This window comes from Streptomyces cinnamoneus (genome assembly GCF_014650495.1).
In the GTDB taxonomy this organism is placed as follows: domain Bacteria; phylum Actinomycetota; class Actinomycetes; order Streptomycetales; family Streptomycetaceae; genus Streptomyces; species Streptomyces cinnamoneus.
This window is the reverse complement of record NZ_BMVB01000021.1, coordinates 1-115343: the sequence shown is the minus strand read 5'-3', so window position 1 is coordinate 115343 and position 115343 is coordinate 1. Positions and strand designations below refer to the sequence as shown.

Here is a 115343-nt window from a genome sequence, read left to right as displayed (position 1 = left end):
GCCGGGGCCCTCGTCGTCGTCGGAACGGCCGACCGGGATCAGCCAGGCGAAGTTCACGAGGAACATCACCACCGAGGCGAGCGCGCCCGCCACCGACGAGATGAGGATGTCGCGGTTGTAGACGTGGCTGAGCTCGTGGCCGATGACGCCGCGCAGCTCGCGCTCGTCGAGCAGGCGCAGGATGCCCTCGGTGCAGCAGACGGCGGCGTTGCGCGGGTTGCGGCCCGTGGCGAAGGCGTTGGGGGCCTCCGTCGGGGAGATGTACAGGCGGGGCATGGGCTGGCGGGCGGCGGTGGAGAGCTCGCGGACCATGCGGTAGAGCTGGGGAGCCTCGAACTCGCTGACCGGCCGGGCCCGCATCGCCCGCAGGGCGAGCTTGTCGCTGTTCCAGTAGGCGTAGGCGTTGGTGCCGAGCGCCACCAGGACCGCGATGATCAGGCCCGTACGCCCGAACAGGCTGCCGATGACGATGATGAGCGCGGACAGGCCCCCGAGGAGCACGGCTGTCCTGAGCCCGTTGTGCCGGCGGTGCACGGTACGCCCTCCAAATGGTGCAGCAGGGGAACCCTTGAACCAGTGGAACCTTTCGAACTGGTCAACGCCAGACGAGGGCCGCTAGTTCCCTTGTGCACGCGGACCGGAGCCGCGCCATTCGGGTGACGCAGCTCCGGCGGGCGGCTACAGCAGCGCCTGCGAGGCGAAGCGCAGGACCAGTTGCGGGGCGCCGGAGAGGACCACGCCCAGGGCGGCGGCCAGGGCGATGGCCGCGGTGAGGGGCGCGGGGACGTGCAGCCGCGGCTGCACGGCGCGCCCGCCGCCCTCGGCGGCCGCCTCCGCGCCTTCCGCGCCCTCGGCGTCCTCTGCGCGGCGGAAGAGGACCGCCGTCCACTGCAGGTAGTAGTACAGCGCGATCACGACGTTGAGGGCCATGACGACCGCCAGCCAGCCCAGCCCCGCGTCGACCGCGGCCGAGAAGACCGTGACCTTGGCGAAGAGGCCGATGATGCCCGGCGGCAGGCCCGCCAGGCAGAGCAGGAAGAAGCCGAGGGCGAGGGCGGCGAGCGGGCTGCGGTGGTAGAGGCCGCGGTAGTCGGTGATGCGGTTGTCCGGGCTCGTACGGGCGACGAGGGCGGCGACCGCGAAGGCGCCGAGGTTCACGGCGGCGTACATCAGGGCGTACGCGACGGTGGAGCCGATGGCGTTGCCGGGCCCGTCGGCGTAGCCGGCGGCGGCGATCGGGACGAGGAGGTAGCCCGCCTGGCCGACGGAGGACCAGGCCAGCAGGCGTACGGCGCTGTGCCGGCGCTCCGGGCGCTGGCGGAGCGCGGCGACGTTGCCCGCGGTCATGGTGAGTGCGGCGAGGACGGCGAGGGCGGGGGCCCACACGTCGGAGTACGTGGGGAAGGCGACGACGGTCACGAGGATGAGGCCGGTGAAGCCGACGGCCTTGCCGATGACCGACAGGTAGGCGGCGACGGGCAGCGGTGCGCCCACGTAGGTGTCGGGCACCCAGAAGTGGAAGGGGGCGGCCGCGGTCTTGAAGGCGAAGCCCACCAGGGTCAGGGCGACGCCGGCCCGGGCGAGGACGGCCAGGCGCGGGTCGACGTCGGCGAGGCCGTCGGCGACCTGGGTCAGGTGCAGGGTGCCGGTGGCCGCGTAGACGAAGCTGATGCCGAGGAGGGTGACCGCGGTCGCGGTGACCGAGGAGAGGAAGAACTTCAGCGCCGCCTCGGCGGAGCGCGCGTCGCCGCGCCGCAGGCCGACGAGGGCGAAGGCGGGCAGCGAGGCCACTTCGAGGGCCACGACGAGCGTGGCGAGGTCGCGGGAGGCGGGCAGCAGGGCGGCGCCGGCCGCGGAGGACAGCAGCAGGAACCAGAATTCGCCCGCGGGGAGTTTGAGATCGGCGATCGCGTGAACGGACACAAGCGCCGTGAGCAGGGCACCGCCGAGCACCAGGAGCTGGATGACGAGCGTGAAGTGGTCCGCCGTGTAGCTGCAGGCGTCGCCGGCGTCCGTGGCCGTCAGGCAGAAGGTGGAGCGGTCGCCGTCCAGCAGCGGCAGCAGGCTCAGCGCGGCCAGGGCGAGGCCGGCCACGGCGAGCCACCCGAGCACCGGCTTGCGGTTCTCGGGGAGGAAGAGGTCGGCCACCAGGATCACCAGGGCCACGACGGCCGCGACGGTGGGCGGGGCGATGGCGAGCCAGTCGACGGACTGGACCAGGGAGCCCATCACTTGCCTCCTGCGAGGAGCTGCTGAACGGCCGGGTCGGTGAGGCCGAGGAGGGCCGCGGGCCAGAGTCCGGCGAGGACGGTGAGGACGACGAGGGGGGTCCAGGCGGCGAACTCGTAGCTTTGGACGTCGGCGAACGGGCCGGGCCCGGAGGGGGCGGTGGCGGGCGTCACGCCGTCCCCGTCGCCGTCGCCGCCCATGCACACCCGGCGCACGACGACGAGCAGGTAGGCGGCCGTCAGCAGCGTTCCGAGACCGGCCAGGGCCATGAACGTGAGGAACGCGGGGCGGCTGAGGCCGTCGGCGGGGCGGAACGAGGCGAACATCGCGAGCATCTCGCCCCAGAACCCGGCGAGGCCGGGCAGTCCCAGGGAGGCGACGGCGCCGAAGGCGAGGAGCCCGCCGAGGCGCGGGGCCCGGCCGTAGAGCGCCGCGCCGGTGGTGCCGGAGAGGCTGTCGAGGTCGCTGGTGCCGTAGCGGTCCTTGATGGCGCCGACGAGGAAGAACAGGAGGCCGGTGATCAGGCCGTGGGCGATGTTGGCGAAGAGCGCGCCGTTGACCCCGGTGGGGGTGAGGGTGGCGATGCCCAGGAGCACGAAGCCCATGTGGCCGACGGACGAGTAGGCGATCAGGCGCTTGAGGTCGCCCTTGGCGCCGCTGCGGGCGAGGGCGAGGCAGACCAGGGAGCCGTAGACGATGCCGACGGCCGCGAAGGCGGCGAGGTAGGGCGCGAAGGTGTGTGCACCGTCCGGCGTGATCGGCAGGACGATGCGGACGAATCCGTACGTGCCCATCTTCAGCAGCACGCCCGCCAGGAGCACCGAGCCGACGGTCGGGGCGGCGGTGTGGGCGTCGGGCAGCCAGCTGTGCAGGGGCCACATCGGGGCCTTGACGGCCAGCCCCACGCCGATGGCCAGAACGGCGATGAGCTGCGTGGTGTGACTGAGCGACGACCCGTTGTCAGTGGCGAGTGCCACCATGTCGAACGTGCCGCCCTTGATGCCGATGAGGAGGAGGCCGAGCAGCATCACGACGGAGCCGAGCAGCGTGTAGAGGATGAAGCGCCACGCGGCGCGCTCACGGCCCTCACCGCCCCAGCGGGCGATGAGGAAGTACATCGGGACGAGCACCATCTCGAACGCCAGGAAGAACAGCATCAGGTCGAGGACGGCGAAGGTCGCGAGGGTGCCGGACTCCAGGACGAGGATCAGCGCGACGAATGCCTTCGGGGACGGGCCCGCGGGCATGCGGTGGTAGCTGTACAGCGCGCAGAGGAAGGTCAGCAGCGCGGTCAGGACGAGGAGGGGGAGCGAGACGCCGTCCACGCCGAGGTGGATCCGGATGCCGAGGGCGGGGATCCAGCTGATGTCGGTGGTCGCCTGCATGCGTGCCGGCTGGTCGTGGTCGAAGCCGGCGGCGAGGGCGACGGACAGGGCGAGCACGGCGCCCGTGACGGTGACGCCGTGCCGGAGCACGGCCTGCTCGGGGCTCTTGCCCTTCAGGCCGGGCGGGGCCGGGAGCAGGGCGGCGACGGCTCCGACGAGGGGGACGACGACGATCGCAGCGAGGAGGATCTGCATGACGGTATGACTCACGGTCAGGCTCCGGTGGCTACGAGAACGGCGGCGACGGCCAGGACGACGGAGCCGGCGAGCAGGGCGCTGAGGTAGGTCTGCACGTTGCCGGTCTGGGCGCGGCGGACGGCCGCGCCGAGCAGGCCGGGGGCGGCACCCGCGCCGCGCACGTACGTCTCGACGACCTCGCGGTCGAGGAAGTGGGCGAGGCGGGCGGCGCCGCGCACGGGCCGGACGAAGAGTGCGGCGTAGACGGCGTCGAGGTGGAAGCCGCTGACCGCGTGGCGGTGCAGGGGGCCGAGCAGCAGCCTGCTCGGGTCGCCGGGGTCGCAGGCGGCGGCGATGCCGCCGTACGCCTGCTCGTGGGTGGCGATGGCCTCGATCTCGGAGACGGCGGGGGCCGCTTCCGGGTCGGCGGCCACGGCGCCCAGGGGGGCCCGGGCGGTGGCCACGACGGTCTTGCGCCAGGCCGCGTACATGACGATCACGCCGGCGAGGGCGCAGCCGGTGGAGAGGACGGACGTGGTGAGCGTCGGGGTCAGCGAGCCCCCGTCGAACCAGGCGGGCAGCTTCCAGGCGGCCAGCCCGAAGGCGACGGTGGGGAGGAAGAGGACCCACAGGACGCCGTTCATGGCGAGCGGCTCGCGGCCGTGGCCGGCGGCCTCGGCGCCCTTGCCGTGGAAGGCGAGCAGCCACAGGCGGGTGGCGTAGCCGGCGGTGAGGAGGGCGGTGACGAGGCCGGCGACCAGGACGGTCCAGCCCGCCGCGGCGGGGATGCCGTGCCCGTTGCCCTGGGCGGCGTGCTCGGCGGCGCCGAGCACGGCCTCCTTGGAGAAGAAGCCGCTGAAGGGAGGGATCGCGGCGAGGGCCAGGAGACCGGCGGTCATCGTCCAGTAGGCGTCGGGGATGCGCTTGGCCAGGCCGCTCATGCGGGCCATTGCGGCCAGCGAGTTCGTCCCCGCCGCGTGGATGATCACGCCTGCGCAGAGGAAGAGGAGGGCCTTGAAGGCGCCGTGCGAGATGAGGTGGAAGACGGCCGCGCCGCGGTCGCCGACGGCCAGGGCTCCGGTCATGTAGCCGAGCTGGCCGACGGTGGAGTAGGCGAGGACGCGCTTGATGTCGTCCTGGGCCAGGGCGGCGAGCGCCGAGCCGACCATCGTGACGGCGGCCATGACGGCGAGCACGACCAGCGCCGCCGTGGAGGCGGCGAAGACGGGGAGGAGCCGGGCGACGACGTAGACGCCGGCCGCGACCATCGTCGCGGCGTGGATCAGCGCGGACACCGGGGTGGGGCCGGCCATGGCGTCGGGCAGCCAGGTGTGCAGCGGGAACTGCGCGGACTTGCCCGCGACGCCGGCCAGGAGCAGCAGGGCGACGAGCGTGGGGTGGTCGATGCCGCCGGAGACGGCGGTGGTGAGGATGCCGTTGATCCGGAACGTTCCGGCGTCGGCGGCCAGCGCGAAGATGCCGATCAGGAAGGGGACGTCGCCGAGCTTGGTGACCAGGAACGCCTTGAGGGAGGCGGCCCGGGCGGCCTCGGTCTCCCAGTAGTGGCCGACGAGGAAGTACGAGCAGATGCCCATGATCTCCCAGCCGACCAGCAGCACCATCAGGTCGCCGGAGTAGACCACCAGCAGCATCGCGGAGGTGAAGAGGGAGACGAGCGCCGCGTACGAGGGGTAGCGGGGATCGTCGCGCAGGTAGGCGGTCGAGTACAGCTGCACGCAGGTCGCCACGGTCCCGACGAGCACGGCGAGCAGGACGGCGAAGCCGTCGAGGTGCAGGGCGAGGTCGATGGGCACGGACCCGGTGGGGGTGAGCCGCGTGGCGGCGTCGATGGCCGCGTCGCCGCCCCCGCCCTGCCGCCAGGCCACGACGACGGCCAGGACGGCGGCGGCGAGCGTGGGCAGCACGGCCAGGGGCCGGGCGAAGCCGGGGGCGCGGCGGCCCGTCAGCAGCCCCGCGATCGCGCCGAGGAACGGCAGGAGGAGGACGAGTACGGCGGTGGTCGTGGTGCTCACGCGGCGGCCTCCGCCTTCTGCTCACGGTCGGCGGGTTCGGTCGCTGCGTCCGGCGCCGTCTCGCTGAGGTCGCGGAGCCGGTCGATGTCGGCGGTGCCGCGGTTGCGGTGGACGAGCAGGACGATCGCCAGGCCGATGCCGATCTCGGCAGCGGCGATGGCGATGGTGAAGAGGGTGAGGGCCTGGCCCGCGTGGAGCTCGTCGCGCAGCCACACGTCGAAGGCGACGAGGTTGAGGTTGACGGCGTTGAGCATCAGCTCGACGGACATCAGGACGAGGATCGCGTTGCGCCGGGCGAGGACGCCGTAGAGGCCCACGCAGAAGAGGAGGGCGGCGAGGACGGCCGGGTAGACGAGATGCATCAGTGCTCCTCGTTCTTCCTGCGGGACAGGACGATCGCGCCGACGAGCGCGGCGAGCAGCAGCACGGACAGCGCCTCGAACGGCAGCACCCAGTGCCGGAAGAGGATCTCTCCGGTGACCTCGGTGGTGCCCTGCGGCGCGCCGTCGAGGTCGATCCAGGTCGCGCGGAAGGCGTCGACGACCACCCAGACGAGCGACGCCGCCGCGGCGGCGGCCACGGCGAGGGCGGCCCAGCGGTTGCCGGAGTCCGCGTCCGGGGAGCGGCCGATGGGGGCCTTGGTGAGCATGAGCCCGAAGAGGAGGAGGACCACGACGGAGCCGACGTAGATCAGGACCTGCACCCAGGCGATGAACTCCGCCGTCAGCAGGAGGTACTCCACGGCGAGCCCGCCGAGGGCGACCACCAGCCACAGGGCGGCGTGCACCAGCTGCCGGGTGGTCACGCTGACGACGGCGGCGCCGAGAGTGACGATGCCGACCAGCAGGAAGGCGATCTCGACGCCGGTCGGGGAGAGGAAGCCGTGCGCGTGCGGGTTCGCGGCGAGCACGGCGGTGGCGATTCCGGTGCCGGATCCGGTGCCGGTCATGCCTCTCCCTCCTGTTCCTTGGCCTGGGCCTGTTCCTGGGCCTGTGCGGCCAGCTTCTCGGCCGTCTTGCGGGCCGCCGCGATCTCCTTCGGCTCCTCGGCCGCCGGGTCGAGCGCGGGCGGCTCGGGCACGGTCCACATCCACTCGCGGAGCTTGTCGCGCTCGTGGGTGAGGTCGTGGATGTCGGTCTCGGCGTACTCGAACTCCGGCGACCAGAACAGTGCGTCGAAGGGGCACACCTCGATGCAGATGCCGCAGTACATGCACAGCGCGAAGTCGATCGCGAAGCGGTCGAGGACGTTGCGGCTGCGTTCGCGGCCGCCGGGGGTGGCGGCGGGCACCGTCTCCTTGTGGGAGTCGATGTAGATGCACCAGTCGGGGCACTCGCGGGCGCACAGCATGCACACCGTGCAGTTCTCCTCGAACAGCCCGATGACGCCGCGCGTGCGGGGCGGCAGTTCGGGCTGGACGTCGGGGTACTGCGCGGTGACCGAGCGACGGGTCATCGTGCGCAGGGTGACGGCCAGGCCCTTGGCCAGGCCGGAGCCGGGAATGGGCACTACTGGGTCACCACCTTGACGACGCCGGTCAGCGCGATCTGCGCGAGGGCGAGCGGAATGAGGACGGTCCAGGCCAGCTTCTGCAGCTGGTCCTCGCGCAGCCGGGGATAGGTCACGCGCAGCCAGATCACGACGAAGGCCAGCACCGCCGTCTTGAGCAGCGTCCACAGCCAGCCGAGGCCGTCGGCCCCGAAGGGGCCGTGCCACCCGCCGAGGAAGAGGACGGTCGTCAGGCCGCAGAGGACGACGATGCCCGCGTACTCGGAGAGGAGGAACATCGCGAAGCGCAGGCCCGTGTACTCGGTGTACGCACCGAAGATGATCTCCGAGTCGGCGACGGGCATGTCGAACGGCGGGCGCTGCAGCTCGGCGAGGCCGGCCGTGAAGAAGACGATCCCGCCGACGATCTGCCACGGCACCCACCACCAGTGGAACGCGTCCACGATGCCCGGCAGCGAGACGGTGCCCGCGGCCATGGCCACCGAGGCGGCGGTGAGCACCATCGGCAGCTCGTACGCCAGCAGCTGGGCGGCGGTCCGCAGACCGCCGAGCAGCGAGAACTTGTTCGCCGAGGCCCAGCCGGCCATCAGCGAGCCGAGAACGCCGACGCCCATGACGGCGAGGACGAAGAAGATGCCGGCGTCGACGAACTGGCCGACCGCGTTGCCGGGGCCGACCGGGATCGCGACCAGCACGAGCAGGTAGGGGAGCAGCGCCACGGCAGGTGCGAGCTGGAAGACCCTGCGGTCCGCGCCCGCGGGCACGATGTCTTCCTTCTGCGCGAACTTCACACCGTCCGCGACGAGCTGCGCCCAGCCGTGGAAGCCACCGGCGTACATGGGGCCGAGGCGGCCCTGCATGTGGGCCATGACCTTGTGCTCGGTCTGCCCGATGGCGAGCGGCAGCACGAGGAAGACGACGAAGACGCCCAGGAGACGCAGAACGACGTCAAGAGTGTCGCTGCTCATGCGGGCTCGCCTCCGGCGGGGTCGGTGTCGTCGTTCTCGGGCGCGCCGGTGGGCCGCCGACGGGCCGCGTCGGCGGGTGCGTCCGGCCTCTCGGCCGCGTCAGGGGCCGCACCGGCGGGTGCGTCCGGCGCCGCCGGGCTGCGCCGCGGGGGCTCAGCGCCGTCGCGGCGGGAAGAACCGGGCTCAGCAGCCCCTGCCGGGGCCTCCGGCCTCTCGGCCGCGTCGGGGGCCGCACCGGCAGGTGCGTCCGGCGCCGCCGGGCTGCGCCGCGGGGGCTCAGCGCCGTCGCGGCGGGAAGAACCGGGCTCAGCAGCCCCTGCCGGGGCCTCCGGCTGCCCGGCGGTGTCGGGGGTCGGCTTTGCCGGGGATTCGTCGAAGGCAGGGCGGGCGTGGTGCCAGGGGGCGTCGGACGAGCGCGGGGCCGGGCGGGTCGGGACGGCGGGCTCTTCGCCGCCCGTCCCCTCTTCCACGCCCCGGGTCCCGGTCTGGCTCGCCGAGCCGTCGGCCGCACTGCGCGTACGACGCGGCACCGGCGCGGCGCCCTCGGCCTGGCTCGCCGAGCCATCCGCCGCACTCCGCGTACGACGCGGCACCGCCTCCGCTCCCGCCTGGCTCGCCGAACCCTCCGCCGCGCTGCGCGTACGACGCGGCACCGGCGCGGCGCCCTCGGCCTGGCTCGCCGAACCCTCCGCCGCACTCCGCGTACGACGCGGCACCGCCTCCGCTCCCGCCTGGCTCGCCGAGCCCTCGCTCACGCTGCGGGTGCGGCGCGGGGTGGTCTCCGCGCCGCCTTCCGTCGGGGTGGCGCGGCGGCCGGCGGGTGCTGTGCGGGGGGTGCGGGCCGGGCGGGCGGGGGCCGGGGGGAGCTGGCCCTTGAGGGGGCCCCACTCGTTCGGGTCGGGGACTCCCGGCGGGAGCATCTGGCGGCGCTTGGGGCCGCCCTCCGCCGACTCGCCGGGCTCCTTCGCCCCCGGCCACGCCTTGACCACGCGCGCCGCCAGGACGAAGTCCTTGCGCAGCGGGTGGCCCTCGAAGCCCTCGGGCAGCAGCAGCGGAACAAGGTGCGGGTGGCCGGGGAAGTCGATGCCGAACATCTCGTGCGTCTCGCGCTCGTGCCACGCCGCACCGGCGTAGACGCCGACGGCCGTGGCCAGCGCGGGAGCCTCGTGCGGCACGGTGGTGCGCAGCAGCAGGCGGCGGGTGGCCGCAGCGCCTTCGCCGCCCGGCAGCGCCGCGACGTGGGCGCACACGCAAAAGCCCGTGCCGGGCTCGTCGACGGCGCTCAGCCAGTCGAAGAAGGTGCAGCCCAGCCGGTCCCGTGCCGTTTCGAGCGCGGCGATCCACCGCTCGGCCGGGACGTCGACCGTGAGCAGCCCGTACGCCTCCGCGGCCGTGGCGCCCTCGCCGAACAGGTCCGTGGCCGTGCCCGGCAGCCAGGCCACCACAGCCTCCGCCGGCTCCATCGGTTCCGTCGGCTCCGTCGGCTCCGTCGGCTCGCTCATCGCTCCGTCTCCCCGGAGTCCGGCGCCGCGCCCGGGGCCGGGGCAGGCGGGGGGCTCACCAGGCCGCTGCGGAGCTCCGCAGCGGAGGCCCGGCCGCCGCCGACGGAGCCGTAGCGCTCGCCCAGCGACTCCTGCGCGATCTTCTCCTGCAGCTTGATGATGCCCTGCAGCAGCGCCTCGGGGCGCGGCGGGCAGCCCGGCACGTACACGTCCACCGGGATGATCTGGTCGACGCCCTTGGTGACGGAGTACGAGTCCCAGTAGGGGCCGCCGCAGTTCGAGCAGGCACCGAAGGAGATCACGTACTTCGGCTCGGGCATCTGCTCGTAGAGCCGCTTCACGGCCGGGGCCATCTTGTCCGTCACCGTGCCGGAGACGATCATGAGGTCGGCCTGGCGGGGGCCCGGCGCGAAGGGGATGACGCCGAGCCGGATGAAGTCGTGGCGCGCCATGGACGCGGCGATGAACTCGATCGCGCAGCAGGCGAGCCCGAAGTTGAAGACCCACAGGCTGTAGCGGCGGCCCCAGTTCAGGACCACCTTCATGGGCTCGGGGGCCAGGCGGGCCAGCGGCCCGAGGCGGCGGGGCTCGGGGAGGTCCACGGCGGGTGTCACGTCCACTCCAGGACGCCCTTCTTCCATGCGTACAACAGGCCCACGGCGAGGAAGCCGAGGAAGATGAACATCTCCACCAGCGTCGCTCCGCCGAAGCCCGGCGCGGCGAACACCGTCGCCCAGGGGAACAGGAAGATCGAGTCCACTGCGAAGATCACGTAGAGGAAGGCGTAGACGTAGTACCGCACCTGGGTGTGCGCCCAGCCCTCGCCCACGGGGTCGACCCCGCACTCGTACGTGAGCAGCTTCTCGGGCGTCGGAACCACCGGTCGCAGCAGCCGTGCGGCCCCGAAGGCCACGGCGACGAAGAGCACGCCGACGACGGCGAGCAGTCCGACCACCGCATAGCTGTGGAAGTAGTCCGCCGCGAGCTGGACATCGGCGCTCCTGGTGCGCACGGTCGCCTCCGGCACGTCCGCCCCTCGCTCCCTGTCCTGTTTGTTCGACGATCTGTACGCACGCGAGTCTAGGCCCTGCCGGGCCGAGGGTGAGCAGCGCTGCCATGCCGGAGGTGGGGTTATCCCTACACGTGCGCACCCATGACCCCCATGGCGGGGGGTGGTCCGGTCCGGGCAGGCTTGGCCCATGACCGCCCAGACCGCGACCAGCGGAATCTCCACCGAAGCCGCCCCCGAGAACGACGACCGGCTGCCTCCCGTCCGCTTCGCCTTCGGCCGCGGGACGTGGAAGGAGGTCGCGCACCTCCTGCTCAATCTGCCCGAGGGGATCATCGGTTTCCTCTACGTCTCCCTCTGGCTGTACGCGGGCGCGGCGCTGTCGATCACCGTGGTCGGGCTGCCGCTGCTGGCGGCCGGGCTGACGGGCGCGCGGGTCCTCGGCGCGCTGGAGCGTCGCCGGGCGCGGGCGCTGCTGGGGCTTCGGGTCGACGAGCCGAGCCGGCTGCCGCGGACGATGCGCCGGGGCGGCGACAGCGGCTTCATGGGCCGGCTGTGGACGCTGCTGAAGGACCCGGTGGCGTGGCGGAGCACGCTGTATTCGTTCATACGATTGCCATGGGGCGTCCTCACGTTCGGCGTCATCATGGTGGCGTTGTTCGTGGGCTGGCCGGTTCTGGGCCATCTTGCGCGGGGGCTGACGAACGTGGACCGGGCGATGGTGCGCGGCCTGCTGTCGCCGTCGAGCGAGCTGGAGCGGCGCATCGCCGAGCTGGAGCAGGACCGCGGGGTGGTCGTGGACACCGCCGCCGCCGACCTGCGCCGCATCGAGCGCGACCTGCACGACGGCGCCCAGGCCCGGCTCGTCGCCCTCGCCATGGGGCTGGGCCTGGCCAAGGAGAAGCTCCTGGAGGACCCGGAGACGGCCGCCAAGATGGTCGACGAGGCGCACGGCGAGGTGAAGCTCGCCCTGCAGGAGCTGCGCGACCTGGCCCGCGGCATCCACCCGGCGATCCTCACCGACCGCGGACTGGGCGCGGCCCTGTCGTCGGTGGCGGGGCGCTGCACGGTCCCGGTGACGGTGGCCGTGGACCTGCCGGCCCGGCCGGCGCCCGCGATCGAGGGCATCGCCTACTTCACCGTCTCCGAGCTGCTGCAGAACATCAGCAAGCACAGCGGGGCGCGCTCGGCCGGGGTCGAGCTGTGGCGGCGTGCGGACCGGCTGCTGATCCAGGTCCGGGACGACGGCAGGGGCGGCGCCTCGACCGGTTCCGGAAGCGGGCTGGCCGGGCTCGCGGAGCGGCTCGGCTCGGTGGACGGCCTGTTCGTCGTGGACTCCCCCGCCGGCGGCCCCACGGTCGTCACGGCGGAGGTGCCCTGGCGGGACCGTACGGCCGGCTGACCGCACCCATCGGCCCCCAGCCGAAGGCCCCCCGCCCCCGGGGGGTGGGGACAACCCCACCCCCAGGACACCGACCCGCCGCATGGTCCGCGCCCGCCCCGCGGAGGAGCCTGGAAGCAGCACAGGGGGCAGGACCCACCGACCGCACGGACGAAGGACGGCGAGGACGAGGACATGGCGATCGACTACGGAACGCACCGCACGGCCGGGAGGGCGCCCGGGCGTCACCGGGTGCCCGCGCTGCTGCGCGCACCGCTGGAGGCCCGCACCTGGGGCGCGTTCGTCTACCTCATGGTGGGCCTGCCCGTGGGCGTCGTCCTCTTCTCGCTCGTCCTCACCTTCACCACCCTCGGCTTCGGCCTGCTGATCACGTTCCTCGGCGTGCCGGTCCTGGCGGCCACCCTCCTGATGGCGCGCGGGCTGGGCGCCTTCGAGCGGGTCCGGGCCCGCGGGCTGCTGGGCCTCGACGTGGCCGGCCCGGGGCCCGTGCGCCCGGCGCGGCGCGGCGGCCGCGGCGCGGAGGGCGGGGCGCTGAGCTGGATGATGGCGGTCCTCAAGGACGGCGCGGCCTGGCGCCACGTGATCTACGCGCTGGTCCAGCTGCCGTGGTCGATCTTCGCCTTCACGGCCGCGTTCACGATGACGAGCGTGAGCTGGCTGCTGTTCCTCTACCCGGCGTACATGTGGATCTACCCCACGTACACGGACCAGCCGGGCATGCAGCTCTACGGGGACTCCGACGGGAAGGCCGTCTACCTCGACAACCCCTTCGAGACCGGGGCCGCCTGCGCCGCCGGCCTGGTCCTGGTGCTCCTGATGCCGTGGGTCGTGCGCGGCCTGGCGCAGGTGAGCGGGCTGCTGGTGACGGGGCTGCTCGGGCCGTCGCGGCTGACGGCGCGCGTGCGGGAGCTGGAGGAGGACCGCGGCGTGGTCGTCGACACCGCCGCCGCCGACCTGCGCCGCATCGAGCGCGAGCTGCACGACGGTGCCCAGGCCCGGCTGTCCGCCCTCGCCGTCGACCTCGGCGTGGCGAAGGAGAAGGTGCTGCAGGACCCGCAGGGCGCGGCGCGGATGGTCGACGACGCGCACGGCGAGGTGAAGATCGCGCTCAAGGAGCTGCGCGACCTGGCCCGCGGCATCCACCCCGCGATCCTCACCGACCGCGGCCTCGGCCCGGCCCTGTCGGCGCTGGCCGCCCGCTCCGGGGTGCCGGTGGCGGCCGAGGTGGACCTGCCGGCCCGCCCGGCGCCCGCGATCGAGGGCATCGCCTACTTCACCGTCTCCGAGCTGCTGCGGAACATCGGCAAGCACAGCGGGGCCCGGTCCGCCCGCGTGGACGTGTGGCGCTCGGCGGACCGGCTGATGATCCAGGTGTGGGACGACGGCCGCGGCGGCGCCCCGGCCGCCGGCGGCAGCGGGCTGGCCGGGCTCGCGGAGCGGCTGGACTCGGTCGACGGCCTGCTGGTGGTCGACTCCCCGGCCGGCGGTCCGACGACCGTGACGGCGGAGCTGCCCTGGCGCGGCTGACCCCCCGCCGCGCCCCCGCCGCGCCTGCCGCCGACCCGCCCCGCGCAGCCGGGCCGGCCCCCCCCCCCCGGCCCCGCACCCCTCTTCCGGCCCCGGAGCTCACCGCTCCGGGGCCGGAACTGCGATGCTGGTGCGGGTCCGCGCGTGGTGCGCGGGCCGTACCGGCGTGTTCTGGGGGCAGTGGATCGTGATGGTGGAGGACAGCGTGCGGGTGGTCATCGCCGAGGACTCGGTCCTGTTGAGGGAGGGCCTCACCCGGCTGCTGACCGACCGGGGGCACGACGTCGTGGCGGGCGTCGGCGACGCCGAGGCCCTGATCAAGTCCATCACGGAGCTCGCCGACGAGGGCGCGCTGCCGGACGTCGTGGTCGCGGACGTGCGGATGCCCCCCACCCACACCGACGAGGGCGTGCGGGCGGCCGTCCAGCTGCGCCGCGACCACCCACAGCTGGGGGTGCTGGTGCTCTCGCAGTACGTGGAGGAGCAGTACGCGACGGAGCTGCTGGCCGGCAGCAGCCGGGGCGTGGGCTACCTGCTCAAGGACCGGGTCGCCGACGTGCGCGAGTTCGCGGACGCGGTGGTGCGGGTCGCCCGGGGCGGCACCGCGCTGGACCCGGAGGTCGTCGCCCAGTTGCTGGGCCGCAGCCGCAAGCAGGACGTGCTGGCGGGGCTCACCCCGCGCGAGCGCGAGGTCCTCGGTCTGATGGCCGAGGGACGGACCAACTCCGCCATCGCCAAGCAGCTGGTCGTGAGCGACGGCGCGGTGGAGAAGCACGTCAGCAACATCTTCCTGAAGCTGGGGCTGTCGCCGAGCGAGGGCGACCACCGGCGGGTCCTGGCCGTGCTGACCTACCTGCGTTCGTAGGGCCCGGACGGCCGCGCTCCTGACGCGGCATCACCTGGCCGGGCGGCAGGCCCTAGGTCCAAAGGATGAGTAGCCCCTGACAGGAAGCTGCCTTCGAAGTACGGACCACGGGCCTGCCAAACCATGACATTCAGGGGTAGATCCCCGTCACTCACTGCCGTATATCCAGTGATCCCTCCCGTGAAGGCCGACCTTGCCCACGTACGATGGCCATGGGAACGCCGGTCGGCGCCACCGAGTGCGCGGCGCCGCCATGAGGGAGGTCCGAAGCAGTGACCAGCAAGGTCAGCAGCCCGGCCGAACAGGCCGATTCCGTGGATCCACGCGGTGAGACCGCACCCGGGGCCGACACCCCGGGCGGCGTCAAGGAAGTGCGCCGGCTCGACCGGGTGATCATCCGGTTCGCCGGTGACTCCGGTGACGGCATGCAACTCACGGGAGACCGCTTTACCTCCGAGACGGCGTCGTTCGGCAACGACCTGTCCACTCTCCCCAACTTCCCCGCCGAGATCCGCGCGCCGGCAGGCACCCTCCCGGGCGTCTCGTCCTTCCAGCTGCACTTCGCCGACCACGACATCCTCACGCCGGGCGACGCGCCCAACGTGCTCGTGGCCATGAACCCGGCGGCCCTCAAGGCCAACCTGGGCGACGTGCCGCACGGCGCGGAGATCATCGTCAACACCGACGAGTTCACCAAGCGCCCCATGGCGAAGGTCGGTTACGACAGCAACCCGCTGGAGGACGGCTCCCTGGACGCGTACAACGTCCACCCGGTGCCGCTGACGACGCTGACGATCGAGGCGCTCAAGGAGTTCGGCCTCTCCCGCAAGGAGGCGGAGCGCAGCAAGAACATGTTCGCGCTCGGCCTGCTGTCGTGGATGTACCACCGGCCGACGGAGGGCACCGAGGCGTTCCTGCGGAAGAAGTTCGCGAAGAAGCCGCAGATCGCGGAGGCGAACGTCGCGGCGTTCCGCGCCGGCTGGAACTTCGGCGAGACGACGGAGGACTTCGCGGTCTCCTACGAGGTCGCCCCCGCCACCGCCGCCTTCCCGCCCGGCACCTACCGCAACATCTCCGGCAACCTCGCGCTGTCGTACGGCCTGGTCGCCGCCTCCCACCAGGCCGATCTGCCGCTCTACCTCGGCTCGTACCCGATCACCCCGGCCTCGGACATCCTGCACGAGCTGTCGAAGCACAAGAACTTCGGCGTGCGCACCTTTCAGGCCGAGGACGAGATCGCCGGGATCGGCGCCGCGCTCGGCGCGGCCTTCGGCGGCGCGCTGGCCGTGACGACCACCTCCGGGCCCGGCGTCGCCCTGAAGTCGGAGACCATCGGCCTCGCGGTCTCCCTCGAACTGCCTCTGCTGATCGTCGACATCCAGCGCGGCGGCCCCTCCACCGGCCTGCCCACCAAGACCGAGCAGGCCGACCTGTTGCAGGCGATGTACGGGCGCAACGGCGAGGCCCCCGTGCCGATCGTCGCCCCGCGCACCCCGGCCGACTGCTTCGACGCGGCCCTGGACGCCGCCCGGATCGCGCTCACCTACCGCACGCCGGTCTTCCTGCTCAGCGACGGCTACCTCGCCAACGGCTCCGAGCCCTGGCGGGTCCCCGAGGCCGACGAACTGCCCGACCTGCGCGTGCAGTTCGCCTCCGGCCCCAACCACGAGCTGGCCGACGGCACCGAGGTCTTCTGGCCGTACAAGCGCGACCCGCAGACGCTGGCCCGCCCGTGGGCCGTGCCCGGCACCCCCGGCCTGGAGCACCGCATCGGCGGCATCGAGAAGCAGGACGGCACGGGCAACATCTCCTACGACCCGGCCAACCACGACTTCATGGTCCGCACCCGCCAGGCCAAGGTCGACGGCGTCGCCGTCCCCGCCCTGGACATCGACGACCCCTCGGGCGAGGCCCGCACCCTGGTGCTCGGCTGGGGCTCCACCTACGGGCCCATCACGGCCGCCGTGCGGCGCGTCCGGACCGGCGGCGACCACGTCGCCCAGGCCCACCTGCGTCACCTCAACCCCTTCCCCGCCAACCTCGGGGAGATCCTGCGGCGTTACGACACCGTGGTCGTACCGGAGATGAACCTCGGCCAGCTCGCCACCCTGCTGCGGGCGAAGTACCTGATCGACATCCGCTCCCACACCCAGGTGAGCGGAATGCCGTTCAAGGCCGAGCAGCTCGCAGATGTGCTGAAGGAGGCCATCCATGGCTGAGACGACGACCGAGCCGACGATCGAAGCGCTTTCCCTGGTCCCCAAGGCCGAGGCCCTGCAGTCCATGAAGGACTTCAAGTCCGACCAGGAAGTGCGCTGGTGCCCCGGCTGCGGCGACTACGCCATCCTCGCCGCCGTCCAGGGCTTCATGCCCGAACTCGGCCTGGCGAAGGAGAACATCGTCTTCGTCTCCGGCATCGGCTGCTCCTCCCGCTTCCCGTACTACATGAACACCTACGGGATGCACTCCATCCACGGCCGCGCCCCCGCCATCGCCACCGGCCTGGCCTCCTCCCGCCGCGACCTGTCGGTGTGGGTCGTCACCGGCGACGGCGACGCGCTGTCCATCGGCGGCAACCACCTCATCCACGCGCTGCGCCGCAACGTCAACCTCAAGATCCTGCTGTTCAACAACCGGATCTACGGCCTCACCAAGGGCCAGTACAGCCCGACCTCCGAGGTCGGCAAGGTCACCAAGTCGACCCCGATGGGCTCCCTGGACGCGCCCTTCAACCCCGTGTCGCTGGCCCTCGGCGCCGAGGCGTCCTTCGTGGCCCGCACGGTCGACTCCGACCGCAAGCACCTGACCGAGGTGCTGCGCCAGGCCGCCGCCCACCCGGGGACGGCGCTCGTGGAGATCTACCAGAACTGCAACATCTTCAACGACGGCGCCTTCGACGTCCTCAAGGACAAGCAGCAGGCCCAGGAGGCGGTCATCCGCCTGGAGCACGGGCAGCCGATCCGCTTCGGCGCACAGAGCGAGAAGGGCGTCGTCCGGGACCGCGCCACGGGCGACCTGAAGGTCGTGACGGTCACGGCGGAGAACGAGGCCGACGTCCTGGTCCACGACGCCCACGCCGCGTCCCCGACCACCGCCTTCGCGCTGTCGCGCCTGGCGGACCCGGACACGCTGCACCGCACGCCCATCGGCGTCTTCCGCAGCATCGACCGGCCGGTGTACGACGCGCAGATGTCCGACCAGCTCGAAGCCGCGATCGAGCAGAAGGGCAAGGGCGACCTGGCCGCGCTGCTGGCCGGCAACGACACCTGGACGGTCGTGGGCTGACCTCCCCGGCGGCACCAGCGCCGGACGGGCTGCATCCGCGGCCCGTCCGGGGCGTCTGACGGGCCCGCGGCCGGGCACCCGGTCTCATATGGTCATGCCCGCCCGCGATGCCGCCACCGCCCCCGAGCCCGTCGTCCGCGACCGGCTCGCCTACCGCGTCAAACGGCTCCTCCTGGGCCCACCGCTGGTCACCGAGCAGCTCGCCCGGGAGAAGCTCTCCAACCCGATGGCGCTCGGCGTCCTCGCCTCCGACTGCATCTCCTCCACCGCGTACGGCAGCGAGGAGATGCTGCGCATCCTCGTACCGGTCGCCGGAGTGGCCGCGTTCACCCTGCTGATGCCGGTGACCGGGGCGATCCTGTTCGTCCTGCTGCTCCTGACGTTCTCCTACCGCGACGTCGTCTCCGTCTACACGCGCGCCGGCGGCTCGTACGTCGTCGCCCGCGAGAACTTCGGGCCGCGCGTCGCGCAGATCGCCGCGGTGGCCCTGCTCGTCGACTACATCGTCACGGTCGCCGTGCAGACCGCCGCCGGCACCGACGCGCTGATCTCCCTCGCCCACCTCACCGGCAAGGGCTACACCGGCCTCGACCACCTCAAGCTGCCCATCACGGCCGGTGTGGTGCTGCTGCTGGCGTACGGGAACCTGCGCGGAGTGCGGGAGGCCGGGCGGACCTTCGCCGCCCCCGCGTACCTCTTCATGCTCGCGGTCGCCCTGATGATGACCGTCGGCCTCGCCCGGGCCCTGGACGGCGGACTGCCGCACGCGGACGTGCACGCACCCGGAGCGGTCCCCCTGGGCTCGCCGGGGACGGGATGGCTGTACGGGGTCTCGCTGTTCATGGTGCTGCGCGCCTTCGCCAACGGCGGCTCCTCGCTGACCGGCCTGGAGGCGATCTCCAACAGCGTCTCCGCGTTCCGCCGCCCGCAGGGCGTCAACGCCCGCCGCACCCTGACCGTCATGAGCTGCGTCCTGGGCGTCATGGTGCTCGGCGTCTCCACGCTCGCCCACTACACGCACGCCATCCCCTACGAGGACGGCAACCCCACCGTCATCGCCCAGGAGGCCCACCTGGTCTTCGGCGACGGCTGGCCGGGCACGGCGGGCCTGGTGTACGTCCAGCTCGCCACGGCGCTCATCCTCTACACGGGCGCCAACACGCCCTTCACCGGCTTCCCCTTCCTGGCCAGCTTCGTCGCGGAGGACCGCTTCCTGCCCCGGCAGCTGATGCGCCGCGGCCACCGGCTCGCCTTCTCCAACGGCATCATCTGCCTCACGGTCGTCTCGCTCGCGCTGCTGCTCGTGACGCGCGCCAACGTCGACAAGCTCGTCGCGCTGTACGCCATCGGCGTGTTCACCGGCTTCACCATGGCCGCCGCCGGAATGGCGGCGCACTACTGGCGGCGCCGCGAGAGCCACTGGAGGACCGCGGTGAACCTCGTCGCGGCCGTGGTCTCGGCGCTGGTGGTCGCCGTCTTCGCCGTCACCAAGTTCACCGAGGGCGCCTGGCTGGTCGTGGTGGTCTTCCCGATCGGCGTGTGGGCGCTCATCCGCATCAACCGCGAGTACCGCGAGGAGGCCGCCGCGCTGGAGAACGTGCCCGCCTACACCACGGACCGGCCGCACTGGCGGCGCCACGTCGTCCACGTGCTCGTCGACAACCTCGACCTGGCCACGGTCAAGGCGCTGCGCTACGCGCACGAGCTGCGGCCGGACGAGGTGCGGGCCGTGCACGTGGTGACCGACGAGCCCCGGGCGCGGCGCCTGGCCGAGCGCTGGGACGCCTCCTCCGGCACGACCGTGCCGCTGGAGCTCGTCGACTGCCCCGACCGCCGGCTGCGGCACGCGGTGGCGGCCCTGGCCGCCCGCGCCACGGCCGATGGCACGACCGCCCTGACGCTGCTGATCCCCCGGCGCACGTACACGTTCCCGCTGGGCAGGCTGCTGCACCGCGACACCGGAGAGCAGATGGCCAAGGCGCTCCAGCAGGTGCCGAACGTCGCGGTGACGGTGCTGCCGTTCGACGTCTCGGCGGCCATCGAGCGGCTGCGGGCGGCCGACCGCTCCGGCGGGTCGTCGGCGGCCCACGGAACCCTGTCATGACCGTCATGCGATACGCGTATGACACATCCCCGGGTGCGGCGTTACCTTCGCAAGGTCGTCGTGGGCATCGGCGCCCCCTGGGAGGAAACGCGTGGAGCCGCAGAAGTCGAGGAACGAGACCCGCACGGGACTGCTGTGCGGCGTCCTGGCCTATGGGATCTGGGGGCTGTTCCCCCTCTACTGGCCGCTGCTGGAACCGGCGGGCGCGCTGGAGATCCTCGCGCACCGCATGGTGTGGTCGCTGGCCGCCGTCGTGGTCGTCCTGGCGATCACCCGGCGCTGGGCGTGGATACCCCCGCTGCTGCGGCAGCCGCGGCGGCTCGGGATGGTCGCCCTCGGAGCGCTGGTCATCTCCGCGAACTGGGGGATCTACATCTGGGCCGTGAACTCCGGCCACGTCGTCGAGACGTCCCTGGGCTACTTCATCAACCCCCTCGTCACCATCGGTCTCGGCGTCCTCGTCCTGCGCGAGCGGCTGCGGCCCGCGCAGTGGGCCGCGGTGGCGGTCGGCGTGGCCGCCGTGGTCGTCCTGGCCATCGGCTACGGCAAGCCCCCGTGGATCGCGCTCGCGATCGCGGCCACCTTCAGCACCTACAGCCTCGTCAAGAAGAAGGTCGGGCTGGACGGGCTGGAGTCGATGGCGGCCGAGACGGCGGTGCAGTTCCTGCCCGCGCTCGGCCTGTTGCTCTTCCTCGGCGCGCAGGGCAAGTCGACGTTCGCCGCCGAGGGCGTGGGCCACTCCCTGCTCCTGCTGGGCACGGGTGCCATCACGGCGCTGCCGCTGATCTCCTTCGGTGCGGCGGCCGTGCGGCTGCCGCTGTCGGTGACCGGCATGCTGCAGTACCTGGCCCCCGTCTTCCAGTTCGCCCTCGGCCTGACCGTCTTCCACGAGGCGATGCCGGCCGAGCGGTGGGCCGGCTTCGCGCTCGTCTGGCTGGCGCTGGCGATGCTGACCTGGGACGCCCTGCGCACGGCCCGTCACGCACGGGCGGAGTTGAGGGCCGCTCAGGAGCGCGCCGCAACTGGTAACACAGAAAACACAATTGCCCCTCAGGCAACAGAAGCCACAGCTCAGCACAGCTGACCCCGCGCCCGATATCCGGAAAACGGTGTTCGGTGTCCGAAATCCGCCCTTGACGGGACTTCGGGGGGCCCTCAACATCATGGCCACGTCAAATGGAGTTGGGAGCCCCCCATGCGTGACCTCAACGGACCCACCCTGCCCCGAAGATCGCGACGCACCGCCGCCCTGCTCACCACCGGCGCGGCCGTGACCGCCACCCTGCTCGGCGTCTCCTCGGTACCGGCGAACGCGGCTCCCACCGCCGCAGCCGCCGGCCGGAGCGCCCGCACCGCCGCAGCACCCGACATATCCGTCGCCAACGTCAAGGCGCACCTGGCCCAGCTGCAGTCGATAGCCAACGCCAACGGCGGCAACCGTGCGCACGGCCGCAGCGGTTACAAGGCGTCGATCGACTACGTGAAGGGCAAGCTCGACGCGGCCGGCTTCACCACCACCGTCCAGCAGTTCACCTCGAACGGTGCGACCGGCTACAACCTCATCGCCGACTGGCCGGGCGGCGACGCGGGCCACGTCGTCTTCGCCGGGTCGCACCTCGACTCGGTCTCCCGCGGCGCCGGCATCAACGACAACGGCTCCGGCTCCGCGGGCATCCTGGAGGTCGCCCTCACCGTGGCCAAGCAGGGCTACAAGCCCGACAAGCACCTGCGGTTCGCCTGGTGGGGCGCCGAGGAGCTGGGCCTGGTCGGCTCGCAGAACTACGTGCGCCAGCTGCCCGCCGCCGAACGCCAGAAGATCGACGCGTACCTGAACTTCGACATGATCGGGTCGCCCAACCCCGGCTACTTCGTCTACGACGACGACCCCCAGCTCGAAGGGGTCTTCAAGGACTACTTCGCCGGCAAGAACATCCCCACCGAGATCGAGACCGAGGGCGACGGCCGCTCCGACCACGCGCCCTTCAAGAACGCGGGCGTCCGTGTCGGCGGCCTCTTCAGCGGCGCGGACTACACCAAGTCCGCCTCGCAGGCGGCCAAGTGGGGCGGCACGGCGGGACAGCCGTTCGACCGCTGCTACCACTCCTCGTGCGACACCACGGCGAACATCAACGACACGGCGCTGGACAACAACAGCGACGCGATCGCCCACGCCGTCTGGACGCTGAGCGGCGGCTCCACGACCCCGCCCGGCGGCGGCAAGGTCTTCGAGTCCACGTCGGCCCTCGACATCCCCGACGCGGGGGCGGCCGTCGAGTCGCCGGTCACCGTCGGCGGCGTCACCGGCAACGCGCCCTCGGCGCTCAAGGTCGGCGTCGACATCCGGCACAGCTACCGCGGTGACCTGGTCGTCGACCTCGTCGGGCCGAGCGGGAAGACGTACCGGCTGAAGGACGCGAGCAGCAACGACTCGGCCGCGGACGTCGTCGCGACGTACACCGTCAACGCCTCCGGCGAGCACGCCGACGGCACCTGGAAGCTGCGCGTCCAGGACGTGGCGGCGCAGGACACCGGCCGGATCAACGGCTGGAAGCTCACCTTCTGACGGTGGCGGGCGCCGGGCGGGCACTCCCCGCCCGGCGCCCGCTCACACCGTGATGTCCTTCGTCGTGAAACGGGCCCACGCCGCGGACCCGAAGACGGCCACGTACAGCGCCTGCAGGCCGAGGTTGCGCAGCAGCTGGTCCCAGTAGACCGGGTCGCGCAGCAGGTCGGCGAAGCTCAGCCAGTAGTGCGGGAAGAGATACGGCTGGATGGCGCTCAGCTGCGGGAACTGGTCGAGGATCTGGACCGTGATCAGCAGCCCGACCGTGGTGGCCATGGCCGCGATGCCGCTGTTGGTGAGGGTGGAGACGAACAGGCCCAGCGCGACGATGCCCGTCAGCGAGAGCGCCACCACTCCGGCGATCAGCAGCGTGCGCAGCAGGCCGTCCGTGAACGAGACGGTCGTGCCGCTGATCAGCGTGACCTCGCCGAGCGGGAAGAGCAGCGCCCCCACCGCGAGGGCCGAGGCGGCGACGACGAGCGTGGCGACGCAGCAGAAGGCGACGGTCGCCGTGAACTTGGCGAGCAGCAGCCTCGTCCGTCCGGCGGGGGCGACGAGGAGGTAGCGCAGCGTGCCGGCGCCGGCCTCGCCGGCTATGGAGTCGCCCGCGATCACCCCGATCGCCATCGGCAGGAAGAACGGCAGGGTCGAGGCGAGCGAGGTGAAGACCAGGAAGAGGCCGTTGTTGGTGACCTGACTGATGAAGGCCGGGCCGGAGCCGTCGCCGTGCCCGACGGAGCCGCCGTCACCCGTCTCGATCTTCACGGCGATGCCGACCAGCACCGGCACGGCGGCCAGCACGCCCAGCAGGGCGAGCGTGCGCCAGCGCCGGAAGACGGTGGTCACCTCGCTGCGGAAGAGCGAGAGCCCCCACAGCCGCCGGGCCGCCGCCGGGGCGGCGCCGCTCATGCCGGCCGGCTCAGCCCGCGACATCGAAGCCCTCCCCGGTGAGGGCGACGAAGGCGTCCTCCAGCGAGGCCCGTTCGGTGCCGAAGGCCCGTACCCGCACCCGGGCGTGTACGAGGGCGGCGTTGAGGTCGGCGAGCTCCACGGCCGGACCGGCGGGGAGCTCGCCGGTGACGCGCTCGTCGTTGACCGTCAGGTCGTTCACTCCGTGCTCCTTGAGGACGCGGACGGCTTCCGCGGTGTCGGGGGTGGTGACGGCGAGCCGGCCCCGGGCGGAGGAGGCCAGCTCGTCGACGGGCCCCTGGGTCAGGAGCCGGCCGTGCGCCATGACGGCGGCGTGCGTGCAGACCTGCTCGATCTCGTCGAGCAGGTGGGAGGAGAGGAAGACCGTGGTGCCCTCGGCGGCGAGCCCGCGCACCAGGGAACGGATCTCGCGCATGCCCTGGGGGTCGAGGCCGTTGGTCGGCTCGTCGAGGACGAGCAGCTCACGGGGCTGCAGCAGGACGGCCGCCAGGCCGAGGCGCTGCTTCATGCCGAGGGAGTACGCGCGGGCCTTCTTGCCCGCGGCGGAGGTGAGCCCGACCCGCTCCAGGGCGTGGCCCACCCGGGCCGCGCGGGTGCGGGGGTCGGCCGTCGGGTCGGCGGCGTCGAACCGCACGAGGTTGTCGCGGCCGGAGAGGAAGCCGTAGGGCGCGGGGCCCTCGATGAGGGCCCCCACCCTGGGCAGCACGCTGCGGCCGGCGCGCGGCATGTCCTCGCCGAGCACCCGGGCGGTGCCCGAGGTCGGCTCGATCAGGCCCATGAGCATCCGGATGGTGGTGGTCTTCCCCGAGCCGTTGGGCCCGAGGAAGCCGAAGACGCTTCCCCGGGGCACCACGAGGTCGAGGCCGTCGACCGCGAGCTGCCCGCCGCCGTAGCGCTTGGTGAGCGCACGTGTCTCGATCACCGGTCCCCCGGCGGCGGCCTGCTCCTCCATCGCGTCCCCCGTACTGCCGTGTGCGCGGCTACTTCGCCGCGTTGGCCGCCTTGACCAGTGCGTCCTTGGAGACGGCGCCGACGAAGACCTTGCCGTCGTCCGTCATCAGGGCGTTGATGACCCGGGTGCTGAAGACCCGGCCGGAACCGAAGTCGCCCGAGACCTTGGAACCGAGGCCGTCCAGCAGCTTGCCGGCGGCGTCGCCGTTCTTCCCGGCGTCCTTGAGCGCGCTGCGGTCCTTGCCGGAGACGATGCCACCGGCCTCCTTGCCCGCGGTGAACTGGGCGATCGAGGCCCAGCCCTCGCCGGTGACCTTGGCCGCCCCGTCACCGCCGGCGCCCGGCAGGCCCAGCGCCCCGGTCAAGCCGCTCTGCTGGTCGCCGCGGCCGGCGTGCTTGCCGTCCTTGCCGGCCTTGCCGTCCTTGTCGCCGCCCTCCGTCACCTTGGCGCCCTTGGGCGGGGTGAAGGAGAAGGTGTCCGCGCCCGGCTTGCCGAAGTCGACCTTGGTGAAGGCCGCGTCGACGACGGCCTTGCCGCCGCTCTTGGGCGCGAGCGTGAACTTCAGGGGCACGCCGTTCTTCGCGTCGACCGCGATGCGCACCGCACCGACCGTCGACTCGCCCTGCTTGGGCGTGAGGACCAGCTGGTAGGCGTCCCGGCCGGCCACCTTGGCCGTGCCGTCGACGGTGAGGGTCGTCGTACCGCCGGCCGCCTCGACGACCTTCTTGGCCAGCTCCTGCGGCGAGGCGCCGCGCAGGTCCTTGGGCGTCCCCGCGGCCTCGCGCTTGCCGTCCGGACCGCGCTGCGGCGCCTTGGAGTGCAGCGCGGTGTTGCCGGCGCTGTCGTAGGCCCAGACGTCGTCGCCGTTGCGGATGACGCTGTACTCGGCGGCGCGCTCGACGAGCGAGACGCGCTGCTTGTCGGGGCCGTCCACGGCCACGCGCAGCGTGTGCGTACCGGAGGCGAGTTCGGTCAGCTTGCTCTCGGGGGAGGCCGCCGTACCGCCCTTCTTGCCGCCGTGGCCGCCACCGCTCTCCAGACCGAGGCCCGACGGCAACGACGGCAGCCCCAGATCCGTGGTGATCTTGACGGATCCGGACATCTGCTGGGTGTCCGACGCAGCCATTTTGGCTATGAGGTCCTGCGCGCTGATCTTGGGCAGATCCGGGTCGCCGGTGCTCGCGAGCGCCGAGCCGATGCCGATCGTCGCGGCCGCAACGCCGGCCACCGCGACCGGTACCGCGTAGCGGACGGCCTTGCGGCGGCCCTTGGCCGCGCCGCGCCCGTCGGCCGCGTCGGTGCCCGGTGTCGGTTGGATCCGTGCCATGTGCTCTACCTCCGTCGTCGGCGGCGGTCTTTCGCGTCGTGCACTCGCCCACACCTAGGCTCATTGTGGCCCGACCGCTCGGTGGTGGCGCGGGAGTCCGGGGATTCCCCCGGAGAAGACGCATTCCATTCCACCAAAGGGGCACCGCTCCGTCGTCAGCCGACGGGATCAAGTAGCCGTACGCCTCCGGTATGACGCCCCCTAGGGGCGCCTCTACCGGAAGGCGGAGTCCGGCCTGGCCAGGGGCGCTTGGGGCGGCTCAGCCGGCCCGGTGGACCACCGCGTCGCAGAGCTGCTCCAGCGCCGCCTTGGCGGGGCCGTCGGGCAGCGGCGCCAGCGTCGCGCGCGCCTCCTGGGCGTAGCGGACGGTGTCGCGCCGGGCCTGCTCCAGGGCCGGGTGGACGCGCAGCCGGCGCAGCACCTCGGCGAGCAGCTCGTCGTCGGCGAGGTCGCCGTCGAGGAGCTCGCACAGCCGGAGGTCCTCGGGCGAGCCGGTGGCGGCCGCCCGGGCCCGCAGGTGCAGCACGGGCAGGGTCGGGATGCCCTCGCGCAGGTCCGTGCCCGGGGTCTTGCCGGACTCGTGGGAGTCGCTGGCGATGTCCAGGACGTCGTCGGCGAGCTGGAAGGCGACGCCGAGCCGCTCCCCGTAGTGGGTGAGGATCTCGACGACCCGCTCGTCGGCGCCGGACATCATCGCGCCGAAGCGCCCCGCGACGGCGATCAGCGAGCCGGTCTTGCCGGCGATGACGTCCAGGTAGTGCTCGATGGGGTCGCGGCCGTCGCGCGGGCCCGCGGTCTCCAGGATCTGGCCGGTGACCAGCCGCTCGAACGCCTCGGCCTGGATGCGCACGGCCTCCGGGCCGAGGTCGGCCAGTATGTGGGAGGCGCGGGCGAAGAGGAAGTCACCCGTCAGGACGGCCAGCGAGTTGCCCCAGCGGGCGTTGGCGCTGGGCACGCCCCGGCGCACCTCGGCCTCGTCCATCACGTCGTCGTGGTACAGCGTGGCCAGGTGGGTGAGCTCGACGACCACGGCCGACGGCACCACACCCGGGGCGTACGGGTCGCCGAACTGCGCGGCGAGCGCGACCAGCAGCGGACGGAACCGCTTGCCCCCGGCCTGCACCAGGTGCTGGGCGGCCTCGGTGATGAAGGGCACGCCGCTCTTGGTGGCCTCCAGGAGACCCTCCTCGACGGCGGCCAATCCGGCCTGGACATCGGCTTCAAGAGCCTGGTCCCGCACGCTCAGCCCAAAAGGCCCGACGACGGTCACGAGGGGTACTCCTGTCTGCCTGCGAACACGGGGATTGTCGATGTGTCGCTGTCTTCACCAAAAGTCAGCGTATCCGGTCGGCTCTCGATCACCGTGGGCGCCGTCCCCTTCGGACGCCGACACCGGGTACGACCCGGCCCCCGCACGCGAACGCCGGACGGGCGAATTCGGCCCGTCCGGCGTTCTGGGACATTTCGGAAGCCCTACAGCTGCGCCACCGCCCGGGCCAGCCGCGGCGAGGCGTACTCGGTGCCGCACACGAACCGCATGACCGGCCCGTAGCTGGCGGCCGCCGGCAGCCCCGTGAAGAACAGCCCCGGCACCGAGGAGCGGTAGCCGGCGCCCAGCCGGGGGCCGCCCGCACTCACCGCGAGCCGGGTGCGCAGCCCGGGCCCGAGGAAGTCCAGGGCCGCCACGTCGACCCGGTAGCCGGTCGCCGCGATGACGTGGTCGGCGCGCAGCTCGTTCTCGGGCCCCTCGGTGTCACCGGAGAGGGTCAGCACCGGACGCCCGGATTCCACCCGTGCGCGCACGATGTGCTTGCCCTCGGTGACCTGCACCCGGCCGATGAACCGCTCCCGCAGCCACCAGGCGCCCAGCGGGCCCAGCACCCGGCGCACCAGGAACGCCCGGGTCGGCGCCGGAAGATGCCGGAAGCCGTCCGCGTGGTACGAGAACGCGTACAGCGACCAGGCCCGGCCGAAGGGGGTGTCCGGCCTCAGCGGCGGCTGCCCGTCCGGCGCCGCCCCGAACCGCACCGCGCCGCGCCGCCGCGCCAGGATCCGCACCGCGCCGGCGCCCGCCTCGGCCAGCAGCACGGCGGTCTCCAGCGCGGACTGCCCGGCACCGACGACGACCACGTCGCGCCCGGCGAAGACCGACAGGTCGCGGTGCTGGGAGCTGTGCGAGATCGCACCGCCCGGCGAGGGCCCGTCCGGCACCGCCGCCGCCAGCTCCGGCGGCAGCTGCGCGAAGCCGCTCAGGCCCGTGGCCACCACCACGGCGCGCGCCGCGAACTGCTCCCCCGAGTCCAGCTTCAGCTCGAAGCCGGAGCCCGAGGTGCGCCGCTCGACGGCCACCACGCGCTCCCGCTCCAGCCCGGGCACCAGCCGCTGCTGGAACCACAGCCCGTAGCCGGCGAAGGTCTCGACGGGGATGGCGTCCCAGTCGGACTCGTAGCGCCGCTCCCCCACGTCCTGGCAGTAGTCGAAGAGGGTGTGCCCGGGCTGCGGGGCGTCGATGTTCGAGGCGACTGGGGTGGATTTGAGCAGCATCCCGGCGGGCATGTGCTCCCGCCAGCTCACCATCGGCGAGCCGAAGACGCGCGTGGGCACATTGCGCGCCTTCAGGTGAGCTGCGGTCGAGAGGCCGTACGGACCGGCCCCGATGACGGCTACGGGAAGTGTCACGGGTCCCCTCCCAGGGCGTTGCCCGGAGCGCGGCCGGGCGACGGTTTCAGCGGCGTACGCGGTGTTCGGTCGGCGGTTCGGTCGGCAGTTCAGTCGGCTGTTCAGTCGGATCGCTCGGCGACGGCGGCGGCCCGGCGCCGGGAGCGCCACAGCTGCCACAGGTGCCGCACGCCCGGCCGCACGAACCGGGCGAGCATGGTGAAGAACGGCTTCATGTCGTCACGGGCGGCCCAGGCCAGCTCCGTGCCGCTCGCCCGGGCGGGGGCGTGGGGGGTGGTGTAGCCGCTGCGACGGTAGGCGGCGAAGGCGGGCAGGTCGATGTTCTCCACGACGAAGCGGCGGCCCGTGAGCTGCTCGGCCTCCGGGACGGGCCGTCCCGTGAGGTCCAGGTGCTGGGCCCGGACGACGTCGATGCCGGCTTCGTTCTCGAAGAGCCGGAACTGCGCTCCCATCCGGGGGTTGAAGTCCAGGAGCTTGTACCGGCCGTCGCGCCGGTCGAAGCGCCAGTCCAGGTCGATGATCCCGCAGAAGCCGATCTGCTTGATGAACTGTGCCGCCATGGTCGCCAGTTCGGGGTTGTCCACCACGTAGGCGTTGGCGGTCATGCCCGCGTGGGGCGGCCAGGAGCGCACCTTGACGCCGGTGAACATCGCCAGCGGGGTGCTCTCCGCGTCGAAGTAGGCGTGCACGATCCAGTCCTCGGCCTCCTCGCGCGGCAGGTACTCCTGCAGGATCACGCCCGGGGACGGGCCCCAGCCGCGCGCCAGCTCCAGCAGCTCGCGCGGCCCGCCGATGCGGGTGGTGCCGGCCACCGCGGGGTGCCGGCGCCGCTCGAACGCCTCGCGGTTCTTGGCCACCAGCGGGTACGTGGCGACGGAGGCGTACTTCTCGATCTCCTCGTACGAGGCAGGGAAGAGCGCCGACGGCGAGGGCACGCCGTGCTCCGCACACAGCTCGTGCAGCCCCTGCTTGCTCGCCAGCCGGCGCGGCAGCCGCGGCTCGACGGGCGGGAAGAGGAAGGAGCCGGCGAGCGCCTCGGCGTGCTCGGCGATCAGCACGGCCGCCTCCTCGTCCGTGGGGATCAGCACCGCCGGGCGGCCGATCCGCCGTCCGATCCGCAACAGGCCCGCCACCAGCTCCTCGGGCCGCTCGGTGCCCGTCGTCGGCCACACGAAGCCGGAGTGCAGGTAGCGGGAGAGGGCGGCAGGGGTCCATCTGTCCTCGGTGACGGCGTACATCGGGACGCCCAGCCGGCCGAGGCTGCGGATCGCGCCCACCCCGCCGTGGTGCAGGGGATAGTCGCCGATCTTCACAATCAACCCTGGAACGGACCGGTCCGCCGCTACGGGCGCGCTCCTGCTCGCCACCAGCACCCCCCTCGGCCACCCAGCCTCAGCGGCCCCCCACTGTGTGTGACCCGACTTAGGACGCTACTTCGGAATCGCTGAGTCCAGCAAGGAGTTACCGGACATTGCCCTCCCTTTGGACTCGCTCGGACACCCCCGGACACCCCTTGCCCAGGAGCGGTCAACACGTAATGTGTGGATCGATCCGACCGGCCCACCGGCCGCCCCGGTCGTACCCGTCTCCACCAGCCCGTCGGCATGCCCAGGAACAGAAGGCGAGGCAGCGTCCCATGCCCCAGCACAGCCCCCTTGAGCCGGCCGAAGGCGACCCCTTCGGCGCGCACACCCTCCCGTACGGCGTCTTCACCACCCCGGACGCGCCCGACCGCCCGCGCATCGGCGTCCGCTACGGCGCGTACGTCCTGGACGCGGCCGCCGCGGCCGCCGCGCACGGCTCCGCCCACGCCGGCCTGCTGGACCAGCCCACCCTCAACCCGCTGATGGCCGCGGGCCGGCCGGTCTGGCAGGAGGTCCGGTCCGAGGTCCGCGGCTGGCTGTCGGACGAGGCGCACTTCCACCCGCTCGACCGGGTGACGCTGCACCTGCCGTTCGAGGTCGCCGACTACGTCGACTTCTACGCCAGCGAGCACCACGCCGGCAACGTGGGCCGCATCTTCCGCCCCGATGCCGACGAGCCCCTCACGCCCAACTGGAAACACCTGCCCATCGGTTACCACGGGCGCGCCGGCACGATCGTCGTCTCCGGCACGGACGTCGTCCGTCCGCAGGGCCAGCGCAAGGCCCCCGCCGACGCGACCCCGTCGTTCGGCCCCTCCCTGCGCCTGGACATCGAGGCCGAGGTCGGCTTCGTCGTCGGCACCCCCGCCCCCGTCAACACCCCGGTGACGCTCGGCGCCTTCCGCGAGCACGTGTTCGGCGTCTGCCTGGTCAACGACTGGTCGGCGCGCGACATCCAGGCGTGGGAGTACGTGCCGCTCGGCCCGTTCCTCGGCAAGTCCTTCGCGACCTCCGTCTCGGCGTGGATCACCCCGCTCGACGCCTTCGACGAGGCCCGCACGGCGCCGCCGGAGCGCACCCACCCGCTGCTGCCCTACCTCGACGACTCCGGCGCCGAGCCCGGCGGCATCGACCTGCGCATCGAGGTGACCGTCAACGGCGAGACCGTCTCCCGGCCGCCCTTCTCCGCCATGTACTGGACGGCCGCCCAGCAGCTCGCCCACATGACCGTCAACGGCGCCTCCCTGCGCACCGGCGACTTCTACGCCTCGGGCACGGTCAGCGGCCCCGAGCCCGACCAGCTGGGCTGCCTGCTCGAACTCACCCAGGGCAAGGGCCCCTACCTGGCCGACGGCGACGAGGTCACCCTCACCGCGTGGGCACCCGGGCCGGACGGCGCCCGCATCGGCCTCGGCGAGGTCACCGGCCGCATCGTCCCGGCGCCCGCGGCGCCACCCGGTTCGTGAGCCCGGAGGCGGGCCTGACGCTGCCGGAGGAGCTCCTGCTGCTCGCGCACGCCCCGGCGGACGGCATGAAGCTGTGCTCGCCCCGGGACCTGGCCTACGGCCTGGCCGGGGCGGTGCTCGCGGAGCTGGAGCTGCGCGGGTGCGTGCGGGAGGAGGACGGGCGGCCCGTCCCCGCCACCCCCGTCCCGCAGGCCGACCCCCGCCTCTCCGTGCCGCTGTGGCAGCTGGGCAAGCAGGGTCCCAAGACCGCGCAGTGGATAGCCACCGCGGCCCGGGACCAGGAGCAGTCCTGGGTCATGGGGCTGCTGGAGCGACGCGCCGTACGGGTGCACCGGCAGCGCGTCGGCAACGGCATCGTCCCGCGGCTGCACTATCCCGTGGACGCGGTCGACCTCACCACCCCGGCGCGCACGGCCCTCGACGCGGCGCTGCGCGCGGGCTTCCCCGACCCGCGCGCCCGGGCGCTGGCCGCGCTGGCGTCGGCCATCGGCATCACCCGTGCCCTCTACCCGGGCTGGGGCGGACGGCACGACCGCAAGGCGATGCGCCGCCTGCGGCGCGAGCACTGGATCTCCGCCGCGGTGTACCGCAAGGTCACGATCCAGTCCGGCTCGTCCGGCGGCGGTGGTGACGGCGGCGGAGGGCACGGCTGCGGCGGAGGCTGTGGCAGCAGCTGCGGGGGCGGCTGCGGCGGAGGCGGCGACTGACCGCTGCTAGCTTGTCGTGTCCAGTTCCAGCCGGGGCTGGGCACGACGAAGGAGAGAGCGCACGTGCGCAAGGCAGTGCAGATCACGGGGGCGGCGTTCATCGCCGCTGTGCTGATGACCGGTTGCAGCAAGAGCAGCGACGGCGGCGACAAGAAGGCCGACACCAAGCCCGGCGCGGACGCCCCGGCGCAGACGCCGGGCGGTTCCGGGAAGCAGGAGACCCCGGCGGACGAGCCGGGCAAGAACAACGTCTCGGCCGCCGACCTCGCGGGCGGCTGGTCCAACGGCGGCAAGCTCGCCGACAAGAGCATGCTGATCCTCTCCTTTGCCGGAAGCCAGGTCATGCTCAGCGGCAAGACCGCCTGCTCGGGCACCGTCGTCGACAACGCCCAGCCGGTCACCATCAACATCAAGCACTGCCAGGACGGCAGCACCGACTACGCCACGGGCACCATCAAGAACTTCAACGGCAAGTCCTTCACGGTGGCCTGGGCCTCCGGCAAGGAGGACAAGATGAGCAAGGCCGTGGGCGGCGACGGCAAGCCCGCCCTGCCCGGCGGCATCCCGGCGAAGCCCAGCAGCTGAACTCACCGGCATCCGCACGCGCAGGCATGCCGCCGCCCGGCGCCCCTCCACGGGGGCGCCGGGCGGCGGGTGGCGGTGTGCGCGGCGGCTACCGCACGAACGTCCCCGCCTGGCCCGCCAGGTCCAGGAAGTACTGCGGTGCCACTCCGAGGAGCACGGTGACCGCGACGCCCACGGCGATGGCCGTGGACGTCAGCGGGCTCGGCACGGCGACGGTCGGGCCCTCGGTCCGCGGCTCGCTGAAGAACATCAGCACGATCACCCTGATGTAGAAGAACGCGGCGATCGCCGAGGACAGCACGCCGACGATGACCAGCGGCGCGGCCCCGCCCTGCGCCGCCGCCTTGAAGACGGCGAACTTGCCCGCGAAGCCGCTCGTGAGCGGGATGCCGGCGAAGGCCAGCAGGAACACCGCGAACACGGCCGCGACCAGTGGCGAACGGCGGCCGAGGCCGGCCCACTGCGTCAGGTGCGTGGCCTCGCCGCCGGCGTCGCGCACGAGTGTCACCACCGCGAACGCCCCCAGCGTCACGAACGAGTAGGCGCCCAGGTAGAAGAGCACCGAGGAGATGCCGTCGGGGGTGGTGGCGATGACACCGGCGAGGATGAAGCCGGCGTGGGCGATGGAGGAGTAGGCCAGCAGCCGCTTCACATCGGTCTGGGTGACGGCCACGATCGCGCCGACGAGCATCGTGACGATGGCGACGGCCCACATCACCGGCCGCCAGTCCCAGCGCAGTCCCGGCAGGACGACGTACAGCAGCCGCAGCAGGGCGCCGAAGGCGGCGACCTTGGTGGCGGCCGCCATGAAGCCGGTGACCGGTGTGGGGGCGCCCTGGTAGACGTCGGGGGTCCACATGTGGAACGGCACCGCACCCACCTTGAACAGCAGGCCCATCAGCACCAGTGCGCCGCCGATCAGCAGCAGTGCGTCGTTGCCCATCGTGCCGGCGAGCGCCGGGTCGACGGTGCGGGTGGTGCCGCCGACGACCTCGGCGATGCCGGAGTAGGTGACCGTGCCCGCGTAGCCGTACAGCAGCGCCACCCCGAAGAGCAGGAACGCGGAGGAGAAGGCGCCGAGGAGGAAGTACTTGACCGCCGACTCCTGCGAGAGCAGCCGCTGACGGCGGGCCAGGGCGCACAGCACGTACAGCGGGAGGGAGAAGACCTCCAGCGCGACGAAGAGCGTCAACAGGTCGTTGGCGGCGGGGAAGACGAGCATGCCGCCGACCGCGAAGAGCATGACCGGGAAGACCTCGGTGGTCGCCAGACCCGCCATGACGGCCTTCCGCTCGGCGTCACCGCCGGGCACCGTGGCGGCCTGTGCGGCGAAGGAGTCGACGGGCCGGCCGTTCGCCGCGGGTTCGAGCCGGCGCTCGGCGAAGGTGAACGCCGCGACGAGGCCGACGAGGAGCACGATGCCCTGCAGGAAGAGCGCCGGGCCGTCGACGGCGACCGCGCCCATGGCCGCGACGTGCGCCTTGTCCGAGCCGTAGCCGCCCGCCGCCAGGGCGACGACGGCCGCGAAGGCGGCCGCCAGGCCGACGACGGTCAGCAGCAGCTGGGCGTGGTAGCGGGCACGGCGCGGCAGGAACGCCTCGACGAGGACGCCCAGGACGGCGGCGCCCAGCACGATGAGCGTCGGCGAGAGCTGGGCGTACTCGATGTGCGGTGCGGGGATCTTCTTCGGCGCCTCGGCCGCCGCCAGTGTCCACAGGCTGTGGACAGATGCTGCGTGGCTCACTTCGCGGCCTCCACATCGTTCACACGAACATCAGGCTGGGGGTCGCCCTTCTCCACCTGCGACATCGTGTGCTCGACCGCCGGGTCGATCATTTGCGTCAGCGGCTTGGGGTAGATGCCGAGGAAGAGCAGCAGGGCGATCAGCGGGGCGACGACGACCAGCTCGCGCACCCGCAGGTCCGGCATGCCGCGCACCGCTTCCTTCACCGGGCCGGTCATCGTGCGCTGGTAGAGCACGAGGACGTACAGCGCGGCGAGCACGATGCCGACGGTGGCGATCACGCCGACGGCCGGGTAGCGGCTGAAGGTGCCGACCAGGACGAGGAATTCGGAGACGAAGGGGGCGAGGCCCGGCAGCGACAGCGTGGCCAGGCCGCCGACCAGGAACGTGCCCGCGAGGACCGGCGCCACCTTCTGGACGCCGCCGTAGTCGGCGATGAGCCGCGAGCGGCGGCGGGAGATCAGGAACCCGGCGACCAGCATCAACGCGGCCGTGGAGATCCCGTGGTTGACCATGTAGAGCGTGGCGCCGCCCTGGCCCTGGGTGGTCATCGCGAAGATGCCGAGCACGATGAAGCCGAAGTGGGAGATCGAGGCGTAGGCGATCAGGCGCTTGATGTCCCGCTGGCCGACCGCCAGCAGCGCCCCGTAGAGGATGCTGATCAGCGACAGCACCAGGATCACCGGCGTCGCCCACTTCGACGCCTCCGGGAAGAGCTGGAGGCAGAAGCGGAGCATCGCGAACGTGCCGACCTTGTCCACCACCGCGGTGATCAGGACCGCGACGGGGGCGGTGGCCTCGCCCATGGCGTTGGGCAGCCAGGTGTGCAGCGGCCACAGCGGTGCCTTGACGGCGAAGGCGAAGAAGAACCCGAGGAACAGGGCCCGTTCGGTGGTGGTCGCGAACTCCAGCTCCCCGTTCGCACGGGCCTGGACGATCTCGGTGAGGGAGAAGGTGCCGGTGCCCAGCTGGTGGGCGGTGACCGCGTAGAGCCCGATCACGGCGGCCAGCATGATCAGGCCGCCGACGAGGTTGTAGAGCAGGAACTTCACGGCGGCGTACGAGCGCTGGGTCGCCGTCTCCGCCTCCGGGCGCTCCCCCGCCCGGTCGCCGAAGCCGCCGATGAGGAAGTACATCGGGATGAGCATGGCTTCGAAGAAGATGTAGAAGAGGAAGACGTCGGTGGCCTCGAAGGCGATGACGACCATCGCCTCGACCATGAGGATCAGCGCGAAGAAGCCCTGGGTGGGCCGCCAGCGCGTCGACTTCGTCTCCAGGGGGTCGGCGTCGTGCCAGCCGGCCAGCACGATGAAGGGCACCAGCAGCGCGGTCAGCGCGATCAGCACCACCGCGATGCCGTCGACGCCCAGCTCGTACCGCACCCCGAAGTCGGCGATCCAGGCGTGCGACTCGGTGAGCTGGAAGGGGCCCTTCGCCTCCGGGTCGAAGCGCACGAGCTGCACCGCGGCCAGCAACAGGGTGGCGAGCGAGAAGGCCAGCGCGAGCCACTTGGCGGCCGTGCGCCGCGCGGCCGGGACGGCGGCGGTGGCCACCGCCCCGAGGGCGGGCACCGCCGCCGTGGCCGTCAGCAGGGGAAATGACATGACTAGACCGCCCTCATCAGCAGGGTCGCGGCGACGAGCACCGCCGCACCGCCGAACATCGAGACCGCGTACGAGCGCGCGAAGCCGTTCTGCAGCCTGCGCATCCGGCCCGACAGCCCGCCGACCGAGGCGGCGGTGCCGTTGACGACGCCGTCGACCACGGTGTGGTCGAGGTAGACCAGGCTGCGGGTCAGGTGCTCACCACCGCGGACGAGCACGATGTGGTTGACGTCGTCCTGGAGCAGGTCGCGGCGGGCGGCCCGGACCAGGACGTTGCCGCGCGGCGCGGTGACCGGCACCGGAGCGCGCCCGTACTGCGCCCAGGCGAGCGCGACGCCGACGAACAGGACGACCATGGTGGCCGCGGTGACCTGCACGGCCGTGACCGGCGAGTGGCCCTCCGCGTGCCCGGTGACCGGCTCCAGCCAGTTCAGGAAGGCGTCGTTGAGGCTGAACAGGCCGCCGGCGAAGACGGATCCGAAGGCCAGCACGATCATCGGGACGGTCATCGTCCGCGGCGACTCGTGCGGGTGCGGCGGCTCGCCCGCGGCATCCGGCTGCCACCGCTTCTCGCCGAAGAACGTCAGGATCATCACGCGCGTCATGTAGTACGCGGTGATGGCCGCGCCGAGCAGCGCCGTGCCGCCCAGGATCCAGCCCTCGGTGCCGCCCTTGGCGAAGGCCGCCTCGATGATCTTGTCCTTGGAGAAGAAGCCGGACAGGCCGGGGAAGCCGATGATGGCGAGGTAGCCGAGGCCGAACGTCACGAAGGTGACCGGCATGTACGACCGCAGGCCGCCGTAGCGCCGCATGTCGACCTCGTCGTTCATGCCGTGCATGACCGAGCCGGCGCCGAGGAAGAGGCCGGCCTTGAAGAAGCCGTGGGTCACCAGGTGCATGATCGCGAAGGCGTAGCCGATCGGACCGAGCCCGGCGGCGAGGATCATGTAGCCGATCTGGGACATCGTCGAACCCGCCAGGGCCTTCTTGATGTCGTCCTTCGCGCAACCGACGATCGCACCGAAGAGGAGCGTGACCGCGCCGACCGTGACGACCGCCGTCTGGGCGTCCGGCGCCCCGTCGAAGATCGCTCCCGAGCGGGTGATCAGGTAGACGCCGGCGGTCACCATCGTGGCCGCGTGGATGAGGGCGGAGACCGGGGTGGGGCCCTCCATGGCGTCCCCGAGCCAGCTCTGCAGCGGCACCTGGGCCGACTTGCCGCAGGCGGCGAGCAGGAGCACGAGCCCGATGGCGGTCAGCTTGCCCTCGCCCGCCCGGTCCGCGCCCTCCAGCACCGGCCCGAAGGCGAACGTCCCGAAGGTGGTGAACATCAGCATGATGGCGATCGACAGGCCGACGTCACCGACGCGGTTGACCAGGAACGCCTTCTTCGCGGCCGTGGCCGCGCTGGGCTTGTGCTGCCAGAAGCCGATCAGCAGGTACGAGGCGAGGCCCACGCCCTCCCAGCCGACGTACAGCAGCAGGTAGTTGTCGGCGACGACGAGGAGCAGCATCGCGGCCAGGAAGAGGTTCAGGTAGCCGAAGAAGCGCCGCCGGCGCTCGTCGTGCGCCATGTAGCCGATCGAGTACAGGTGGATCAGCGAGCCGACGCCCGTGATCAGCAGCACGAAGGTCATCGACAGCTGGTCGAGCTGGAAGCCGACGTCGGCCCGGAAGTCCCCGACGGGCACCCAGCTGAAGACGGTCGTGCCCAGCTCGCGGTCCTCGCCGTCCCGGCCGAGCATGCCGGCGAAGAGCACCGCGCCGATGACGAAGGACAGCGCGGCGAGCAGCGTGCCGATCCAGGGGGCGCTGCTGTCGAGCCGGCGGCCGCCGCAGAGCAGCACGCCGGCCCCCAGCAGGGGCACCAGGACGAGCAATCCGATGAGGTTCTCCACCGTCAGGTCCCCTTACAGCTTCAGCAGGCCGGCGTCGTCGACCGAGGCCGAATGGCGGGAGCGGAAGATCGTCACGATGATCGCGAGACCGATCACGACTTCGGCGGCGGCCACGACCATCGTGAAGAACGCGATGATCTGGCCGTCGAGGTTGCCGTGCATCCGGGAGAAGGTGACGAAGGCCAGGTTGCAGGCGTTGAGCATCAGCTCGATGCACATGAAGATGACGATCGCGTTCCGCCGGATGAGCACACCGGCGGCGCCGATGGTGAACAGCAGGGCCGCCAGGTAGAGGTAGTTGACCGGATTCACTGGGCGCCTCCCTGCGAGTGCGAGCGGTCCTCGCGCCTCTCCAGCCACTTCTCCGACCGCTGCTCCAGCGCCGCGAGGTCGGCGAGGGCGTCGCCGGAGACGTCGCGGACCTGGCCGCGCGCCCGCAGCGTGGCGTTGACGCTGAGCTCGGACGTCGTCCCGTCGGGCAGCAGGCCGGGGACGTCCACGGCGTTGTGCCGGGCGTAGACGCCGGGCGCGGGCAGCGGCGGCAGGTGGGCGCCGCGCACGCGGGCCGTCGACCGCTCGCGCTGTGTGGCGGCCCGCTCGGTGCGCTCGCGGTGGGTGAGGACCATGGCGCCGACGGCCGCCGTGATGAGCAGGGCGCCGGTGATCTCGAAGGCGAAGACGTACTTGGTGAAGATCAGTGCGGCCAGGCCCTGGACGTTGCCGCCGGAGTTGGCCTGTCCCAGGCCGTTGAAGTCGCGCAGCGAGGCGTTGGCGATGCCGGCCATCAGCAGGACGCCGAAGCCCAGTGCGCACAGCCCGGCCAGCCAGCGCTGACCCCTGATCGTCTCCTTCAGCGAGTCCGCGGCGGTGACGCCGACGAGCATCACGACGAACAGGAACAGCATCATGATGGCGCCGGTGTAGACGACGATCTGCACGATGCCCAGGAAGTAGGCGCCGTTGGCGAGGTAGAAGACCGCCAGGACGATCATCGTCCCGGCGAGCGACAGCGCGCTGTGCACCGCCTTCTTCATCAGCACCGCACCCAGCGCGCCCGCCACGGCGACCACCGCCAGGATCCAGAACTGGACCGCCTCACCCGTCGACGTCGTCGAGGCGGCGGCGGCGAGGCTCATGCCTCCACCTCCTCGTCGGTGGCCCGGGCCGCAGGCCCTGATGCGTGCTGTTCGCCCTTGGAGAGCGCCACCTGCCGCTCCGTGCCCGGCGCGGCCTCGGTCACCAGGCCCCGGTAGTAGTCCTGTTCGGTCATGCCGGGGTAGATCGCGTGCGGGGTGTCGACCATGCGGTCCTCCAGCCCCGCCAGCAGCTGCTCCTTGGTGTAGATGAGCGATTCGCGGCTGGCGTCGGCCAGTTCGTACTCGTTGGTCATCGTCAGCGCGCGGGTCGGGCACGCCTCGACGCACAGGCCGCACAGGATGCAGCGCAAATAGTTGATCTGGTAGACGCGGCCGTACCGCTCGCCCGGGGAGTAGCGCTCCTCGTCGGTGTTGTCCGCGCCCTCGACGTAGATCGCGTCGGCCGGGCAGGCCCAGGCGCACAGCTCGCAGCCGATGCACTTCTCCAGGCCGTCGGGGTGCCGGTTGAGCTGGTGGCGGCCGTGGAAGCGCGGCGCCGTGTGCTTCTTCTCCTCCGGATACTGCTCGGTCAGCCGCTTCCTGAACATGGCCTTGAAGGTCACGCCGAAGCCGGCCACGGGATTCTGGAAGGGGGCCCGGGGGGCGTCCCCCCGGGAAGGCTCGCTAGACACCGTCGGCCTCCTTTCGGTCACTCTGAGTGTCCACCCCGCCACTGACAATGAGTTCGCGGTCCTGGCGCGACCGGCGCCGCGGGACGGGCGGGAGGGTCTGACCGGGCAGCGGCGGCACGGGGAATCCGCCCGCCATCGGGTCGAACGCGGGCGCGGGTGCGGGCCCCTCGGCGCCCTCCCCGGCCGGCTCGCCGTCGCCGTCCCGGCCCCCTCGGAAGATGTCGAAGAGGAGCGAGGCCAGCAGCACAACGAGGACCCCGCCGCCGACGTACAGCAGGATGTCCTGGAAGTCGTAGTTCTCGTTGCGCAGCGCGCGCACGGTGGCGACGAGCATCAGCCACACCACCGAGACCGGGATGAGGACCTTCCAGCCCAGCTTCATCAGCTGGTCGTAGCGGACCCGGGGCAGCGTGCCGCGCAGCCAGATGAAGAAGAACAGCAGCAGCTGCACCTTGAGGACGAACCACAGCATCGGCCACCAGCCGTGGTTGGCGCCCTCCCAGAACGCGGAGAGCGGGTACGGGGCCTGCCAGCCGCCCAGGAAGAGGGTGGTCGCGACCGCCGAGACCGTCACCATGTTCACGTACTCGGCGAGCATGAACATCGCGAACTTGATGGACGAGTACTCGGTGTTGAAGCCGCCGACCAGGTCGCCCTCGGACTCCGGCATGTCGAAGGGGGCGCGGTTGGTCTCGCCCACCATCGTCGCGATGTAGATGAGGAAGGAGACCGGCAGCAACAGCACGTACCAGCGGTCGTGCTGGGCTTCGACGATCGCCGACGTCGACATCGAACCGGAGTAGAGGAACACCGACGCGAAGGCCGCGCCCATCGCAATCTCGTACGAGATCATCTGCGCGCAGGACCGCAGTCCGCCCAGCAGCGGATACGTCGAGCCGGACGACCAGCCGGCCAGCACGATGCCGTAGATGCCGATCGAGGCGACCGCGAGGACGTAGAGCACCGCGATCGGCAGGTCGGTGAGCTGCATCGTCGTGCGGTGCCCGAAGACGGAGACCTCGTTGCCGGCCGGGCCGAAGGGGATCACCGCGATCGCCATGAAGGCCGGGATCGCGGCCACGATCGGTGCGAGGACGTAGACGATCTTGTCGGCCCGCCGGACGACCACGTCCTCCTTCAGCATCAGCTTGATGCCGTCGGCCAGCGACTGCAGCATGCCCCACGGCCCGTGCCGGTTGGGGCCGATGCGCAGCTGCATCCAGGCAACGACCTTGCGCTCCCACACGATCGAGAAGAGCACCGTCAGCATCAGGAACGCGAAGCAGAAGACGGCCTTGACGACCACCAGCCACCACGGGTCCCTGCCGAACATCGACAGGTCCTCGGCAGCGAGCCGAGTCAGCTCAGGGTTCACGAGCGCATCTCCCGTCCCTCGGTCCCCCGGTCCTCGCCGCTCCCCGCGGCGATCCGTACGAGCTCGCCCGGCACCGCCCCGGTGTCCGAGGCGACGCCGCCGCCCACGGAATCCAGCGGCAGCCACACCACCCGGTCGGGCATCGGCGTGATCCGCACCGGCAGCCGCACCGTGCCCGCCGGCCCGCTCACCGCGAGCACCTCGCCGTCGGCCACGCCCGCCTCGGCCGCCGTGGCCGCCGAGAGCCGGGCGAACGCGGCGTGCCGCGTACCGGCCAGCGCGTCGTCGCCCTCCTGCAGCCGGCCCCGGTCCAGCAGCAGCCGGTGCCCGGCCAGCAGCGCCTCGCCGTCCCGGGGGCGCGGCAGCGCCCGCCCGGGCTCCGCCGGACCGGCCGCCCGCTCACCGCCCCACCGGCCCAGCGCCGCCATCTCCGCCCGCACCGCGGGCAGATCGGGCAGCGCGAGGGGGACGTCCATCGCCTCGGCGAGCATGTGCAGCACCCGGGCGTCGGGCAGCGCGTGCCGCCGGGCCAGCTGGTCGGGCTTGATCGCGGTCTCGAACGGCCGGGCCCGGCCCTCCCAGTTGAGGAACGTGCCCGCCTTCTCCACGACGGCCGCGACCGGCAGCACCACGTCCGCCCGGTCCGACACCTCGCTCGGCCGCTGCTCCAGGCTGACGAGGAAGCCCACCGCGTCCAGCGCCTGCCGGGCCCGCGCCGGATCGGGCAGGTCCGCGACCTCCACGCCGCCCACGAGCAGGGCGCCCAGCTCGCCGGTGGCCGCGGCCTCGACGATCTGGCCGGTGTCCCGGCCGGGGCTGCGCGGCAGCGAGCCCACGCCCCACGCCGCCGCCGTCTCCTCGCGCGCCCGCGGGTCGGTGGCCGGCCGGCCGCCCGGCAGCAGCCCCGGCAGGGCCCCCGCCTCGACGGCACCCCGCTCGCCCGCCCGCCGCGGCATCCACACCAGGCGGGCGCCGGTCGTCGTGGCCGCGGCGACGGCCGCCGTCAGGGCGCCGGGCACGCCCGCCAGGCGTTCGCCGACGACGATCAGCGAGCCGTCGGCACGCAGCGCCTCCGCCGCCGCACGGCCGTCCGCGTCCAGGCCCGACGCGTCCGCCAGTGCCCGCAGCCACTCCGGCTCCGTGCCGGGCGCGGCCGGCAGCAGCGTGCCGCCCGCCTTCTCAAGGCCCCGGGTCGCGTGCGTGGCCAGCGCGAACGTGCGCTGACCGCGCCTGCGCCACGCCTTGCGCAGCCGCAGGAAGACGCCGGGCGCCTCCTCCTCCGCCTCCAGCCCCACCAGCAGCACCGCGGGCGCCTGCTCCAGGGCCGTGTACGTCACCCCCGTGCCGTCGAGGTCCCGTCCCCGGCCGGCGACGCGGGCCGCGAGGAAGTCGGCCTCCTCGCCGCTGTGCACCCGCGCCCGGAAGTCCACGTCATGCGTGTCGAGCGCCACGCGCGCGAACTTGGCGTAGGCGTACGCGTCCTCCACGGTCAGCCGGCCGCCCGGCAGCACCCCGGCCCGGCCCCTGGCCGCCGCCAGCCCGCGGGCCGCCGCCTCCAGGGCCTCCGGCCAGCTCGCCGGCTCCAGCACCCCGTCGGCGCCCCGCACCAGCGGCGTCTCGAAGCGCTCCGGCCGCTGCGCGTAGCGGAACGCGAAGCGGCCCTTGTCGCACACCCACTCCTCGTTGACCTCGGGGTCCTCGGCCGCGAGCCGGCGCATCACCTTGCCCCGCCGGTGGTCCGTGCGCATCGCGCAGCCGCCCGCGCAGTGCTCGCAGACCGTCGGCGAGGAGACGAGGTCGAAGGGGCGGGCGCGGAATCGGTACGCCGCCGACGTCAGCGCGCCCACCGGGCAGATCTGGATGGTGTTGCCGGAGAAGTAGGACTCGAAGGGGTCGCCCTCGCCCGTGCCCACCTGCTCCAGCGCCCCGCGCTCCAGCAGCTCGATCATCGGGTCGCCGGCGATCTCGTTGGAGAAGCGGGTGCAGCGCGCGCACAGCACGCACCGCTCGCGGTCCAGCAGGATCTGCGGGGAGATCGGCAGCGGCTTGGCGTAGGTGCGCTTGTGGCCCTCGAAGCGGCTGTCGGCCTGCCCGGCGGACATGGCCTGGTTCTGCAGCGGGCACTCGCCGCCCTTGTCGCAGACCGGGCAGTCGAGCGGGTGGTTGATCAGCAGCAGCTCCATCACGCCGCGCTGGGCCTTCTCGGCGACGGGCGAGGTGAGCTGCGTCCTGACGACCATGCCGTCGGTACAGGTGATGGTGCAGGAGGCCATCGGCTTGCGCTGGCCCTCCACCTCGACGATGCACTGCCGGCAGGCGCCCACCGGGTCCAGCAGCGGGTGGTCGCAGAACCGCGGGATCTCGATGCCCAGCAGCTCGGCGGCCCGGATGACGAGCGTCCCCTTGGGGACGGAGATCTGGATGCCGTCGATGGTGACGGAGACGAGATCCTCCGGCGGAACCGGCGCGTTCCCTCCTCCGGAAGGGGCGGACGTGGTGATGGTCATGCGTTCACCCCCAGGTGAGCGTGCTGGTGGTTGGCGGGGCCGTCGGCCCAGACGGTCGACTTCGCCGGGTCGAACGGGCAGCCCCGGCCCTTGACGTGCTGCTCGTACTCGCCGCGGAAGTACTTCAGCGAGGAGAAGATCGGGCTCGCGGCGCCGTCACCGAGGGCGCAGAAGGATTTGCCGTTGATGTTGTCGGCGATGTCGGCCAGCTTGTCGAGGTCGGCCATGCGGCCCCGCCCCGCCTCGATGTCGCGGAGCAGCTGCACCAGCCAGTAGGTGCCCTCGCGGCAGGGCGTGCACTTGCCGCAGGACTCGTGGGCGTAGAACTCCGTCCAGCGGGTGACGGCCCGCACCACGCAGGTGGTCTCGTCGAAGCACTGCAGGGCCTTGGTGCCGAGCATCGAGCCCGCCGCGCCCACGGCCTCGTAGTCGAGGGGCACGTCCAGGTGCTCGTCGGTCAGCAGCGGGGTCGAGGAACCGCCCGGGGTCCAGAACTTGAGCCGGTGGCCGGGGCGCATGCCGCCACTCATGCCGAGCAGCTGGCCGAGGGTGATGCCCAGCGGCGCCTCGTACTGGCCGGGGTTCGCGACGTGGCCGCTGAGGGAGTAGAGCGTGAAGCCCGGGGACTTCTCGCTGCCCATCGAACGGAACCACTCCTTCCCGCGGGCCATGATCGCGGGCACGGAGGCGATGGACTCGACGTTGTTGACCACCGTCGGGCAGGCGTACAGGCCGGCGACGGCGGGGAAGGGGGGCCGCAGCCGGGGCTGGCCGCGGCGCCCTTCGAGCGAGTCGAGGAGGGCCGTCTCCTCACCGCAGATGTACGCGCCCGCGCCCGCGTGCACGGTGATGTCGAGGTCGAGTCCGCTGCCGAGGACGTTCCGCCCGAGGTAGCCCGCCGCGTACGCCTCGCGCACGGCCTCGTGCAGCCGCCGCAGCACGGGGACGGTCTCGCCGCGCAGGTAGATGAAGGCGCGGCTGGAGCGGATCGCGTAGCAGGCGATCACCATGCCCTCGATGAGCGAGTGCGGGTTGGCGAAGAGGAGCGGGATGTCCTTGCAGGTGCCCGGCTCGGACTCGTCGGCGTTGACGACGAGGTAGTGCGGCTTGCCGTCCCCCTGGGGGATGAACTGCCACTTCATGCCCGTGGGGAAGCCGGCGCCGCCCCGGCCGCGCAGCCCGGAGTCCTTGACGTAGGCGATGACGTCGTCGGGGGTCATCGCCAGTGCCTTGCGGGCGCCCTCGTAGCCGTCGTGGCGCAGGTAGGTCTCCAGCGTCCAGGAGCGGGGCTCGTCCCAGAAGGCGCTGAGGACGGGTGAGAGCAGCTTCTCGGGGCTGGTCTCGAAGATCTCGGGCGCCATGGTCATCCTTCCCCCTCCTCGGTGACCGGTCCGCTGGGGTGCTCGGGGTCCGAGGCGGATGTCTGCGGTGGAGACTGCTGCGTCCCGGAGGGACTCGATGAGGGGTGGTGGTCGGGCGACGGGCGGGAGTCGTGGGAGCTGGGGTGCTCGGGCGGGCGCTCGCCCTGCGGGGGCTCGCCGCGCGGCGGGCCGACCCGGGCCGGGCCGCTCTCGCCCTTGGCCAGCCGCAGCCCGGCCAGGGAGGCCGGTCCGGCACCGCCGCTCGCCTCGACGGCACCGGGCCGCGGGTCGGGGAAGCCGGCCAGGATGCGGGCCGTCTCCCTGTACGTGCACAGGGGCGCACCGCGGGTGGGTTCGACCGGGCGGCCGGCGCGCAGGTCGTCGACGAGGCGCGTGGCGCTCTCGGGCGTCTGGTCGTCGAAGAACTCCCAGTTGACCATGACGACGGGCGCGAAGTCGCAGGCCGCGTTGCACTCGATGTGTTCGAGGGTGACCTTGCCGTCGTCGGTGGTCTCGCCGTTGCCGACGCCGAGGTGGCGCTTGAGGGTGTCGAAGATGGCGTCTCCGCCGAGCACCGCGCACAGGGTGTTGGTGCAGACACCGACCTGGTAGTCGCCGCCGGCCCGCCGCCGGTACATGGTGTAGAAGGTCGAGACCGCCGTGACCTCGGCCGTGGTGAGCCCGAGCAGCCCGGCGCAGAAGCGGATGCCGGTGCGGGTGACGTGCCCCTCCTCGGCCTGCACCAGGTGCAGCAGCGGCAGCAGGGCGCTGCGGCCGTCGGGGTAGCGGGCGATCACCTCGCGGGCGTCCGCCTCCAGCCGGGCGCGGACGTCAGCGGGGTAGTCGGGGGCGGGGAGCTGCGGCATCCCCAGCTGTACATCGCTCACTGCCCCTCCTCGTTCGCTTCTCCGCCCGCGCGGCGCAGAGGTGCGGGCGTCACGGCTGTCTGCGGCCCGGCGGCCGCGCGTGCGTCGCTCACCGGTCGACGCCTCCCATCACGGGGTCGATGGACGCCACGGCCACGATCACGTCGGCGACCTGGCCGCCTTCGCACATGGCCGCGACGGCCTGGAGGTTGGTGAAGGAGGGGTCGCGGAAGTGGACCCGGTAGGGCCGGGTGCCGCCGTCGCTGACCACGTGCACGCCGAGCTCGCCCTTGGGGGACTCCACGGCCGTGTACGTCTGCCCCGGCGGCACCCGGAAGCCCTCCGTCACCAGCTTGAAGTGGTGGATCAGGGCCTCCATCGAGGTGCCCATGATCTTCTTGATGTGGTCGAGGGAGTTGCCGAGGCCGTCCGGGCCGAGCGCCAGCTGCGCGGGCCAGGCGATCTTCTTGTCCGCGACCATGACGGGCCCCGGCTGGAGCCGGTCCAGGCACTGCTCGACGATGCGCAGCGACTGGCGCATCTCCTCCAGCCGGATCAGGAAGCGCCCGTAGGCGTCGCAGGTGTCGGCGGTGGGGACGTCGAAGTCGTAGGTCTCGTAGCCGCAGTACGGCTGGGCCTTGCGCAGGTCGTGCGGGAGGCCGGCGGAGCGCAGGATGGGGCCGGTGGCGCCGAGCGCCATGCAGCCCGCGAGGTCGAGGTAGCCGACGTCCTGCATGCGGCCCTTGAAGATGGGGTTGCCGGTGGCGAGCTTGTCGTACTCCGGCAGGTTGCGGCGCATCTTCTTCACGAACTCGCGCACCTGGTCCACGGCGCCGGGCGGCAGGTCCTGGGCGAGGCCGCCGGGGCGCACGTAGGCGTGGTTCATGCGCAGGCCGGTGACGAGCTCGAAGATGTCGAGGACGAGCTCGCGGTCCCGGAACCCGTAGATCATGATCGTGGTGGCGCCGAGCTCCATGCCGCCGGTGGCGATGGCCACCAGGTGGGAGGAGATTCGGTTCAGCTCCATGAGCATGACCCGGATGACGGTGGCGCGGTCGGGGATCTGCTCCTCGATGCCCAGGAGCTTCTCGACGCCGAGGCAGTACGCCGCCTCGTTGAAGAACGGCGTCAGGTAGTCCATGCGCGTCACGAACGTGGTGCCCTGCGTCCAGTTCCGGAATTCGAGGTTCTTCTCGATGCCGGTGTGGAGGTAGCCGATGCCGCAGCGGGCCTCGGTGACCGTCTCGCCGTCGATCTCCAGGATGAGCCGGAGCACTCCGTGGGTGGAGGGGTGCTGGGGGCCCATGTTCACGACGATGCGCTCGTCGTCGGCCTGCTTGGCGGCCGAGGCGATCTCGTCCCAGTCGCCGCCGGTGACGGTGTAGACGGTGCCCTCGGTGGTCTCGCGGCGGCCGGCGGGGGCTTCGTGCGGGGTGGAGGGGGTGGACATCAGCTGTACGACCTCCGCTGGTCCGGAGCCGGGATCTGGGCGCCCTTGTACTCGACGGGGATGCCGCCGAGGGGGTAGTCCTTGCGCTGCGGGAAGCCCTGCCAGTCGTCGGGCATCATGATCCGCGTGAGCGCCGGGTGGCCGTCGAAGACCAGGCCGAAGAAGTCGTACGTCTCCCGCTCGTGCCAGTCGTTGGTCGGGTAGACGGAGACGATCGACGGGACGTGCGGGTCGGCGTCGGGGACGCCGACCTCCAGCCTGATCAGCCGGTTGTGGGTGATCGAGCGCAGGTGGTAGACGGCGTGCAGCTCGCGCCCCTTGTCGCCGGGGAAGTGCACTCCGTCCACGCCCGTGCACAGCTCGAAGCGGAGCGCGGGGTCGTCGCGCAGGGTGCGGGCGACGAGCGGCAGGTGCTCGCGGGCGATGTGGAAGGTGAGCTCGCCGCGGTCCACGACGGTCTTCTCGATCGCGTTCTCCGGGAGCAGCCCCTGCTCCTCCAGGGCGCCCTCCAGCTCGTCGGCCACCTCGTCGAACCAGCCGCCGTACGGCCGGGCGGTGGAGCCGGGCAGCCGTACGGTGCGGACGAGCCGGCCGTAGCCGCTGGTGTCGCCGCCGTTGTTCGCGCCGAACATGCCGTGGCGGACGTCGATGACCTCGCCGGAGTCCTCCCGCTGGGCGGGGACCTGATCGGCGGGGGTGCCTTCGTGCTCGCTCATCGGAGCAGCCCCTTCATGTCGATCAGCGGCAGGGCCTTGAGCGCCGCCTGCTCCGCCTCGCGCTCGGCCTCCTCGCGGTGGGCGCCGAGCTTCTCGGACTGGATCTTCTTGTGCAGCTTGAGGATCGCGTCCAGGAGCATCTCGGGCCGGGGCGGACAGCCGGGCAGGTAGATGTCGACCGGCACGATGTGGTCGACGCCCTGCACGATCGCGTAGTTGTTGAACATGCCGCCGCTGGACGCGCAGACGCCCATGGAGATCACCCACTTGGGGTTCGGCATCTGGTCGTAGACCTGCCGCAGCACGGGCGCCATCTTCTGGCTGACCCGGCCCGCGACGATCATCAGATCGGCCTGGCGGGGCGAGCCGCGGAAGACCTCCATGCCGAAGCGGGCGAGGTCGTAGCGGCCGGCGCCGGTGGTCATCATCTCGATGGCGCAGCAGGCGAGGCCGAAGGTGGCCGGGAAGACGGACGCCTTGCGCACCCATCCCGCGGCCTGTTCGACGGTGGTCAGCAGAAAGCCGCTGGGCAGCTTCTCCTCTAGTCCCATGTCGGCGCGCCCCCTAGTCCCATTCCAGGCCGCCGCGACGCCATACGTAGGCGTAGGCGACGAAAACGGTGAGCACGAAGAGGAGCATCTCCACGAGCCCGAACAACCCCAGGGAGTCGAAGGTGACGGCCCAGGGGTAGAGGAAGACGATCTCGATGTCGAAGACGATGAAGAGCATCGCCGTCAGGTAGTACTTGATCGGGAAGCGACCGCCACCGGCCGGGTGCGGGGTCGGCTCGATGCCGCATTCGTACGCCTCGAGCTTGGCGCGGTTGTACCGCTTGGGGCCGATGATCGATGCCATGACCACGGAAAAGATCGCGAAGCCTGCACCGAGGGCTCCCAGTACGAGGATGGGCGCGTAGGCGTTCACCGCTCCTCGCTCCTTCCAGTCTGTCGACGCTGACTGCTGGCTGACCGGGCCCTGCGGCGTGCCCACCGCCCCTCGCCGGCGAGCCGGCCGGCTCCGCGGGGTGGCGCGAAGATCACCAGCATGTGAGGCAGTTCACAAGCCCGGTTCGACTGCATCCTATGCCCGTCGGTCTGTGATCTGCGACACGGCGAACACGACCGCGTTTGTGATCTCCACCACCTGACGAACGATCATCAAGTCGGATGAGCGGTGATCTTCATACGCGAAGCGGTTGAGTGATCACTAGAGGTGACATTCCGAGGCTCGGACGCTGGTCGGAGGGGGTCCGGAGCGGGTGAGGCATTATCAAGCCATGGCGCGTTCAGGCAAATTGGCGTGATCATCCGTCAACTGATAAAGGGGGGCCTCTCCCTGGGGCGGCGGCCGCCCGCGGGGCACCTCCGGCCGCGGGAGGGTCCGGACCCGTGCGGGGCGGGCGTTGCGTGAGTTCCGCCACGCGCCGAGAGGTTCGCGGTCCGGTTTTCCTGGGTAGCCTCGACGCGCGGACCATAAAGGTGATAAGACGTCCGCTCGGCAGCCGAACGGTCGTCAAATGCCGTGATGAGGCGCCTGATCGCCCTTGCGGCCGGACCGTGCGCCGTGACCCCCTCGTGACCCGGAGGCCCGGATTCTGGGCGCGTCCACGCCAATTGTGACGCACGTCACTTATCTTGAACTCAACCTGCGCGGCCTGATAGTCCGTTGTCCATGTCCCCGAACGCGCACATAACCAGCCACCGGAAGCCCCGTCGCCCCGCGACCCAGTCGTGGGTCGTCCGCACGGGTGTTGCCGGTGGCGTCCTCAGCACCCTGGCCGTGGCCGGCACCGCTTCCGCCACCACCGCCGAGAAGCCCACCGAGGCGACTGCGGAGATGCCCGCGTTCAACGCGGAGCTCTCCGCCTCCATCGCGCAGAGCGCGGTCGCCACGCAGCAGACCGCTGTGGACTACCAGGTCCGCGCACAGGTCGAGGACGCCCTCGACCAGGCCAAGGCCGACGCCAAGAAGGCGAAGGAAGAGGCGGAGCGCAAGGCCGAGGCCGAGCGCAAGGCCAAGGAGAAGCGCGAGGCCGACGAGGCCCGCGCCTCCCGCGACAGTGAGCGCGGCTCCCTGGGCACGAAGTCCACCGCGGACTCCTCGTCCTCCTCCACCGCCACGGGCAGCTCCGCGGCGCTGGTCAACTTCCTGCGCGCCCAGGTCGGCAAGGCCTACGTGATGGGCTCCACCGGCCCGTCCTCCTACGACTGCTCGGGCCTGGTCATGGCGGCCTACAGCCAGATCGGCATCGACCTGCCGCGCGTCTCGCAGGACCAGTCGACCGCCGGCACCCAGGTGTCGACCTCCAACCTCAAGGTCGGGGACATCCTCTACTGGGGCTCCGCGGGCAGCGCGTACCACGTGGCCGTCTACATCGGCGGCGGCAAGTTCATCGGCGCGCAGAACCCGAGCACGGGCATCGTCGAGCGCAGCATGAGCTACTCCCCGCCCACGGGTGCCGTCCGCGTCATGTGACGCGCGTGCGCCCGGCGCACACGAACACGGAAGGGCCGCCGTTCCCCCCGCTCGGGACGGCGGCCCTTCGGCATGCCGGGTGCCCACCCCCGTTGTCCACGGGCACCCGGTCCCCCCTGTGCCGGTACGTGGAGTCTGGGGCGCGGCCGGGCGGCAGGGCAAACCCCTTCGGCAGAGGTCGAATCCGTCGGGCCGCGCACGGGCCGGCCGGGCCGCGAGTGCGCAGGCGGGGGACGGTGCGCGCCCTCATGAGGCCGCCCGCCGCGCGGGGGCGTTCGCGCGACGGGCGGGGTGCGGGGCCCTCACAGGTCCTTCACCGCGAGCCCGTTCCGTACCCAAACGGAACTGGACTCCCCTCATTACTTCCGTAAAGCCAACACGCCGAAACGACGCGAAAGCTACCCGAAAGGGTGAATCCTTTCGTTCGGTCCCGAAGAACCCCTACGAGCGCGGCGCCACCTTGCTCAGGCCGTTGATGATGCGGTCCATCGCGTCGCCGCCCGTCGGGTCGGTCAGGTTGGCCAGCATCTTCAGCGTGAACTTCATCAGCAGCGGGTGGGTCAGCCCGCGGTCGGCCGCCAGCTTCATGATCTTCGGGTTGCCGATGAGCTTCACGAACGCCCGGCCGAGCGTGTAGTAGCCGCCGTAGGTGTCCTTGAGGACCTTCGGGTAGCGCTGGAGGGCCAGCTCCCGCTGGGCGTGCGAGGCGCGGGCGTGGGCCTGGACGATCACGTCGGCGGCGAGCTGCCCGGACTCCATCGCATAGGCGATCCCCTCGCCGTTGAACGGGTTGACGAGCCCGCCCGCGTCACCGACCAGCAGCAGGCCGCGGGTGTAGTGCGGCTGGCGGTTGAAGGCCATGGGCAGGGCGGCACCGCGGATGGGACCGGTCATGTTCTCCGGGGTGTAGCCCCAGTCCTCCGGCATCGAGGCGCACCACGCCTTGAGGATCTCCCGCCAGTCCAGCTCCTTGAAGGAGGCGGAGGTGTTCAGGACGCCGAGGCCGACGTTGCTCGTGCCGTCGCCCATGCCGAAGATCCAGCCGTAGCCCGGGAGCAGCCGGTCCTGGGGCCCGCGCCGGTCCCACAGCTCCAGCCAGGACTCCAGGTAGTCGTCCTCGTGGCGCGGGGAGGTGAAGTACGTCCGGACGGCCACGCCCATCGGACGGTCCTCGCGGCGGTGCAGGCCCATGCCGAGGGAGAGCCGGGAGGAGTTGCCGTCGGCGGCGACGACGAGCGGCGCGCGGAACGTGACCGGGGTCTTCTCCTCGCCCAGCTTCGCCTCGACGCCGGTGATGCGGCCGGTGCGGTCGTCGACGACGGGGGCGCCGACGTTGCAGCGCTCGTACAGCCGGGCGCCGGCCTTCACGGCCTGCTGGGCGAGCTGCTCGTCGAAGTCGTCGCGCTTGCGGACCAGTCCGTAGTCCGGGAAGGAGGCCAGCTCCGGCCAGTCGAGCTCCAGGCGGACACCGCCGCCGATGATGCGCAGGCCCTTGTTGCGCAGCCAGCCGGCTTCCTCGGAGACGTCGATGCCCATGGCCACGAGCTGCTTGGTGGCGCGCGGGGTGAGGCCGTCGCCGCACACCTTCTCGCGCGGGAAGGCCGTCTTCTCCAGGAGGAGGACGTCGAGGCCGGCCTTGGCCAGGTAGTACGCGGTCGTCGAGCCGGACGGGCCGGCCCCGACGACGATCACATCAGCGCTGTGTTCGGTAGGGGACTCGGTCACGGCGGCTCTCCCGTTCGGCGAGGGACTGGTCGCCGCCGAGTCTATGAGCCGGACGGGAACGGAAGGTCGGCGACCGCCGTTCCCGTCCGTTCCCGTCTGCCGTTCCCGTCTGCCGGCCGTCTGCCGGCCGGCTGCTCCGGCCCGGCCCGGCCCGTTGCCGTACGCGGCCGGAGGGGTCAGCGCACGTCGTACGGGCCGACCCACCAGAACTGCAGGGCGGTGTCGAAGATCTTGCGGGCCTCCGGGTAGAAGCGCTCGCGCTCGGAGAACATGATCGCGTACTCCTTGCCGCTCTCGTCCACGTACGCCTGGTTCAGGGCGTGCATGACCTCGCCGTTCTTGTCCTTCCAGGTCCACTCCCACAGGGCGCCCGGACGGCCCATGAAAGTGTTGGCCGTCATCTTGAGCTGCCGGTACTCCTCCTGCGCGGAGACCTGCTTCTCCATCTCCTGGAAGTGGTCGTACGACGACTTGCCGCCGCTCGGCCCGATGCCGATGCGGATCTGGCCGGGGCCGGTGGGGCCGTGGTAGTCGATCTGGTTGTTGCCGCGGTTCTCGCGCTGCCAGTACTCGGGCACGGCGAGGGAGAAGCCCTCGGGGGAGGTCATCCGCTGGTAGCCCTTGGGGGGCTCGCCCTGGGGCGGGCGGGGCCTGGCGGCGGAGGCGGAGGCGGACGGAGCCGGGGAGCCCGACGGGGCGCCCGAAGGCGCCGGCCCCTGCTGCGGGGCCTGCGGCGAGGCGGAGGCGGCCGGGTCCTTGGCACTGTCCTTCGCGTCGCGCTCCTGCAGGAGCATCACTCCGGCGGTACCGACGCCCCCGACAAGAAAGGCCGCCAGCCCGATGGCCACCCACATCAACACCCGACTCCCGGCCCGCACCGGCTTTCCGGCACCGGCCCCGGCCCCGGCGGCGCCGATGGCCTGCGGGGGCAGCACCGGCTGCTGAGCGGTGACCCCGGCGAGGGCGGAGGGGGTGGGGGTGGGGGCGGAGGCGGAGGCAGTGGGGCCGAAGGCCCCGGCGGGGGTTCCGGGGGCGGTCCCGGCGGGGGTTCCGGGGGCGGTCCCGGCGGGAGCCCCGGCAACGGTCCCCGCGAGGGTCCCGGGGGCGAGCTGCCGACCGGCCGCCGGGTCGAGGGCGGAGGGGGTGGAGGCAGCGGGCGCCGCGGAGGCGGCGTGCGCGGGCTGCGGGGCGGTGGCCCCGGCAGGGGCGGGCTGCTGGGCGGGCGTCCCAGCGGGAGCCGAGGCGCCACCGGACTGCTGGCCGGCTGCACTGACCGCACCCGTGGGCGACGCAGCAGGCGCCGACTGCGGGCCGGTCGCCCCGGCAAGGGCGGGCTGCTGGGCGGGCGTCCCAGCGGGGGCCGAGGCGCCACCGGACTGCTGGCCGGCTGCACTGACCGCGCCCGTGGGCGACGCGGCGGGCGCCGACTGGGGGGCGGTCGCCCCGGCAAGGGCGGGCGTCCCAGCGGGGGCCGAGGCGCCACCGGACTGCTGGCCGGCTGCACTGACCGCACCCGTGGGCGACGCTGCAGGCACCGACTGCGGAGCGGGCGTCCCGGCAAGGGCGGGCGTCCCGGCGGGAGCCGAGGCACCGCCCGGCTGCTGGCCGGCTGCACTGACCGCACCCGTGGGCGACGCAGCAGGCGCCGACTGGGGGGCGGTCGCCCCGGCAGGGGCCGAGGCGCTGCCCGGCTGCTGGCCGGCTGCGTTCACCGCACCCGCGGGCGGCGCAGCAGGCGCCGACTGCGGGGCCGGAGCCACCGGGGGTACGGCTGCGGGGAGGGGCGCGGTGGTCGGCGCAGCCGGCCCGGGGTGGGCCGGCGGTACGGCCGGCCGGGCCGGCACCGGCGACGCGGCGGCGCCGGGCGCCGTGCCCGGCGCCATCGGTACGGACGCCGGCGCAGCCGGCATCGGCGGGTGGGGCAGGACAGCCGTGCCGCGGGGGCGGCCAAGGGCGGCGGACAGGAGGATCGCTCCTGCCGTCCACAGGAGGCCGAACAGCAGGAGTTCGCCCGCGTTCGTCGCGACCTCGCCCTCCATGCCGCGCGAGCGGTACGAGAACGACGTGCCGCTCGTCATCTCCATCGCGCCGCCGGAGAAGAACGACAGCAGCCACAGCGTCGCCAGGAAGAACACGCCCGACAGCGCCTGCTCCACCCGGTCCGCCGAGCGGCGTGCGGCCAGTACGGCCAGGATCACCGCGCACGCGATGCCCACCAGCACGGCGCCGGCCTGGGCCCAGCCGCCCGCCATGTCACCGAGCTCGGTGAGGCCCAGGGTGTCGCTCTTGTGCCGGCCCTGCTCGGTGTTGGAGCCCTCCACACCCGCGCCCCAGGACAGACCGAGCGCCATGAGGCCGAGGTTGATCAGGAAGGGCAGCGCCCCGGCCCATGCCCAGTCGCCCGCCTCGTCGGGGTGCGCGGCGATGACCACGAACACGATCAGGCCGCACAGCGCGACCGACAGCCCCAGGGCGCGCAGCGCGGTGCCCCACGCCCGTACGGCCACCCGTGCGCCGGCGCCCAGACGCGCGGCCGCCTCCTCGCGGCACAGCACCGCGCCGCTCACCGCACCCGCCAGCGCGCCCGCGAACAGGGCGGCAAGCACAGGGGTGGTGGAGACGGTCACCATGTCGAGGTCCGGCTGCCCGCAGAGGCCCAGGACCAGCACGACCGCCGCGTTCAGCAGCGCGATCCGCAGCGTGGCCTCCGCGCCGCCGCCGCTACCGGCGGGACGCGAGCGGCGCAGTCGCCGGGCGCCGACGGCCACGGCCCCCGCCCACAGGGCGGTGATGGTCAGCGGCCAGAAGGACAGCGAACCGCTGCCCCGCACGAACAGCGACAGCAGGCTGCCGCCACTGCGCATCTCCACGTCCAGGCTCGCGCCCAGGCCCTGCAGCAGCAGGGCGATGACGACCTGGAAACGGTCGGACCAGTTGGTGAGCCCGGCCTCCTCGTAGCCGTCGGGGGACGGCAGCGATATCGCGAGCGCGAGGACCAGCAGCAGACCCGTCGGCCAGGCCGCCGCCTTCGCCGAACCCGCCCAGTCGCCGCCGAAGGCCCGGCGCAGGAACAGCGTCCCGCGCGAGGGCGGGGCGTACGGGGCGTGGCCGGGGGCGTACCCGGGCCCCGGCGGGGCGAACGGCGGCGGCGGAGCAGCCGGTGGCCCGGCCGCCGGGTGAACGCCGGGCGGAGCGACGGCAGGCGGAACGGCCGGCGGACGTGACGGCGGTGCGGACGGCATCGCGGGCGCCGCGGACGCGGCCGCACCGGCACCGCCCGCGGTCGCCGCCGCGGCAGCCCCCTCCGCCTCCGGCCGCTCCTTGCCGCACTTCATGCAGAAGCGCGCCTGAGGCACGAACTCGGAACCACAGGCGGGACAGAACGAGGGCATAGGGCCTCCGGAACTCGGCTTGATCTGGGCTGTGGAAAACCAAGATCGTACCGATGTCCGGGAGCCGGGCCATGACAACAGCGAGACGCGCAATAAGCGCGCCCCGTCCGGGATTTACGGGATTCAGGCGTTAAGCGGCTTGGTGCCGCGGTGCAGCGCGACGACGCCACCCGTCAGATTGCGCCACGCGACCTTCGACCAGCCGGCCTGCTGCAGCCGGGCGGCGAGCGCAGGCTGGTCGGGCCACTCGCGGATCGACTCGGCGAGGTAGACGTACGCGTCCGGGCTGCTGCAGACCGTGCGGGCGATCGGCGGCAGGGCGCGCATCAGGTACTCGGTGTAGACCGTGCGGAACGGCTCCCACGTGGGCTGGCTGAACTCGCAGATCACCACGCGCCCGCCCGGCTTGGTCACGCGCAGCAGCTCGCGCAGCGCGGTGTCCGTCTCCTGGACGTTGCGCAGCCCGAAGGAGATGGTGACGGCGTCGAACACGTCGTCCGCGAAGGGCAGCTTCGTGGCGTCCCCGGCGGTCAGCGGCAGCCAGGGGTTGCGCTTCTTGCCCTCGCGCAGCATGCCGAGGGAGAAGTCGCACGGCACGACGTACGCGCCGTCGGCGACGAAGGGCAGCGAGGAGGTGCCGGTGCCGGCGGCGAGGTCGAGGACCTTCTGTCCCGGGCGGGCGGCGACGGCCTGCGCCACGGCCTTGCGCCACAGGCGGGCCTGGCCGAGCGAGATGACGTCGTTGGTCAGGTCGTACTTCGCCGCCACGTCGTCGAACATCGCGGCGACTTCATGCGGCTGCTTGTCCAGGGATGCTCGGGTCACGACCCCATTGTTCACCACGGTCCCCACGGCTCCCCTGCGGGGCTTTGGACGGGGACGGCTCGCCCGGGAAGGACCGGTCGCCCTGCGGTGCCGACTGCGCTCGCTCCTGTGGGCCCCCACCCCGAGGACTGCCGGCCCCCTGCCCGTCGCCCCCTCGGCAACACGGCTTACCTGCCGGCAGTGCGCGTCCCTGCGGCCCGTCTGCACGACTGGGCCCTCCACCTCGCACCGCGGGACGACCGAAGCGGCCGTCCCCGCGTCGTTCATCCTGCCGGGTGGAAGGGGTGGGGGCGGCTCCCCTTGATGGGGTCCTGACGTGCGGCGATGTGGTCCTTACGGATCACTGACGGTGGCGATCCTGCCGTCGTTCAGAGCTGGAGCAGTGCCGTCAGATCGATCTCCAGAGGGAACGGCAGGTCCGTGACCAGCTTCTCCCGGTGCACAGGGTGCAAGGGCGCGGGGATGTAGGACCGCTCCCCGACCGGCAGCCAGAACTCGTGAACGGCGAGTCGCCGGTCCTCCTCCAGCTCGATACGCCAGTAGCAGGGCACCCCGGCTTCGGCGTACAGCACAGGCTTGCGGATGCGGTCATCGCTCCTGGAGCCCCTCGAAACCACTTCCACCGCTAGCTTCAGCTTGTCGACAGGGGTGCACTCAGCGGAGAAAAGGTCCAATCCAGTCACGTCGAACACGGTCACGTCGGGCTTTCGGACATGATCTTCGGCCAGCATGACGCAACGCTCGACATTGACCCCGTACCGTGCGGGTGCCGCGTCCGCGAGCCGACGGGACAGCCCGTCCCGCACGACGTCGTGCCACAGCTTCGTCTGCCCCCGAACCACGATCGCTCCGTCCACGAGTTCCCAGTCGAAGGGCAGCTCCAGTTCCTTCACCTGGTCGAAGCTCCAGCCATCGCCAGGCGGGAACATCCAGTTGTCCGGCGTGGCAGGTACTCCAGGCCGACTGATAGTCATCACTGCTCCCATGGACGCGAGTGTGGACGCGGATGCGGATCGCGGTCCCATATACGACGGTAGCGTCACCCGAAGTAATGAACGGGCTCCCGCGCCGCCGTCTCAGCGGCGCCTGAACACCAGGCGCCCGTCGAGGACCGTCACCAGCGCCCCGCCGTCGTCCGCGAACACCGCGAAGTCGGCCGGCCCGGACACCGTCAGTGCCCCGGGCTGCGCCGCGGGCGGCAGCACCCGGATGCCCGACCGCGCGACGGCCGTCCGCACCGCAGCCCGCGCGAACGGTCCGGACAGGGCCGTCGTCCCCGCCGCCAGCAGCCGCTGCACACCGCGCCGGGCGCTGTGGCCCCAGCGGGTGTCCGTCATCTCCAGTGCCGCGAGAGCCGCCCCGGTCAGGGGCTCGGCGCCCAGGGCGTCCGCCTCGCGGGGGTCCGGGTGGTACGCGGCCTCCAGGTACGCGGCGGCGGACGGCTCGTACCGGCCCGGCGTCAGGACGCCGTCCCACTCGCGCACGCGCGCGTGCTCGCCGGCTGCCGCACGCACCTGCTCGTACGAACCGATCGCCGTGATGCGGCTGCCGGAAACGGCGACGGCGTAGCCGCCGGGCGCCGACAGGAGCTCGCCGTCCTCCGTCAGCCGGACCGCACGGACGCGGTGGACCGTGGACATCGTCCGTCCGTCCTGACCGTTCCGCCCGTCAGCTCGCCTCGACGATCTTCAGCTCCGGGTGCGCCGTGCCGCCCTCGATCGCGGTCGACGACAGGTGCGAGACGACGCGGTCGTCGACCGGGTCGTTCGCCGGGTCGTCGTGCACCAGCAGGTGCTCGTACGTCGTCGCGCGCTGCGCGGGGACGCGGCCCGCCTTGCGGATGAGGTCGATGAGCTCCATGCGGTTGGAGCGGTGCCGGGCGCCGGCCGAGGAGACGACGTTCTCCTCCAGCATCACCGAGCCCAGGTCGTCCGCGCCGTAGTGCAGCGAGAGCTGGCCCGCCTCCTTGCCGACCGTCAGCCACGAGCCCTGGATGTGGGCCACGTTGTCGAGGAACAGGCGGGCGACGGCGATCATCCGCAGGTACTCGAAGACGGTGGCCTGCGTCCGGCCCTTCAGCACGTTGTTCTGCGGCTGGTAGGTGTACGGGATGAAGGCGCGGAAGCCGCCCGTGCGGTCCTGCACGTCACGGATCATGCGCAGGTGCTCGATGCGCTCGGCGTTGGTCTCGCCGGTGCCCATCAGCATGGTGGAGGTCGACTCGACGCCCAGGGTGTGGGCGAGCTCCATGATCTCCAGCCAGCGCTCGCCGGACTCCTTCAGCGGCGCGATGGCCTTGCGCGGCCGCTCCGGCAGCAGCTCGGCGCCGGCGCCGGCGAAGGAGTCCAGGCCGGCGGCGTGGATGCGGCGGATGGCCTCCTCGGCCGAGACGCCCGAGATGCGCGACATGTGCTCGACCTCGGAGGCACCGAGGGAGTGGATGACGAGCTGCGGGAACGCCTTCTTGATCGCCGAGAAGTGCTCCTCGTAGTACTCCACGCCGTACTCGGGGTGGTGACCGCCCTGGAACATGATCTGCGTGCCGCCCAGCTCGACGGTCTCCGCGCAGCGGCGCAGGATGTCGTCCAGCGGCCGGGTCCAGACCTTGTCGCTCTTCGGCGGGGCGAAGAAGGCGCAGAACTTGCACGCCGTGACGCACGAGTTCGTGTAGTTGATGTTGCGCTCGATGATGTACGTCGCGATGTGCTCGGTGCCGGCGTAGCGCTTGCGGCGCGCGGCGTCGGCGGCGGCGCCCAGGGCGTGCAGCGGGGCGGACCGGTAGAGGTCGAGCGCCTCCTCCGGGGTGATCCGGCCACCGGCTGCGGCACGGTCGAGGACCAACTGAAGGTCGGCGTTCTCGGTCACCGGGCGTCCCTTCGGAGGGGGTATGCGAATACCGGCCCAGCCTACGCGAGGGCTCTTGGCGGGCCGGAGACCGGGCCGGGGAGCGGACGTTCGGGCCCGGACGGTCAGCCGCCGGTCCTGGTGAGGGTCGCGGTGGGCCGGCCGCCACCGGGGTCGTCGGAGGTGAAGGCGAGCTTGCCGCCCGGGGCGAGCGTGTACGTCACGGTCGCCTTCGCGCCCGTGCAGAGGGCCTGCTTCTCACCGTCGGTGACCTCTTCCAGAGTGATCCTGCTGCTGGTGGCCGAGAGCAGCTTCGCCTTGGCGCGGCACTCCATGACGCCGAGGATCGAATAGCTCGTGCGCACGACGTAGGCGTCCTTGCCGCCGGCGGTGACGGTGCTCGTCATCGTGCCGTTGGCGGTGCCGTCGGACTGGACGACGGAGCCCGTCCAGGTGCCGAGGAACGCCTGCGGGACGGTGGCACGGGGCTCGCCCGGGCCCGGGTTCGGTGCGGCGGTGCTGCCGGTGGAGGGCGGCGAGGGGGTCGCGGCCGGTTTCCCCGCCTCGGGCGCGCCCCGCTCGCCGCCGGGCAGCACGTCGAAGACGAACAGCGCCGTCGTGGCGGCCGCCAGGGTGCCCGCGACGGTCAGCACGAGCGTGCAGCCGACGCGCCGGCCGCGGCGCCCGGCGGAGCCGGCCGACGCGCCGACGGACAGTGCGATGCGCCTGCCGTCGCGCCTCCCGTCGGGTTCGGTGGCAACCGGCTCGGGCCCCGGGGGCACCGCCCCCTCGCCACCCCCGGCAGCCTTCCGCCACCACCCGGGCCGCCGCCCCGGACGCCCCTCCGACGCCCTGCCCGCCCCCGGCGGAGACGATACGAATTCCGCGGCGGCCCCCCGCCCCTGCCCGGGCACCCGGCCGGGGTCGCCCCCCGACGGAGACGGAACGAAGTCCGCGGCGGCCCCCCGCCCCTGCCCGGGCACCCGGCCGGGGTCGTCCCCCGACGAAGACGGAACGAAGTCCGCGGCGGCCCCCTGCGGAAGAGGCCCGAAGCCCGGCGCCGACCGCCCCGGCCCCGGCCCCGCCCCCGGCCCGTCGGGCCGCGTCAGTGGCGGGCCGCTCGCCTCCAGGTCCAAGAGCTCCACCGCCTGCCGGCTGACCCGCTCGACCAGGGGCGCCGGCAGCCAGCCGGAGCGTACGAGGCCGTCCGCGCCCTCCGTCGCGGCGAGGCGGCGGGCCACCTCCGCCGGGGACGGGCGGTCCGCCGGGGGCTTGGCCAGGCAGGCCGCGGCCAGCTCGCGCAGCGGGCCCGCCAGGCCCGGGCCCAGCACCGGCTCCTCGTGCACGACCTTGTAGAGCAGGGCCGCCGAGCTGTCCCCGGTGAAGGGCGGTTCGCCCGTGGCCGCGTACGTCAGGACCGCGCCCAGTGAGAAGACGTCCGCCGCGCCCGTCACGTCCCGGCCCAGGATCTGCTCGGGCGCCATGTAGCCCGGCGAGCCGATCGAGACGCCGGTGGAGGTCAGGGACGCGGTGCCGTCCGTGGCCCGGGCGATGCCGAAGTCGATCAGGCGGGGGCCGTCGAGGGCCAGCAGCACGTTCGACGGCTTCACGTCGCGGTGCACCAGCCCCAGCGCGTGCACCGCCGCCAGCGCCTCCGCGAGGCCCGCGCCCAGCGCCCGCACCGTCCGCTCCGGCAGCCGGCCCACGTCGGCGACGGCCTGGGTGAGCGAGGGGCCCGCCACATAGCCCGTCGCCACCCACGGCACGCGCGCCTCGGGGTCCGCGTCCAGGACGGGCGCGGTCCACGCCCCGCCGACCCGCCGGGCCGATTCGACCTCCCGGCGAAAGCGCGCACGGAATTGCTCATCGAGGGCGAAATGCGGATGTACGGCCTTGACGGCGACGGTACGGCCGCCGGCGCTCCGCCCCAGGTACACCCGGCCCATGCCACCCGCACCGAGTCTGCCCAGCAGCCGGTACGCGCCTATGACCTGCGGATCTTCCTCCGACAAGGGCTGCATCGGGCCTTTCGCCTCCCCCTGGAAGGGGGCCTTCCGGCCCCGAATTCGAGCCTATGACTCAATTCACGGGGCCTCTCAGGAACCCCGCACCCTGATTTGCCCATCCACTAGGACGGAACAAACCGTCATGTCCTTCGGGGCAGCAGCATCATCCGGAGCGACGCGATGACGCACCAACCCAACGGGGGCTACCAGCCCAACGGGGGATACCGGCAGCAGAGCGGCGGTTACCCGCCGCCTCCGCCCGGCTACCAGCAGCAGTCCCACCCCGGTGGCGGCTTCGGCGGCCCCGGCGCCTACGGCGACCCCGGGGACCACGGCGACTACCCGCCCAACGGGTCGTACCAGTCCCAGGGCCGGCAGCGCGCTTCCCGCGCCAAGAAGTGGACGATCATCGTCGCGTCCATAGCCGTGCTGGGCCTGATCGCCGGCGGCGTCATGAAGTACCTCGAGTTCGGTCCGTTCTCCACCAAGGGCGACCCGGTCAGCTTCGGCCAGGGCGAGAACAAGGGTGGCGGCCAGGCCGGCGGGACGAGCGGCGAGAAGTCCGGCGACTCCAAGACGCTGATGCCGACGGGCCCGGCCGCCCCGTTCAAGAACGCGAACACGCTGGGCGACGGCACGGAGATCGGCGTCGTCACCCTGGAGGGCCCGAAGTCCGGCTTCAAGGGCAAGGTCTGGGTCTGGGCCCCCAAGCAGTACAAGGACCCGAAGTACGCGAAGAGCGGCTTCCCGGTCATGATCGCGCTGCCCGGTGGCCCCGGCTACCCGAACAACTACTGGATGGGCACCGACCTCGGCCTCCAGCAGAGCATCAGCAAGTGGTCGCAGGAGGGCAAGAGCCTGCCCTTCATCCTGGCGATGCCGGTGCTGAACCCGGACGACAAGCACTACTACGACGGCAGTGACATCCCCGGCCAGGCCAAGATGGGCACCTGGCTGACGGAGGACGTGCCGGACCTGGTCAAGCAGAACTTCCGTACCCTGAAGTCGCGTGACGGCTGGTGCTTCATGGGTTCCTCCTCCGGTGGCTTCGCGGGCTTCAAGGCCGTGCTGAAGCACCCGGACAAGTTCAAGGCCGTGATCGCCTCCGGCCCGGACATCGTCCCGGACTCCCCCCTGTGGAAGGGGCACGAGCAGGAGATGGCCGAGAACAACCCCGAGGTGCTGGCCAAGCGGCTGATCGACACCAAGGGCCCGGACGTCTACGTCGCCTTCCAGGTGGGCACGGCCGAGCCGCCGATCGTGATGAGCCAGGTCAAGAAGTTCCAGGCGCAGTACGGCAAGGGCCCGGTGCACACGATGCTGCGGGAGATCCCCGGCGGCAAGCACAATGCCAAGACCTACGTGCCGAACATGGGCGAGGGGCTGATCCAGTACATCAGCCAGCACATGGAAGGCCCGACGCCCTCCTCCTGACGCCCGCCCGCCTCCTGACGCGGCCGACGGCGGGGCCGTCCGCCGGACCCCGGTGGTTCCACGGGAGCCCGGCGCCGCCCTGCCGGACGCACGAAGCCCTGATCCCTCCCCGGAGGGGTCAGGGCTTCAGCAGTTCCACGTGCACGTCGGCGGGGAAGCCCGTCGTGGGGCCGGTGCGCCGGGCGAACTCGGCCACGCCGGCCAGCTGGTCCGGGCCGAAGCGGAAGTCGAGGGTGGTGAAGTAGCGCTCCAGCAGGCCGGCGTCGAACGCCTCCCAGCGGGCCGCCTGCTCGGCGACCTTGGTGACCTCCTGCAGGGACACGTCTCGGGAGGCCAGGAACGCCTCGTGCACCTTGGCCACGATGTGCGGCTCGCGCGCCAGGTAGTCGCGGCGGGCCGCCCACACGGCGAAGACGAACGGCAGGCCCGTCCAGTCCTTCCACATCTGCCCGAGGTCGTGGACCTCCAGGCCGAGCCGGGGCGCCTCGTGCAGCGAGGCCCGCAGGGCGGCGTCGCCGATGAGCACCGCCGCGTCCGCCTCCTGCATCATCGCGCCGAGGTCGGGCGGGCAGGTGTAGTAGTCCGGCGTCACTCCGTAGCGCTCGGCGAGCAGCAGCTGCGCCAGCCGCACCGAGGTGCGCGAGGTGGAGCCGAGCGCGACCCTGGCCCCGTCCAGCCGGTCGAGCGGCACCTGCGAGACGATCACGCACGACATGACGGGGCCGTCGCAGCCGACGGCGATGTCCGGCAGGGCGACGAGGTCGTCGGCGTTGCGGAGGAACTCCACGAGGGTGACGGGGGCGATGTCGAGCTCTCCCCGGATCAGCTGTTCGCTGAGCTTCTCGGGGGTGTCCTTGGTCAGATCCAGATCGAGCAGCGTGCCGGTCCGGGCGAGACCCCAGTAGAGGGGCAGGCAGTTGAGGAACTGGATGTGGCCGACGCGGGGACGGGAGCTGAACCGCCGGGCCGCGTCGACGGCGATCGCTGCATCTGAGGCTGAATTGTCCACATCCGGAGGCTAGCCCCGGCGTCCGGGGGCTGCTGGGCCGGGGTCCCGCCGATTCGAGCCCGACCAGCGATCTTTTCCCGTGGGAAGGGCCGGAAAACCCGCCCTGGGCGTGATCTTCGACTCCTTCCGCGCGAGAACATCGCGTGCTAGGCTCGCCGCAAGTTGCAGTTTGGTTTCCCTTGCAGTACAGAGCCTGCGGAGCATGTGACCCCGCAGGCTTTTGTAGTTTTCAGACTTCTCGCAGGTTCTGGAGCAGGGCAACCCTTTGGCCCAAGGAGGGCTTATGGCTACCGGAACCGTGAAGTGGTTCAACGCTGAAAAGGGCTTTGGCTTCATTGCCCAGGACGGCGGGGGCCCCGACGTCTTCGTCCACTACTCCGCGATCAACGCCTCTGGCTTCCGCTCCCTCGAGGAGAACCAGCAGGTCAACTTCGACGTCACGCAGGGCCCCAAGGGCCCGCAGGCGGAGAACGTCACCCCGGTCTGATCCTCGGATCCTTCCGGTGCGACGCCCAGCCGATCGCGGCTGATGTGCTGTACCCAAGGAGCCCTGCCTTCCGCTTCGGCGGAAGGCAGGGCTCCTGCCTTTTTCCGGACCGCACCCGGCCCTCACGTCGCCTTTCCGGCTTTTCCGGCCGGGATCACGGGGAAACTGGTTTCACTGCCGAACCATTTATCGCTCCCGTTCGTACAACGCATCGATTTCCGCGGCATAACGTTCGTTGATCGCCGCCCGCCGGACTTTGAGCGTGGGCGTGAGCGTCCCGTTCCCGACGCCGAAGTCCTCCTCCAGGACGGTGAACGCACGGATGCGGGACGGCCGGGCCACCTGCTCGTTGGCCGCCTCCACCGCCTCCCGGCACAGCTCCCGGACGGCCGGGTGCCGGGCGAGCCCCGCCTCCCCCGGCTCCACCCCCTCCCGGGCGGCCCACGCCGCGACCTCCTGCGCGTCCAGCGTGAGCAGCGCCACCGGGTACGGGCGCCGGTCGCCGATCATGACGGCCCGGGAGATCCAGCGGGAGTGCTGGAGCGCGAACTCCACCGGCGCCGGGGCGAGGTTCTTGCCGCTCGACGTGATGATCAGATCCTTCTTGCGGCCGGTGATGCTGAGGTAGCCGTCCGCGTCCAGGGTGCCGATGTCGCCGGTGTGCAGCCAGCCGTCCGCGTCCAGCGCCTCCGCCGTCGCGGCCGGGTTGCCGTGGTAGCCGGCGAAGACGCCCGGCCCCCGCGCGTACACCTCCCCGTCCTCCGCGATCCGCACCTCGCACCCGTCCACCGCCCGCCCCACCGTCCCGTGGCGGACCGCGCCCCGGTGGTTGAGGGTGATGACCCCCGACGACTCGGTCATGCCGTACCCCTCGAAGACCGCGACGCCGCAGGCCCGCAGCAGGTCCAGGGTCTGCGGCGCGATGGGCGCGGCCCCGGTCAGCGCCCACCGCAGCCGGCCCCCGAAGACCGCCCGCACGGGGGCGAACAGGCTCGCCTCCGCCTCCTCCCACGCCGCCCGCAGCGGACCGGCCGGCTCCTCGCCCCGCGCGCGCAGCTCCGCGACCGCCAGCCCCGCGCGGACGGCGGCGGCCAGCCGCTCCGGGCCGCCCGGCCCCCGCGCCTCGGCACGGGAGACGACCATGGCGTGCACCTTCTCGAAGAGCCGGGGCACCGACGGCAGGTGGGTGGGCCGGACCTCGGCCAGCTCGCCGACGACGTCCTCGACCCGGCCGCCGAAGTAGCACAGCGTGCCGCCGCGGCGCAGCGCGGTGAGCTCGATCAGCATGCCGAGGACGTGGGCGAGCGGCAGGTAGAGGTACGTGGTGTCGCCGGGGCCGCCCTCGGTGAGGTGGGCGGTCGCGTCCTGGTTGGCGACGATGTTGCCGTGCGTGAGGCAGCAGCCCTTGGGCAGGCCGGTGGTGCCCGAGGTGTAGATGACGGTGCACAGGTCCTCGGGGCGGCGGGCCGCGGCGCGCCCGAGCAGCTCCTCCAGCGGCACCTGGGCCGGCAGCCGCCCGAGGACGAGCGCGCCAGGGTCGTGGACGGGGCCGTCGTCGTCGATGAGCACCACGTGCCGCAGCGCCGGCAGCTTCGGCCGCACCGCCTCCACCCGTACCGCCTGCGCGGCGTTCTCGCAGATGACGACCGAGGCGCCCGAGTCGCCGAGCACCCAGGCCAGTTCGGCCTCGCCGGCCGTCGGGTAGACCGGCACCACGACCGCCCCGGCGGCCAGCACCGCGAAGTGGGCGTACGTCCATTCCGGCCGGGTCTCCGCGAGGATCGCCACCCGGTCGTCCGGGCGCACCCCCAGCGTGATCAGACCGCGCCCGGCGGCCCGTACGGTCTCGCGCAGCCGGTCGTAGCCCGTCTCCACCCAGCCCCGGTCGCCTTCCCGCGCGCGGTGGCGCAGCGCGGGCAGCGCCCCGTACTGGTCAGCGGTCCATTCGGTGAACTCGGCCAAGGTGTCGGGCCGTTGCCGCATCATGCCTCCCCGGGTGAGCCTCCCCCGACGCTACGAAGCGCGCCCGCCCCACCGGGATGACCGGAATCGTCAGCACCGCTGACCCGGGCGCTCAGCGGGGGTTACCGTGCAGGACATGGGCAGCCCGGGGATCACCGTGCACCACCTGCGGGCCGCGCTCGGCGGCGCGCGGCGGCTCGGCCTCGACACCGTGCCCCTGCTGCAGGGCGCGGGCATCCCGCCGCTGCTGCTCGGGGACGACACGGCGCAGGTGACGGCCGAGCAGTTCGCGCGGCTGGTGCGCGGCCTGCACCGGGCCACCGGCGACGAGTTCCTCGGCCTGGGAGCGGCGCCCAGCCGGCCCGGCACGTTCGCCATGATGTGCTGCACGTGCCTCGCCTGCCCCGACCTGGGCGCGGCGCTGGAGCGGGCGGTGCGCTTCTACGGCCTCTTCCCCGGCGGCCCGGACCTCGGACTCGAACGGCAGGGCGGCGAGGCGGTGTTCGCCGTCCGCAACGACCTGCACGGCCACCCCGAGGGCGCCTTCCTCGCCGAGTGCATGATGACGCTCTGGCACCGGCTGGCGGGCTGGCTGATCGGACGGCGGATCCCGCTGCGCTGGGCCCGCTTCGCCCACCCCGCCCCGCCGTACGCGGCGGAGTACCCGCTGATGTTCGGCTGCCCGGTGCGGTGCGGGGCGAGGCCGTCCCCCACGGCGGCGGCCGGCTTCGACGCGCGGTGGCTGGCCGCGCCCGTCGTCCGCGACGAGGAGGGCCTCGGCGAGCTGCTGCGGCAGGCCCCCGCGGGCCTGCTGAGCCGGCGCGAGTACGGCACGACGGTGGCCGAGCAGGTGCGCCACGCCCTGCTGCGCTCACTGGGCGAGGGCCGGCCGGCCCGGCTGCCGGAAGTGGCCCAGCTGGCGGCGCGGCTGGCGGTCAGCCCGGCCACGCTGCGGCGGCGGCTGCAGGAGGAAGGGACCTCCTACCGGCGGCTCAAGGACCAGGTACGGCGCGACGCGGCGATCACCGGCCTGGCGGAGGGCCGGGAGCCGATCGCCCAGCTCGCGGCCCGGCTGGGCTTCTCCGAGGACACCGCCTTCCACCGGGCGTTCCGCCGCTGGACGGGTATGACTCCGGGGGCGTACCGGCTCCACGGTCAACGAAGCTGAGCTTCCCGGTCAGCACCCGCTTACCGGCCGGTCATTAGCGTCGGCCCGAACCGCTGGAGCACCACGGGACAGTTGGGAGAGCCCATGCACCTGCGCACCAGAGCCTTCGCCGCGCTCGCCGCGCTGGCCGTCTCGTTCGGCCTGGCGAACGGCACCACGTCCGCCGCCCGTGCCGCCGGGCAGCCGGCCGGCGCCCCCGGCGACATCGTCACCGCCGCCCCCACCTCCTTCCACCCCCTGCCCGGTCAGCCCACCCGCACCAAGGCGTGGCACATCACCTACCGCTCCACCACCGCCGAGGGCACCCCGAACGTGGTCTCCGGCACCGTCATCGTCCCCCAGGACGGCCGGACGGGCCCGCGTCCCCTGGTCACGTACGCCGTCGGCACCGTCGGCCTCGGCGACGCCTGCGCGCCCTCCGCGGGCTTCCCGTACGGCACGACCCTGGAGGCCAACCTCATCCAGCAGCTGACGCTGCGCGGCTGGGCCGTGGCGGTCACCGACTACGAGGGCCTGGGCACCCCCGGCGACCACACCTACGCCGTCGGGCCCGCCGAGGGCCACGCCGTCCTCGACGCGGCGCGCGCGGCCCAGCGGCTGCCGCAGGCCGGGCTCGGCCCGGCGTCGCCGGTCGGCATCATGGGCTACTCCCAGGGCGGCCAGGCCAGTGGCTGGGCGGCCGAACTCCACGACTCCTACGCCCCCGAACTGGACGTGCGGGGCACCGCCAGCGGCGGCGTGCCGGCCGACCTGCTGAAGACCGCGGACCACAACGACGGCGGCATCGGCGCCGGCTTCCTCCTCATGGCCGCCGCCGGCCACGACGCCGCCCACCCCGAACTCCGCCTCGACACCTACCTCAACGACAAGGGCCGTTCCCATGTCGCCTACATGAAGAAGCACTGCGTGGTGATCAACACCGTCGCGGGCCTCTTCAAGCGCATATCCGACGTGACGGTCAGGAACCCGCTGGACGCACCGGACTGGCAGCGCGCCCTGCGCGCCTCCACCCTCGGCACCCACGCCCCGCGGCACCCCGTGTACCTCTACCACGGGGTGATCGACGAGCTCATCCCCTACGCGGTCGGCAGGCAGCTGCGCGCCGACTGGTGCGCCAAGGGCGCGAACGTCCACTGGAAGTCGCTGTCCCTGGGCGAACACATCCTGGGTGTGATCACCGAGTCGGTCCCCGCGGCGAACTGGCTGGCGGACCGCTTCGCCGGTGAACCGGCGTCCGGGAACTGCCGGTAGTCCGGCAGCCGGCTCACCCCGGCGCCCCCGGCCCCGCGCACGGGCCGGGGGCGCTCAGTCGTCCCCGTACAGGGCGTCGATCTCCGCCGCGAAGTCGGCGGCGACGGCTGCCCGCCGCACCGTCCCCGAGGGCGTCAGGTGGCCGCCCTCCTCGGTGAGGTCCGCCGGCAGGACGGCGAACCGCCGGACCGCCCCGGCCTGCGGCACCGCCCGGTTGGCCTCCGCCACCGCGGCCCGCAGCCGGGGCGGCAGCGACGCGTCGACGGGCACGCCGGCACCCGGCGCGATCAGGGCCACCGGGTACGGCCGGCCCTCCCCCACCACCACGCACCGGCCCACCAGCGGGTGCCGTTGCAGCCGCTCCTCCAGCGCTCCCGGCGCGATGCGGGCCCCGTCCGCGGTGACGATCAGGTCCTCGCGCCGGCCGGTGACGGTGAGGTAGCCGTCCTCGTCCAGCGACCCCAGGTCGCCGGTGGCCCACCACCCGCCCGTCGTGGCGGGCACCACGGCCTGCTGCGCGGCGTCCCAGTAGCCGGCCAGCACGTGCCCGCCGCGCACCTGCACCTCGCCGTCCGGCGCGATGCGCACCGCGGTGCCGGGCAGCGGCCGGCCCACGGTGCCGGCGCGCGGGCCGCGCGGCGGGGTGAGGGCCGCGACACCGGTGGTCTCGGTCGGCCCGTACCCCTGGAGGACCTCCACGCCGGCGTCCGCGCAACGGGCGGCGAGCCGGCCGCCGAGCGGGGCGCCCGCGCCGATGACGTGCCGGACCCGGCCCCCGAGCGCCCTCCGGACGCCCCGGCAGGAGCCGATGCCGGGCACCTTCGCCAGGACGTGCGGGGCGGCCGCCACGAACGTCGGGCCGAAACCGGCCAGATCGGCCGCCAGGTCCTCGCCCTGCAGCGACGGCGCGTGCCCCAGCCGCACGCGCGCCCGCAGGCACCCCACGGCGATCACACGAGCGAGGATGTGCACGTACGGCAGGAAGAGCAGCGTGCCGGCCCGCGTCCGGCCCTCCGGCGCGAAGACCGGATGCAGCAGCTCGGTCAGGTTGTCGGCGGCGGCGAAGAAGTTGGCGTGCGTGAGGACGCAGCCCTTGGGCCGGCCGGTGGTGCCCGCGGTGTAGGCGATGGTGGCGATGTCGGCCGGGGTGCGGGCGGCGCGGCGCGCCGTCACCGCCCCGTCCGGCACGCCGCGGCCGGCGGCCGTGAGCAGGCCGACCGCCCCCGCGTCGATCTGCCAGACGTGCGCGAGGCCGGGCAACGCGGCGCGCCCGGCGCCGAGCAGCCGCAGGTGCGCGGGCGTCTCGACGACGCACGCCGTCGCTTGGGACCCGGCGAGGACCCACCGCACGCCCGCGGCGGAGGAGGCGGGGTGGACGGGCACGGTGACCAGGCCCGCGGCCCAGGCCGCGAACTCCAGGAGCGTCCCTGCGCAGCGGGTGCGGGACATCAGGGCGAGCCGGTCGCCGGGGCGCAGACCCTGCGCGATCAGCCCCTTGGCGACGGCCAGCACCTCGGCCGCGAAGCGGGCGGCGCTGACGTCCCGCCACAGCCCGCCGGGCTGCCTGCGCCCGAGGACGACGGCGGCGGGGTCGGCGCGGGCGTTGACGAAGGGCAGGTCGCCGAGCGAGCCGTCGTGGACGGGCGCCGCCAGCGCCGGCACGGACGCCTCGCGCACGACGCCGTCGACGACCGTCGTGCGGGGCGGGACGAGAAGAGGCAGGGCTGCGCTGCGCGGTACGGACATGGGCGGCTCCCGTCGGACCGGCCCGCCACGCTACGCCTGCCCGGCCGGGCCGGCCAGAGGGCCTCCCGGTCCGCGCGGGGCCCGGCGGGAACGCGCCCGGGCGGAGCACCGGCCAGGGGGGACCGCCCCGGGGCGGCCAACCGCCGCGCCTGCGGCGGCGGGCGCCCGAGCGGGCCGCGCCGCCGGAGCCAGGCGGGGGCGGTTGCCGCGCCCGGCGGGCCCACGGTGCCCCCGGCCCGACGGGACCCGCCGGGCCGCGTCGGGGGGGGCTTTGGGGGGCTGCCCCCGAGGGCCTCAGGGGCGGGCGGCCTGGGTCCAGCGCCGCCCGCTCATGAGGCTCTCCAGCCCCACCCACACCACGTTCATCAGCATGGCCGCGGTCTCGCTCTCGGAACGGCCGGCGTCCGCGCCGGCGTTGGCCCAGCCCGCGAGCGACTCGGCCGCACCGACCAGGGCGTGGGCCAGTCCGGCGGCCTCCGTCGGCGGCACGGCGCAGCCTGCGGCCTCGGCTGTCTCCTCGATCAGCCGGGTGACGAGACCGGCGATCTCCTGCCGCAGCTCCGCGACCACGAGCGCGAACGGCTCCCCGTGCGTGCGGGCCTGGCAGCTGAGGACCGCCCAGCCGGCGGGGTGCTCGGCCGTGTGCGCGAAGAAGGCGAGCAGCCCGTTCCACAGCCGCCGGTCCGCGGGGACGCCCGGCACGATCACCGCCCGCAGGGCGGCCGTCAGCGCGTCGGCCTCACGCCGGATGCACGCGCTGAAGAGGTCTTCCTTCGAATGCAGGTAGAGGTAGACCAGCGGCTTGGACGCCCCGGCCAGCTCCGCGATCTCGTCCATGGACGCCGCGTTGTACCCGCGCCGGGCGAACACCTCCACGGCGGCGTCGAGCATCTGACGCTCCCGCACCTCGCGGGGCATCCGCTTGACCTTGCCGCCGGCCCTGCGCTTGCTCGTGGGCCGTACCGATTCCACAGAACTCACGACATTCATGACAAAAGCCCCTCCTCCCCGTCACGTTACCGGCAGGTAATATCACGGGGAGCAGGGGCGTCAAGGGTGGCGATCAAGCCGCCGGGGGTGGCGATCCGGCCGTCAGGCCGCCGCGGGCTGCGGCTGCGGCTCCAGGTGCGAGCCGTCCGCGGTCTCGTAGGCCGCGCGGTCGAGGATCCCCTCGCGGGAGGCCACCAGGATCGGGACGACCGACTGGCCGGCCACGTTCGTCGCGGTGCGCATCATGTCCACGATCGGGTCGATGGCCAGCAGCAGACCCACGCCCGCCATCGGCAGGCCGAGCGTCGACAGGGTCAGGGTCAGCATGACCGTCGCGCCGGTGAGGCCGGCGGTGGCGGCGGAGCCGATGACCGAGACGAAGGCGATCAGGACGTAGTCCTTGACCTCCAGCGGCACGTCGAAGACCTGGGCCACGAAGATCGCGGCGATGGCCGGGTAGATCGAGGCGCAGCCGTCCATCTTGGTCGTCGAGCCGAACGGCACCGCGAAGGACGCGTAGTCCTTGGGCACGCCGAGGCGCTCGGTGACCTTCTGCGTCAGCGGCATCGTGCCGACGGAGGAGCGGGAGACGAAGGCCAGCTGGATCGCGGGCCAGGCACCCTTGAAGAAGCGCAGCGGGTTGACCTTGGCGACGGTGGCCAGCAGCAGCGGGTAGACGCCGAACAGCACGATGGCGCAGCCGACGTAGATGTCGGCGGTGAAGGTCGCGTACTTGCTGACCAGGTTCCAGCCGTACTTGTAGGCGGCCGTGCCGACCAGGCCGAGGCTGCCCAGCGGGGCCAGGCGGATGACCCACCACAGCACCTTCTGCAGCAGCTCCAGCACGGACTCGCTGAGGGTGAGCAGGGGCTGGGCCTTCTCGCCGACCTGCAGGACGGCGACACCGGCGACGGCGGCCATGAAGACGATCTGCAGCACGTTCAGCTCGGTGAACGGCGTGATGACGTCGGTCGGGACGATTCCGGTGAGGAAGTCCAGCCACGACCCCTTCTTCTTGGGGTCGCCGCCGTCGGCGGCGGTGAGGCCGGTGCCGGCGCCCGGGTCGGTCAGCAGGCCGATGGCGAGGCCGATGACGACCGCGATCAGCGAGGTGACCATGAACCAGAGCAGGGTGCGGGTGGCCAGCCGGGCGGCGTTGGAGACGTTCCGCAGGTTGGTGATCGACACCAGGATGGCGAAGAACACCAGCGGCGCGACCACGACCATCAGCAGCTGGACGAAGATGCTGCCGGTCTTGTCGAGGGCGGTCTGCAGCCAGCCGATGTCACCGCTCTTGGCGGCCCAGCCGAGCAGGGCGCCCAGCACGAGGCCGAGCAGAATCTGGGCCCAGAAGGGGACGTTGGGGATGCGCGATATGCGCCCGCGCGTGGCGGACGCCGGGTTGGACGGGGGCGTCGACATGCCGACCACGTTAACACCCGCACTTTGAGGGTCTCAAAGAAGAACTTTGAGGCGCGCGATGCCCGAAATGCGCCGACGCCCTGTCGCGAAAGGGGTATTCCGCGACAGGGCGTCGAAGTGGTGTGAGAAGGGTTACGCGCCGGGCGCCTGTGCGCCGTCCTCCTGGCCGGCGCTGGCGTTGATCCGGGCCTTGGCCCGGTCCACGCGCTCGACGATCTGCTCGGACATGGCGTCGCGCTGCTTGCGCAGCAGGACCCAGCTGAGCGGCGCGGAGAGGATGAGTGCGAGCAGCACCATCCAGACCAGGTTGGAGTCACCGACCCCGAGCGGGATGACGTGCGCGTAGCACAGCACCCACACCAGGGCGAAGCAGGCGACGAGCAGGCCGATCCGCAGGGCGGTGTAACGGAGCGACGCGTACTTCTGGCTACTCACGGACGGGTCCTTCTTCTCGACGGCGACCAGGGGGGGTGCATTCAGTACAGCACGACCCGAAGTGGATCTCAGAGGCGCATCGCCTGCGGCGTCTCGCGCAGCGAGGCGTCCGGCCCGGGGTACTCGCGGATGACCTCGTAGCGCGTGTTGCGCTCGACCGGGCGGAAGCCGGCCTCGCGGATCAGCTCCAGCAGGTCGTCACGCGTGAGCTTGTTGGGCGTGCCGTAGTTGTCCGCATCGTGCGTGATCTTGTACTCGACGACCGAGCCGTCCATGTCGTCCGCACCGTGCTGCAGCGCGAGCTGGGCGGTCTGCACGCCGTGCATCACCCAGAAGACCTTCACGTGCGGCACGTTGTCGAACAGCAGCCGGGAGACCGCGAAGGTCTTCAGGGCCTCGGCGCCCGTCGCCATCGACGTCCGCGCCTGCAGCCGGTTGCGGACCTTGCCGTCCTTCATGTCCACGAAGTCGTGCTGGTAGCGCAGCGGGATGAAGACGTGGAAGCCGCCGGTCTCGTCCTGCAGCTCGCGCAGGCGCAGCACGTGGTCCACGCGGTGGCGCGGCTCCTCGATGTGCCCGTAGAGCATCGTGCAGGGGCCCTTGAGGCCCTTGGAGTGCGCCAGGCGGTGGATGCGCGACCAGTCCTCCCAGTGGGTGTCGTGGTCGACGATGTGCTGGCGGACCTCCCAGTCGAAGATCTCCGCGCCGCCGCCGGTCAGCGACTCCAGGCCGGCGTCGATCAGCTCGTCGAGGATCTCGTCGGCGGGCAGGCCGGAGATCTTCTCGAAGTGCTGGATCTCGGTGGCGGTGAACGCCTTCAGGGAGACGTTCGGCAGTGCCTCCTTGAGCGCCTTCAGCGAGCGGGGGTAGTAGCGCCAGGGCAGCGTCGGGTGCAGGCCGTTGACGATGTGCAGCTCGGTGAGGTTCTCGCTCTCCATCGCCTTGGCGAGGCGGACGGCCTCCTCGATGCGCATCGTGTACGCGTCCTTCTCGCCCGGCTTGCGCTGGAACGAGCAGTACGCGCACGACGCCGTGCACACGTTCGTCATGTTGAGGTGGCGGTTGACGTTGAAGTGGACGACGTCGCCGTTCTTCTGCGTCCGCACGTGGTGCGCCAGACCGCCCAGCCAGGCCAGGTCGTCGGACTCGTACAGCGCGATGCCGTCCTCGCGGGTGAGCCGCTCCCCGGCGAAGACCTTCTCCTCCAGCTCGCGCTTGAGCCCAGCGTCCATGGGTTGCGCCCGCCTCTCCTGATGCTCGGGATGACCGCTTCGAGCGTACTCCCCCGCTTTTACGCGTCCTCGGGCAGCTCGCCCACCCGGTTCTCCCACTTGGTGGAGAGCACGATCGTGGTGCGGGTGCGGCTGACGCCCTTGGTGCCGGACAGCCGGCGGATGGTGCGCTCCAGCCCGTCCACGTCACCGACGCGGACCTTGAGCATGTACGAGTCGTCGCCGGCGATGAACCAGCAGTCCTCGATCTCCTCCAGGTCGCGCAGCCGGCGCGCCACGTCCTCGTGGTCGGCGGCGTCCGAGAGCTGGATGCCGATGAGGGCCGTGACCCCGAGCCCGAGCGACGCGGAGTTGACGGTCGCGCGGTAGCCCGTGATGACGCCGGCCGCCTCCAGGCGGTTGATCCGGTCCGTGACGCTCGGCCCCGACAGGCCCACGAGCCTGCCCAGCTCCGCGTACGAGGCCCGGCCGTTCTCCCGCAGGGCCTGGATGAGCTGCCTGTCCACCGCGTCCATTGCCTGGCACCTTTCAATAATCAGCGAACTCGCCGGTTTACGTGTAGAATCTAAGGCATACGAGGTCTCAGACCCCGGAAATCTTTCACCAGATCAGCGAATCAACGACGATCCTTCGATCCTCAGGAGTGAAGCCCCCGTGTACACGATCGAGATGGCCTACGCCCGTATGCGCGAGCTGCAGGACCTGGCCAACCGCTCGCGTGCCCACCAGTCCCCCGAGCCGCGCGCCGCCAGGGCGAAGATCCGCCTGCCGCGCGCGAAGAAGCGCTAGCTCTCACCGCGAGCCCCGCTCGCACTCGCACCACCGAGCTCTCCTTCCCAACGGCGGTACAGCCGGTGCGGCACCCCTGCCGCGTCCAGCACCCGCCCGGCGACGAAGTCCACCAGATCCTGGATGTGCGTCGCCCCCGCGTAGAACGCCGGCGAGGCGGGCAGCACCACGGCTCCCGCCTCGTCGAGCGCCACCAGCTGCTTGAGCGTCTGACCGCTGAGCGGCGTCTCCCGCACCGCGACGATCAACGGCCGACGCTCCTTGAGCGTCACGCTCGCCACGCGCTGCAGCAGATCCTTCGACAGGCCGAGCGCCACACCCGCCACGCAGGCCGTGCTCGCCGGCACGATGAGCATCCCCCGCACGGGGTACGAGCCCGACGACGGACCCGCTGCCAGATCACCCGCCGGCCAGTACCGCACACCCGAGACGTCGGCCTCGAAGTGCGGCTTCCCGTCCGCCCCCAGCGCCAGCCAGGCGCGCAGGTCCTCCTGCCAGTGCGCATCCCGGAAGCGGATCCCGGTCTCGTCCAGCAGCGTCAGCCGCGCGGCCCTGCTGACCACGAGGTCCACCGCCTCACCGGCCGCCAGCAGTGCGCGCACCACGGCGGCGGCGTAGGGCGTCCCGGACGCACCGGAGACGCCGACCACCCAGGGCCGGCGGGGGCTTCTGTCTTCGTAGGGCTCCACGCCCCGAGCCTATCCGGAGGCATTCCTCATCAAGATGTCGCGAAAGCCCTTTGACATGATCGATCGCTTTGCACTTAAGTGACCTTTTGTCAAGGACCGTCAATGGGGGAGCGCATCATCCACACCACCCGTAAAGCTCTTGTCGCCGCCGGCGTCGTGGCGCTCGTCGCCGCGGGTTCCACCGCCTGCGACCCGAGCAACAAGCTCAGCACCGCCGCCAAGGTCAAGCAGGCGTTCGACAAGCTCGGCGAGCAGAAGTCGCTCACCACGGAGATCGGCCTCGACGGCGGCGCCGAGAAGATCTTCGCGGCGATGAAGGACGCGGACGACTTCACCCGCGAGGACGCGGACATGCTCGCCGCGATGCGCCTCACCTACGCGTTCGGCTCCGACAAGCCGCTCAAGGACGCCACCGCCGACGACAAGGGCTTCACCTACGACGTCCGGCTGGCGCGCAAGGACGCCAAGCCGCTGTTCGAAGCCCGCCAGGTCGACGGCAAGAGCTACGTGCGCCTGGACCTGAAGGCGGTCGCCGGCTTCGCCGAGCGCCACGGCAAGGACAAGTCCAAGAGCTCCGCCCGCGGCACGCAGGCCATCGACAAGCTGCTGAAGCAGGCCGACGAGCTCCCCGCGTCCCTGGCGAGCGTCAAGAACGCGCTCAAGGGCGACTGGATCAGCATCGACCCGGCGTCCTTCGAGGAGTTCGCCAAGTCCATGGGCAAGGGCGGCGACAGCAAGAGCCCCAAGCCGGACCCGGAGACCCAGAAGCGCGCCTACGAGGCCCTGCAGCGCGCGCTGACCGACAACGCCAAGGTCAAGGACGCGGGCAAGAAGGACGGCGTCGACCACGTCACCGCCACCCTGCCGGCGAAGAAGATAGCCAAGGACTTCGCCGAGGGCCTCAAGCCGCTGAAGGACAAGCTCGGCGACAAGGCCGGCAAGCTCGACAAGCTCACCCGCGACGCCGACAAGGCCCCGGACAAGGACGTCACCCTCGACCTGGCCATCAAGGACGGCATGCTCGCCGGGGTGACCTTCGACGTCGCACAGCTCGCCGACGAGAAGGACAAGGACAAGCCCAAGGGCCCGCTGCCGGTCGCCATCGGCTTCAAGAAGGGCGGCGGCGACAACCTCAAGGTTCCCTCCGGCGCGCAGGAGCTCAAGCCGCAGGACCTGATGGGCGCGGCCATGTTCGTCATGGGCGGCGGCCGGGCCGGCGGTGCCGGCGGCGACAGCCCGTTCAAGAGCGAGAGCCCCTTCAAGAGCTCCGACCCGTTCAAGAGCGACGCCCCCTCCAAGAACGGCGACCCGTTCGCGGACGACCCGTTCAAGGGCATCTGAGCGGACCCCCTGTACGCCGAAGGGCGGCCCCCTCCCGGGTGGGCCGCCCTTCGGCGTACGTACGGCGGGCGGGCCGTCAGAGCGTCAGGCCCCGCACCAGCAGGTCCAGCAGCGCGCACAGGAACAAGGCGATGCCGATGAAGCCGTTGACGGTGAAGAACGCCCTGTTCAGGCGGGAGAGGTCACCCGGCTTGACGATCGAGTGCTCGTAGAGGAACGCCGCCGCGACCACCGCCAGGCCCACCCACCAGAAGACACCCGCGTGGGTGATGAGCCCGTACCAGGCCAGCAGCCCCGTGGTGATCGCGTGGCACACCCGCGCGCCGTACAGCGCGGCCGGGATGCCGAAGCGGGCCGGGGTGGACTTCACGCCGTGGGCGCGGTCCGCGGCCACGTCCTGGCAGGCGAAGATCAGGTCGAAGCCGCCGATCCACACGCCGACCGCGAGGCCCAGGACGACCGCGTCCCAGGACCACTGCCCCGTCACCGCCAGCCAGGCGCCGACCGGACCGATGGCCTGGGCGAGCCCGAGGATCGCGTGCGGGAAGTTCGTGAACCGCTTGCCGTAGGGGTAGACCACCATCGGGATGACGGCGAGCGGGGCCAGCGCCAGGCACAGCGGGTTGAGCAGGGCGGCCGCGCCGAGGAAGAAGACGACGGCGATCAGCGCGCCGGTCCACGCCGAGCGCACGGACACCGCGCCGGTGACCAGCTCGCGGCCCGCGGTGCGCGGGTTACGGGCGTCGATCTCGCGGTCGATGATGCGGTTGCAGGCCATGGCGAACGTGCGCAGGCCCACCATCGCCACCGTCACCAGGAAGAGCCGCCCCCAGTGGATGTGCTCGTCCTTGAGGAACATCGCCGTCAGCGAGGCGATGTAGGCGAAGGGCAGCGCGAAGACGGAGTGCTCGATCATCACGACGCGCAGGAAGCCGCGGGCACGGCCCAACTGCGGCGCGGCGGCGGCGGAGGCGCTCACAGCCCGTACTCCTTCCACCGGCGGTCGACCTTGGCCGCCGTCTGCGGGTCCGACTCCACCATCTGGGGCCAGCCCCCGTCACGGGTGTAGCCCTCCTCGGGCCACTTCGCCGTTGCGTCGATGCCCGCCTTGCCGCCCCAGAACTGCTGGTAGGAGGCGTGGTCGAGGTGGTCGACGGGGCCCTCGACGACGGTGAGGTCGCGGGCGTAGTCGGTGTTGCCCAGCGCGCGCCAGGACACCTCGTGCAGGTCGTGGACGTCGCAGTCGGAGTCCACCACGATGATCAGCTTGGTCAGCGACATCATGTGCGCGCCCCAGATGGCGTGCATGACCTTCTGCGCGTGCTTGGGGTACTTCTTGTCGATCGAGACGATCGCACAGTTGTGGAAGCCGCCGGACTCCGGCAGGTGGTAGTCCACGATGTCGGGGACGATCACCTTGAGCAGCGGCAGGAAGAAGCGCTCGGTGGCGCGGCCCAGCGGGCCGTCCTCCGTCGGCGGCCGGCCGACGACGATCGACTGCAGCAGCGGCCGGCGGCGCATCGTGACGCAGTCGATGGTGAGCGCCGGGAAGTCCTCCTGCGGCGTGTAGAAGCCGGTGTGGTCACCGAACGGCCCCTCCGGCAGCATCGTGCCCGGCTCCAGCCAGCCCTCGATGACGACCTCGGCGTTGGCCGGCACCTGCAGCGGCACCGTCTTGCAGTCGACCATCTCGATGCGCTTGCCCTGGATGAAACCGGCGAAGAGGTACTCGTCGATGTCGCCGGGCAGCGGCGCGGTGGACGCGTACGTCACGGCCGGCGGGCAGCCGAAGGCGATGGCGACCGGCAGGCGCTCACCGCGCTTGGCGGCCACCTGGTAGTGGTTGCGGCTGTCCTTGTGGATCTGCCAGTGCATGCCGATGGTGCGCTTGTCGTGGCGCTGGAGGCGGTAGAGGCCCAGGTTGCGGACGCCGGTCTCGGGGTGCTTGGTGTGGGTCAGGCCCAGGTTGAAGAACGAGCCGCCGTCCTCCGGCCAGGTGAACAGGGCCGGCAGCGTGTCCAGGTCCACGTCGTCGCCGGTGAGGACGACTTCCTGGACCGGCGCGTCCTTGACCTTCTTCGGCGGCACATGGGCCATGGCGCCCAGCTTGCCGAACGCCTCGCGCATGCCGATGAAGCCCTGCGGGAGCTCCGGCTTGAGCAGCCCGCCGATCTTCTCGCTGATCTCCTCGTAGGACCTCAGCCCGAGCGCCTTCAGCAGGCGCCGGTCGGTACCGAAGACGTTCATGGCCAGCGGCATCGCCGCGCCCTTGACGTTCTCGAAGAGCAGCGCGGGACCGCCCGCCTTGTTCACTCTGTCGACGATCTCCCCGATTTCCAGGTACGGGTCGACTTCCGCCGTGATGCGCTTGAGATCGCCATCGCGCTCCAGTGCCCGGAGGAACGAGCGAAGATCGTCGTAAGCCATGCGTTCCAGTATCGAGCACGCACTACCCTGGACCCGTCACGGGGGCCGCACAGTGGCCCGCAGCACCGCACTCCGGGGGCCGTCGCCATGCTCAGGTATCTGCCGTTCCTGCTGATCCTGGCGTTGTGGATCTACGCCTTCGTCGACTGCCTCAACACGCCGGAGAACGAGGTGCGGGGCCTGCCGAAGCTGGCGTGGGTGTTCATCATCCTGCTGTTCGGCGAGGTGCTCGTGGGCCCGGTGGCCTGGCTCGTGGCGGGCCGCCCGCGCGCCGCCCGGGCACAGGGCCCGCGCACCCAGCGCTGGGTGGCGCCCGACGACAACCCGGAGTTCCTGCGCTCGCTCAAGCGCGACGACGACCCGGGCCACGAGGGCCCGAAGGGCTAGCCCGTGCCGCGCTCGTAGTGCTCGCGCAGCTCGCGCCAGCGGTCGGGCGTCCACGTGGACCAGTCGGCGGGGTGCCCGCCGAGCGCCTGCAGCAGGTACTCGAAGTGGTGGTGCCACCCGGCGAGGCAGTCCAGGCGCTCGTCGTCGGGGCCGGCCAGCTCGTTGGTGAAGTGCAGCAGCGTCCCGCCGACCCCCAGCGGCCCGGGCTCCAGCTCGAAGCGGACGCGCCCGTGGATGTCGACGGTGTACTCCGCCAGCCGCGGCGGATCCCACGCGGTCACCCGTCCGGGCGCGACCGTGGCGTTGCCCTGGGGATCGGTGTTCTGCCAGCGCAGGGTGATCGCGCCGCCCTCGCGCTGCTCGAACGGCTCGGCGACGGCCAGCCACGTCGGCAGCCCGTCGGGCGTGGCGACGGCGGCCCAGACCTCGTCGACGGGGTACGGGATCGACAGCTCGTAGCGCAGGGTGTGGATGTCGCCCTTGGTCTCGGACGCACCGTAGGGGGAGGGGATCTCCATGACTCCAGCTCTAGCACGCCCGAACGCAGGGCGCGCGTTAGTCGCGGGGCCAGAGAGATGTATCGATGGGAATCTCGGGGTAGGGCAGGGTGAACTTGCTCTTGAACGTGTACGTCGTCTCGTCGGTGTACTCGTCGTCGCCCGGCGCGTGGTAGACGTGGACCAGCCCGGTCTTGGGGTCCGCGATCAAGTACGTCGGCACGCCGGCCACGGCGTACGTCTTCAGCTTCGCCCCGAAGTCGTCACGCCGGCTACTGCGCGACACCACCTCCGCGACCAGATCCAGGTCCTGGTACCGGTAGAGGTCCTTCTCGTTCTTCCGCGCCCCCTCCCTGACCAGCGCCACGTCGGGCGCGAACCCATTGAGGCAGCCGGGAAAGTCGACACGAACGTCCCAGAGGATCCCCGGGTAATCCATGCCCCTAGCGTCTTCGAGAGAACGCGTGAGCATCCGGATGATCGTGGAATGCGTTTCACGCTGCGGGTTCAGGACGATCTCCCCCTCGATGATCTCCGCCCGATACCCCTGAGGCACATTCATCGCTTCGATGAGGTCGAACATCTCATCAAGCTCAGTCGAGTCCTTCACGGCCACCATCAGGCACCTCCCCTGTCGGATCTCCGAGTCTACGAACCCACCACACCCCCACGCTCGCACAAAGGCCCGCTTCCCCCGAACGAGGGAGCGGGCCTTCGCACACGCGCGCGGCACGTCTGTGCGCTCACACCCCCGCGTAGGAGTGCTTGCCGCTCAGCAGGATGTTCACGCCGTAGTAGTTGAACAGGTAGCAGGCGAAGGCCACCAGGGCCAGGTAGGCGGCCTTGCGGCCCTTCCAGCCGGCGGTGGCGCGGGCGTGGAGGTAGCAGGCGTAGGCGACCCAGGTGATGAAGGACCAGACCTCCTTGGGGTCCCAGCCCCAGTAGCGGCCCCAGGCGGCCTCGGCCCAGATCGCCCCCGCGATGATCGTGAACGTCCACAGCGGGAAGACGGTGGCGTTGATGCGGTACGCGAACTTGTCGAGCGTGGCGGCCGACGGCAGGCGGGACATGACGTTGCCCCAGGCCCCGTCGCCGTCGCGGCCCTCGGCCAGCTTGGCCTCGTAGCCGTCGCGGAAGAGGTAGAAGAGGCTGGAGCACGCGCCGACCCACAGCGCCGCGCCGGAGAGGATCGCGCAGGAGACGTGGATCCACAGCCAGTAGGAGTGCAGGGCGGGCACCAGCTGGTCGCTGTCGGTGTACAGCACGGAGACGGCGAGGCCCAGGTCGAGCAGGATCGACGTGGTCAGCGGCAGGCCGAGCCAGCGGACGTTCTTCTTCGCGGCGAGCAGGCCGAGGTAGACGCCGACGGCGGCCATGGCGAACGTCGTGGAGAACTCGTACATGTTGCCCCACGGCGCGCGCTCCACGGACAGCGCACGGGTGAGGACACCGCCCACGTGGAGGGCGAAGGCCAGCACCGTCAGGGAGACGGCGATGCGGCCGTACAGGTCGCCCTTCTCGCTGGTGCCGGCGGCGCCGGGGCCGTCGGGCACGTCACGGCTGCCGGGGGCCGAGCGGGTGACCACCTTGGGGCGCTCCAGGACGGCCGTGCCGCCGCCCTGCCCGGCCTTCTGCACGGTCACGGTGACCGACGGCGCGGCCTCCGCGGTGATCGCGGCGGCGGTGCGGCCGACGGTGCTGCGGCTGCCGAAGACCCACTCGGCGATGTGCGCGAGGAAGGCCAGGGTGTAGACGGCCATGGCCGAATACACCAGCACGTTGCTGATGTGGGCCAGGTTCTCGTTGGCTGCGGCGGCGAGGATCACGCGCGCGCTCCTTCGGACGGTTCGGCGGGGGCTTCGGGGTCGGTGTCCGCGCCGGCCGGGGCGGCGGGCGGGGCGTCGGGCTGCAGGGCGCCGGCGAGGGAGGCGAGCTCCTCGGGCAGCCGGGCGGACTCGCTGCGGCCGAGGCCGGCCAGCTCCACGACCGTACGCCCGTCCTCGCCCGCCACGGCGCGCACCCACACGCGGCGGCGCTGGATGAACAGCGAACCGGCCAGACCGATCAGCGCGGCGACCGCGCCGGACAGCGCGAGCTCGTTGCCGGGCTTCTGGGAGATCTGGAAGGTCGCCCACTGCTTGATGCCGTCGAAGTGCAGCTCGCCCGCACCGTCCGGCAGCTTCATGGTGTCGCCGACCTTGAGGATCTGCGCGAACTTCTTGCCGTCCTCGTCGGTGAACTGCTTCATCCGCGAGATGTCGAGCTGGTAGACGTTCTGCGGTGCGCCCGCGTCGACGCCGAGGTTGCCGCGGTAGGCGGTCAGCACCAGCCGCGGATTGTCCAGGGCCGGGAACTGGGACAGCATCATGCCGGTCTTCAGGTCCAGGGTGGGCACGAAGTTGCCCTTGAAGCCGAGGTCGCTGTCCTTGCCGTCCTTGTCCTTGTAGGCCGGCACCTTCAGCACGGAGGTCTCGGTGACGTTGCTGTCCAGCGGCAGCGAGGGCACCGGGCCCCGGAAGACGAGGGTGCCCTGGCCGTCGCGGACGCTGACCATGGGGGCGTAGCCGTGGCCGATGAGGTAGACCTTCGAGCGGTCCGTCTCCAGGGGCTCGTTGACCTTGATGGTGGCCTTGCGGGGCTCGCCGTCGGGACCGTTCCAGTACGTGACGTGGGCGGCGTAGTCGCGCGGGGTGCCCTTCTGGGGGCCGGTGCGCTCGTAGCTGCCCGAGAAGCTGTCGAGGTCGAAGCGGAACTTGTCGAGGTCGTCGGCGTCGAACAGCGCGCCGGACTTGAAGTCGTCGTACTGCGTGAGCGTGTTGGAGAAGCCGTCGCCCTCGACGACGAGCTTGCCGCCCTCGGACTTCCACAGCTGCCCGGAGGCGAACGCCACGAGCATGACGATCAGGGCGACGTGGAAGAGGAGGTTGCCGGCCTCGCGGAGGAAGCCCTTCTCCGCCGCGACGGCGTCCTCGCCGCGCTCGGTGCGGAAGCGCCGGCCCTTCAGGAGCCGGTGTGCGGCCGCGAGGACCTGCTCGGGGGCGGCGTCGGTGTGCCACGTGGCGTGCGCCGGCATCCGGGTGAGGTTGCGGGGCGCGCCCGGCGGGCGGCTGCGCAGCTGGCCGACGAACTGCCAGGTGCGCGGCACGATGCAGCCGATGAGGGAGACGAACAGCAGGATGTAGATCGCGGAGAACCACACCGAGCTGTAGACGTGGAACAGCCCGAGCTTGTCGTAGAGCGGGGCGAGCGTCTCGTGCTTGCCGCGCCACTCCTCGGCCTTGACGGCGTCGACGGAGGTCTGCGGCACGAGGGAGCCGGGGACCGTGGCGAGGGAGAGCAGGAACAGCAGGATCAGCGCGACCCGCATCGAGGTCAGCTGGCGCCAGGTCCAGCGGACCCAGCCGAGGGCCTCGCGGCCGGACCAGGCCAGCAGTCCCAGGGCGCCGGGCTGCCGCACGCCGCCGAACGAGCCGGGCACCGCCTGCCCGGTGTCCTCCGTGGGGGCGGTGGACAGGGGCGCGGCCGGGGCGTCGGCCTCGGGCTCCTCCTGCGTGGAGGGGGTGCTATCGGTCTTGGCCATTGATCAGATCCCGGGGGTGTATTGCGACGACCACGTCTGAAGGTCCTGGACCATGCTGTCCCACCATCCTGTGACGAGGAGCAGGCCGACCACGACGAGCATGCCGCCGCCGAGCCGCATGACCCATGCGTAGTGCCGCTTGACCCAGCCGAAGGCGCCGAGCGCGCGCCGGAAGGCGACGGCGGCGGCGACGAAGGGCAGGCCGAGGCCCACGCAGTAGGCGACGGTGAGCAGGGCGCCGCGTCCGGCGCTGGCCTGGTTCGAGGAGAGCGAGAGCACGGCGGCCAGCGTCGGGCCGATGCAGGGCGCCCAGCCGAGGCCGAAGAGCACGCCGAGCAGCGGCGCGCCGATCAGGCCCATCGCCGGCCGGGTGTGGAAGCGGAATTCACGCTGCCCGAAGAGGTTGAACACGCCCATGAAGCCCAGGCCGAGGACGATCGTCAGGGCGCCGAGGACCGTGGAGATCGTGTCCTTGTACTCCAGCAGGGTGGTGCCGAAGAAGCCGAAGAGGGCGCCGAAGGAGACGAAGACGGCGCTGAAGCCGAGGACGAAGAGCGAGGCCCCGGCGACCATGCGGCCCTTCCGGGCCTCGGCCAGGTCCGCGCCGCTGACGCCGGTGACGTACGACAGGTAGCCCGGGACGAGCGGCAGCACGCAGGGGGAGAAGAAGGAGACGAGCCCGCCGAGCACGGCGACGGGCAGGGCCAGCAGCAGCGCCCCGGACAGGACGGTCTGGTTCACCTCGCCCGCGGCGAGGGTGGTGAGGGCGGTCACGGGGTCACTTCTCCGCGACCAGCGGGTCGAGGGTCTTGCGCAGTTCCTCTTCGCCCAGCGGCTTGAGCGCCCGGGCGGCGATCCTGCCGTCGCGGTCGATGAAGATCGTGGAGGGGATGGCCTGCGGGTTCAGGCTGCCCTTGGGGAAGCGCAGCAGGAGCTTGCCGGAGGAGTCGTACAGGCTCGGGTAGGGAACCTTGAACTCCTTCTCGAACGCCTGGGCGGGGACGGGGTCGGGGTCGCGGGTGTTGATGCCGACGAACTCGACGCCCTTGGCCTTGTAGTCCTGGGCGGCGGCGACGAGGTACTTGGCCTCGGCGCGGCAGGGCGCGCACCACGAGCCCCAGACGTTGAGGACGACGACCTTGCCCTTGTGGTCCTTGGCGACGTTGAGGGACTTGTCGTCGAGGGTCTTGCCGGACAGCTCGGGCGCGTCCTGCCGGGCGTCCTTGTCCTCGACGACGTCGACGCCGCCCGTGCCCTGGACGAACTGGGTCTGCCCGCCTCCGCCGGAGGTGCTACCGGAACTGCACGCGCTCAGCGTCAGCGCCGCAAGGGCTGCGGCGACGGCGGCCGGCACGGTGGTACGACGGCGGGAAGGGTGGCGTCGAAGGGCGCGGCAGGCACTCATGTGAAAAGTTTCGCATGCGCAGTTTAGGGATCTTCTTCACCCCCCTCGTCCCCCTCGTCCTCGTCCGCCGACTTCACCGGCTTCGGGGACTTCGGCGGCTTGGTGGGCCGCTCGGGCTTCGGCGGTGTTTTCGGGCCCGTTTTCGGGCTCCACTTCTCCCCCACGTCCAGGGTGCGCAGCCCGGCCAGTACCGCGGGGTCCTGTACGTCCAGCCAGTCGACGAACTGCCGGAACGACACCAGGCGGACGTCCTTGCGCTTGTCGTCGGCGATGTATTTCAGCGCCTCCTCGACGGCGTCCATATAGATCCCCCCGTTCCATTCCTCGAAGTGGTTCCCGACGAAGAACGGCGCCCGGTTCGTTTCGTAGGCCCGGTCGAAGCCGGCGATGTACGACTCGGTGGCCTGCCGGCGCCAGGCGGAGTAGTGGTGCGAGGGGCCGCGGGTGGAGTTCTGCGACTGATTGGCGAGGATGTTGTAGTCCATGGAAAGGACCTCGAAGGAGTGACCCGGGAAGGGCATCTGCTGCAGCGGCAGGTCCCACAGCCCGTGCTTCTTCCGCGGCCACACCTGGAGTCCGCCCGGGGAACTGGCGTCGTAGCGCCAGCCGAGTTTCGCGGCGGTCGGCAGCAGATTGCCCTGGCCCAGGAGGCAGGGGGTGCGGGCGCCCACGAGTTCCTTGCGGTAGTCGAAGGGCAGCGGTTCGAGATCGTGGAATCCGGTGTTCGTGCGCCACCGGGTGACGAACGAGACGGCCTGCTCGATCTCGTCCTCCCACTCCTCGGGCGTCCAGTGGGCCACCGATCCGCTTCCCTGGCAGAAGTGGCCGTTGAAGTGGGTGCCGACCTCGTGGCCCTCCAGCCAGGCCGCGCGCATCTGGCGCAGGGTCTCGCGAATGTGCTCGTCGGTGAGGTAGCCGATGTCGGAGGCGCCCCGCGGGTTGTTCGGCGGGTCGTAGCGCCGTTTCTTCGACTCGGGCAGGAGGTAGATCCCGGAGAGGAAGAAGGTCATCCGGGCGCCATGGTCGCGGGCGAGCTTGCGGAAGCGGGGGAAGAGGCCGTTGCCGACCTCTCCGGCCCCGTCCCAGGAGAAGATCACGAACTGCGGGGGCTTCTCGCCCCGCTCCAGCGGCACGGGCTTGGGCGGCTGATGGGGCTGTTTGCCGTAGTCGGCGGTGGAGCCGTCACCGATCAGCCGGGGCTTGAACGGGGGGTTGGCCTTGGCTCCGGGGGCCCCGGCGCCCGGCTCCTCACCAGCGGTGGCCGAGGAGCAGCCGACGGCGCCGCCGAGCGCGGCAGCCGCTCCCACCCCCCATCCGAGCAGACTCCGTCGGGTGATGTCACGACTGTCGCGCATGTCGGCTCCGTCCCTGCTCGTCGCGCCCCGTACCATATGCCGTCCATATAAATGGACATTAGGTACGAGGGCGCGTCGAACTACGACGGTTGCGCTCTTTTCAGGGCCTTCACCGCATTTTCGGTTGCAGAACGACGGCCCCTTCGCGCGGGCGTACGACCGCCTACGCCCCGAACGCCTTGGCGCCGCCCTTGACCGGCTTCGCGCCCGCCAGGAGATGAGCCGGCACCAGATCCCGCGCCGGCTCGCTGTACCCCACCGAGACGATCCGGTCGCCCCGGTAGGTGAACGTCGTCAGGCTCGCCAGCGTGCACTGCCGCTTGCGCGGGTCGTGCCACAGCCGGCGCTTCTCCACGAAGCTCCGCACGATCCAGATCGGCAGCTGATGGCTCACCAGCACCGCCTCGTGACCGCGCGCCGCGTCCTTCGCCGCGTCCAGCGCCCCCATCATCCGCACGACCTGCTCGACGTACGGCTCGCCCCACGACGGACGGAACGGATTCGTCAGGTGCTTCCAGTTCGCCGGCTTGCGCAGCGCCCCGTCACCCACCCCGAACGTCTTCCCCTCGAAGACGTTCGCCGCCTCGATCAGCCGCTCGTCCGTCGCCAGGTCCAGACCGTGCGCCTTGGCGACCGGCGTCGCCGTCTCCTGCGCCCGCTCCAGCGGCGACGCGACCACGTACGTCACGTCCCGGTCGGCCAGGTGGTCCGCCACCCGGTCCGCCATCCGCCGGCCCAGGTCCGACAGGTGGTAGCCCGACCGGCGCCCGTAGAGCACCCCGTCCGGGTTGTGCACCTCGCCGTGGCGCATCAGATGGACGACGGTGATGTCGCTGTCCTTGCTCACTTGCCCTCCTCCGTCGCCCCGGCGGCCGCCCGCGCCGCGGCCGGCAGCGCCGCCGCCACCCGCTCGACCGCCGCCGCGTCGTGCGCCGTCGAGACGAACCACGACTCGAACGCCGACGGCGGCAGGTACACGCCCTGCGACAGCATCGAGTGGAAGAACGCGTTGAAGCGGAACGCCTCCTGCTTCTTCGCCTCGTCGTAGTTGGTGACCGTGGCCTCGGTGAAGAACACCGAGAACATGTTGCTCGCCGTCTGCAGACGGTGCGCCACGCCCTCCTTCGTCAGCGCCTCGCCCACCAGCGTGCCGATCTCGGCGGACACCGCGTCCACCCGCTCGTACGCCGCCTCGTCCAGCAGCCGCAGCTGCGCCAGGCCCGCCGCCGTGGCAATCGGATTGCCCGAGAGCGTGCCCGCCTGGTAGACGGGGCCCGCCGGCGCCAGGTGCGCCATCACGTCGGCCCGGCCGCCGAAGGCCGCCGCGGGGAAACCGCCGCCCATGACCTTGCCGAAGGTCATCAGGTCCGGCTTCACGCCGTCGATGCCGTACCAGCCGGCCCGGCTCACCCGGAAGCCCGTCATGACCTCGTCGGAGATGAACAGCGCACCGTTCTGGGCACAGGCGGCCTTCAGGCCCGCGTTGAACCCCGGCAGCGGCGGGACCACGCCCATGTTGCCCGGCGAGGCTTCCGTGATCACGCACGCGATCTCACCCGGGTGGGCGTGGAAGGCGGCGTGCACGGCCTCCAGGTCGTTATAGGGCAGCACGATCGTGTCGCCGGCCTGCGCGCCCGTCACACCGGGGGTGTCCGGCAGGCCGAACGTCGCCACACCGGAGCCGGCGGCGGCCAGCAGGGCGTCCACGTGGCCGTGGTAGCAGCCCGCGAACTTGATGACCTTGGTGCGGCCGGTGAAACCGCGGGCCAGCCGGATCGCCGACATCGTCGCCTCGGTGCCGGACGACACCAGCCGCACCTGCTCCAGCGGCTCGATCCGGGAGACCATCTCCTCGGCCAGCGCGACCTCGCCCTCACCGGGCGTGCCGAAGGACGTGCCGCGGGCGACGGCGGCCTGCACGGCCGCGATCACCTCGGGGTGGGAATGGCCGAGAATCATCGGCCCCCAGGAACACACGAGGTCCACATATTCCCGGCCATCCGCGTCGGTCAGGTACGGACCGGAACCGGAGACCATGAACCGGGGCGTACCGCCCACGGCGCGGAACGCGCGCACCGGAGAATTCACGCCACCGGGCGTCACGACCGACGCGCGGTCGAAAAGCGTCTGCGAGACTGGGGCTTCATATGGGTAGCTCACGCTAGCCATGGTCTCAGAGCCCGCCGGCAAGTCGTGGCCGGGCGTTTCGCACGCCGTCCACGGGGGAGGTCTCTGAGACGATGATCGGGTTGCGCGGCGGGGGCTGTGCCGCCTAAAAATGCGGTCGGGTGGAGATATGCATCGCGGTGGCGGACTGGGCGAGGGCACTGATGACCTGGGGCCCGAGCGAGCCGAGCGGGCCCACAAGGGACGCCACCGGCGCAAGGAACAACGCGAGGAATACAGCGCAAGCGGGAGTGGCCGGGTGGGGGTGACCTACAAATACTTCGGGGCGCCGAATGGCGCCACCGCCGCCCGCGTGCCCATTTCCATGCGCCCCGAGGAGCTCGGCGGTGACGAGCTGGGTATGGGCGGCATGTTCACCAAGATCAAACCGGAGACGGTGGCCGCAATGGTCCTCACCGGTATCGAAGGCATACCCCTGCACAAGGTCCCCCCTCTCGAACTGGTCGTTCTCCACCCCGACTACGCCGTGGTCAAGCTGCCCATGACCGTGGTCGACCCGCTGCGCGGCATTGGCGAGGAATCGGTGGGCGCCGCGGCCTTCATCTGGTCCACGGTCCCCGACCGCGGCGGGCCGCGCGACGCCTTCGACGTCTACCAATTGCTCCACGAATGGCAGGACTTCTCCCACCGCCTCCACGAGGCCGGGCACCAGCCCTACTGCCTCGTGTGGCCGTAGGCCCCCGCCCACCCGTCCCCCACCCGTGAACCCGCACCGATGCTGATCGTCCGCTCCACCGCCCTCTTCCTCCTCGCCGCCCTGCTGGAGATCGGCGGCGCCTGGCTCGTCTGGCAGGGCGTGCGCGGCGGCCCCTTCGGGCAGGGGCGCGGCGGGGCCTGGATCGGGGCCGGGATCGTCGCCCTCGGGCTCTACGGATTCGTCGCCACCCTCCAGCCGGACGCCCACTTCGGCCGGATCCTCGCCGCGTACGGCGGCGTCTTCGTGGCCGGCTCCCTGGCCTGGGGCATGGTCGCCGACGGCTACCGGCCCGACCGCTACGACGTGGCCGGCGCGCTGATCTGCCTGGCCGGAGTCGCCGTGATCATGTACGCGCCGCGCGGCCGCTGACCCTCCGCGGCGTCCGGCCTATGCTGCCCACAGACCACGCCAGCCCCAGGAGGCCCACCATGAGCACCCGCACCGCCGTCATCACCGGCGCCAGCAGCGGCATCGGCGCCGCCACCGCCCGCCGCCTGGCCGCCGCCGGCTACCGCGTCGTGCTCACCGCCCGCCGCGAGGACCGCATCCAGGCCCTCGCCGAGGAGCTCACGGCCGCCGGCCACGAAGCCGTCCCCCACGCCCTCGACGTCACCGACCGCGCGGCCGTGGACGCCTTCGCGGCCACCCTGGACACCGTGGACGTCCTGGTCAACAACGCCGGCGGCGCCATCGGCGCCGACGCCGTCGCCACCGCCGACCCGGCCGACTGGCGCACCATGTACGAGGTCAACGTCCTCGGCACCCTCAACACGACCCAGGCCCTGCTCCCCCGCCTCGTCCGGGCCGAGGGCACGATCATCGTCCTGTCCTCCACCGCCGGCCTCGCCACCTACGAGGGCGGCGGCGGCTACGTCGCGGCGAAGCACGGCGCCCACGTCCTCGCCGAGACCCTGCGCCTGGAGCTGTGCGGCAAGCCCGTCCGCGTCGTCGAGATCGCCCCCGGCATGGTGCAGACCGACGAATTCGCCCTCACCCGCTTCCGCGGCGACAAGGACAAGGCCGCCGCCGTCTACGCCGGCGTCCCCGACCCGCTGACCGCCGACGACGTCGCCGACACCATCGACTGGGCCGTCTCCCGCCCGCCGCACGTCAACATCGACCTGCTCGTCGTCCGCCCGCGCGCCCAGGCGTCGAACTACAAGGTCCACCGCGAGGGCTGATCTCACCCCTGCGACCGCAGTCGCAGGCCCCGGGACCGATGCGAAAATGATCATCACGGGTTAGCGTCGTACGCGCAGGCCGCCCCAGACCGGGCGGCCCCTACGCCCCAGGGGGACCCATGCGTGTCATCGCCTTCGACCACCTCGTGCTCAACGTCTCCGACATCGAGCGCTCGCTCGCCTTCTACACCGGCCCGCTCGGCCTGGAGCCGGTCCGCGTGGAGGAGTGGCGCGCGGGCAAGGTGTCCTTCCCCTCGGTCCGGGTCAGCCCCACGATGATCATCGACCTGTTCGCCCGCGAGCGCGGCGAGTCCAACGTCGACCACATCTGCCTGGTCGTCGAGCCCCTGGACTGGCAGGAGGTCGTCGCCTCCGGCACCTTCGAGGTCGTCGACGGCCCCGGCCCCCGCTTCGGAGCCCGCGGCACCGCCGAGTCGCTCTACGTCCTCGACCCGGACGGCAACACCGTCGAGCTCCGCTGGTACCCGCAGGACGCGTGAGCGGAAGCGGCGCTTACCCCTAGCGGTGCGCTCGCCAGTTCGAGTGACGCCCTGCCGTTTCGCATACCCGAGCGGCAGGGCCGGCCGACGATCGGGCCATGACGTTCATGGACCTCGAAGACCCGCGATATGCGTACATGTTCGGCTTCCTGCAGGCGGACGGACACCTGCACGCGGGTACCCGGCAACGGGGGCAGCTGAGCGTAGAGATCAGCTACCGCGACATCGACATACTCCGCACGTTCCAAGAGCTGTGCCCCTACAACAGCACGATCAGAGAACGCACGAGGAAGACCAACTTCTCGGAGAACCACCGCTCCGCGATCTGGACGGTATGCGCGCTGGAGGCCAGGGAACGCCTCGTCGAGCTCGGCCTCCCCTACGGCAAGAAGTCCGCACGCATCACGCCACCACGCGTTCCGTTCTCGCAACGGGACTACCTACGCGGCATCATCGACGCCGACGGCGCCGTGGGCTTCACGGCGCAGGGCCTGCCGTTCGTCGCCCTCAGCACCACGAGCACGGCGATCGCCACCTACCTGTGCCGCTACACCAAGCTGACGCTCGACATCCCCCGCCTCACCAGCCGGAACGCCCGCGACGGCGCGTACAACATCATGTACATGCGCGAGACGGGCGTCGCGCTGGCCGACCACCTCTACTCCCCGGGCGGCCTGGCCCTGGAGCGCAAGCGTGCGGCCGCCGCCGAAGTGGCCGCCTGGGTCCGCCCGGCGCACATGCGTCCGCCCCGGCCTCGCCGAAGCTGGACACAGATGGAAGATCGCATCCTGCTCGACGCACCCTCCATCGCGGAGGCAGCCGAACAGCTCGGCAGATCGGAGCAGTCCTGCAATCTCCGGCGCTGGCGCCTGCGCAAGAAAGCACAAGGCCAGGCCGACTGACCGGACCGAGGGGCAGGCGCCCGGCGCCTGCCCCTCTACCGTGTCAGCCCTTCACACAGATGACCTGCTTGAGCTTCGCCACGACCTCGACGAGGTCCCGCTGCTGCTCCATGACCTGCTCGATGGGCTTGTAGGCGGCCGGGATCTCATCCACCACGCCGCGGTCCTTGCGGCACTCGACGCCCTGCGTCTGCTCCGCCAGGTCCCGCTCGGAGAAGAGCTTCTTCGCCTTGTTCCGGCTCATCCGGCGGCCTGCGCCGTGCGAGGCGGAGTTGAACGAGTCCGCGTTGCCCAGGCCGCGCACGATGTACGAGCCGGTGCCCATGGAGCCCGGGATGATGCCGTACTCGCCGCCGCCCGCGCGGATCGCGCCCTTGCGGGTGACCAGCAGGTCCACGCCCTCGTACCGCTCCTCGGCCACGTAGTTGTGGTGGCAGGAGATGACCTGCTCGAAGGTCGGCTTGGCCTTCTTGAACTCCTTGCGGATGACGTCCTTGAAGAGCGCCATCATGATCTCGCGGTTGTGCTTCGCGTACTCCTGCGCCCAGAACAGATCGTGCCGGTAGGCGGCCATCTGCGGGGTGTCCGCGATGAAGACGGCCAGGTCGCGGTCGACCAGGTTCTGGTTGTGCGAGAGCTTCCGCGCCTCACCGATGTGATACTCGGCGAGCTCCTTGCCGATGTTCCGGGACCCGGAGTGCAACATGAGCCACACCGCCCCGGACACGTCAATACAAAGTTCAACGAAGTGGTTTCCGGATCCGAGCGTTCCCATCTGCTTCAGCGCCCGACTCTGACGGAATTTGACCGCCTCCGCGACCCCGTCGAACCGCCCCCAGAAGTCGTCCCAGCCCGCCGTCGGCAGGCCGTGCAGACGGCGCGGGTCCACCGGGTCGTCGTGCATCGAGAAGCCGACCGGGATCGCTTCCTCGATCTTCGAGCGCAGCCGCGACAGATCGCCGGGCAGGTCGTTGGCCGTCAGCGACGTCTTCACCGCCGACATGCCGCAGCCGATGTCGACGCCGACCGCCGCCGGGCACACCGCGCCCCGCATGGCGATCACCGAACCGACCGTGGCGCCCTTGCCGAAGTGGACGTCCGGCATCACGGCGAGGCCCTGGATCCACGGCAGCGTGGAGACGTTCCGCAGCTGCTGCATCGCCACCGGCTCGACCGTGGCGGGGTCCGCCCACATGCGGATCGGTACCCGGGCGCCGGGCACCTCGGTGTAGGACATATCTACCTCATTCCCCCGAAAAACATGGATAACGCAAAAGCCGGAACTATCAGCTCATCCACGACAGCGGGACGGCAGACGCGGCAGCGCGTGCGGTACACATTGTGTCCAGCCGTCGCCGGGCGGCGGCAACCGGATTTCGGCCGAAGGGAGCCACGGACAGTGCAGCGAAGGGCATACGCACCGGCAGCCGCACTGGCCGCGGTGGTGCTGTCGGCAGGGCTCGCCGGGTGCGGCGGGGGCGGCGGAGCGGGCGGCAAGGGCATCGACGCCAAGGCCGGACAGTCCGGCTCCTCGGTGCCCGCGGGCCCGCCCGGGAAGTACCACAGCCTCCCCGAGCCGTGCGGTTACGTCAGCCCCGGCACCCTGCGCCGCATGCTGCCGGGCGCGGGCGAGGGCGACGAGGAGGAGGCCAAGCGGCTCCTCAAGGGCCAGGCGGCCATCACGTACGACACCGACCGCCGCGTCGGCTGCCGCTGGAAGCTGGAGACGCCGGCCGGCACCCGGCACCTGACCGTGGACTTCGAGCGCGTCGTCTCCTACCAGCCGGGGATGAGCGACGAAGCCCGGGCCAAGCAGCTGTACGAGCGCCAGGCGGTCGCCGCGAACATCCCGAACGCCAAGCCCTCGGCCGGCGCCTCCTCCCCGAACGCCAAGCCCTCGGGGAGCGCCTCCCCGGGCGCGAGCGCCGGCGCGCAGAAGGACGCGGGCCCCGCACCGCAGCTCGGCGACGCGTCCGCGGCCCCCTCGGCTCCCAGCTCCGCCCCGGCCTCCCCCTCCGCCGACCCGCGTCTGGCACCCCGCATCCTCGACGACCTCGGCGACGACGCGTTCGTCAACGACCGGGTGACCGCCACCGGCACCGGCGTGCACCGCGACGTCACCGTCGTCTTCCGCTCGTCCAACGTCCTCGTGACGATCGCGTACGACCAGTGGACGACCGACAAGCAGCACGTTCCCAGCAGCCAGGACCTGCAGGGCAAGGCCCAGGGCCTGGCCCGCGAACTCGACGCGGGGCACTTCGGCAATTAGCCCGGCGAGTAACGACCCGCTTCGGCCGCCCCCGGGCACGGTCCGCGTACCGTGCCCGTAAGCACCGCCGGACCCGGGCGCGGCCCACCGGCCCGCACGCCCCGCGACACTCCCTCCTAAACGAGCGAAGGACCCATGCACCGACGAACAGCCCCGCGACTCGCCCGAATCCTCGCCTGCGCCGCAGTACCGGTGATGCTCGTCGCCACCGGCTGCTCCTCGGACGGCGACTCCGGGTCCAAGAAGGAGTCGGGCAAGCCCACGAAGGCGGCCACTCCCTCTTCCGCCCCCTCGGCCAAGGCGGCGAAGTACGCCAAGCTGCCGGAGGTCTGCAAGACGGTCGACGAGAAGACGATCGAGAAGCTGGTGCCCAAGGCGGAGAAGAAGGAGGGCAACGCCCTCAACACCAGCGACACCAACGACACGGCGAGCTGCTTCTGGAGCGGTCTGAACGACGCCGACGTCAAGGACCTGCAGTACCGTTCGCTGACCGTCTCGCTCAAGCGCTTCGCCGCCGACCCGACGCTCGGCTCGGGCGAGAAGCGGGCCGAGGGGTTCGCGGAGCAGCAGGCGACGAAGGCGACGACGCAGGACGGCGCCAAGGATGCCAAGACGGAGAAGGTCAACGGCATCGGTGACAGCGCGACCGTGGTGAGCACGGAGACGAAGAAGGACGACAACGACTTCAAGAACCAGACCGTGGTGACGCGGACTGCGAACGTCGTGGTGACGGTCAAGTACACCGGTGCGGGCTACGAGGGTGCGAAGTCGCCGAACGCCGACGACATGAAGAACGGCGCGCAGGACGCGGCCAAGGAGGTCGTGGGGGCGGTCGCCAAGGCGAACCAGTAGCCCTGGGGCGTACGACGAAAGGGCCGCCGCCCGGTGATGATCACCGGGGGGCGGCCCTTTCGTCGTGCTTCGTCGTGCCGGGTCAGGCGGCGAGCAGCTTGCGCACGCGCTCCTGGCCGACCGCGAGCAGCAGCGTGGGCAGGCGGGGGCCGGTGTCGCGGCTCACCAGCAGCTGGTAGAGCAGGGCGAAGAAGGCGCGCTGGGCGAGCTTGAGCTCGGGGGTGGGCTTGGCGTGGGGCTCCAGGCCGGCCTGGACCTTGGGTACGCCGTAGACGAGGGCGGTCAGGCCGTCGAGGGACCAGTGCTCGTCGAGGCCGTCCAGGAGCAGGCGCAGGGATTCGCGGCCCTGCTCGTCGAGGGAGCCGAGGAGCTCGGTGTCGGGCTCGGAGCGGACGACGGTGCGCGACTCGGCCGGGACCTGGGTGTTGATCCAGTGCTCGGCACGGTCGAGGCGGGGGCGGACCTCGTCGAGGGTGGTGACGGGGTGGGCCGGGTCGAGGTCGCTGAGGATGCGCAGCGTCTGCTCGTCGTGGCCGGCGGTGATGTCGACGACGGAGGCGAGGGTGCGGTAGGGCAGCGGGCGCGGGGTCGTCGGCAGGTCGCCGGCGGCCGTGCGGACGGCGCGGCTGTGGGCGGCGGCGTCGGCGGGCAGGACGGTGCCGTCGGCGACCTTGGCGTTCAGCTTGTCCCACTCGTCGTAGAGCCGCTGGATCTCCTGGTCGAAGGCGATCTTGAAGGACTGGTTGGGGCGGCGGCGGGCGTAGAGCCAGCGCAGCAGCGGGGCCTCCATGATCTGGAGCGCGTCGCCCGGGGTGGGGACGCCGCCCTTGGAGGAGGACATCTTGGCCATGCCGCTGATGCCGACGAAGGCGTACATCGGGCCGATGGGCTGGTCGCCGCCGAAGATCGGGCCGACGATCTGGCCGCCGACCTGGAAGGAGGAGCCGGGCGAGGAGTGGTCGACGCCGCTGGGCTCGAAGACGACGCCTTCGTAGGCCCAGCGCATGGGCCAGTCGACCTTCCAGACGAGCTTGCCGTGGTCGAACTCGCTGAGCAGGACGGTTTCGCCGTGCCCGCAGGTGCAGGTGTAGGTGAGCTCGGTGGTCTCGTCGTCGTACGCCGTGACCGTGGTGAGGTCCTTGTTGCAGACGGTGCAGTACGGCTTGTACGGGAAGTAGCCCGCGCCGCCCGCGCTGCCGTCGTCCTCGGCTGCGGCGCCGGAGCCCTCGGCGGCTTCCAGCTCGGCCTCGTCGAGGGGCTTCTGCTGCTGCTTCTTGGCGGGCTTCTGCTTGGTGCGGTACTGGTCGAGGATCGCGTCGATGTCACCGCGGTGCTTCATGGCGTGCAGGATCTGCGCGCGGTAGGCACCGGAGGTGTACTGCTCGGTCTGGCTGATGCCGCGGTACTCGATGCCCAGCTCGTCCAGGGCCTCGATCATGGCGGCCTTGAAGTGCTCGGCCCAGCTGCCGTAGGGGCTGCCGGGCGGGGCGGGGACGGCGGTGAGCGGCTTGCCGATGTGCTCGGCCCAGGAGGGGTCGATGCCGGCGGGGACCTTGCGGTACCGGTCGTAGTCGTCCCAGGAGAGGACGTGGACGCACTCGTGGCCGCGGCGGCGGATCTCGTCGGCGACCAGGTGCGGGGTCATGACCTCGCGGAGGTTGCCGAGGTGGATCGGGCCGGAGGGCGACAGTCCCGAGGCGACGACGATCGGTTTGCCGGGGGCGCGGCGCTCCCCTTCGGCGATGACCTCGTCGGCGAAACGGGAGACCCAGTCGGCCTCGGTGCTCTGAGCCTGAGCCACGGCACTTCCTTCCTTACGGTCCTGGCATGACCATTGTCCCAGACGGAAGGGGTGGGTTCGGGGTTGCCCGTGCGGGCGCGAAATCCCGGCGGTGCTGTGGTACGTGCATGGGATACTCGGTGTGTCGAAAATGCCGCCTACCGGAATGGCACCCATCCCATGGCTTCGGTTCCCTCTCTCGCTTCCACGCTCCACCAGCGCATCGCGGACGCTCTCTTGGCTGCCCTGCCGGAGGCCGGTGCCGCGGACCCGCTGCTGCGACGAAGCGACCGGGCCGATTTCCAGGCCAACGGCATGCTGGCGCTGGCGAAGAAGCTGAAGGGCAATCCGCGCGAGTTGGCGGCGAAGGTCGTCGAGGGGCTGCCGTCGGGTGAGGGTCGGCTGGTGCAGGAGGTCGAGGTCTCCGGGCCGGGCTTCCTGAACATCACCGTCTCGGACAAGGCGATCACCGAGACGCTGGCGGCGCGTGCCGCGGACGACCGGCTCGGTGTGCCGCTGGCGCAGGAGCCGGGCACGACGGTCATCGACTGGGCGCAGCCGAACGTGGCCAAGGAGATGCACGTCGGTCACCTGCGGTCGGCGGTGATCGGCGACGCGATGGTGAAGATCCTGGAGTTCACGGGCGAGAAGGTGGTCAGCCGTCACCACATCGGTGACTGGGGCACCCAGTTCGGCATGCTGATCCAGTACCTGATCGAGCACCCGCACGAGCTGGACCACAAGGCCGCCGGGGGTGACGGCGCGGCTTCCGGTGAGGAGGCCATGTCCAACCTGAACCGGCTGTACAAGGCGGCGCGGGCCCTGTTCGACGCGGACGCGGAGTTCAAGGAGCGGGCGCGTCGCCGGGTGGTGGACCTGCAGGCCGGGGACGAGGAGACGCTGGCCCTGTGGCAGCGGTTCGTCGACGAGTCGAAGATCTATTTCTACTCGGTCTTCGGCAAGCTGGACATGGACATCCGTGACGAGGACGTCGTGGGCGAGTCCGGTTACAACCACATGCTGCACGAGACGTGCCGTCTGCTGGAGGAGTCCGGTGTCGCGGTGCGTTCGGAGGGTGCGCTGTGCGTGTTCTTCGACGATGTGAAGGGCCCGGACGGCAAGCCGGTGCCGCTGATCGTGCAGAAGTCGGACGGTGGCTTCGGCTATGCCGCCACGGACCTGTCCGCGATCCGTGACCGGGCGCAGAACCTCAAGGCGAGCACGCTGCTGTACGTGGTGGACGCCCGGCAGTCGCTGCACTTCAAGATGGTCTTCGAGACGGCCCGGCGGATGGGCTGGCTGAACGACGAGGTGCACGCGCTGCAGCTGGCGTTCGGCACGGTCCTGGGCAAGGACGGCAAGCCGTTCAAGACCCGTGAGGGCGAGACGGTGCGTCTGGTGGACCTGCTGGACGAGGCGATCACGCGGGCGACGGACGTGGTGCGGGACAAGGCCGAGAAGGTCGGCCTGACCGAGCAGGAGATCGCGGAGAACGGCCGGTACGTGGGCATCGGCGCCGTGAAGTACGCGGACCTGTCCACGTCGGCGATCCGCGACTACAAGTTCGACCTGGACCAGATGGTGTCGCTGAACGGCGACACGTCGGTCTACCTGCAGTACGCCTACGCCCGTATCCGTTCGATCGTTCGGCGGGCGGGCGACGCGAAGCCGGTCGCGCACCCGGAGCTGGCGCTGGCGCCGGCCGAGCGTGCGCTGGGTCTGCACCTGGACCAGTTCGGCGAGACGCTGGCCGAGGTGGCCGCCGGGTACGAGCCGCACAAGCTGGCCGCCTACCTGTATCAGCTGTCGTCGCACTTCACGACGTTCTACGACCAGTGCCAGGTGCTGAGCGAGGAGAACGCGCCGGAGGTCGTCGAGAACCGTCTGTTCCTGTGTGACCTCACGGCGCGCACGCTCCACCAGGGCATGGCGCTCCTCGGCATCCGTACGCCCGAGCGCCTCTAGCCGGCGCGGGGCCCGTCGCCCTGCCCGTCATCCCGTGCCCGCTCCGAGCTCGAACCAGATGAGCTTGCCGACCAGCCCCTGGGGCTGGTCGCGCAGTGCGAAGCCGCCCCAGCTGTCGGCGCACCACTGGACGAGGCCGAGTCCGCGGCCCTGCTCCGCGGCCTCGGTCTCGGCGTCGGGCAGGGTGACGCGGTCGAGGGCGGGCAGGCGGGGGTTGGTGTCCCAGACGGCGACGCGGACGCGGTTGCCCTCGCGTTTGACGCGCACCGAGGCGGGGCCGTCGGAGTAGCGGTAGGCGTTGGTGACGAGCTCCGAGGTGAGGAGCTCGGCGGTGTCGGCGAGTTCGAGGAAGCCGTGCTCCTCGAAGATGGTGCGTAGTGTGCGTCGTGCGATGCACGGCGCCATGGGGTCGGAGGGGACCTGGAGCGTGTACTCCCAGTCGTCCGTCAGTTCCGGTTCATGGCTCATGCACGCCTCCGCAGCGTAAGCGTCCCGATACACACGGTAGTCATGGTCCGAGTGCATACCCACCCCCCCGGCCGTTTCCACGAGAGACGACCTGTGTGGGTGACGATCGTGAACTATGCGCCTCGTCTTGCGTGAGCTGCGCAAACACGTCGGGGTCGCACCAGCGCACATGACGATGGCGGCGTTCCCCGGCCGGTGGGCCGGGGAACGCCGCCATTGCGCTGCGTCACGGACGCCGCGGGGTGCGCCCGTCGGGCGTCAAGCCGCGGTGACGGCCCGGGCGGCCTCCGTCGCCCAGTACGTCAGAATCATGTTCGCGCCGGCGCGCTTGATGCCGGTGAGCGTCTCCATGATCGCGCGGTCGCGGTCGATCCAGCCGTTCGCGGCGGCCGCCTCGACCATCGCGTACTCGCCGGAGATCTGGTAGGCGGCGACGGGCACGTCCACCGACTCCGCGATCTTCGCCAGGACGTCCAGGTAGGGGAGCGCCGGCTTGACCATCACCATGTCGGCGCCCTCGGCGAGGTCGAGCGCCAGCTCGCGCATCGACTCGCGGAGGTTGGCCGGGTCCTGCTGGTACGTCTTGCGGTCGCCCTGCAGCGAGGAGCCCACGGCCTCCCGGAAGGGGCCGTAGAAGGCGGAGGCGTACTTGGCGGTGTAGGCCAGGACGGAGACGTTCTCGTGGCCGGTCTGGTCGAGGGCGTCGCGGATGACGCCGACCTGGCCGTCCATCATGCCGCTGGGGCCCACGACGTGGACGCCGGCGTCGGCCTGGACCTGGGCCATCTCGGCGTAGCGCTCCAGGGTGGCGTCGTTGTCGACGCGCCCCTCGGAGTCGAGGACGCCGCAGTGGCCGTGGTCGGTGTACTCGTCCAGGCACAGGTCGGACATGATGACGAGCTCGTCGCCGACCTCGGCCTTCACGTCGCGGATGGCGACCTGGAGGATGCCGTCGGGGTCGGTGCCGGCGGTGCCGAGTCCGTCCTTCTTGGCCTCCTCGGGCACGCCGAAGAGCATGATGCCGGAGACGCCCGCCTCCCGCGCCTCGACGGCGGCCTTCCGCAGGGTGTCGCGGGTGTGCTGGACGACGCCGGGCATCGCCGAGATCGGCACCGGCTCGGTGGCGCCCTCCCGCACGAAGGCGGGAAGGATCAGGTCGGCCGGGTGCAGCCGGTGCTCGGCGACCATGCGGCGCATGGCCGGCGTGGTGCGAAGGCGTCGGGGGCGGGACCCCGGGAACGTGCCGTACGTGGTGCTCAACTCCGTGCCCTTCTGCGCGATCCGGGCCGCCGCTCGCTCGGGCGGGTGACCGGGTCGCCGGCCTCCAGGGCCGCGTCGCGCCGGGCCGCACCGAACTCCGCGAGCGCCTCGGCCAGCTTGTGCACCGAGGGCTCGGGCGACAGCACGTCCACCCGCAGGCCGTGTTCCTCCGCGGTCTTCGCGGTGGCGGGGCCGATGCAGGCGATGACGGTGACATTGTGCGGCTTGCCGGCGATGCCGACGAGGTTCCGCACGGTGGAGGAGGAGGTGAACAGCACGGCGTCGAAGCCGCCGCCCTTGATCGCCTCCCGGGTCTCGGCCGGCGGCGGCGAGGCGCGCACGGTCCGGTAGGCGGTGACGTCGTCGACCTCCCAGCCCAGCTCGATCAGGCCGGCCACCAGGGTCTCGGTGGCGATGTCGGCGCGGGGCAGGAAGACGCGGTCGATCGGGTCGAAGACCGGGTCGTAGGGCGGCCAGTCCTCCAGCAGGCCGGCGGCGGACTGCTCGCCGGACGGCACCAGGTCGGGCTTGACGCCGAACTCGATCAGGGACTTGGCGGTCTGCTCGCCGACGGCCGCGACCTTGATGCCGGCGAAGGCACGCGCGTCGAGCCCGTACTCCTCGAACTTCTCGCGCACCGCCTTCACGGCGTTGACGGAGGTGAAGGCGATCCACTCGTAGCGGCCGGTGACCAGGCCCTTGACCGCGCGCTCCATCTGCTGCGGGGTGCGCGGCGGCTCGACGGCGATCGTCGGCACCTCGCTGGGCACGGCGCCGTACGAGCGGAGCTGGTCGGAGAGCGAGGCGGCCTGCTCCTTGGTGCGCGGCACCAGGACGTTCCAGCCGAAGAGCGGCTTGGACTCGAACCAGGACAGCCGCTCGCGCTGCTCGGCAGCGCTGCGCTCGCCGACCACGGCTATGACGGGCTGCCCGCCGTCGGCGGACGGCAGCACCTTGGCGGCCTTCAGCACCTGCTGCAGCGTGCCGAGGGTCGCGGTCCAGGTGCGCTGGCGCGTGGTGGTGCCGGCGACGGTCACGCTCACCGGGGTGTCGGGCTTGCGGCCGCCGGAGACCAGCTCGCCCGCGGCGGCGACGACGGAGTCGAGCGTGGTGGAGACCACCGCGGTCGCCTCGCTCGTGCCGACCTCGGCCCAGCACACGGCGGTGGCCGTACGGGCGTCGACGAACCGCACGTCGCCGCCCCGGCCGTCGCGCAGCGGCACACCGGCGTAGGCGGGCACGCCCACGGCCGTGGCGACGCCCGGCACGACCTCGAAGGTGATGCCGCCGTCGGCGCAGGCCAGCATCTCGTCGGCGGCGTTGCCGTCCAGGCCGGGGTCGCCGAGCACCGCACGGACGACCCGCTTGCCGCTGCGCGCAGCCGTCATGACAAGATTGGCGGTGTCCCGAAGGACCGGCACGTCGGCGTTCTTTGACGACTCGTCAGTAACCGTCGGGGCCGGCACGTCCACGGTGCTGCGCGCATGCGTGCGCACCACGTCGAGCACCTGCGGATCGGCGATGAGGACGTCCGCGGCGGCCAGGGCCTCCACGGCGCGCAGCGTCAGCAGTCCCGGGTCTCCGGGGCCGGCACCGAGGAAGGTGACGTGCCCGTGCGCGGGGTGGTTCGGGGCGGTGGGGTTCAAAGTGCTCGCTCCCCCATAAGACCGGCCGCACCCTTGTCGAGCATCTCGGCGGCCAGAGCGCGGCCGAGAGCAAGGGCGTCCTCCTCGGACGCGGGTACGGGACCGGTGGTGGACAGCTGCACCAGCGTCGAGCCGTCGGTGGTGCCGACGACGCCGCGCAGGCGCATTTCGGTGACAACCTGCTCCTCGACCAAGAGGTCGGCCAACGCGCCCACAGGGGCGCTGCAGCCGGCCTCCAGGGCGGCGAGCAGGGACCGCTCGGCGGTCACGGCGGCCCGCGTGTGCGGGTCGTCGAGCTCGGCGAGCGCGGCGGCGAGCGGTGCGTTGGTCGCGGCGCACTCGATCGCCAGGGCCCCCTGGCCGGGGGCGGGCAAAACTGTGTCGGGCTCCAGGAACTGGGTCGCCTCGCCGATCCGCCCGATGCGGTTCAGCCCGGCGGCGGCCAGCACGACCGCGTCCAGCTCGCCCTGGGTGACGAACCCGATGCGGGTGTCGATGTTGCCGCGGATCGGCACGGTCTCGATCTCCAGACCGAGCTCGCGCGCCCACGCGTTGAGCTGCGCCATGCGGCGGGGCGAGCCCGTGCCGACGCGGGCCCCGCGCGGCAGGGTCTCGAACGTCAGCCCGTCGCGGGCCACCAGCGCGTCGCGCGGGTCCTCGCGGCGCGGGATCGCGGCCAGGACGAGCTCGGCGGGCTGCGCGGTGGGCAGGTCCTTCAGCGAGTGCACGGCGAAGTCGATGTCGCCCGCGAGCAGCGCGTCGCGCAGCGCGGAGACGAAGACTCCGGTGCCGCCGATCTGCGCGAGGGACTCGCGCGAGACATCGCCGTACGTGGTGATCTCGACGAGCTCGACCGGTCGCCCGGTGAGCTGCCGCACGGCCTCGGCCACCTGCCCTGACTGGGCCATGGCGAGCTGGCTGCGGCGGGTTCCCAGCCGCAGCGGCGCCGTGGATGAGGTGTCGTTCATGCCGACTCCCGTGCTGTGGTGTGCCTGTCGGCACGCGTGTCCGCCCGGCTGACGGCGGCGACCGCCTGCGGGTCGAGGTCGAAGAGTTCCCGCAGCGCATCGGCGTAGCCGGCGCCGCCGGGGGTGGAGGCGAGCTCCTTGACCCGCACGGTCGGCGCGTGCAGGAGCTTGTCGACGACGCGGCGCACGGTCTGCGTGATCTCCGCGCGCTGCTTGTCGTCGAGGTCGGGAAGGCGGCCGTTGAGACGGGCCATCTCGCCCGCGACGACGTCCGCGGCCATGGTGCGCAGGGCGACCACGGTGGGCGTGATGTGCGCGGCCCGCTGGGCGGCGCCGAAGGCGGCGACCTCGTCGGAGACGATGGAGCGCACCTGGTCGACGTCGGCGGCCATGGGGGCGTCGGCGGAGGCGTCGGCGAGCGTCTCGATGTCGACGAGCCGGACGCCGTCGAGGCGGTGCGCGGCGGCGTCGATGTCGCGGGGCATGGCGAGGTCGAGCAGGGCCAGGCGCGCGTCCGTACGGGCGGCGCCGTCGGTGCCGGCCGGGCCGGCGGCACAGGGGCCGGGGGCCGCGGCGCAGGGGCCCGCGTCCTTGCGGCCCGCGAGCGCGGCCCGTATGGCGTCGGCGGTCAGGACCAGGCCCGTCGCACCGGTGCAGGAGACCACGAGGTCGGCGAGCACGAGCTCGTCGGCGACGGCGTCCATCTCCACGGCCGAGGCGGTCAGGCCCGCAAGGACTCCGGGCGCCCCGGGCTCGGTGAGGATCTCCACCAGGCGCTGCGCCCGCTCCAGCGTGCGGTTGGCGACGGCCACGTGCGCCACGCCCGCGCGCGCGAGGGTGGCCGCGGCGAGGGAGGACATCGAGCCGGCGCCGATGACGAGGGCACGCCGGCCGGCCGCCCAGTCGGCGACGGCCGCGCCCTCGGCGAGCTGCTCCAGGCCGAAGGTCACCAGCGACTGGCCGGCCTTGTCGATGCCGGTCTCGCTGTGGGCCCGCTTGCCGACCCGCAGGGCCTGCTGGAAGAGGTCGTTCAGCAGGCGGCCCGCGGTGTGCAGCTCCTGGCCGAGCGCAAGCGCGTCCTTGATCTGCCCGAGGATCTGGCCCTCGCCGACGACCATCGAGTCCAGCCCGCACGCCACCGAGAAGAGGTGGTGGACGGCCCGGTCCTCGTAGTGCACGTAGAGGTAGGGGGTGAGCTCCTCCAGCGGCACGCCCGTGTGCCGGGCGAGCAGCGTGGACAGCTCGGCGACACCGGCGTGGAACTTGTCCACGTCGGCGTAGAGCTCGATGCGGTTGCACGTGGCCAGCACCGCCGCCTCGGTGGCGGGCTCGGCGGCCAGCGTGTCGTGCACGAGCCGGGCCTGCGTCTCGCGGGTGAGGGCGGCCCGCTCCAGCACGCTCACCGGAGCGCTGCGGTGGCTGAGGCCGACGACCAGGAGGCTCATGCCGGCATCACGGCGGGAACCTCCCCGTCCGGTCCCTTCCGGGCACTGGTGCCCGCGGCCGCCGCACGCGGCTGCGCCGCCGGCCGGGCCGCGAGGTCCGCACGCGGCGCGCCGGCGGGGGCGGGGGTCGTCTCCTCGCCGGCCTTGCGCTGCTCGTGGAAGGCGAGGATCTGCAGCTCGATGGAGAGGTCGACCTTGCGCACGTCCACGCCCTCGGGCACGGCGAGCACGGTCGGCGCGAAGTTGAGGATCGAGGTGACACCGGCGGCCACCAGCCGGTCGCAGACCTGCTGGGCTGCACCGGCGGGGGTGGCGATGACGCCGATGGACACGCCGTTGTCGCTGATGATCGATTCGAGCTCGTCGGTGTGGCGCACGGGCAGCCCGGCGACCGGCTTGCCGGCCATGGCCGGGTCGGCGTCGATCAGCGCCGCGACACGGAAGCCGCGGGAGGCGAAGCCGCCGTAGTTGGCCAGGGCGGCGCCGAGGTTACCGATACCGACGATCACGACGGGCCAGTCCTGCGTCAGGCCCAGTTCCCGCGAGATCTGGTAGACGAGGTACTCGACGTCGTAGCCGACGCCGCGGGTACCGTACGAGCCGAGGTAGCTGAAGTCCTTGCGGAGCTTGGCGGAATTGACGCCGGCAGCGGTCGCGAGCTCCTCGGAGGAGACCGTGGGGACCGAACGCTCGGAGAGCGCGGTCAGCGCACGCAGATACAGCGGAAGCCGGGCGACGGTGGCCTCGGGGATCCCTCGGCTTCGGGTCGCCGGTCGGTGAGTTCGGCCAGTTGCCACGGTGCTCCTGCGGGTAGAGCGGGGCTGTAGGCGGCGCCTTGTCCCAGGACCGCCCCGTCGAACGCAGGCTATGCCTTTGTGAACGCGTGCACAAAGATGGTGTCCGTTTTGCCCCGGCAAAGTGATGGGTGTCACGCGGTGATTCGGCCCGTTCCGGGAACCATGGTCCGCACCGCCGCGACTGCAACGCCCGTCACAGGAGCACCACAGGCGCAGGGACGGGGACATGGCCGCTCACTCCTCACCGCGCTGCGTCGTCCCGGGGGCCGGCCCCCGGCCCCCGGCCGGAAAAAATCCCCGGACACCAATAAATCGCCCACGATGGTAGTCGACTCAGGCACCTAATCCGTCCGTGCGGACGGCCGCACGGACGCCTTCCGCACGCCCCGCACGCTCCACCGCGGAGGCGGCACAATTGCCCTCATGAGCCCGCTCCTGCGCCGCACCGCCCGCAAGAATCCCGCCGACAGCGTCGTCACCCTGATCGGCAAGCCCGGCTGTCACCTGTGCGACGACGCCGAGGCCGTCATCGCCGAGGTCTGCGGCGAGCTCGGCGCGCGCTGGGAGAAGAAGGACATCACCCAGGACGAGGAACTGCACCGCAAGTACTGGGAGCAGATTCCCGTCGTCCTCGTCGACGGCGCCCAGCACGACTTCTGGCGGGTGAACCCCGCCCGGCTGCGCAAGGCCCTCGGCGGCTGAGCACCACCCGCCGGGCGGTGGGTAACCGGACCGACGCACAGAGTTCACGCCATCGCACCGTCCCGACTTCCGGTTACCCCGAACAAACTGGCTATGCTCGCGGCATGGCCGCACTCGGATGGCTCACCCACCGCAGGCGCTCCGCGACCGCACGCAGCGTGCTGGCAGGCGAGGCGGCGGCGGAGGCAGCCCGCAAGTCCGCGCAGGAAAACGAAGAGGCACTGGCCGAGGGGGTCCCCCTGGGGGCCGAGGAGCCGGAGCCGGAATTCCCCGTGGCGGGCGACGAGAGGGCCGCCGCGTTCTTCGACCTGGACAACACGGTCATGCAGGGCGCCGCCATGTTCCACTTCGGCCGCGGCCTCTACAAGCGGCACTTCTTCGGCAAGCGCGAGCTCGCGCGCTTCGCCTGGCAGCAGACGTGGTTCCGGCTCGCGGGCATCGAGGACCCCGAGCACGTGCAGGAGGCCCGCGACAGCGTCCTGTCGATCGTGAAGGGCCACCGCGTCTCCGAGCTGATGACCATCGGCGAGGAGATCTACGACGAGTACATGGCCGAGCGCATCTGGCCCGGCACCCGCGCGCTGGCCCAGGCCCACCTGGACGCGGGCCAGAAGGTGTGGCTGGTGACCGCCGCCCCGGTCGAGACCGCCACCATCATCGCCCGCCGCCTGGGCCTGACCGGCGCCCTCGGCACCGTCGCCGAGTCGGTCGGCGGCGTCTACACCGGCAAGCTCGTCGGCGAGCTGCTGCACGGCCCCGCCAAGGCGGAGGCGGTCCGCGCGCTCGCGGCCGCCGAGGGCCTGGACCTCGCGCGCTGCGCGGCCTACAGCGACTCGGCCAACGACATCCCGATGCTCTCGCTCGTCGGCCACCCCTACGCGGTCAACCCCGACAGCCGGCTGCGCAAGCACGCCCGCGAGCGCGGCTGGCGGCTGCGCGACTACCGGACGGGCCGCAAGGCCGCCAAGATCGGCATCCCGGCCGCGGCCGGCCTGGGCGCACTTGCGGGCGGCGCGGCCGCCGGCATCGCCCTGCACCGCCGCCGCCGCTGAAGCGGCCCCGGAACCACCGCAAGAGGACCACTCCCCGGGGCGCCGGAACCCCCGCAGAGGGACCGCCGCCGGGCCGCCGAGGCGCACCCCGGCGTCACCCTGCCCCGTCACTGGAACGGGCGACAGCTCCGGCGCGCCTCCTCGCCACGGCCCGTAACCGGTCCGACCGCACAGGCAATCCTGTTGTCATACCCCCACATGGCCCCCGACAGTCCTGCGGTGTCCGGATTGCCACAACACGCTGCCCAATCGGCCACACCATCGGCAAATTCAGTCAACTTCCTTTCGCAGTTCGATATTTGATCGGTCACGAACCGGCGGCAGATCGAACGGAAACGATGATTTGAGCAACTCGGTGTAGCGCTGCCTGTACGAAGGGTTATTCTCCTCAAACGCAAGCCGGTACCTGCTTGTCCCTATGACGAGTGAACGGTCCGGCACTGCACGTGATGGAAGCTCTGCCTCTGGGAGTCCCGTGTACCCACACGTCGGGGTTGACGCCTCGGGCCTGGCTACGCTGCGCGCAGCGGTCGTCGACCGCCTGCGCGGCTTCGTCCCCACCGCGTACGCCGTCCCTGCCTTCGCCACGCTCGCCCCTGCCGTAGCGGGGGGTCCTGCCGGCCCCTGCTACGCCCTCGCCGAGAGCAGCGCGGCCGTCGGCAGACGCGCCCGCCGAGCTTCCGGCACCGGTACGTCCACCACCACCCGCCGCCCCAGCGCAGACAGCGACAGCGCGCGGATGCTCGACCTGGTCGAGCGCGCCCAGGCGGGCGAGGCCGAGGCGTTCGGCCGCCTCTACGACCAGTACGCCGACACCGTCTACCGCTACATCTACTACCGCGTGGGCGGCCGGGCGACGGCGGAGGACCTCACGAGCGAGACGTTCCTGCGCGCCCTGCGCCGGATCGGCACCTTCACCTGGCAGGGCCGCGACTTCGGCGCCTGGCTGGTGACCATCGCCCGCAACCTCGTCGCCGACCACTTCAAGTCCTCGCGGTTCCGGCTCGAAGTGACCACGGGGGAGATGCTCGACGCCAACGAGGTCGAGCGCAGCCCCGAGGACTCCGTCCTCGAATCCCTTTCCAACGCCGCCCTGTTGGAGGCGGTGCGCAAGCTCAACCCCCAGCAGCAGGAGTGCGTCACCCTGCGCTTCCTGCAGGGCCTCTCGGTCGCCGAGACCGCCCGCGTCATGGGGAAGAACGAGGGCGCCATCAAGACCCTGCAGTACCGGGCCGTGCGCACCCTCGCACGTCTCCTCCCGGACGACGCACGCTGACCCTGCGCCGACCCGATGCCCGACGTCACTCCCCCGCGGCCACCTCGCCCCGGCCGCGTAACCCGACTGCCGCGCCGCTCGTTGTCCGGGGTGCAGACTTCCCCATGCCACGTCATGCCGGTATGCACTCACTCGATCGAGTGGATGTTCTCAAGGCATGCAACCCTTCAGGTGCCGAGGGGAGTCGACCGTCATGACGAGAGGAGGTGCCGCCTGTGATCGCGAACGTATCGGCGCACCGGCGGGCGAACGCCTTCGCCCAGGCCCTGGAGGACCAGGACGTCCAGGGTGCTGCGGCAGCACAGTCCGGCCCAGCGGCGGAAGACGCCGAGCAGGCAAAGCTGTTGGCCCTCGCGAGCGGGCTCGGTGAGCTGCCGTCCCCCACGCTGGACCCCGAGGTCAAAACGGTGCAGCGGGCGCAGCTGATCGCCGCCATGGAGGCCCAGTTCGGCGGCGCCGGCGTCCCGGAGCAACGCTCCGTACGGGGCGCCCACCGGGCGAGTCCGCTGAGTCGGCTCCGGCCGCGCTCCCGCTGGTCCAAGGGACTGGCGGCCGGCGGTCTCACGGTGGGGGTCGCGGCCGGTGCGTTCGGCGGCGTCGCGGCGGCCAGTTCCAACGCCCTGCCCGGCGACACCCTCTACGGCCTCAAGCGCGGCATGGAGGACCTCAGGCTCGGCATGGCCGACGGCGACTCCACCCGGGGCGGGCTCTTCCTCGATCAGGCCACGACGCGGCTGCAGGAGGCCCGTCGGCTGATGGAGCGCGGCCGCTCCGGCGAGCTCGACCAGGAGTCCCTGGCGGAGATCCGCCGGACCCTCTCCGGCGCCCGGCACGACGCCGCCGAGGGCCACCGCCTGCTGCACGGGGTCTACCAGCGCGACGGCTCGCTGGGCGCGATCGAGCGCCTGTCGACGTTCGCCTCCTCCCAGGGCGAGGGCTGGAGCAGGCTGCGCGACCGCCTGCCCGACCAGCTGACCGACGTCGCCGACGACGTCAGCTCGGTCTTCGCCGCCATAGACGATGAGGTCGAGCCGCTGCGCTCCCTGCTCCCCGACGACAAGCACGGCAAGAAGGGCCCCGGCAGCCGGGAGAGCGGCTCCTCGCACGGTGCGCGGGAGAGCGGCGGCCACTCGGCCCCGTCGTCGAAGGCCCCGGCCGCGTCCGACGGCAAGCGCGCCGGCAGCAAGCCCCCGCAGTCCTCCCCGGGATCCGCCGAGGAGCGCCAGGGTCTCCTGGGCGGCACGGGCCTGCTGCAGCCCGCGCCGAGCGACAGCGCCGGCTCCGAGCGTCCGTCGCACGGCAAGGACGGCAAGCCGTCCAAGCAGCCGGACATCACCATCCCGCCGCTGCTCCCGGACATCCTCCCGGGCCTCGGTATCCGTGGGGACGACGACAAGTAGGCGACGACAGCAGGCGAGGTCGCGCCATGGTGGCCGGTACTCCTTCCGGAGCACCGGCCACCATGGCGTACCGGGCCGGAACGGCGCCGGCAGAACGTCAGAAGAACACCGAGCGCCGCTGCACCAAGAGCTTGTACAGCGTGTGCTGAATCGTTTCCCGCACCTGGTCGGTGAGGTTGAACATCAGCATGGGGTCGTCCGCCGCCTCCGGCGGATAGCCGTCCGTGGGGATCGGCTCCCCGAACTGGATCGTCCACTTCGTCGGCAGCGGCACCAGCCCCAGCGGCCCGAGCCAGGGGAAGGCAGGCGTCAGCGGGAAGTACGGGATGCCCAGCAGCCGCGCCATCGTCCGGGAATTGCCGAGCATCGGGTAGATCTCCTCCGCCCCGACGATCGAGCACGGCACGATGGGCGCCCCGGCACTCAGTGCCGTCTGCACGAAGCCGCCCCGCCCGAAGCGCTGCAGCTTGTACCGCTCGGAGAACGGCTTCCCGATCCCCTTGAAGCCCTCCGGCATCACGCCCACCACCTCGCCGCGCTCCAGCAGCCGCTGGGCGTCCTCGGCGCAGGCCAGGGTGTGCCCGAGCTTGCGGGAGAGCTCGTTGACGACCGGCAGCATGAAGACGAGGTCCGCGGCGAGCATCCGCACGTTCCGCCCGGCCGGGTGGTGGTCGTGCACGGCGGCCTGGAGCATCAGTCCGTCGACGGGCAGGGTGCCGGAGTGGTTGGCGACGATCAGCGCCGCGCCCTTCTCCGGGATGTTCTCGATGCCCTTCACCTCGACCCGGAAGTACTTCTCCTTGAAGGGCCGCAGCAGCGACATCATCACCTGGTCGGTGAGCTCCTGGTCGTACCCGAAGTCGTCGACCTCGTAGTCGCCGGTGATCCGCCGTCGCAGGAAGTTCAGCCCGTGGGCGACCTTCCGCTCCCAGCCCCCGCCCTGTCCGGCCCCGTCGCCCGTGGCGGCCGCCCGTTCGGCCTGTCCGGCCGCGGCGGCCGCGGTCTGTGGCTCCTCCTCGCGCTGGGCCGGCACGGGCGCCAGCGGCGCCTTCGCCCGCGTCGTACGGGCCGGGCCCGTGCGCTTCGCCCGCCGCTTGGACCGCGGTTCCTCGCCGAACGGAATGACCTTCGCATCGGCCATGGTGCGTGCGCTCCTCAGTTCTGGCCGCGGCCGGCAGGCATCAGCGCGGCGATCCGGTCGACGGTACGGGCGAGGGTCTCGGGCGGCAGCAGCCCCGCCGCGCGGCTGCGGGCGAAGTCCGCGAACGCCTCCGCGGTGGTGTAGCGGGGGTGGAAGCCCAGCGTCTCGCGCATCTGCGTGGTCTGGACGACGCGGCCGTGGGTGAGCAGCCGGATCTGCTCGGGCGAGAAGTCCAGGGCCCCGACCGACCGCAGCGCGGAGCCGACCCAGGTGACGGTGGGCAGGAAGAAGGGGAGCGTGGGGCGTCCGAGGCGCCTGGCGGCCTGGGAGAGCAGCAGGACGCCGTCACCCGCGATGTTGAACGTGCCGCTGTTGAGCGTCCCGCGGCGGGGCTCCCCGGTGGCGATCCGCAGCACCTCGATGGCGTCGTCCTCGTGCACGAACTGCAGCCGGGGGTCGAAGCCGAGGACGCTGGGCAGCACGGGCAGCGAGAAGTACTCGGCGAGCGGTGAGTCGGCGCAGGGCCCCAGGACGTTCGCGAAGCGCAGCACGCACACGGCGACGTCGGGCCGCCGGCGGGCGAAGCCGCGGACGTACCCCTCGACCTCGACGGCGTCCTTGGCGAAGCCGCCGCTGGGCAGCGACTTGGGCGGCGTGGTCTCGGTGAAGACCGCGGGGTCGCGGGGCGCCGAGCCGTAGACGCTGGTGCTGGACTTCACCACCAGCCGCTTGACCGCCGGCGTCTTCTGGCAGGCACCGAGCAGCTGCATGGTGCCGATGACGTTGGTCTCCTTCACCACCGCCCGGCTGCCGCGCTTGCCCAGGGGGGTGCCGTTGACGTCCATGTGGACGACCGTGTCGACGCCCTGCTCCGCGAGGACCCGGCCGATCGTGGGCTGGCGGATGTCCGCCCGTATGAAATCGGCCCCGCCGAGATGGTGCTCGGGTGGCACTGCGTCCACCCCGATGACGCGGTCGACGTCGGGCTCGCGCTGGATGCGACGGACGAAGCGTCCCCCCAGCTGCCGTGCGACTCCGGTGACGAGCACGACCTTGCCCAAGATCAGCGCCTTCCTTCCCCTCGCCCGGCGAGCGGTACGCCCGCCCGGGCGGTGCCCTGTGGCGGCCACCGTAGCGGGTCGTTGTTGCACTGTGATGACCGCCGGACGGGGCGGGCGTCATTTCAAGCCGTAGCGAAAGTTTCACTCACCGCAACGCACCGCAGCCCTCCCGCCGTGGACCGGCGGGAGGGCTGCGGGACGTTCACAGCGGCGTTGCCTACTTCTTGTTGCGACGCTGAACGCGCGTGCGCTTGAGCAGCTTGCGGTGCTTCTTCTTGGCCATCCGCTTACGCCGCTTCTTGATAACAGAGCCCACGACTACCCTCGCTTACATCGATTCACTCGGTGCGGGGCGTCCGAGCCCACACGACCTACATCGGGCCAGCCTACCCGGCGCCGGGCGATCAGCGTAATCCGAGGTGCCTCTCAGGCGGTTTCCACCCCCACGTAGGACTCTCGGAGGTACTCGTGCACCGCTTGTTCTGGGACCCGGAACGACCTGCCCACCCGGATCGCCGGCAGATGACCACTGTGCACCAGCCGGTACACGGTCATCTTGGAGACTCGCATCACCGAGGCGACTTCCGCCACGGTCAGGAACACGACCTCGTTGAGAGGCCTTTCGCCAGCAGCCATGACACACCTGAACCTTCCGCACATGACGCGCACCGGCTTCCCCTCCGGTGACTCCTCGTCGCTGCGCGCTCACTCCCCAGGTTAGGGGCGGGTGATACGAGTGGGGAAGAGGAGCAGCCATCGGCCGCCTACTGTGACAGACACGCTCGATTGAGTACATAGCGAGTAAGCGGTCGGTAGTAATCAGACCGCACAGTGTCATCAAGCGGAACGGCCACGGACACCCGCCCCTCGGCCTCTCCGACGAACAGCGCAGGGTCGTCCGAGTCGGCCAGCCCGATGGCCTCAAAGCCCAGCTGACCTGCCCCGCAGACCCATCCGTGGTCCCCGATGACCATGGCCGGCAAGGGCCCGCCGCCGTCCGCCGCGGCCGCCAGCACATGCCGAACCGGGAGGGGTGAATGCGTATGCGCGCCCGGCTCACTCCCGGCGGCGCGTGCGCCGGGTTCGCGCACCATCGCGACTCCTCGAAGGTAGTCAAGACGGTAAGTACGTACGCCGAACCGGGTCGTTATGTCGACACTTTGCCCCTGCGCCGGGGTGAGGACAGTGCATCCCGCCGCCGAGAGACCCACCGCCAACCCGGCGTAGAAGCCCAGGAGCCGGTGCGGGTGACCGGTGCCCAGCAGCACCGGCGAACCGGTCGCGGCCACGGTCGCGAGGCGGTCCGCGAAGGCATCGAGTGCCACCAGCGTGCGATCGGGGTCGATCACATCATGCCCTGAAGTGTCCTTGGGATCGGCCGAAACTCCACACCTCTCACCCATCAACCGCAACAAGTCGCCGAAGCGCCAGTCATATTTCGGCTCCAGACCGATCAGCACCCGGGGGTCGCGGGCCGCGAACATCCGGTACCGCCGCAGGCTCCGCTCCCGTGGCGTGGCCACGGTGCCCGCCAGACCGGCCGTCAGCAGATGGGTGCGCAGGGCGCTCCTGGTGGGGACAGGGGTCAACACGGGTTGATGCTCGCCGACCGCCGGACCCACCGCGGCACTTTCCCGGCCGCCGTCCCACGTGCGGGCTAACGGCCCGCCGCCGCACCGCACTCAGGGCAGCAGGCCGTGGGAGGGGAACACCGCCCGGCGGGTGGCGAGGACCGCCTGGTCGAGCCGGTCGGCCGGGTCGTAGCCGGACGCGGCGAAGTCCCGCCACTCCGGGGTGCGGCCGTCCGTCATCCGCAGCGGCCCCAACTGCCGTGTCCGCCGGAAGACTTCGTGACGCCACTCCTCCGGCACCGCCGCCGCCGGATCCACCGGCCGCCCCGCGGCGATGCCCACCAGATGCGTCCACGAACGCGGCACGACGTCCGTCACCGCGTACCCCCCGCCCCCCAGGGCCAGCCAGCGGCCCTCAGCGTGCTCGTGGGCCAGGGCGTGGCACGCCTGGGCCACCAGCCGCTGCGCGTCGACGGAGACGGCCAGGTGCGCCAGCGGGTCCTCGAAGTGCGTGTCCGCCCCGTGCTGGGTCACCAGCACCTGCGGCCGGAAGGCGGCAAGGAGGTCCGGCACCACGGCGTGGAACGCCCGCAGCCAGCCGGCGTCCCCCGTCCCCGCCGGCAGCGCGACGTTGACCGCGGTGCCCTCCGCGCCCTCGCCGCCCGTCTCCTCGGGCCAGCCGGTCTGCGGGAAGAGCGTGCGCGGGTGCTCGTGCAACGAGATCGTCAGGACGCGCGGGTCGTCCCAGAACGCCGCCTGGACGCCGTCCCCGTGGTGCACGTCGACATCCACGTACGCCACCCGCGCGGCGCCGAGTTCGAGCAGCCGCGCGACGGCGAGGGCCGCGTCGTTGTACACGCAGAACCCGGACGCCCCGCCCGGCATCGCGTGGTGCAGCCCGCCGGCGAAGTTCACCGCGTGCAGGGCCGCTCCGCTCCACACCGCCTCGGCCGCACCGACCGACTGTCCCGCGATCAGCGCGGCCGCCTCGTGCATCCCCGCGAACGCCGGATCGTCCGGGGTGCCGAGCCCGTACGAACCGTCCGCCGACCCGGGGTCGGCGGAGGCGGCCCGGACGGCCGCGATGTAGTCCGGCCGGTGCACCAGCCGCAGCGTCGACTCTCCCGCAGGGGGCGCCGACACCGTACGGGCCACCCGGTCCAGGCCGTACGCCTCGACCAGCCGCATGGTGAGCGCGAGCCGCACGGGATCCATCGGATGCCCGGGGCCGAAGTCGTAGCCCACCACTGCCTCGTCCCACATCACCTGTGCCCGGCCGCCGCTCATGGGCGACACCGTAATGGATGACCTGCTGCGGGATGCCGAGGAGGTGGGCACGCTCAACGCAAAGGCGACCCCTCAACGCAAAAATGCCGCAGGCCCCGGACTTCTCAGTCCAGGGCCTGCGGCTTTCACAATTTGTTCGGCGGCGTCCTACTCTCCCACAGGGTCCCCCCTGCAGTACCATCGGCGCTGAAAGGCTTAGCTTCCGG

General features: G+C 71.9%; 103 protein-coding genes and 1 rRNA gene (1 of these 104 running past the window's edge). 31 read left to right on the top strand and 73 right to left on the bottom strand.

Going from position 1 to position 115343, the window contains the following annotated elements; translation table 11 throughout:
- From htpX to IE182_RS24840, 11 genes are all read right to left on the bottom strand, one after another.
- A protein-coding gene (htpX, locus tag IE182_RS24890) for a zinc metalloprotease HtpX (protein WP_190112150.1) crosses the window boundary here: on the bottom strand, positions 1-534 show its 5' portion. It extends 333 nt beyond the left edge of the window; the window shows 534 of its 867 coding nt (coding positions 1-534); it begins with the start codon at positions 532-534; the stop codon falls past the left edge of the window.
- A 144-nt stretch (positions 535-678) separates the two neighbouring features.
- Positions 679-2229, bottom strand: coding sequence for an NADH-quinone oxidoreductase subunit N (locus IE182_RS24885; protein WP_190112149.1), 1551 nt, complete (start codon positions 2227-2229; stop codon positions 679-681).
- On the bottom strand, positions 2229-3809 hold the full coding sequence (locus tag IE182_RS24880) for a complex I subunit 4 family protein (protein ID WP_190112165.1): 1581 nt from the start codon (positions 3807-3809) through the stop codon (positions 2229-2231). Before IE182_RS24880 ends, IE182_RS24885 begins: the two co-directional genes overlap by 1 nt.
- A gap of 17 nt (positions 3810-3826) precedes the next feature.
- Positions 3827-5824, bottom strand: a complete 1998-nt coding sequence (locus IE182_RS24875) for an NADH-quinone oxidoreductase subunit 5 family protein (protein ID WP_190112148.1) — start codon at positions 5822-5824, stop codon at positions 3827-3829.
- Positions 5821-6186: an NADH-quinone oxidoreductase subunit NuoK gene (gene nuoK / locus IE182_RS24870; RefSeq protein WP_190112147.1), complete on the bottom strand. Its 366-nt coding sequence runs from the start codon at positions 6184-6186 to the stop codon at positions 5821-5823. Before nuoK (IE182_RS24870) ends, IE182_RS24875 begins: the two co-directional genes overlap by 4 nt.
- Positions 6186-6773 (bottom strand): NADH-quinone oxidoreductase subunit J family protein, encoded by a 588-nt coding sequence (locus IE182_RS24865; RefSeq protein ID WP_190112146.1) that lies wholly within the window; start codon positions 6771-6773, stop codon positions 6186-6188. The genes nuoK (IE182_RS24870) and IE182_RS24865 overlap by 1 nt, the downstream gene beginning before the upstream one ends.
- Positions 6770-7279, bottom strand: a complete 510-nt coding sequence (locus IE182_RS24860; protein ID WP_190112164.1) for a 4Fe-4S binding protein — start codon at positions 7277-7279, stop codon at positions 6770-6772. The genes IE182_RS24865 and IE182_RS24860 overlap by 4 nt, the downstream gene beginning before the upstream one ends.
- A 53-nt stretch (positions 7280-7332) precedes the next feature.
- Positions 7333-8301 (bottom strand): complex I subunit 1/NuoH family protein, encoded by a 969-nt coding sequence (locus IE182_RS24855; protein ID WP_190112145.1) that lies wholly within the window; start codon positions 8299-8301, stop codon positions 7333-7335.
- A complete protein-coding gene (locus IE182_RS24850; protein WP_190112163.1) occupies positions 8298-9764 on the bottom strand; it encodes an NADH-quinone oxidoreductase subunit C in 1467 nt (488 codons plus the stop codon). Before IE182_RS24850 ends, IE182_RS24855 begins: the two co-directional genes overlap by 4 nt.
- Positions 9765-9799: 35 nt before the next feature.
- On the bottom strand, positions 9800-10444 hold the full coding sequence (locus IE182_RS24845; protein WP_229845081.1) for an NADH-quinone oxidoreductase subunit B: 645 nt from the start codon (positions 10442-10444) through the stop codon (positions 9800-9802).
- Complete coding sequence (locus IE182_RS24840) at positions 10414-10830, bottom strand: NADH-quinone oxidoreductase subunit A (RefSeq protein WP_190112143.1); 417 nt, start codon at positions 10828-10830, stop codon at positions 10414-10416. Before IE182_RS24840 ends, IE182_RS24845 begins: the two co-directional genes overlap by 31 nt.
- Before the next feature lie 172 nt (positions 10831-11002).
- Here IE182_RS24840 and IE182_RS24835 point away from each other — a divergent pair, with 172 nt between their 5' ends.
- The 8 genes from IE182_RS24835 to IE182_RS24800 all read left to right on the top strand — a co-directional run bounded on the left by IE182_RS24835 (position 11003) and on the right by IE182_RS24800 (position 22558).
- Positions 11003-12214: a sensor histidine kinase gene (locus IE182_RS24835; protein ID WP_190112142.1), complete on the top strand. Its 1212-nt coding sequence runs from the start codon at positions 11003-11005 to the stop codon at positions 12212-12214.
- Positions 12215-12388: 174 nt separating this feature from the next.
- Entirely contained in the window at positions 12389-13741 is a 1353-nt protein-coding gene (locus IE182_RS24830; protein WP_190112141.1) for a sensor histidine kinase, read from the top strand.
- 205 nt (positions 13742-13946) lie between these two features.
- The gene (locus tag IE182_RS24825) at positions 13947-14606 is read left to right on the top strand and encodes a response regulator transcription factor (protein WP_190112162.1); all 660 of its coding nucleotides are present in this window, start codon (positions 13947-13949) and stop codon (positions 14604-14606) included.
- 272 nt (positions 14607-14878) lie between these two features.
- The gene (locus tag IE182_RS24820) at positions 14879-16825 is read left to right on the top strand and encodes a 2-oxoacid:acceptor oxidoreductase subunit alpha (RefSeq protein ID WP_190112140.1); all 1947 of its coding nucleotides are present in this window, start codon (positions 14879-14881) and stop codon (positions 16823-16825) included.
- Positions 16818-17891 (top strand): 2-oxoacid:ferredoxin oxidoreductase subunit beta, encoded by a 1074-nt coding sequence (locus IE182_RS24815; RefSeq protein ID WP_190112139.1) that lies wholly within the window; start codon positions 16818-16820, stop codon positions 17889-17891. The genes IE182_RS24820 and IE182_RS24815 overlap by 8 nt, the downstream gene beginning before the upstream one ends.
- A 94-nt stretch (positions 17892-17985) precedes the next feature.
- Positions 17986-19995 (top strand): APC family permease, encoded by a 2010-nt coding sequence (locus tag IE182_RS24810; RefSeq protein WP_190112138.1) that lies wholly within the window; start codon positions 17986-17988, stop codon positions 19993-19995.
- Positions 19996-20086: 91 nt separating this feature from the next.
- A complete protein-coding gene (rarD, locus tag IE182_RS24805) occupies positions 20087-21079 on the top strand; it encodes an EamA family transporter RarD (protein ID WP_190112137.1) in 993 nt (330 codons plus the stop codon).
- 111 nt (positions 21080-21190) lie between these two features.
- Positions 21191-22558 carry a M28 family metallopeptidase gene (locus IE182_RS24800; RefSeq protein WP_190112136.1) on the top strand — a complete coding sequence of 456 codons (1368 nt, stop codon included), beginning with the start codon at positions 21191-21193 and terminating at the stop codon, positions 22556-22558.
- A gap of 42 nt (positions 22559-22600) precedes the next feature.
- Here IE182_RS24800 and IE182_RS24795 read toward each other — a convergent pair whose 3' ends face one another.
- The 6 genes from IE182_RS24795 to IE182_RS24770 form a co-directional block, all read right to left on the bottom strand.
- A complete protein-coding gene (locus tag IE182_RS24795) occupies positions 22601-23491 on the bottom strand; it encodes an ABC transporter permease (RefSeq protein ID WP_190112135.1) in 891 nt (296 codons plus the stop codon).
- Positions 23478-24440: an ABC transporter ATP-binding protein gene (locus tag IE182_RS24790; protein ID WP_190112134.1), complete on the bottom strand. Its 963-nt coding sequence runs from the start codon at positions 24438-24440 to the stop codon at positions 23478-23480. Before IE182_RS24790 ends, IE182_RS24795 begins: the two co-directional genes overlap by 14 nt.
- Positions 24441-24468: 28 nt before the next feature.
- On the bottom strand, positions 24469-25767 hold the full coding sequence (locus tag IE182_RS24785) for a LolA family protein (protein WP_190112133.1): 1299 nt from the start codon (positions 25765-25767) through the stop codon (positions 24469-24471).
- 259 nt (positions 25768-26026) lie between these two features.
- Positions 26027-27037 carry a polyprenyl synthetase family protein gene (locus tag IE182_RS24780; RefSeq protein ID WP_190112132.1) on the bottom strand — a complete coding sequence of 337 codons (1011 nt, stop codon included), beginning with the start codon at positions 27035-27037 and terminating at the stop codon, positions 26027-26029.
- A 203-nt stretch (positions 27038-27240) separates the two neighbouring features.
- Positions 27241-28446: an FAD-dependent oxidoreductase gene (locus tag IE182_RS24775; RefSeq protein WP_190112131.1), complete on the bottom strand. Its 1206-nt coding sequence runs from the start codon at positions 28444-28446 to the stop codon at positions 27241-27243.
- 101 nt (positions 28447-28547) lie between these two features.
- Positions 28548-29765 (bottom strand): carboxylate--amine ligase, encoded by a 1218-nt coding sequence (locus IE182_RS24770; protein WP_373303610.1) that lies wholly within the window; start codon positions 29763-29765, stop codon positions 28548-28550.
- A 317-nt stretch (positions 29766-30082) separates the two neighbouring features.
- Between IE182_RS24770 and fahA the strand changes: the two genes are divergently transcribed.
- The 3 genes from fahA to IE182_RS24755 all read left to right on the top strand — a co-directional run bounded on the left by fahA (position 30083) and on the right by IE182_RS24755 (position 32568).
- Positions 30083-31276: a fumarylacetoacetase gene (fahA, locus tag IE182_RS24765; RefSeq protein ID WP_190112129.1), complete on the top strand. Its 1194-nt coding sequence runs from the start codon at positions 30083-30085 to the stop codon at positions 31274-31276.
- Positions 31273-31983 (top strand): GOLPH3/VPS74 family protein, encoded by a 711-nt coding sequence (locus tag IE182_RS24760; protein ID WP_190112128.1) that lies wholly within the window; start codon positions 31273-31275, stop codon positions 31981-31983. The genes fahA and IE182_RS24760 overlap by 4 nt, the downstream gene beginning before the upstream one ends.
- A gap of 63 nt (positions 31984-32046) precedes the next feature.
- On the top strand, positions 32047-32568 hold the full coding sequence (locus tag IE182_RS24755) for a hypothetical protein (protein ID WP_190112127.1): 522 nt from the start codon (positions 32047-32049) through the stop codon (positions 32566-32568).
- A gap of 88 nt (positions 32569-32656) precedes the next feature.
- Here IE182_RS24755 and nuoN read toward each other — a convergent pair whose 3' ends face one another.
- The 14 genes from nuoN to IE182_RS24685 form a co-directional block, all read right to left on the bottom strand.
- On the bottom strand, positions 32657-34312 hold the full coding sequence (nuoN, locus tag IE182_RS24750) for an NADH-quinone oxidoreductase subunit NuoN (RefSeq protein WP_190112126.1): 1656 nt from the start codon (positions 34310-34312) through the stop codon (positions 32657-32659).
- Positions 34309-35916, bottom strand: coding sequence for an NADH-quinone oxidoreductase subunit M (locus tag IE182_RS24745; protein WP_190112125.1), 1608 nt, complete (start codon positions 35914-35916; stop codon positions 34309-34311). The genes nuoN and IE182_RS24745 overlap by 4 nt, the downstream gene beginning before the upstream one ends.
- Before the next feature lie 2 nt (positions 35917-35918).
- Entirely contained in the window at positions 35919-37814 is a 1896-nt protein-coding gene (gene nuoL / locus IE182_RS24740; RefSeq protein WP_190112124.1) for an NADH-quinone oxidoreductase subunit L, read from the bottom strand.
- A gap of 12 nt (positions 37815-37826) precedes the next feature.
- Positions 37827-38126: an NADH-quinone oxidoreductase subunit NuoK gene (gene nuoK / locus IE182_RS24735; RefSeq protein WP_190112123.1), complete on the bottom strand. Its 300-nt coding sequence runs from the start codon at positions 38124-38126 to the stop codon at positions 37827-37829.
- Entirely contained in the window at positions 38123-38950 is an 828-nt protein-coding gene (locus IE182_RS24730) for an NADH-quinone oxidoreductase subunit J (RefSeq protein WP_190112122.1), read from the bottom strand. The genes nuoK (IE182_RS24735) and IE182_RS24730 overlap by 4 nt, the downstream gene beginning before the upstream one ends.
- On the bottom strand, positions 38947-39582 hold the full coding sequence (nuoI, locus tag IE182_RS24725; RefSeq protein WP_190112121.1) for an NADH-quinone oxidoreductase subunit NuoI: 636 nt from the start codon (positions 39580-39582) through the stop codon (positions 38947-38949). Before nuoI ends, IE182_RS24730 begins: the two co-directional genes overlap by 4 nt.
- Positions 39575-40915 carry an NADH-quinone oxidoreductase subunit NuoH gene (gene nuoH / locus IE182_RS24720; RefSeq protein WP_190112161.1) on the bottom strand — a complete coding sequence of 447 codons (1341 nt, stop codon included), beginning with the start codon at positions 40913-40915 and terminating at the stop codon, positions 39575-39577. The genes nuoI and nuoH overlap by 8 nt, the downstream gene beginning before the upstream one ends.
- A gap of 38 nt (positions 40916-40953) precedes the next feature.
- A complete protein-coding gene (locus IE182_RS24715) occupies positions 40954-43464 on the bottom strand; it encodes an NADH-quinone oxidoreductase subunit G (RefSeq protein WP_190112120.1) in 2511 nt (836 codons plus the stop codon).
- Complete coding sequence (nuoF, locus tag IE182_RS24710) at positions 43461-44831, bottom strand: NADH-quinone oxidoreductase subunit NuoF (RefSeq protein ID WP_190112119.1); 1371 nt, start codon at positions 44829-44831, stop codon at positions 43461-43463. The genes IE182_RS24715 and nuoF overlap by 4 nt, the downstream gene beginning before the upstream one ends.
- Positions 44828-45691 (bottom strand): NADH-quinone oxidoreductase subunit NuoE, encoded by an 864-nt coding sequence (gene nuoE / locus IE182_RS24705; RefSeq protein ID WP_190112160.1) that lies wholly within the window; start codon positions 45689-45691, stop codon positions 44828-44830. Before nuoE ends, nuoF begins: the two co-directional genes overlap by 4 nt.
- 109 nt (positions 45692-45800) lie before the next feature.
- The gene (locus IE182_RS24700; protein ID WP_190112118.1) at positions 45801-47141 is read right to left on the bottom strand and encodes an NADH-quinone oxidoreductase subunit D; all 1341 of its coding nucleotides are present in this window, start codon (positions 47139-47141) and stop codon (positions 45801-45803) included.
- Positions 47141-47857, bottom strand: coding sequence for an NADH-quinone oxidoreductase subunit C (locus IE182_RS24695; protein ID WP_190112117.1), 717 nt, complete (start codon positions 47855-47857; stop codon positions 47141-47143). The genes IE182_RS24700 and IE182_RS24695 overlap by 1 nt, the downstream gene beginning before the upstream one ends.
- Positions 47854-48408 (bottom strand): NuoB/complex I 20 kDa subunit family protein, encoded by a 555-nt coding sequence (locus IE182_RS24690; RefSeq protein ID WP_190112116.1) that lies wholly within the window; start codon positions 48406-48408, stop codon positions 47854-47856. The genes IE182_RS24695 and IE182_RS24690 overlap by 4 nt, the downstream gene beginning before the upstream one ends.
- 13 nt (positions 48409-48421) lie before the next feature.
- Positions 48422-48781: an NADH-quinone oxidoreductase subunit A gene (locus tag IE182_RS24685; RefSeq protein ID WP_071964090.1), complete on the bottom strand. Its 360-nt coding sequence runs from the start codon at positions 48779-48781 to the stop codon at positions 48422-48424.
- 747 nt (positions 48782-49528) lie between these two features.
- Here IE182_RS24685 and IE182_RS24680 point away from each other — a divergent pair.
- Complete coding sequence (locus IE182_RS24680; protein WP_190112115.1) at positions 49529-50332, top strand: C40 family peptidase; 804 nt, start codon at positions 49529-49531, stop codon at positions 50330-50332.
- A gap of 441 nt (positions 50333-50773) precedes the next feature.
- Here the strand turns inward: IE182_RS24680 and IE182_RS24675 are convergent, their stop codons facing one another.
- The 7 genes from IE182_RS24675 to IE182_RS24645 all read right to left on the bottom strand — a co-directional run bounded on the left by IE182_RS24675 (position 50774) and on the right by IE182_RS24645 (position 61139).
- Positions 50774-52057, bottom strand: a complete 1284-nt coding sequence (locus tag IE182_RS24675; RefSeq protein WP_190112114.1) for a geranylgeranyl reductase family protein — start codon at positions 52055-52057, stop codon at positions 50774-50776.
- 176 nt (positions 52058-52233) lie between these two features.
- Complete coding sequence (locus IE182_RS32540; protein ID WP_190112113.1) at positions 52234-55413, bottom strand: serine/threonine kinase C-terminal domain-containing protein; 3180 nt, start codon at positions 55411-55413, stop codon at positions 52234-52236.
- Between the two features lie 159 nt (positions 55414-55572).
- A complete protein-coding gene (locus tag IE182_RS24665; protein WP_190112112.1) occupies positions 55573-56274 on the bottom strand; it encodes a demethylmenaquinone methyltransferase in 702 nt (233 codons plus the stop codon).
- 368 nt (positions 56275-56642) lie between these two features.
- A complete protein-coding gene (locus IE182_RS24660; protein ID WP_229845079.1) occupies positions 56643-57260 on the bottom strand; it encodes a Uma2 family endonuclease in 618 nt (205 codons plus the stop codon).
- Positions 57261-57350: 90 nt separating this feature from the next.
- The gene (locus IE182_RS24655) at positions 57351-57914 is read right to left on the bottom strand and encodes a hypothetical protein (RefSeq protein ID WP_190112111.1); all 564 of its coding nucleotides are present in this window, start codon (positions 57912-57914) and stop codon (positions 57351-57353) included.
- Positions 57915-57942: 28 nt separating this feature from the next.
- The gene (gene mqnC, locus IE182_RS24650; RefSeq protein ID WP_190112110.1) at positions 57943-59139 is read right to left on the bottom strand and encodes a cyclic dehypoxanthinyl futalosine synthase; all 1197 of its coding nucleotides are present in this window, start codon (positions 59137-59139) and stop codon (positions 57943-57945) included.
- 104 nt (positions 59140-59243) lie between these two features.
- A complete protein-coding gene (locus IE182_RS24645; protein WP_190112109.1) occupies positions 59244-61139 on the bottom strand; it encodes a serine/threonine-protein kinase in 1896 nt (631 codons plus the stop codon).
- Between the two features lie 165 nt (positions 61140-61304).
- Here IE182_RS24645 and IE182_RS24640 point away from each other — a divergent pair, with 165 nt between their 5' ends.
- The gene (locus tag IE182_RS24640; RefSeq protein ID WP_229845078.1) at positions 61305-62558 is read left to right on the top strand and encodes an alpha/beta hydrolase; all 1254 of its coding nucleotides are present in this window, start codon (positions 61305-61307) and stop codon (positions 62556-62558) included.
- A 118-nt stretch (positions 62559-62676) separates the two neighbouring features.
- Here IE182_RS24640 and IE182_RS24635 read toward each other — a convergent pair whose 3' ends face one another.
- Positions 62677-63567 carry a menaquinone biosynthetic enzyme MqnA/MqnD family protein gene (locus tag IE182_RS24635; RefSeq protein WP_190112108.1) on the bottom strand — a complete coding sequence of 297 codons (891 nt, stop codon included), beginning with the start codon at positions 63565-63567 and terminating at the stop codon, positions 62677-62679.
- A gap of 283 nt (positions 63568-63850) precedes the next feature.
- Between IE182_RS24635 and IE182_RS24630 the strand changes: the two genes are divergently transcribed.
- Positions 63851-64054: a cold-shock protein gene (locus tag IE182_RS24630; RefSeq protein WP_003984261.1), complete on the top strand. Its 204-nt coding sequence runs from the start codon at positions 63851-63853 to the stop codon at positions 64052-64054.
- Positions 64055-64240: 186 nt separating this feature from the next.
- Here the strand turns inward: IE182_RS24630 and IE182_RS24625 are convergent, their stop codons facing one another.
- Positions 64241-66037 (bottom strand): AMP-dependent synthetase/ligase, encoded by a 1797-nt coding sequence (locus tag IE182_RS24625; RefSeq protein ID WP_190112107.1) that lies wholly within the window; start codon positions 66035-66037, stop codon positions 64241-64243.
- 115 nt (positions 66038-66152) lie between these two features.
- Here IE182_RS24625 and IE182_RS24620 point away from each other — a divergent pair, with 115 nt between their 5' ends.
- Together IE182_RS24620 and IE182_RS24615 are read left to right on the top strand one after the other, a co-directional pair.
- The gene (locus tag IE182_RS24620) at positions 66153-67184 is read left to right on the top strand and encodes an AraC family transcriptional regulator (RefSeq protein ID WP_190112106.1); all 1032 of its coding nucleotides are present in this window, start codon (positions 66153-66155) and stop codon (positions 67182-67184) included.
- Between the two features lie 84 nt (positions 67185-67268).
- Positions 67269-68435: a lipase family protein gene (locus tag IE182_RS24615; protein WP_190112105.1), complete on the top strand. Its 1167-nt coding sequence runs from the start codon at positions 67269-67271 to the stop codon at positions 68433-68435.
- Between the two features lie 54 nt (positions 68436-68489).
- Here the strand turns inward: IE182_RS24615 and IE182_RS24610 are convergent, their stop codons facing one another.
- From IE182_RS24610 to IE182_RS24585, 6 genes are all read right to left on the bottom strand, one after another.
- Positions 68490-70181, bottom strand: coding sequence for an AMP-dependent synthetase/ligase (locus IE182_RS24610; protein ID WP_190112104.1), 1692 nt, complete (start codon positions 70179-70181; stop codon positions 68490-68492).
- A gap of 294 nt (positions 70182-70475) precedes the next feature.
- Positions 70476-71171 carry a TetR/AcrR family transcriptional regulator gene (locus tag IE182_RS24605; protein WP_373303608.1) on the bottom strand — a complete coding sequence of 232 codons (696 nt, stop codon included), beginning with the start codon at positions 71169-71171 and terminating at the stop codon, positions 70476-70478.
- 102 nt (positions 71172-71273) lie between these two features.
- Complete coding sequence (locus tag IE182_RS24600) at positions 71274-72593, bottom strand: dicarboxylate/amino acid:cation symporter (protein WP_190112103.1); 1320 nt, start codon at positions 72591-72593, stop codon at positions 71274-71276.
- Positions 72594-72725: 132 nt separating this feature from the next.
- Positions 72726-73028 (bottom strand): DUF4229 domain-containing protein, encoded by a 303-nt coding sequence (locus IE182_RS24595; protein WP_190112102.1) that lies wholly within the window; start codon positions 73026-73028, stop codon positions 72726-72728.
- 68 nt (positions 73029-73096) lie between these two features.
- Positions 73097-74260: an aminofutalosine synthase MqnE gene (mqnE, locus tag IE182_RS24590; protein ID WP_190112101.1), complete on the bottom strand. Its 1164-nt coding sequence runs from the start codon at positions 74258-74260 to the stop codon at positions 73097-73099.
- Between the two features lie 59 nt (positions 74261-74319).
- Positions 74320-74775: an Lrp/AsnC family transcriptional regulator gene (locus IE182_RS24585; RefSeq protein WP_071965543.1), complete on the bottom strand. Its 456-nt coding sequence runs from the start codon at positions 74773-74775 to the stop codon at positions 74320-74322.
- 139 nt (positions 74776-74914) lie between these two features.
- Here IE182_RS24585 and IE182_RS32535 point away from each other — a divergent pair, with 139 nt between their 5' ends.
- Positions 74915-75049, top strand: coding sequence for a hypothetical protein (locus tag IE182_RS32535; RefSeq protein WP_268249637.1), 135 nt, complete (start codon positions 74915-74917; stop codon positions 75047-75049).
- On the opposite strand, the gene IE182_RS24580 is transcribed toward IE182_RS32535, so the two are convergent.
- Positions 75046-75738 (bottom strand): UbiX family flavin prenyltransferase, encoded by a 693-nt coding sequence (locus tag IE182_RS24580; protein ID WP_190112100.1) that lies wholly within the window; start codon positions 75736-75738, stop codon positions 75046-75048. The two genes, IE182_RS32535 and IE182_RS24580, sit on opposite strands and share 4 nt — an antisense overlap.
- Before the next feature lie 102 nt (positions 75739-75840).
- On the opposite strand from IE182_RS24580, the gene IE182_RS24575 reads away from it, so the two are divergent.
- Entirely contained in the window at positions 75841-77079 is a 1239-nt protein-coding gene (locus IE182_RS24575) for a hypothetical protein (protein WP_190112099.1), read from the top strand.
- A gap of 76 nt (positions 77080-77155) precedes the next feature.
- Here the strand turns inward: IE182_RS24575 and mqnP are convergent, their stop codons facing one another.
- Both mqnP and IE182_RS24565 read right to left on the bottom strand, forming a co-directional pair.
- A complete protein-coding gene (mqnP, locus tag IE182_RS24570) occupies positions 77156-78058 on the bottom strand; it encodes a menaquinone biosynthesis prenyltransferase MqnP (protein ID WP_190112098.1) in 903 nt (300 codons plus the stop codon).
- On the bottom strand, positions 78055-79506 hold the full coding sequence (locus IE182_RS24565) for a menaquinone biosynthesis decarboxylase (RefSeq protein WP_190112097.1): 1452 nt from the start codon (positions 79504-79506) through the stop codon (positions 78055-78057). The genes mqnP and IE182_RS24565 overlap by 4 nt, the downstream gene beginning before the upstream one ends.
- An 87-nt stretch (positions 79507-79593) precedes the next feature.
- On the opposite strand from IE182_RS24565, the gene IE182_RS24560 reads away from it, so the two are divergent.
- Positions 79594-79893, top strand: a complete 300-nt coding sequence (locus IE182_RS24560) for a PLD nuclease N-terminal domain-containing protein (protein ID WP_190112096.1) — start codon at positions 79594-79596, stop codon at positions 79891-79893.
- Here IE182_RS24560 and IE182_RS24555 read toward each other — a convergent pair.
- The 9 genes from IE182_RS24555 to hemL all read right to left on the bottom strand — a co-directional run bounded on the left by IE182_RS24555 (position 79890) and on the right by hemL (position 88899).
- Positions 79890-80411: an SRPBCC domain-containing protein gene (locus IE182_RS24555; RefSeq protein WP_190112095.1), complete on the bottom strand. Its 522-nt coding sequence runs from the start codon at positions 80409-80411 to the stop codon at positions 79890-79892. The two genes, IE182_RS24560 and IE182_RS24555, sit on opposite strands and share 4 nt — an antisense overlap.
- Positions 80412-80448: 37 nt before the next feature.
- A complete protein-coding gene (locus tag IE182_RS24550) occupies positions 80449-81009 on the bottom strand; it encodes a Uma2 family endonuclease (protein ID WP_190112094.1) in 561 nt (186 codons plus the stop codon).
- Between the two features lie 124 nt (positions 81010-81133).
- Positions 81134-82216 carry a c-type cytochrome biogenesis protein CcsB gene (gene ccsB / locus IE182_RS24545; RefSeq protein WP_190112093.1) on the bottom strand — a complete coding sequence of 361 codons (1083 nt, stop codon included), beginning with the start codon at positions 82214-82216 and terminating at the stop codon, positions 81134-81136.
- On the bottom strand, positions 82213-83970 hold the full coding sequence (gene resB, locus IE182_RS24540) for a cytochrome c biogenesis protein ResB (protein WP_190112092.1): 1758 nt from the start codon (positions 83968-83970) through the stop codon (positions 82213-82215). Before resB ends, ccsB begins: the two co-directional genes overlap by 4 nt.
- Before the next feature lie 3 nt (positions 83971-83973).
- Positions 83974-84744, bottom strand: a complete 771-nt coding sequence (locus tag IE182_RS24535; RefSeq protein WP_190112091.1) for a cytochrome c biogenesis CcdA family protein — start codon at positions 84742-84744, stop codon at positions 83974-83976.
- 4 nt (positions 84745-84748) lie between these two features.
- Complete coding sequence (locus tag IE182_RS24530; RefSeq protein WP_190112090.1) at positions 84749-85375, bottom strand: TlpA family protein disulfide reductase; 627 nt, start codon at positions 85373-85375, stop codon at positions 84749-84751.
- A gap of 23 nt (positions 85376-85398) precedes the next feature.
- The gene (locus tag IE182_RS24525; protein WP_229845077.1) at positions 85399-86730 is read right to left on the bottom strand and encodes a polysaccharide deacetylase family protein; all 1332 of its coding nucleotides are present in this window, start codon (positions 86728-86730) and stop codon (positions 85399-85401) included.
- A 163-nt stretch (positions 86731-86893) separates the two neighbouring features.
- Positions 86894-87541, bottom strand: coding sequence for a histidine phosphatase family protein (locus IE182_RS24520; protein WP_190112156.1), 648 nt, complete (start codon positions 87539-87541; stop codon positions 86894-86896).
- A 32-nt stretch (positions 87542-87573) separates the two neighbouring features.
- Complete coding sequence (gene hemL / locus IE182_RS24515) at positions 87574-88899, bottom strand: glutamate-1-semialdehyde 2,1-aminomutase (protein ID WP_190112089.1); 1326 nt, start codon at positions 88897-88899, stop codon at positions 87574-87576.
- Between the two features lie 127 nt (positions 88900-89026).
- Between hemL and IE182_RS24510 the strand changes: the two genes are divergently transcribed.
- The 5 genes from IE182_RS24510 (at position 89027) to IE182_RS24490 (ending at position 92197) form a co-directional block, all read left to right on the top strand.
- A complete protein-coding gene (locus IE182_RS24510) occupies positions 89027-89593 on the top strand; it encodes a hypothetical protein (RefSeq protein ID WP_190112088.1) in 567 nt (188 codons plus the stop codon).
- A 39-nt stretch (positions 89594-89632) separates the two neighbouring features.
- Complete coding sequence (locus IE182_RS24505; RefSeq protein WP_190112087.1) at positions 89633-89983, top strand: YnfA family protein; 351 nt, start codon at positions 89633-89635, stop codon at positions 89981-89983.
- A 59-nt stretch (positions 89984-90042) separates the two neighbouring features.
- Entirely contained in the window at positions 90043-90795 is a 753-nt protein-coding gene (locus IE182_RS24500) for an SDR family NAD(P)-dependent oxidoreductase (RefSeq protein WP_190112086.1), read from the top strand.
- Positions 90796-90914: 119 nt separating this feature from the next.
- Entirely contained in the window at positions 90915-91295 is a 381-nt protein-coding gene (locus IE182_RS24495; protein ID WP_190112085.1) for a VOC family protein, read from the top strand.
- Positions 91296-91393: 98 nt separating this feature from the next.
- On the top strand, positions 91394-92197 hold the full coding sequence (locus IE182_RS24490; protein WP_190112084.1) for a hypothetical protein: 804 nt from the start codon (positions 91394-91396) through the stop codon (positions 92195-92197).
- Between the two features lie 43 nt (positions 92198-92240).
- Here IE182_RS24490 and IE182_RS24485 read toward each other — a convergent pair whose 3' ends face one another.
- Complete coding sequence (locus IE182_RS24485) at positions 92241-93434, bottom strand: RtcB family protein (protein WP_190112083.1); 1194 nt, start codon at positions 93432-93434, stop codon at positions 92241-92243.
- A gap of 162 nt (positions 93435-93596) precedes the next feature.
- On the opposite strand from IE182_RS24485, the gene IE182_RS24480 reads away from it, so the two are divergent.
- Together IE182_RS24480 and IE182_RS24475 are read left to right on the top strand one after the other, a co-directional pair.
- Positions 93597-94466, top strand: coding sequence for a hypothetical protein (locus tag IE182_RS24480; protein ID WP_190112082.1), 870 nt, complete (start codon positions 93597-93599; stop codon positions 94464-94466).
- Between the two features lie 135 nt (positions 94467-94601).
- On the top strand, positions 94602-95318 hold the full coding sequence (locus tag IE182_RS24475) for a hypothetical protein (RefSeq protein WP_190112081.1): 717 nt from the start codon (positions 94602-94604) through the stop codon (positions 95316-95318).
- 82 nt (positions 95319-95400) lie between these two features.
- Here IE182_RS24475 and lysS read toward each other — a convergent pair whose 3' ends face one another.
- A complete protein-coding gene (gene lysS / locus IE182_RS24470) occupies positions 95401-97119 on the bottom strand; it encodes a lysine--tRNA ligase (RefSeq protein WP_190112080.1) in 1719 nt (572 codons plus the stop codon).
- 159 nt (positions 97120-97278) lie between these two features.
- On the opposite strand from lysS, the gene argS reads away from it, so the two are divergent.
- A complete protein-coding gene (gene argS / locus IE182_RS24465; RefSeq protein ID WP_190112079.1) occupies positions 97279-99063 on the top strand; it encodes an arginine--tRNA ligase in 1785 nt (594 codons plus the stop codon).
- A gap of 27 nt (positions 99064-99090) precedes the next feature.
- Here argS and IE182_RS24460 read toward each other — a convergent pair whose 3' ends face one another.
- The 6 genes from IE182_RS24460 to IE182_RS24435 all read right to left on the bottom strand — a co-directional run bounded on the left by IE182_RS24460 (position 99091) and on the right by IE182_RS24435 (position 105647).
- Complete coding sequence (locus IE182_RS24460; protein WP_071965504.1) at positions 99091-99531, bottom strand: ATP-binding protein; 441 nt, start codon at positions 99529-99531, stop codon at positions 99091-99093.
- 258 nt (positions 99532-99789) lie between these two features.
- Complete coding sequence (gene hemB / locus IE182_RS24455) at positions 99790-100791, bottom strand: porphobilinogen synthase (protein WP_190112078.1); 1002 nt, start codon at positions 100789-100791, stop codon at positions 99790-99792.
- Complete coding sequence (locus IE182_RS24450; protein ID WP_190112077.1) at positions 100788-102437, bottom strand: bifunctional uroporphyrinogen-III C-methyltransferase/uroporphyrinogen-III synthase; 1650 nt, start codon at positions 102435-102437, stop codon at positions 100788-100790. The genes hemB and IE182_RS24450 overlap by 4 nt, the downstream gene beginning before the upstream one ends.
- Complete coding sequence (gene hemC / locus IE182_RS24445; protein WP_190112076.1) at positions 102434-103405, bottom strand: hydroxymethylbilane synthase; 972 nt, start codon at positions 103403-103405, stop codon at positions 102434-102436. The genes IE182_RS24450 and hemC overlap by 4 nt, the downstream gene beginning before the upstream one ends.
- A complete protein-coding gene (locus tag IE182_RS24440) occupies positions 103402-104850 on the bottom strand; it encodes a glutamyl-tRNA reductase (RefSeq protein ID WP_190112075.1) in 1449 nt (482 codons plus the stop codon). The genes hemC and IE182_RS24440 overlap by 4 nt, the downstream gene beginning before the upstream one ends.
- Positions 104847-105647 (bottom strand): redox-sensing transcriptional repressor Rex, encoded by an 801-nt coding sequence (locus IE182_RS24435; protein ID WP_190112074.1) that lies wholly within the window; start codon positions 105645-105647, stop codon positions 104847-104849. Before IE182_RS24435 ends, IE182_RS24440 begins: the two co-directional genes overlap by 4 nt.
- A 423-nt stretch (positions 105648-106070) precedes the next feature.
- Between IE182_RS24435 and IE182_RS24430 the strand changes: the two genes are divergently transcribed.
- From IE182_RS24430 to IE182_RS24415, 4 genes are all read left to right on the top strand, one after another.
- Entirely contained in the window at positions 106071-106349 is a 279-nt protein-coding gene (locus tag IE182_RS24430) for a glutaredoxin family protein (RefSeq protein WP_190112073.1), read from the top strand.
- Positions 106350-106453: 104 nt separating this feature from the next.
- The gene (locus IE182_RS24425) at positions 106454-107401 is read left to right on the top strand and encodes an HAD family hydrolase (protein WP_190112072.1); all 948 of its coding nucleotides are present in this window, start codon (positions 106454-106456) and stop codon (positions 107399-107401) included.
- 475 nt (positions 107402-107876) lie between these two features.
- Positions 107877-108677 carry an ECF subfamily RNA polymerase sigma factor, BldN family gene (locus tag IE182_RS24420; protein WP_190112071.1) on the top strand — a complete coding sequence of 267 codons (801 nt, stop codon included), beginning with the start codon at positions 107877-107879 and terminating at the stop codon, positions 108675-108677.
- Positions 108678-108892: 215 nt separating this feature from the next.
- Positions 108893-110077 (top strand): DUF5667 domain-containing protein, encoded by a 1185-nt coding sequence (locus IE182_RS24415; protein ID WP_190112070.1) that lies wholly within the window; start codon positions 108893-108895, stop codon positions 110075-110077.
- A gap of 97 nt (positions 110078-110174) precedes the next feature.
- On the opposite strand, the gene IE182_RS24410 is transcribed toward IE182_RS24415, so the two are convergent.
- From IE182_RS24410 to rrf, 7 genes are all read right to left on the bottom strand, one after another.
- Positions 110175-111218 carry a lysophospholipid acyltransferase family protein gene (locus IE182_RS24410; protein WP_190112069.1) on the bottom strand — a complete coding sequence of 348 codons (1044 nt, stop codon included), beginning with the start codon at positions 111216-111218 and terminating at the stop codon, positions 110175-110177.
- A gap of 14 nt (positions 111219-111232) precedes the next feature.
- The gene (locus IE182_RS24405; RefSeq protein ID WP_190112068.1) at positions 111233-112279 is read right to left on the bottom strand and encodes an NAD-dependent epimerase/dehydratase family protein; all 1047 of its coding nucleotides are present in this window, start codon (positions 112277-112279) and stop codon (positions 111233-111235) included.
- A 217-nt stretch (positions 112280-112496) separates the two neighbouring features.
- The gene (locus tag IE182_RS24400; RefSeq protein ID WP_003948845.1) at positions 112497-112595 is read right to left on the bottom strand and encodes a 30S ribosomal protein bS22; all 99 of its coding nucleotides are present in this window, start codon (positions 112593-112595) and stop codon (positions 112497-112499) included.
- Positions 112596-112705: 110 nt separating this feature from the next.
- A complete protein-coding gene (locus IE182_RS24395; RefSeq protein ID WP_031145511.1) occupies positions 112706-112915 on the bottom strand; it encodes a helix-turn-helix domain-containing protein in 210 nt (69 codons plus the stop codon).
- Between the two features lie 128 nt (positions 112916-113043).
- Complete coding sequence (locus tag IE182_RS24390; protein ID WP_229845075.1) at positions 113044-113871, bottom strand: phosphatase; 828 nt, start codon at positions 113869-113871, stop codon at positions 113044-113046.
- Positions 113872-113961: 90 nt separating this feature from the next.
- The gene (locus tag IE182_RS24385) at positions 113962-115137 is read right to left on the bottom strand and encodes an acetoin utilization protein AcuC (RefSeq protein ID WP_229845074.1); all 1176 of its coding nucleotides are present in this window, start codon (positions 115135-115137) and stop codon (positions 113962-113964) included.
- A gap of 134 nt (positions 115138-115271) precedes the next feature.
- A 5S ribosomal RNA gene (gene rrf / locus IE182_RS32910) occupies positions 115272-115343 on the bottom strand; the annotation flags it as partial.

Excerpts from the sequence above, each read along its gene's own strand:
- IE182_RS24620 (WP_190112106.1), top strand. The coding sequence starts at position 66,153 with ATGGGCAGCCCGGGGATCACCGTGCACCACCTGCGGGCCGCGCTCGGC.
- IE182_RS24715 (WP_190112120.1), bottom strand. The coding sequence starts at position 43,464 with ATGACCATCACCACGTCCGCCCCTTCCGGAGGAGGGAACGCGCCGGTT.
- IE182_RS24615 (WP_190112105.1), top strand. The coding sequence starts at position 67,269 with ATGCACCTGCGCACCAGAGCCTTCGCCGCGCTCGCCGCGCTGGCCGTC.
- IE182_RS24640 (WP_229845078.1), top strand. The coding sequence starts at position 61,305 with ATGACGCACCAACCCAACGGGGGCTACCAGCCCAACGGGGGATACCGG.
- IE182_RS24395 (WP_031145511.1), bottom strand. The coding sequence starts at position 112,915 with ATGGCTGCTGGCGAAAGGCCTCTCAACGAGGTCGTGTTCCTGACCGTG.
- IE182_RS24520 (WP_190112156.1), bottom strand. The coding sequence starts at position 87,541 with ATGCGCCACGGCGAGGTGCACAACCCGGACGGGGTGCTCTACGGGCGC.
- IE182_RS24815 (WP_190112139.1), top strand. The coding sequence starts at position 16,818 with ATGGCTGAGACGACGACCGAGCCGACGATCGAAGCGCTTTCCCTGGTC.
- IE182_RS24500 (WP_190112086.1), top strand. The coding sequence starts at position 90,043 with ATGAGCACCCGCACCGCCGTCATCACCGGCGCCAGCAGCGGCATCGGC.
- fahA (WP_190112129.1), top strand. The coding sequence starts at position 30,083 with ATGCCCCAGCACAGCCCCCTTGAGCCGGCCGAAGGCGACCCCTTCGGC.
- hemL (WP_190112089.1), bottom strand. The coding sequence starts at position 88,899 with ATGGCTAGCGTGAGCTACCCATATGAAGCCCCAGTCTCGCAGACGCTT.
- IE182_RS24530 (WP_190112090.1), bottom strand. The coding sequence starts at position 85,375 with ATGAGTGCCTGCCGCGCCCTTCGACGCCACCCTTCCCGCCGTCGTACC.
- mqnE (WP_190112101.1), bottom strand. The coding sequence starts at position 74,260 with ATGGACGCTGGGCTCAAGCGCGAGCTGGAGGAGAAGGTCTTCGCCGGG.
- IE182_RS24410 (WP_190112069.1), bottom strand. The coding sequence starts at position 111,218 with ATGGCCGATGCGAAGGTCATTCCGTTCGGCGAGGAACCGCGGTCCAAG.
- IE182_RS24835 (WP_190112142.1), top strand. The coding sequence starts at position 11,003 with ATGACCGCCCAGACCGCGACCAGCGGAATCTCCACCGAAGCCGCCCCC.
- IE182_RS24600 (WP_190112103.1), bottom strand. The coding sequence starts at position 72,593 with ATGTCGACGCCCCCGTCCAACCCGGCGTCCGCCACGCGCGGGCGCATA.
- IE182_RS24745 (WP_190112125.1), bottom strand. The coding sequence starts at position 35,916 with ATGTCATTTCCCCTGCTGACGGCCACGGCGGCGGTGCCCGCCCTCGGG.
- IE182_RS24560 (WP_190112096.1), top strand. The coding sequence starts at position 79,594 with ATGCTCAGGTATCTGCCGTTCCTGCTGATCCTGGCGTTGTGGATCTAC.
- IE182_RS24800 (WP_190112136.1), top strand. The coding sequence starts at position 21,191 with ATGCGTGACCTCAACGGACCCACCCTGCCCCGAAGATCGCGACGCACC.
- IE182_RS24630 (WP_003984261.1), top strand. The coding sequence starts at position 63,851 with ATGGCTACCGGAACCGTGAAGTGGTTCAACGCTGAAAAGGGCTTTGGC.
- IE182_RS24585 (WP_071965543.1), bottom strand. The coding sequence starts at position 74,775 with ATGGACGCGGTGGACAGGCAGCTCATCCAGGCCCTGCGGGAGAACGGC.
- IE182_RS24730 (WP_190112122.1), bottom strand. The coding sequence starts at position 38,950 with ATGAGCCTCGCCGCCGCCGCCTCGACGACGTCGACGGGTGAGGCGGTC.
- IE182_RS24440 (WP_190112075.1), bottom strand. The coding sequence starts at position 104,850 with ATGAGCCTCCTGGTCGTCGGCCTCAGCCACCGCAGCGCTCCGGTGAGC.
- IE182_RS24605 (WP_373303608.1), bottom strand. The coding sequence starts at position 71,171 with ATGAATGTCGTGAGTTCTGTGGAATCGGTACGGCCCACGAGCAAGCGC.
- IE182_RS24555 (WP_190112095.1), bottom strand. The coding sequence starts at position 80,411 with ATGGAGATCCCCTCCCCCTACGGTGCGTCCGAGACCAAGGGCGACATC.
- IE182_RS24505 (WP_190112087.1), top strand. The coding sequence starts at position 89,633 with ATGCTGATCGTCCGCTCCACCGCCCTCTTCCTCCTCGCCGCCCTGCTG.
- IE182_RS24575 (WP_190112099.1), top strand. The coding sequence starts at position 75,841 with ATGGGGGAGCGCATCATCCACACCACCCGTAAAGCTCTTGTCGCCGCC.
- IE182_RS24855 (WP_190112145.1), bottom strand. The coding sequence starts at position 8,301 with ATGAGCAGCGACACTCTTGACGTCGTTCTGCGTCTCCTGGGCGTCTTC.
- IE182_RS24810 (WP_190112138.1), top strand. The coding sequence starts at position 17,986 with ATGCCCGCCCGCGATGCCGCCACCGCCCCCGAGCCCGTCGTCCGCGAC.
- IE182_RS24885 (WP_190112149.1), bottom strand. The coding sequence starts at position 2,229 with ATGGGCTCCCTGGTCCAGTCCGTCGACTGGCTCGCCATCGCCCCGCCC.
- IE182_RS24565 (WP_190112097.1), bottom strand. The coding sequence starts at position 79,506 with ATGGCTTACGACGATCTTCGCTCGTTCCTCCGGGCACTGGAGCGCGAT.
- IE182_RS24700 (WP_190112118.1), bottom strand. The coding sequence starts at position 47,141 with ATGTCCACCCCCTCCACCCCGCACGAAGCCCCCGCCGGCCGCCGCGAG.
- nuoH (WP_190112161.1), bottom strand. The coding sequence starts at position 40,915 with ATGTTCGGCAGGGACCCGTGGTGGCTGGTGGTCGTCAAGGCCGTCTTC.
- resB (WP_190112092.1), bottom strand. The coding sequence starts at position 83,970 with ATGGCCAAGACCGATAGCACCCCCTCCACGCAGGAGGAGCCCGAGGCC.
- IE182_RS24645 (WP_190112109.1), bottom strand. The coding sequence starts at position 61,139 with ATGCAGCCCTTGTCGGAGGAAGATCCGCAGGTCATAGGCGCGTACCGG.
- IE182_RS24785 (WP_190112133.1), bottom strand. The coding sequence starts at position 25,767 with ATGGCACGGATCCAACCGACACCGGGCACCGACGCGGCCGACGGGCGC.
- nuoK (WP_190112147.1), bottom strand. The coding sequence starts at position 6,186 with ATGCATCTCGTCTACCCGGCCGTCCTCGCCGCCCTCCTCTTCTGCGTG.
- IE182_RS24655 (WP_190112111.1), bottom strand. The coding sequence starts at position 57,914 with ATGTCCACGGTCCACCGCGTCCGTGCGGTCCGGCTGACGGAGGACGGC.
- IE182_RS24490 (WP_190112084.1), top strand. The coding sequence starts at position 91,394 with ATGACGTTCATGGACCTCGAAGACCCGCGATATGCGTACATGTTCGGC.
- nuoF (WP_190112119.1), bottom strand. The coding sequence starts at position 44,831 with ATGACCATGGCGCCCGAGATCTTCGAGACCAGCCCCGAGAAGCTGCTC.
- IE182_RS24850 (WP_190112163.1), bottom strand. The coding sequence starts at position 9,764 with ATGGAGCCGGCGGAGGCTGTGGTGGCCTGGCTGCCGGGCACGGCCACG.
- IE182_RS24610 (WP_190112104.1), bottom strand. The coding sequence starts at position 70,181 with ATGTCCGTACCGCGCAGCGCAGCCCTGCCTCTTCTCGTCCCGCCCCGC.
- argS (WP_190112079.1), top strand. The coding sequence starts at position 97,279 with ATGGCTTCGGTTCCCTCTCTCGCTTCCACGCTCCACCAGCGCATCGCG.
- IE182_RS24425 (WP_190112072.1), top strand. The coding sequence starts at position 106,454 with ATGGCCGCACTCGGATGGCTCACCCACCGCAGGCGCTCCGCGACCGCA.
- IE182_RS24385 (WP_229845074.1), bottom strand. The coding sequence starts at position 115,137 with ATGAGCGGCGGCCGGGCACAGGTGATGTGGGACGAGGCAGTGGTGGGC.
- IE182_RS24695 (WP_190112117.1), bottom strand. The coding sequence starts at position 47,857 with ATGAGCGAGCACGAAGGCACCCCCGCCGATCAGGTCCCCGCCCAGCGG.
- IE182_RS24625 (WP_190112107.1), bottom strand. The coding sequence starts at position 66,037 with ATGCGGCAACGGCCCGACACCTTGGCCGAGTTCACCGAATGGACCGCT.
- IE182_RS24430 (WP_190112073.1), top strand. The coding sequence starts at position 106,071 with ATGAGCCCGCTCCTGCGCCGCACCGCCCGCAAGAATCCCGCCGACAGC.
- IE182_RS24660 (WP_229845079.1), bottom strand. The coding sequence starts at position 57,260 with ATGGGAGCAGTGATGACTATCAGTCGGCCTGGAGTACCTGCCACGCCG.
- IE182_RS24525 (WP_229845077.1), bottom strand. The coding sequence starts at position 86,730 with ATGCGCGACAGTCGTGACATCACCCGACGGAGTCTGCTCGGATGGGGG.
- IE182_RS24510 (WP_190112088.1), top strand. The coding sequence starts at position 89,027 with ATGCATCGCGGTGGCGGACTGGGCGAGGGCACTGATGACCTGGGGCCC.
- hemC (WP_190112076.1), bottom strand. The coding sequence starts at position 103,405 with ATGAACGACACCTCATCCACGGCGCCGCTGCGGCTGGGAACCCGCCGC.
- IE182_RS24860 (WP_190112164.1), bottom strand. The coding sequence starts at position 7,279 with ATGACCCGTCGCTCGGTCACCGCGCAGTACCCCGACGTCCAGCCCGAA.
- IE182_RS24790 (WP_190112134.1), bottom strand. The coding sequence starts at position 24,440 with ATGGAGGAGCAGGCCGCCGCCGGGGGACCGGTGATCGAGACACGTGCG.
- IE182_RS24475 (WP_190112081.1), top strand. The coding sequence starts at position 94,602 with ATGCACCGACGAACAGCCCCGCGACTCGCCCGAATCCTCGCCTGCGCC.
- IE182_RS24865 (WP_190112146.1), bottom strand. The coding sequence starts at position 6,773 with ATGACCGGCACCGGATCCGGCACCGGAATCGCCACCGCCGTGCTCGCC.
- IE182_RS24880 (WP_190112165.1), bottom strand. The coding sequence starts at position 3,809 with ATGCAGATCCTCCTCGCTGCGATCGTCGTCGTCCCCCTCGTCGGAGCC.
- IE182_RS24795 (WP_190112135.1), bottom strand. The coding sequence starts at position 23,491 with ATGTCGCGGGCTGAGCCGGCCGGCATGAGCGGCGCCGCCCCGGCGGCG.
- IE182_RS24485 (WP_190112083.1), bottom strand. The coding sequence starts at position 93,434 with ATGTCCTACACCGAGGTGCCCGGCGCCCGGGTACCGATCCGCATGTGG.
- IE182_RS24680 (WP_190112115.1), top strand. The coding sequence starts at position 49,529 with ATGTCCCCGAACGCGCACATAACCAGCCACCGGAAGCCCCGTCGCCCC.
- IE182_RS24845 (WP_229845081.1), bottom strand. The coding sequence starts at position 10,444 with ATGGAAGAAGGGCGTCCTGGAGTGGACGTGACACCCGCCGTGGACCTC.
- IE182_RS24830 (WP_190112141.1), top strand. The coding sequence starts at position 12,389 with ATGGCGATCGACTACGGAACGCACCGCACGGCCGGGAGGGCGCCCGGG.
- IE182_RS24460 (WP_071965504.1), bottom strand. The coding sequence starts at position 99,531 with ATGAGCCATGAACCGGAACTGACGGACGACTGGGAGTACACGCTCCAG.
- IE182_RS24495 (WP_190112085.1), top strand. The coding sequence starts at position 90,915 with ATGCGTGTCATCGCCTTCGACCACCTCGTGCTCAACGTCTCCGACATC.
- nuoE (WP_190112160.1), bottom strand. The coding sequence starts at position 45,691 with ATGCCGCAGCTCCCCGCCCCCGACTACCCCGCTGACGTCCGCGCCCGG.
- IE182_RS24690 (WP_190112116.1), bottom strand. The coding sequence starts at position 48,408 with ATGGGACTAGAGGAGAAGCTGCCCAGCGGCTTTCTGCTGACCACCGTC.
- IE182_RS24550 (WP_190112094.1), bottom strand. The coding sequence starts at position 81,009 with ATGGTGGCCGTGAAGGACTCGACTGAGCTTGATGAGATGTTCGACCTC.